We start from the raw sequence: 112,575 nt of genomic DNA, 5'->3' as shown, positions 1-112,575 counted from the left end.
CACAAGCACAAGCCGCTCAGTCCCCCGGGTCGCGGGCTGCTGGGGCTGCTGCTCGCGCGCTACGCGGCGCCCGGCACGCCCGAGCCCGAGACGTATGCGGAGGCCTACGAGGTGCTGCAGAAGCACGGCCTCGGCCTCTTCTACCCCAAGGTCGACTGACCGGCCGGCCCTCCCTGCGCCGTCGACGCGCCGCCGGCCGCGCTCGTCCGCGCGGGACTGACCGGCCGGCCCCCAAGGTGCCGGCCGGTCAGCGGCCTGTCAGCGCAGCAGCATCGCGCGGCCCGGCTCGCGCAGGATGTCGGCGACCTCCACGAGGAACCGGGATCCCTGCTCGCCGTCGACGAGCCGGTGGTCGAACGACAGCGCCAGCGTCATCACGTCGCGCAGCGCGATCTCGCCGCGATGCTCCCACGGCTGGCGCCGCACTGCGCCGAGCGCCAGGATCCCGGCCTCGCCCGGGTTGATGATCGGCGTGCCCGCGTCGACGCCGAAGACGCCGACGTTCGTGATCGAGAACGTGCCGCCCATCATGTCGGCGGGCGGCGTCTTGCCGGCGCGCGCCGTCTCGGCCAGGCTCCCGATGGCGTCGGCGAGCTCCGCGAGGGTGAGCTCCTGCGCGTCGCGGATGTTCGGCACGACGAGGCCGCGCCCCGTCGCGGCGGCGATGCCGAGATTCACGTAGTGGTGCTCGACGATCTCGCCCGCCTCGTCGTCCCACTTCGAGTTGAGGCCCGGGTGCCGCGCGAGCGCGAGGCACACCGCCTTCGCGGCGACGGCCATGATGCCGATCCGGTGCTCCTGCAGCGCGCGATCGGCCTTGAGCGAGGCGATGAGCTCGTTCGTGGCCGTCACATCCACCGTCAGGAACGTCGTGACGTGCGGCGCCGTGAACGCGCTCCGCACCATCGCGTCGGCGGTCATCCGCCGCACGCCGCGGATCGGCGTGCGGGTCGTCCGCACCCCGGCCGCGCCCGGCTGCGTCAGCTCGCGCGTGTCGAACGGCTCCGCGGCAGCCGTCTCGGCGGGTGCCGCGGCGGTCGCCGCGCCCACCCGCTCGGCGTAGGCCTCCACGTCGGCGCGCGTGATGACGCCCGACGCGCCGCCGGCCTCGACGAGCGCGAGGTCGATGCCGAGCTGCTTCGCGAACTTGCGCACGGGTGGCGTGGACCGCGGCCGCTCGACGGGTCGCTCGACGACGTCGCCGAGCTGGATCGCATCGTGGGGGGCGGCCTCGAGGACTGCGGTGTCGGATGCCGCGACCGCCGTGCCGGCGACGCGCGCGCGTCGCTGCGGCCGGGCACCCGTCCGCGGCGCGGCTCCGTAGCCGACGAGGTTCGGCTCGGACTTGGCAGTGTCGGTTCCTGACGCCTCGGCGGGCGGGTTCGTCGCTGCGGCGGGCGCGGATGCCGGGGCTTCGGCGGCGGGCGCCGGCGACGCGGCATCCGTCGATCCTCCGACGTCGAACGAGATCAGCACCGAGCCGACCGCGACCACATCGCCGGCTTCGGCGTGCAGCGCGGTGATGGTGCCGGCGTACGGCGACGGCAGCTCGACGACGGCCTTCGCGGTCTCGACCTCGGCGATCGTCTGGTTGAGCGTCACGGTGTCGCCCACGCCGACGAGCCACTGCACGAGCTCGGCCTCGGGAAGGCCCTCGCCCAGGTCGGGCAGACGGAAGTCCTGCGCCATCAGTCCATCACCCCCGTGAGGCTGTTCGGGCGGTCCATGACGCGGTCGACGGCGTCGAGGATGCGGTCGAGGTCGGGCAGGTGGTGCTTCTCGAGCTTCGCCGGCGGGTACGGGATGTCGTGGCCGGTGACGCGTTGCGGCGCCGCCTCGAGGTAGTTGAAGCAGCGCTCGGTGACGCTCGCGATGAGCTCGGCGCCGACCCCCGCCTCGCGGGCCGCCTCATGGGTGACGACGACTCGGCCGGTCTTGCGGACGGATGCCGTCACCGTGCGGTAGTCGACGGGCGAGATCGATCGCAGATCGATGACCTCGATCGAGACGCCGTCATCCTCGGCGGCAGTGGCCGCGTCGAGCGCCGTCGCGACCTGCGAGCCGTACGTGAGGAGCGTGACGTCGCTGCCCTCGCGGGCCACGCGCGCGAGCCCCATCGGCGGGGCGTCGGCCAGCTGCACGTCGAGGTCGACCTCGCCTTTGGTGTGGTAGAGCCGCTTGGGCTCGAAGTACACCACCGGATCGTTGGAGGCGATCGCCTGACGCAGCATGACGTAGGCGTCCTGCGGGTTCGACACCGCGATGACGCGGAGGCCGGAGGTGTGCACGAAGTAGGCCTCGGGCGACTCCGAGTGGTGCTCGGCCGCGCCGACCCCGCCCGCCCACGGGATGCGGATCGTGATCGGCATCGTCACGTTGCCGCGCGTGCGGTAGTGGAGCTTCGCGACCTGGCAGACGATCTGGTCGAACGCCGGGTAGACGAAGCCGTCGAACTGGATCTCGACGACCGGGCGGTAGCCGCGGAACGCGAGGCCCACCGCGGTGCCCATGATTCCCGCCTCTGCCAGCGGCGTGTCCACCACGCGCTGCGCACCGAACTCGTCGAGCAGCCCGTCGGTGATGCGGAACACCCCGCCGAGCTTGCCGATGTCCTCGCCCATGACGAGCACCTTCGGGTCATCGGCCATGGCCCGGCGGAGTCCCTCGTTGATGGCCTTCGCCATCGTCAGCTGCGCCATCGTCACACCCCCTCGGCCGCGGGCGCGAACCCGTCGAGGTAGGCGCCGAACCACTCGCGCTGCTCGTCGAGGCCCGAGTGGGGCTCGGCGTAGACGTTGTCGAGCACGGTGAGGGGTGCGCGCGTCGTCGCGCTCATGGCGGCTTCGCGCACCGAGGCGGCGAGGGCGTCGGCGTCCGCCGCGACGCTCGCCGTGAACTCGTCGTCGAACTCGCCCCGCGACCGCAGCAGCGCCTCGACGCGGGAGATCGGGTCACGGCGACGCCACTTCTCGACCTCTTCCTTGTCACGGTACCGCGTGGGGTCGTCCGACGTCGTGTGGGGACCCATGCGGTAGGTGACGGCCTCGATGAAAGCGGGGCCGTTGCCGCGCCGGGCGTTGTCGAGCGCCCACCGCATGGCGGCGAAGCACGCGAGGACGTCGTTGCCGTCGACACGCATGCTCGGGATGCCGAACCCCGGCGCGCGGCCGGCGATCGGGAACTTCGCCTGCACCGTGACCGGCTCCGAGATCGCCCACTGGTTGTTGGTGCACACGAACACGACGGGCGCGCGGAACGACGACGCGAACACCATCGCCTCGTTGACGTCGCCCTGGCTCGAGGCGCCGTCGCCGAAATACGCCACCGAGACCTGGTCGGCGCCGTCGCGCTGGACGCCCATGGCGTAGCCGACGGCGTGCAGCGCCTGCGCGCCGATGATGATCTGCTGCGTCGCGGTGTTGATGTCGTACGGGTTGTACGTCGCGTGCTCCTCGCCGCGCCAGGCGAGCACGAAGTCCGAGGGCTTGCCGCCGCGGGCGTAGACGACGCCGGTCTCGCGGTAGCTCGGGAACGCGAAGTCGTCGGCGCGCATCGCGCGCGCGGTGCCGATCTGCGTGGCCTCCTGGCCCTGGCACGGCGGCCACAGGCCCAGCTGGCCCTGGCGCTGCAGGGCGACGCCCTCGGTGTCGATGCGCCGCAGCAGCACCATGTCGCGATACAGGCCGCGCAGTGTCGCCGCGTCGACGTCGCTCACCCAGCGGTCGAGCTCGGGGTCGGCGATGCGCTCGCCGTCGGGGGTCAGCAGTCGCGCGACATCCTCGATGTCGGTGGCGAGATCCGCTGTGGGTGTCAGGGTGTGCGTCATCGTCATCACTCCTCGTTGCGGGCTCCCTCGTGAGGAGCCGCTTCGCGTGCGCCGGCCTCGTCGCCGACTGCTTCGAGGCTACGTCTGCATCGCACCTCGCTCAAGCATTCGAGAGTTGCTTGAGCATGTTGACAACTCAGGCGGGCCAAAGGCGTGCTAACGTTTCGCACTATGAGTGCCCTCGATCACGTCGACCTCGAGCTTCTCGCCGCGCTCTCAGCCGACCCCCGCGCGACCGTCGTCGCGCTCGCCGAACGGCTCGGCCTCTCGCGCAACACCGTCCAGGCGCGCATGGCCCGCCTCGAGAAGGCCGGTGTCTTCCTGTCGTACGAGCGGGCCATCTCGTCGGCGTCGCTCGGCTTCCCCATCGAGGCCTTCATCAGCGTGATCGTGCGTCAGGCCGACCTGCCGCGCATCGCGATCGAATTGGCACGCGTGCCCGAGGTCGTGCAGGCTCATGGCCTGTCAGGGCAGGTGGACCTTCTCGTCCGCGTCGCGTGCCGCGACACCCAGCACCTCTTCGACACCGACGCCCGCATCCTCGCCATCGAGGGCGTCGAGCGCACCGAGACGTCGCTCGTCATGGGCGAGGTCATCCCCCATCGCGTCACGCCGCTCATGGAGCTCGCGCGTCAGGACTGACGCCGGCGCGGACGCGGGGACGGATGCCCGTCAGGGAGCGGGCACGACGGGGATCGCCGCGGCTTCGCCCTTCGGGTTGCCGGTCGACGACGCATCGGCGCGCACGAGCACCACGCCCACGAGGATCAGCGCACCGCCGACGAACTGGATGGGCGCCGGCACCTCGCTCAAGAAGATCCACGCGAACATGAGGGCGAACAGCACCTCCGACAGCCCGACGAACGAGGCGACGCGCGAGCCGATGCGCGGGACCGCCATCACGCCGAACGCGTAGCCGAGCGTCGTCGCGATCGCGGCGACCCAGAGGAGCGGCATCCACCACGGCACTTCCACGCCAGCCAGCACGACGGACACCGCCGGCGCCTGGAACGGCAGGATGCCGGTGACGCACAGCACGCCCATCACGAGGGCGCCGGTCAGCAGTCCGCTCGCCGCGAGCGCCAGGGGCGGCAGGTCGTCGCCGGCCCGCTCCGAGATGACGAAGTAGGCACATACGCACACGGCGGCGGCCAGCGCCAGCAGCGTCCCGATGAGGTCGAACGAGGCCCCCGAGATGTCGACCACGAGGACGAGCCCCGCGACCGCGACCGCCGAACCCCACAGCACCAGCGCCGACGGCCGCTTGCGCGTGCGAGCCCACACGGCCGCGACGAGCATGACGGGAGCGAGGTACTGGATCAGCAGCGCCACGGCCACCGGCATCCGCTGCATCGCCGAGAAGAAGAACAGCTGACAGCCGAGCACCGGCATGAGCCCGAAGCCGACGATGAGCCGCCAGTGCCGACGGAGGAAGCCGCGCTGCCGCCTCATCGCCAGGAACAGCGCCGGCGACAGCACCAGTCCGGCGACGCCCATGCGTAGCAGGAGTGCGGCGCCGAGCGACCAGCCGGCCTCCAGCAGGGGCTTCACGAAGGGGCCGCTGGACGAGAACGCCAGCGCCGAGGCGACGCCCATCACGAGCCCTGTCGTGCGCAGCCGCGCGGTCGAGCCGAACCCGGCGCCCGGGGCGATGATGGGGATGGACGCGGTGGAAGCGGTCATGGGCGGCATCCGACTGTCAGGAGTGAAGGGTGTTTACACTGGTGACAGTAGCCGAACGCGTTGTCAGGAGTCAATGTGGTTTTCATTCATGACACGGAGCAGAATCTCCGGGCTGCCTCGTACCTCGTCAACACGCTCCCGGGCTCCGACGACGACGACACACTGACGACGCTCGAGGACTTCGACGCGTACCTGCGGGTGAATCCCTACACGGGCCTGATCCGCCGGGATCAGGCCGAGCTCGACGGCGTGCGCGCGGTGCGCCCCCGCCTGCGGCAGCTGTGGGAGGTCGACCGCGACGGCGCGGTGCCCCTCGTCAACGAGATGCTCCGCGACGGCCATGCACTCCCCCGCCTGGTCATCCACGACGCGTTCGACTGGCACATCCACGCCACGAGCGACGACGCCCCCCTGGCCACCCGCATCCTGGTCGAGGCGGCGATGGCCTTCGTCGACGTCATCCGCGCGGACGAGTACGACCGCGTACGGGTCTGCGCCGCCGACGACTGCGACGGCGTCTACGTCGACTACTCGAAGAACGGCTCGAAGCGGTACTGCGACACCGGCAACTGCGGCAACCGCATGAACGTCAACGCGTACCGGCGTCGGAAGGCGCGAGAAACCGCGTGATCGCGTCGGCGGCCGCCGCCGGCGTCTCGTAGTGGATCAGGTGCCCGACGTCGGGGATCTCGACCAGGTCCGCGGCGGGGAACATCGTCGCGAGCTCGCGCTCCGCCTCGATCGGCGTGATGTCGTCCCGCTGCGCCGCCACCAGCAGGGTCGGCTGCGCGATCAGCGGCGCGAAGGCGCGCACGTCGTTCGACACCGACGCGAGGAACGCGTCGTGCAGCACGTCGCGATCGGCGAACCGCGAGAAGTACGTGTCGTGCTGATCGTGCACGAAGCGACGGATGCCGGAGTCCTTGGTCTTGGCCATCGACACGCTCATCACGCGCACGATGAGGCCGTTGCGCAGCAGGGCCTCGCCGAGCCACTGGGGCAGGCGCGCACCCGCCCAGTAGTAGAAGACGGCGAGGCGCGTGAGGACGCCCCGCGGGCCCTCGAGCGCGGGCGCGCCGATCGGGTTCACGAGGATGACCCGCGGCGTCGCGAGTCCGCCGGCCACCGCGGCCGACACCACGATCGAGCCGAACGAGTGGCCGAGGATCACCGCTCCCGGCGCGACCGCCGCGACGAACTCGCGCAGCCACTGCGCATAGAGATCGAGGTCGTGCCGTCGGCCGGGGACCGGGGCGGTCTCGCCAAAGCCGGGCAGGTCGGGCGAGATCACCCGGACAGCCGGCAGGTGCGCGACGACGGGCTCGAGTCCATGATGCTCACCGCGGAAGCCGTGCACCGCCACGATCGTCGTCGCGGCGTCTGCCGGGCCGTACACCCAATAGGCCGTACGGCCGCCGAGCACGTCGGCCTCGTGCCGCTCGACGGGGATCGCGTCGAGCAGCGGGGCGTACGGGTTGGGCACGGTCACCCATCGAGTCTACGAGCCCGCGGCCGGGACACCTGAGCGCGGAGCGCCTCCGACGCGATGTCGGGAGGGACGCATACCGTGATCGGCATGAGCCGCCCGCGTCCCGAACAGCTGCCGCTGTGGGACGTGCCGGAGTGGGTCCGCATGGTCGGCGTCTTCGACCTCGAGACGACCGGCGTCGACGTGACGACCGACCGGATCGTCACGGCGCATGTGGGGCTGCTGGATGCCGAGGGCCGCGTGATCCGCGCGCGCGACTGGCTCGCCGATCCCGGCGTCGAGATCCCCGAAGGTGCGAGCGCGATCCACGGCATCTCGACCGCCCACGCGCGCGCGAACGGCCGCCCCGCCGCGGAAGTGGTGGGCGAGGTGGTCGCCGCGGTGAGCGGGCTGCTGGACGCCGGCATCCCGGTCGTCGCGTACAACGCGCCGTACGACTTCTCGCTGCTGAAGTACGAGTCGCTGCGCCACGGCGTCGCGCCGATCGTGAACCCGTCTCCCGTGATCGACCCGCTCGTGGTCGACAAGGCGTACGACCGCTGGCGCCGGGGCAAGCGCACGCTGCAGGTCGTGGCGGCGCACTACGCCGTGCGGCTCGAGGCGGCGCACGAGGCATCCGCCGACGCGGTCGCCGCGGGGCGCGTCGCGCAGGCCCTGGCCGAGCGCTTCGCGCCGTGGCTGCCGGGCACGGTGCACGAGCTGCACACCCGCCAGATCGGCTGGGCCCGAGCGCAGGCCGAGAGCCTCACCGAGTACTTCATCCGGATCGGACGCCTCGACCCCGAGGAACGCCTGGACGGCCGGTGGCCGATCCGCTGAGCGGCCGTCGGACGCCTCCCGGAAACGAACGAACCCCCGCCGAAGCGGGGGTTCGCGAATTCCGAGGCGGACCGGTCGCCGGTCGTCGAGCGCCGCCGGAACGGTGGGCGGGCTTACTTGGACGAGCCGCCGAAGTTCTTGAAGCGCTGGTTGAACTTCTCGACACGACCGGCCGAGTCCATGATGCGCTGCTTGCCCGTGTAGAACGGGTGCGAGGCGGACGAGATCTCGACGTCGATGACGGGGTACTCGACACCGTCGAGCTCGATCGTCTTGTCGCTGGTCACCGTCGAGCGGGTGAGGAAGGTCTCGCCCGAGCCGAGGTCACGGAAAACGACGGCCTGGTAGTCCGGGTGGATTTCAGTCTTCATGATGGTCCTTTGAGGAAGGTGCCCTGGATTTTGCCAGGGCGGTCAAAGTCTGGGGTGCGAACGCACCAAAGAGAGATTCTATCAGCCCGCGGCGCCGCTGCCGAACCGACCATCGCCGGGTGCGGCGACCGCGGCGATCAGTGCTCGGCGCGGGCCGCGTACCGACCGCCGTCCTCGGTGAGACGGATCGGCACGCCGAACGTGTCGGTCAGAGCCTCGGCGGTGAGCGTCTCGCGGATCGGACCGGCCGCCACGGCCTGCCCGTCGCGCAGGAGCAGCACGTGGGTGAAGCCGATCGGGATCTCCTCGACGTGGTGCGTGACCATGATCATGGCGGGCGTCGTCGGCGCCTGCGCATAGCCGCCCAGCAGGAGCAGCAGCTCTTCGCGGGCGCCGAGGTCGAGGCTGGCGGTGGGCTCGTCGAGCAGCAGCAGCTCGGGGTCGGTCATGACGGCACGGGCGATCTGCACGCGCTTCTGCTCGCCGTCGCTGAGCGTGCCGAAGGTGCGATCGGCGAGGTGGTCGAGCTTCCACTCCGCCAGCACGCGCAGTGCGCGGCGCTCGTCGATGTCTTCGTAGTCCTCGCGCCACCGGCCCAGCACCGAGTACGCCGCGGTCAGCACGACGTTGATGACGGTCTCCTCCGGCGGCACGCGACGGGCCATCGCGGACGACGCGAAGCCGATGCGCGGCCGCAGCTCGAAGACGTCGGTGCGGCCCAGCCGCTCGCCGAGGATCGTCACGGTGCCCGAGGTGGGGTGCATCAGCGTGTCGGCCATCTGGAGAACCGTCGTCTTGCCGGCGCCATTGGGCCCGAGGACGACCCAGCGCTCGTCGTCGCTGATGGTCCAGTCCAGGTGGTCGACGATGTTCCGGGCGTTTCGGCGGACGATCACGTCGGAGAACTCGAGCACCTGGGGCATGCTGACAGCCTATCGGCCGCGGGCGGCGACCTCCGCGTACAGGGCGGCCGTCTGGTCGGCGATCCGCTGCCAGCTGAAGTCCTCCGTCGCCCGCCGCCGGCCGGCCGCGCCGTACTCGCGCGCCCGGCCCGGATCGCTCACGACCTCGGTGAGGACGCGGGCGAGATCGGCCACGAAGCGCTCAGGGTCCGTGGGCGTTCCTGTGCCGTCCTGCACCTGCTCGATCGGCACCAGCCGGCCGGTGACACCGTCGACGACCACCTCCGGGATGCCGCCGGTCGCGGTGCCGACCACCGCGGCTCCGCACGCCATCGCCTCGAGGTTGACGATGCCCAGCGGCTCGTACACCGACGGGCACACGAACGTGGTGGCGGCGCTGAGGATCGTGCACAGCTCGTGCCGCGACAGCATGCGGTCGAGCCAGACGACGCCCTCCCGGGTCTCCTGCAGGCCGCGGACGAGGCCCTCGACCTCGGCCATGATCTGCGGCGTGTCCGGCGCGCCGGCGGCGAGGATCACCTGCACGTCGGCGGGAAGGCGCTCGGCCGCCCGCAGGAAGTACGGCAGGCCCTTCTGACGTGTGATGCGGCCGACGAACACGACCGACGGCTTGGCCGGGTCGATGCCGAGCTCCGCCAGGAGCTCCGGATCCTCGACGGGATGCCACGCCTCGACGTCGATGCCGTTGTAGATGACGCGCACGCGCTCGGGGTCGAGCGACGGGTAGCTGCGCAGGATGTCTTCGCGCATGCCGTTGCTCACGGCGACGATCGCGGCGGCGGCCTCGTAGGCCGACTTCTCGATCCAGCTCGAGACGGCGTAGCCGCCGCCCAGCTGCTCGGCCTTCCACGGTCGCAGCGGCTCGAGGCTGTGCGCAGTGACGATGTGCGGGATGCCGTGCAGGAGCGAGGCGAGATGCCCGGCGAAGTTCGCGTACCAGGTGTGGCTGTGCACGACGTCTGCCCCGGCGACGTCCGGGACGATCTCGAGGTCGGTGCCGAGGGTCTGGACCGCCGCGTTGGCGGCGGACAGTCCCGCGGGGACGCCGTACGCGGTGGTCCCCTCCTCGTCGCGTTCGGCCCCGAAGGCGCGCACCCGCACATCGATGCTCGAACGCAGCGCCTTGACGAGCTCGGTCACGTGCACACCGGCGCCGCCGTAGATCTCGGGCGGGTACTCCTTGGTCACGATGTCGACGCGCATGGCACGAAACCTAATACACGTGACGGCCCGCGTGTAACGGGTACCCCGATTCTTCCGCCGGCCCTAGGGTGGGGTTCATGCCAGCAGCCCCCAAGGTCTTCGGAATCATCCTCGCCGGCGGCGAAGGGAAGCGGCTGATGCCGTTGACGGCGGATCGGGCGAAGCCGGCCGTGCCGTTCGGCGGGCAGTACCGTCTCATCGACTTCGCGATCTCGAACCTCATCAACTCGGGCCTGCGCCAGGTCGTCGTGCTGACCCAGTACAAGTCGCACAGCCTCGATCGCCACATCTCGCAGACCTGGCGCATGTCGGCTCTGCTCGACTCCTACGTCACCTCGGTGCCCGCTCAGCAGCGACTGGGCAAGCGGTGGTTCTCGGGCTCCGCCGACGCGATCCTCCAGAGCCTCAACCTGATCAATGACGAGCAGCCCGACATCGTCGTGGTCATCGGCGCGGACCACGTCTACCGCATGGACTTCCGGCAGATGCTCGCCGCCCACATCGAGTCCGATGCGCGGGCCACGGTCGCCGGCATCCGTCAGCCGATCTCGCTCGCGAACCAGTTCGGTGTGATCGACGTGGACCCCGACGACCCGGTGCGCATCCGCGAGTTCCTCGAGAAGCCGCAGAACGCCGTCGGACTCACCGACGCGCCGAACCAGGTGCTCGCCTCGATGGGCAACTACATCTTCGACACCGACGCCCTCATCGAGGCGGTCGAGGCGGACGGCGAGCTGCCGACGTCGAACCACGACATGGGCGGCGACATCATCCCCTACTTCGTCGGCCGCGGCGAGGCCGGCGTGTACGACATGAACCGCAACGACGTGCCGGGCTCGACCGACCGCGACCGCTACTACTGGCGGGACGTGGGAACGATCGACTCGTTCTTCGACGCGCACCGCGACCTGATCTCGACGCTGCCGGTGTTCAACCTCTACAACACCGACTGGCCCATCCACTCGCAGGCGGTCAACTCGCCGCCGGCGAAGTTCGTGCGTGACTCGGTGGGACGGATCGGCAACGCGATCGACTCGATCGTGTCGCTGGGCTCGGTGCTCTCGGGCACCCACCTGGAGCGAAGCGTCGTCGGCCCGTGGACGCTCGCGGGCGGTGGCTCGACCATCACCGACTCGGTGCTTTTCGATCATGTGCACGTGGGCGCGGGCGCGCGCGTGCACCGCGCGATCCTCGACAAGAACGTCGTCCTCGAGGACGGCGCGACCGTCGGCGTCGACCGCGACAAAGACCTGGCGCGCGGCTTCACCATCACCGACAGCGGCATCACGGTCGTCGGGAAGGGCTTCCGCGTCGAGCGATGACGCACGGCCGCGAGCGGCTTCGCCGTGCGGCTAGCGTGGAGGGATGCCCGCCGCGCCCTCCCCTGCCCGTTTCCTCGTCGTGCTCGACGCGGACTCCACCCTCATCCGCAACGAGGTCATCGAGCTGATCGCCGACGAGGCCGGGCGGGGTGCCGAAGTCGCCGCGGCGACCGAGGCCGCGATGCGGGGTGAGGTGGACTTCGCGACCAGCCTCCGATCGCGGGTCGAGGCGCTCGAGGGTGTGCCGCTCGCGTCGTTCTCGCGTGTGCTGGCCCGCATCGAGCCGACCCCGGGCGTGCGCGAACTCATCGATGCGGTGCATGAGCGCGGCGGGGCCGTGGGCGTGGTGTCGGGCGGGTTCCACGAGATCCTCGACACCGTCGCGCCCGACCTCGGCGTCGATGTGTGGCGGGCGAACCGCCTCACGACGCGGGACGGCGCGCTGGACGGCACGGTGGACGGCGAGATCGTGGATGCCGCCGGCAAGGCCGCCGCGCTGGGCGAGTGGGCCGCCGAGCGCGGCGTTGCGCTGTCGCGCACGATCGCGATCGGCGACGGAGCGAACGACCTCGACATGATGGCCGCGGCGGGGCTCGGCGTCGCGTTCAACGCCAAGCCCGCCGTTCGAGAGCGGGCCGACGTCGTCGTGGGTCCGGTCGACCTCGCCGAGGTGATCCCGCTCCTGCCGTGACTTCCGGATGTCGGTGCCCCTGACTAGCGTCGGGGCATGCACATCGTTCTCGTTCCCGGTCTGTGGCTCGACGCGTCATCGTGGGGCGAGGTGACCCCGGCTCTCGAGGCCGCGGGACATCGCACCCATCCGCTCACCATGCCGGGAGTCGGCGCACCGGCGGCCGAGAGCCGCGACATCGGCATGGCGGACTGGGTCGACGCGACCGTCGCGGTGATCGACGGACTCGACGGCGAGGTCGCCCTGGTCGGACATTCCGGCGGCGGCAACGTCGTGTACGGGGCCCTCGACGCGCGCCCCGACCGCATCGCTCACATCGTGTTCCTCGACTCGTTCCCCCAGGGTGACGGGGGCATCATCTCCGAGCTCCCCGTGGTCGACGGGGTGGTGCCGTTCCCGGGCTGGGACTTCTTCGACGACGAAGAGGTGGGCGACCTCGATGCGCAGACGCGGGCCGACGCCACGGCGCGCACCGCCTCGGTCCCGGAGCGGATCCCCGTCGACCCGTTGCGGCTGACCGACGAGCGACGGCGCTCGGTGCCCATGACCATGATCACCGGCACGATGCCCGAGGCGCAGATCCGCCAGATCATCGCCGCGGCACCCGACTGGGCCGCCGAGCTCGTGGCCGTCGAGGATCTGCGGATCATCCAGCTCAATGACGAGGGCGAGCCCACCGGCCACTGGCCGCAGTTCTCACAGCCCGGCGCGGTGGCAGAGGCGATCCTGCGCGCGATCGACTGACGCGAAGGGCCCCCGCTGGGTCAGTGCCCCATGCCGAGGCCGCCGTCGACGGGGATCACCGCGCCGGAGATGTAGGCGGCGTCGTCCGACGCGATCCACGTCACGACGCCGGCGACCTCGTCGGCCGACGCGAAGCGCCCGGCGGGGATGTTCTCCTTGTACTCGGCCTGCGTGTCCTCGGGCAGCTCTGCCGTCATGTCGGTCTCGATGAACCCCGGCGCGACGACGTTGGCGGTGATGCCGCGGGCCCCGAGCTCCCGCGTGAGCGAGCGCGCGAAGCCCACGAGCGCGCTCTTCGAGGCGGAGTAGTTGATCTGGCCCGCCGAGCCGTACAGCCCCACGACGCTCGAGATCAGCACGACGCGTCCCCATCGCGCGCGCAGCATGCCCTTCGACGCGCGCTTGACGACCCGGAACGCACCGCCGAGGTTCGTGGCCACGACGCTGTCGAAGTCGTCCTCGGTCATGCGCAGCAGCAGCGTGTCCTTGGTGATGCCGGCATTGGCGACGACGATCTCGACCGGGCCCAGCGTGCTCTCGACTTCGGTGAAGGCGGCGTCGACGGCCGCGGCATCCGTCACGTCCGCACGCACGGTGAGGGTGCCCTCGGGTCCTTCGCCGGAACGGGCGGTCACGGCGACCTTGTAGCCCTCGGCGACGAAGCGCTCGGCGATGGCACGGCCGATGCCGCGGTTTCCGCCGGTGACGAGGACGACGCGATCGGTGGACATGGTGCACTCCCGGGGTTTGTGGCGGATCCGCACCAGCCTACCGGCGCGCCGAGTGCGCCTTCCGACTCGTTTGACACCCCCGGTGCGGCGCTGGGACGCTGGGGGCATACCTCGAAGAAAGGCGCGCGCCGTGAGCGACAGCACCCCTCAGAACCCCTCGCCCGAGCAGGGTGCCCACCCGCCGGTTCCGCCGGCGCCGTCCGCCCCGCAGCCCGCGGGCCCGGGGGCCTACCCGCCGCCGGCCTCAGGCGCGTACGCCCCGCCGGCCTACGGCGCGGCGCCCTCGAGCGGGAGCGCCTACGGTGCGCCCGCCGGGGGCGCAGCCTCGTACGGCGCCGCCCCGGCGTACGGCTACGGCTATGGCGCGCCGGCGAAGACCAACACCCTCGCCATCGTGTCTCTCGTCGCCTCGATCGCGAGCTTCATCATCCTGCCCTTCATCGGCTCGATCGTGGGCGTCATCACGGGCCACATGTCGCTCAATCAACTGAAGACGAGCGGCGAGCAGGGACGCGGCATGGCGCTCGCGGGCACGATCGTCGGCTGGGTCGGGCTCGGTCTGTCGATCCTCGGGATCATCGCCGCCATCCTGTTCTTCAGCTTCTTCGTGGCGGCCTACCAGTCATACCCCTACACCTCCTGATCCCGATCGCCCCGGGATCCGCTCCCGGGGCGATCGTGCGGTGCGACCGGCGTACCCTGGAAGTACCGTGAAGAACTCGAGCCACGCCCCATCGGCCACGTCGCTGCCGCGCGCACCGCGCGACGACGTCGGCGCGCGCTCGACGCGGTACCTCATCATGATGGGCATCCGCATCCTGTGCTTCATCCTCATGGTGGTCGTCACGCCGTACGGGTGGTACACGTGGGTGCTCGGCGCAGCCGCGATCTTCCTGCCGTACGTGGCCGTGGTCTCGGCGAACGTCGGCCAGGAGGGCCGCCGCAATCGTCGCGAAGACCCGGAGCCCGCGCTCCCGGCTGCGCCGTCGGCCGCGACGCCGCCCACCGCTCCCGAGACCCGTGTGATCCGCATCCAGGAGACGCCGCCCCACCCCGACGACACTCCGGAACGGACCGAATGAGCGACGACGGACCCGACCCGGTCGCCGAGGCGGTCTGCTCGCGGGCGGGATGCCGCGCGGCGGCGCGCTGGCGGATCGACTGGCGCAACCCGCGCATCCACGCGGCCGACCGCCGCAAGACGTGGGTGGCATGCGACGAGCACGTCGGCTACCTCCGTGAGTTCCTGGCTGCGCGCGACTTCCCCGTCGCCGTGTCCCCGCTCGATGCGGCCGAGGCGACCCGATGAGCCCTCGCTCGGTCAGCATGCAGGATCTTCCCCGCGCCGGACGCTGGGCGATCTACATCGCGCTGGCGGTGGTCTTCGCCATCGCGTGCGCGTTCCTCTCGAACTGGCAGTTCACCCGCAACGAGGAGCGGTCGGCCCAGCTCGCGCTCGTGGAGCAGAACTACGACGCCGAGCCCGTGCCGCTCGCCGACGTCATCGCCGCCGGTGGCGAGCTCGACCCGCAGGATGAATGGCGTCCCGTCGTCCTCACCGGGGAGTACCTCGCCGGCGACGAACTGCTCGTTCGCAACCGGCCCCACGGCGGCACGTCGGCGTTCGAAGTGCTCGTTCCCTTCCGGCTCGACGACGGACGGCTGCTCCTGGTCGATCGAGGTTGGGTGCCACCGGGGCGGGACCAGCCCGAACCCGAGACCGTGCCCGCACCGCCGTCCGGCGAGGCCACCGTCGTCGTGCGCCTGCGCCCGGGCGAGCCGCTGCCGAGCTCGGGCCGCTCCGCTCCGGACGGCCAGGTGCCGACCATCAACCTCGGACTCGTCGCCGACTCGCTCTCCCCCGCGGCGGGCGACGCGCTGGAGCAGAGCGCCTACGGCGTCATGGTCTCGGAGGATCCCGCCCCCGCCACCGCGCCGAGCGCCCTCGAGGCACCCTCCGAGGATCCGGGCCCGCACCTGTCGTACGCGATCCAGTGGATCCTGTTCGCGATCATGGGCTTCGTCTTCATCGGCTACGTCATCCGCACCGAGCGCCGTCACCGTCGCGAGGATGCCGAGGACGCCGAAGCGGCCTCCGAGGAGACCCCGGAGTCCGCTCCCCCGGCTCCCCGACGCCGCCGCGACCGCGACGCGGAGGACGAGGACGCGCTGCTGGACGCCGCCGGCCGCTGACGCTGAGCCCGGTGGTCGCGCTCGCTCTACGCGAGCGAAACGAGATCCGCGTAGTCGCGGCCCCAGATGTCCTCGACGCCGTCGGGCAGGATGAGCACGCGCTCGGGGTTGAGCGCCTCGACCGCGCCCTCGTCGTGCGAGACGAGCACGACGGCGCCCTCGTAGTGCGCGAGCGCGCCGAGGATCTCCTCGCGCGAGGCGGGATCGAGGTTGTTCGTGGGCTCGTCGAGCAGCAGCATGTTCGCCGACGAGACGACGAGCGTCGCGAGCGACAGGCGCGTCTTCTCACCGCCCGACAGCACGCCCGCGGGCTTGAGCACGTCGTCGCCGGTGAACAGGAACGATCCGAGCACCTTGCGCGCCTCGGTCGCCGTGATGTCGGGCGCCGCCGACATCATGTTCTCGAGCACCGAGCGTGAGACGTCGAGGTTCTCGTGCTCCTGCGCGTAGTAGCCGATCTTCAGGCCGTGCCCCGGCTCGAGCTGCCCGGTGTCGGGCTGGTCGACACCTGCGAGGATGCGCAGCAGCGTGGTCTTGCCCGCGCCGTTGAGGCCGAGGATCACGACCTTCGACCCGCGGTCGATCGCGAGGTCGACGTCGGTGAAGATCTCGAGCGAGCCGTACGACTTCGATAGGCCCGACGCCATCAGCGGCGTCTTGCCACAGGGCGCGGGCTTCGGGAAGCGCAGCTTCGCCACGCGCTCCTCCTGCCGCACCTCGTCGAGGCCGGCGAGCATCTTCTCGGCGCGCGCGACCATCTGGTGGGCTGCGGCGGCCTTCGAGGCCTTCGCGCCGAAGCGCGCCGCCTGCTGCTGCAGGACGGTCGCCTTCTTCTCGACGTTCGCGCGCTCCTTCTTGCGGCGCTCCTCGTCGGCCACCCGCTGGCGCAGGTAGTTCTTCCAGTTCATGTTGTAGACGTCGATCACCTGGCGGTTCGCGTCGAGGTAGAACACGCGGTTGACGGTCTCGCCGACGAGCTCGACGTCGTGCGAGATCACGATGAGCCCGCCCTTGTACCCCTTGAGGAACTCGCGCAGCCACACCACGCTGTCGGCGTCGAGGTGGTTGGTGGGCTCGTCGAGGATCATGGTCTGCGCGTCCGAGAACAGGATGCGTGCGAGCTCGATGCGGCGGCGCTGTCCGCCCGAGAGCGTCTTGAGCGGCTGGTCGAGGATGCGATCCGGCAGCGACAGGTTGTGCGCGATCGACGCCGCCTCGGCCTCGGCGGCGTAGCCGCCCAGCGCCTCGAACCGCTCGGTGAGGTTGGCGTACTTGCGCATGGCGCGCGCCGCGACCGCTTCGTCCTCGTCGCCCATGGCGAGGGACGCCTGGTGCATGCCGATCGCGAGCGTGCCGAGGCCGCGCGCGTCCAGGATGCGGGTGCGCGCCAGCATCTCGGGGTCGCCGGAGCGCGGATCCTGCGGCAGGTAGCCCAGCTCGCCGGAGCGCTCGACCTTGCCGTCGGCGGGGATGAGATCTCCCGCGAGCACCTTGGTCAGCGTCGTCTTGCCGGCGCCGTTGCGGCCGACGAGTCCGATCTTGTCGCCGTCCGAGACGCGGAAGGAGACGTCCGACATGAGCACGCGAGCGCCCACGCGGATCTCGAGGTCGTGCACGGCGAGCACAGCGGATGTCCGTTCCGTCGGTGGAGAGGGGGTGGCGGCCGACTGGCCAGCCATCCAGTATACGGGGCAGGGCTCGCGGCCCGTCGCCGGAATACCTCTCCAGGGTGATCCGGTCGATACCGCAGAGGGATGCCTCGGCCGGCGGCATCCGCATACCGTTCCGGGGTGGACCTCCTCACAGACCTGATCCTGCAGGCCGTGGCATCGCCGTGGCTCTACGCCACGATGTTCGCGGTCGCGGTCGTCGACGGCTTCTTCCCGCCGGTGCCCAGCGAGACGCTGCTGGTCGCTGCAGCGGCGGTGGCGGCATCCACCGGCGATCCTCACCTGCTGGCACTCGGCGCCGCCGCGGCGGCCGGAGCCATGGTCGGAGACAACATCGCCTTCGCGATCGGGCGGCGAACCGGCACCGCGAGATTCGCGTGGATGCGGCACCCACGAGTTGCCGACGCGTTCGCGCGCGCGGGCGGGGCGCTCGAGCGGCGCGGCGCCGCCCTCATCCTGGGAGCGCGCTTCATCCCGGTCGGGCGTGTGGCGGTCAACGTGTCGGCCGGAGCCCTGGTCTACCCGTGGCGGCGGTTCGCCGCGCTGACGGTGGCCGCCGGCGTGTGCTGGGCGGCGTACAGCATCGGGATCGGGCTGCTCGCGGGCGCCTGGATCAAGGACCAGCCGCTGCTGAGCGCCGGTCTGGGCGTCGTGCTCGCCATCGCGCTCGGACTCGTGATCGACCGGGTCGTCGCATTGCGCTCCCGCCGCGCCGTTCTCACCCCCGCCGCGACGGCCTCACGACTGACAGGATGACACCGTGCGCGACACCTCCTCGCCCGCCGCGACCCCGCCCCGGCCGCGCCGCCTGAACGCCCGGACGGCGGCCTTCGGCGCGCTGACGCTCACCGCGGTCGCGCTGTTCTCGGTGCTCGTGCCCGTGCTGCTCACGCTCTACCGTCAGCCGGCTGCCTTCGCGTTCCTGTTCGGAGCCCTCCTCTGCGCCGCCCCGGTGCTGGCCGTGCCGTTTCCCCGCTGGTCGACGGCGCTCTTCGTCGTCTCCGCCGTCGTGCTGCCGCTCCCGGTCGCAGAGCTCGACGGCCAGGACTGGCCGTGGCCCTGGTCGGTGCCCGCCATGCTCGCGCTCATCCTGTTCATCGGCGTGGTGGCGATCGCGCACGGCTGGCGCCTCGCGGTGATCGCCTGGGTGCTCTCCATCGCCGGAACGCTCGCGGTCGCCTTCGCCCTGTCGGGGGCGTACCCCGTGGTGGCGGCGATCGTGAACCTCGTCATCGTCACGTCGGTGTCGGGCGCCGCGCTGCTGGTGGCCGTCCTCGTGGCCAGCCGGCTGCGCGTCGGCGCCGAGCTCACCCGCGAGCGGGAGCTGACCGCGATCGAGCAGTCCCGTCGCGTGCTGGTCGAGGAGCGCACGCGCATCGCCCGCGAGCTCCACGACGTGGTCGCGCACGGGATGTCGCTCATCCAGGTGCAGGCCTCCACCGCCCGCTACCGGGTGCCCGACCTGCCCGCCGCGGCGATCGGCGAGTTCGACGAGATCGCCCGCACGGCCCGCGAGGGCCTCACCGAGATGCGCCGGCTGCTCGGCGTGCTGCGCACCGACGACCAGCAGCAGGAGCTGGCACCGCAGCAGGGCATCCGCGACATCCCCGAGCTCGTCCGCGCGCTGCGGCGCGCCGGCGCCGAGATCGACGCCTCCCTCGCACCGGCACCCGAGGCGGTGCCGGCAGCGGTCGACGTCGCCGCCTTCCGCATCGTGCAGGAGGCGCTGAGCAATGCCGTGCGGCACGCCCCGCAGACCCGCATCGAGCTCACGTCGGAGACGGATGCCGCGGCCGTGCGCCTGCTCGTCCGCAACGGATCGTCGACCCAGGCTGCCAGCGGCACGCCGGAGCGCGGCCACGGGCTCCTCGGGATGCGCGAGCGCGCGGCCCTCGTCGGCGGCACGTTGAGCGCCGGACCTGACGCGGACGGGGGGTGGACCGTGCGGGCCGATCTCCCGCTCGCGGGCCCCGCCCCCGCTGCTCCCCCCGCCCGGATCGACGGAGGCTCCCCATGACCATCAGCGTGCTCATCGCCGACGACCAGGCCATGGTGCGCGCGGGCTTCGCCGCGCTCCTGGACGCCCAGGAGGACGTCCGCGTCGTCGGCCAGGCCGCCGACGGCGCCGAGGCGGTCACGCTGTCGGCGCGACTGAACCCCGACGTCGTGCTGATGGACGTGCGGATGCCGGAACTGGACGGCATCGCGGCCACGCGCCGCATCCTCGGTCCCGCCTATCCCGCCGCCCGCGTCCCGCGCATCCTGATGCTGACGACGTTCGACATCGACGACTACGTGTACGACGCGCTCGAGGCGGGCGCCAGCGGCTTCCTGCTGAAGGATGCGCTCCCCGAGGATCTCGTCCACGCCGTGCGCGTCGTCGCGTCCGGCGACGCGCTTCTCGCACCGAGCGTGACCCGGCGCATGATCGAGCATTTCGCGGCCCGCCGGCCCCGTGCCGGGCGCGCCGCCACGGTGCTCGGCGAACTCACCGAGCGCGAGCGCGAGGTGCTGACTCTCATCGGACGCGGACGTTCCAACAGCGAGATCGCCGCCGACCTCTTCATCTCGGAGCAGACCGTCAAGACGCACGTCGGCAAGGTGCTCGCCAAGCTCGGCGCGCGCGACCGCGTGCAGGCGGTGATCTTCGCGTACGACGCGGGCCTGGTCGAACCCGCGGGGTGATCACCCCGCCGGGGATCCCCCCGCGGAGTGAGGACGAGACCACCCCACGGGGCGATGCCCCGCAGCTCACCGCGTTCATAGCCTTCCCGGGACGAACCCCGAGGAGGAGCCATGACCACCACGCTCGCCGCCACCGCCGCACGTCCGGCCGCCGGATCCGGCCGCGACCGCGCGATCGATCTCGTCCGCGCCCTGTGCATCGTCGGCGTGGTCGTGCTGCACGCCATGATGGTCGGCGTCGGCGTCGGAGATGCCGGCCCGTCCTTCGTCAACGCCAGCGACGGCACGTGGTGGATCGTCCCACTCAGCTGGATGCTGCAGGTCATGCCGCTCTTCTTCGTGATCGGCGGGTTCTCGGGGGCCACCGCGTTCCGGCGCGCTCGCGCACGCGGCGGTGACGGCGTGGGCTTCGTCGCCGGTCGCGTCCACCGCCTGGTACTCCCCGCGATCGTGACGATCGCCACCGCCGGCGGACTGCTCGCGGCGCTCGCCACGGCGGGGGTCGCGCCCGACCTCGTCGCTCTGGCGGGCTTCCGCTTCGCCCAGCCGCTTTGGTTCCTGGGCGTGTTCCTGGTCTGCCAGGCTTTGCTGCCGAGCCTGCTGCGCCTGCATGAGAGAGCACCGCTGACGACGATCGGGGCCTTGGCTGCGGTGGCTGTGGCCGTCGACGTCACGCGCATGGTCAGCGGTGTGGACCCCGTCGGCTTCCTCAACCTCGCCTTCGTGTGGCTGACCCTGCAGCAGCTCGGCTTCTTTCTCGCCGACGGAAGGATCGACAGCCTCTCGCGCCGCACCCGCTGGCTGGCGGCCGGCGGTGCCGTGGCCGCCCTCGCAGTGTCGTTCACGACCGGCATCCACTCCCCCGATCTCGTGGCCAACATCAACCCGCCGACGACGGCGCTGCTGTTCGTGGGCATCGCGCACACCGCGTTGTTCTCGGTGTTCCGGGGGCGGCTGGAACACGTCGCCTCGCGGCCGGGCCCGGCCGCCCTCACGCGATTCGTCACGCCCCGCGCGATGACGATCTACCTGTGGCACATGCCGGTGCTGCTGTGCCTTGCGGGGCTGAGTGCGGCCGGCGCCATGCTGACCGGGATGCCGCTTCCTGCCATCGACGGCGCGTGGTGGTGGGTATCACGGCCGGCATGGCTCGCGGCGGCCCTGCTGGCGACGGCGATCGTGGCGATCGGGCTGGCACGCGTCGAATCCGCGGCCGCCCCCGTCTTCTCCGCCTCCGCTTGGCGGGTGGGCGGCGCCGCGCTGGCGGGGACGGCCGCGGTCGCGCTGCTGCTTGTCGCGGGCACGAGCGTCGTGACGGCCGTCGTCGCCGTCGCGCTGCTGGCCGCCGCACTCCGCTTGGCGCGGGTGCGCGGTGCGCAGAGCTCCGCGCACGCCGCGCTCGCGTGAGGCGACGCGCCCTACGGGAACGGGCGGCCTCGTTCTCGTAGGTCCCGAGCAGGGGATCCGACGATCATTCGTGGACGGCGTCCAAGTATGCCGGCATCCCTCCCCCTAGGCTGAGTGCCATGTCATCCATCGCCGCCGCTCCGACCGCTTCCGCCGGAACCCGTCGCGTGCTCGCAGACGTCATCGCCCGCCCGTCCTCCCGCGCTCGCGCTTTCGCTCTCGACGCCGGCCTCGTGGTCGCCGGCGCCGCGATCGTCGCTCTGCTGGCCCAGGTCGAGATCCCGCTGTGGCCCGTCCCCATCACCGGCCAGACGCTCGGCGTGATCGTCGTCGGCGCGGCTCTCGGGGCATGGCGAGGCGCCGCCGCCCTCACGACCTACATGCTCGTGGGCCTTGCCGGCCTCCCGGTGTTCGCGGGGTTCACCGGCACGCTCGCCGCGGTCGGCAAGCCGAGCTTCGGGTTCGTCATCGGGTTCATCTTCTCCGCCTTCGTCGCCGGCTGGTTCGCCGAACGCGCGTGGGACCGCCGGCCCCTGCTCGCGTTCCTCGGGTTCGCCGCCGCGAGCGTGGTGCCGTTCCTCTTCGGGATCCCCTACATGGCTTTCATCCTCAACGTCGTGATGGGTCTGGACTACGCCTTCCTCGCCGTGCTGCAGGCCGGTCTCTTCCCGTTCGTCGTCGGCGGACTGATCAAGGCCGCGCTGGCGGCGGCGATCATCCCCGGCGCCTGGGCACTCGTCCGAAAGGTCGACCAGACGAAGGACTGAACGGATGCCTCGTGGCGAGGCATCCGTCATCGAAAGCCCCGGCCGCTCGGTCGGGGCTTTCGCGTTGTCGTGCGTGTGACGAACCTGATTGGCGCTCGGGTGAACGGCTGGGTAAGGTTGGCCTTACCGCGCCCGAATAAGGGCACCCTTACCTAAACTTCTCCGGAGGAATCCGTGCGCCTCTCCCGCCCTGTCACCGCCGCCGCGATGCTGGCCGCCGCCGCCATCGCCCTCGCCGGCTGCGCTACGCCGACAGCCGACAACACCGACGAGACGGCCGGCGACTCGTCGGGTGGTGCGTTCCCCGTCACGATCGAGCACGCGTACGGCGAGACCGTCATCGAGTCGCAGCCCGAGCGCGTCGCCACGGTCGCGTGGTCCAACCAGGAGGTGCCGCTGGCGCTGGGCGTGGTTCCGGTCGGCATGGCCGAGGTGACGTGGGGCGACGACGACGGCGACGGCGTGCTGCCGTGGGTCGAAGACCAGCTCGAGGAGCTCGGTGCCGAGACGCCGGTGCTGTTCGACGAGACCGACGGCATCGACTTCGAGGCCGTGGCCGACACGCAGCCGGACGTCATCCTGGCCGCGTACTCCGGCCTCACCCAGGAGGAGTACGACACGCTGTCGAAGATCGCGCCCGTCGTCGCCTACCCCGAGGTCGCGTGGGGCACGTCGTACCAGGACATGATCCGCCTCAACTCCGCGGCGCTCGGACTCGCGGACGAGGGCGACGCGCTCATCGAGGAGCTGCAGGGCGAGGTCGACGCCGCGCTCGCGAACCACCCGGAGCTCGCGGACTCCACCGTGCTGTTCTCGTCGCTCGATCCCGCCGACCTCAGCCAGATCGTGTTCTACACCAGCCTCGACACGCGGCCCGGCTTCCTGGCCGACCTGGGCCTGCCCGAGCCCGCGGTGGTCACCGAGGAGTCCGACGGCGAGGCGTTCTATGCGACCGTCAGCGCCGAGCAGGCCGATCGCTTCGCCGACGTCGACGTGTTCGTCACGTACGGCGACACCGGCGGCGAGCTCATCGCGCAGATGCAGGCCGACCCGCTGCTGTCGCAGATCCCCGCCATCGCCGAGGGCCGCGTCGCGATCCTCGAGTCGTCGACGCCGCTGGCCGCGTCGGCGAACCCGTCGCCGCTGTCGATCGGCTGGGGCGTCGACGAGTACTTCGCCCTGCTCGCCGGCGCGCTGGGCTGAACGATCCCCGCATGATCCTTCGGGGAGTGATCGAGTGACTTCGACCGAGGTCCGATCGCCGACGCCGGATGCCGCGAACCTGCGGCGTCCGGCGGCGGTGCGACTGGGCTGGCTCGGCGTCGCGGCGCTCGCGCTCGCTGCGCTGTGCGTGGCATCGGTCGCCTTCGGCGTGCGCGACGTCACCCTCGAAGACCTCCTCGGCGGACTCGCCGGCGACACCGACGGCGTCGCCCAGGCGGCCGTCGTCGCGCGGCTCCCGCGCACCGTGCTGGCCGTCCTCGTCGGTGCCGCCCTGGCCCTGTCGGGTGCCGCCATGCAGGCCGTGACCCGCAATCCGCTCGCCGATCCCGGCATCCTCGGCGTCTCCGGCGGCGCCGCTCTCGCCGTGGTGATCGGCATCGCCTTCTTCGGCATGACGAACCCTTACGCCTACATCGGGGCGGCCATCGTCGGCGCCGCGGGAGCGGCCGTCTTCGTCTACACCGTGGGATCCCTCGGACGAGGGGGCGCCACCCCCCTGAAACTCGCGCTGGCGGGCGCGGCGTCGTCCGCGGCCTTCATGTCGCTCGTGAGCGCCGTGCTCCTCCCCCGCGTCGACCTCCTCGAGACGTTCCGGTTCTGGCAGATCGGCGGCGTGGGCGGCGCCACGTGGGACCGCATCGCCACGATCGCACCGGTGCTGGCGGTCGGCGCCATCGTCACGGTCGCCTGCGCGCGGGGCATGAACTCGCTCGCCCTGGGTGACGACGTCGCGACGGGCCTCGGCGAGCACGTCCTGCGCACCCGCCTCATCGCCTCGGCCGGAGCCGTGATCCTGTGCGGGGCCGCCACCGCGATCGCCGGCCCGATCGCCTTCGTCGGGCTGATCATCCCCCACCTGTGCCGGCTGCTCGTCGGCACGGACCACCGCTGGCTGCTGCCGTTCTCGGCGGTCACCGGGGCGGGGCTGCTCGTGGCCGCCGACGTCGTGGGCCGTGTCATCGCGCGACCCGACGAGATCGAGGTCGGCATCCTCACCGCTCTCATCGGAGCTCCGTTCTTCATCTGGATCGTGCGCCGGCAGAAGGTGCGTGAACTGTGAGCACCGGCACCCTCTCCCCCGTCACCGTCCAGGCCGTCGTCACCGGGCGCCGACGCCGCTCCCGTCGTCGCGTGCTCGTCACCGGCGCGCTCGCCGTCGGCGTCGTGCTCGTCTTCGCCGCATCGCTCATGATCGGCCAGACCTTCTACGGTCCAGATGAGGTGATACGGGTGATCCTCGGGGAGACGGTGCCCGGCGCCTCGTTCACGGTCGGCGAGCTGCGCCTGCCGCGAGCCGTGCTCGCCGTGGTGGCGGGATTCGCGTTCGGCAGCGCCGGCGTGACGTTCCAGACGATGCTGCGCAATCCGCTCGCCTCGCCCGACATCATCGGCATCACGGCCGGCGCGAGCGCCTCGGCGGTGTTCGGCATCGTCATCCTCTCGCTGAGCGACACGGCGGTCTCGGTGCTGGCGGTCGCCGGCGGCCTGCTGACGGCCCTCGCGATCTACCTGCTCTCGAACAAGGGCGGCTTCGCCGGCACGCGCCTGATCCTCATCGGCATCGGCGTGGCGGCGATGCTGGACGCGCTCATCACCTACGTGCTGTCGAAGGCGCCCGCGTACGACCTGCAGGAGGCGATGCGCTGGCTGGCGGGCAGCCTCAACGGCGCGTCCTGGTCGACCGTGCTCCCCCTCGCGATCGCGAGCGTCGTGCTGGTGCCCGCACTCCTGTCGCGGGGCCGCGATCTCGACACGATGCGGCTGGGCGACGACGCCGCCGCCGCGCTCGGGGTGCGACTGCAGGGCAGCCGCATCGTCGCGATCGTGGCGGCGGTCGCGCTGCTGGCCTTCGCGACCGCCGCGACAGGACCCATCGCTTTCGTCGCGTTCATGGCCGGACCGATCGCGGCGCGCATCGTCGGGCCGGGCGGCTCGCTGCTGCTGCCATCGGGGCTCGTGGGTGCACTGCTCGTGCAGCTCGCGGACCTGCTCGGCCAGTTCGCGTTCGACAGCCGCTATCCCGTCGGCGTCGTGACCGGAGTGCTGGGCGCACCGTTCCTCATCTACCTCCTCATCAGGACGAACCGAGCCGGAGGATCGCTATGACCGAATCCCACAGCCTGTCGGCGGAGGGTCTGACGCTCTCGTACGGTGATCGCACCATCGTCGAGCGCCTCGACCTCGACGTGCCGCCCGGTCGCATCACCGCGATCGTCGGCGCGAACGGATGCGGCAAGTCCACGCTCCTGCGGGCGCTCGCCCGCCTGCTCTCGCCGCGCGAGGGGCAGGTCGTTCTCGACGGCAAGGCGCTCCATGGCCGCCCCACGAAAGAGATCGCCCGCACCCTCGGCCTGCTGCCGCAGAGTCCGGTCGCCCCGGAGGGCATCGCGGTGGCCGACCTCGTCGGCCGCGGGCGCCACCCGCATCAGAAGCTGCTGGCGCGCTGGAGCGCCCACGACTACGAGGTCGTCGCGCGCGCGCTCGCCTCCACCGGCATCGAGGATCTCGCGGACCGGTCGGTCGACGAGCTCTCGGGAGGACAGCGGCAGCGCGCATGGATCGCGATGGCGCTGGCCCAGGAGACCGACATCCTGCTGCTCGACGAGCCGACGACCTTCCTCGACGTCGCGCATCAGGTCGAGGTGCTCGACCTGCTCACCGACCTCAACCGCGAGCGCGGCACGACGATCGTCATGGTGCTGCACGACATCAACCTGGCGGCACGGTACGCGGATCACCTGTTCGCGCTGCGCGCCGGTCGGGTGATCGCGAGCGGAGCTCCCGACGACGTCGTCACACGAGAGCTCATCCGCGACGTGTTCGACCTCGATGCGCTCGTCGTGCCCGATCCCGTGTCGGGTTCGCCCATCGTCCTCCCCCGCGGCCGCCACCACGTGTCGCCCTCGACTCCGGCCGATGCGGCCTCTCTCGCCGCCGCGGCCTCACACCTTCCGACAGGAGCCTCCGATGTCTGACGCAGACGTGCCCTACCGCTTCTTCCGCGCCCGCGTGACCGCGATCGCCGACGTGACGCCGAGCTTCCGGCGCTTCACGTTCGGCGGTGAGGACCTCGCCGAGTACGGCGACCCGGGGCTGGACCAGCGCGTCAAGATCGTGTTCCCGACCCGGACGTTGGGCCTCGACGCGATGCCGACCGGCGACGACTGGTACGCGCAGTGGCGCGAGCTGCCCGAGGAGCGGCGCCTGCCCTTCCGCACCTACACGACGCGCTACGTCCGCAACCATGTCAGCGAGGTCGACGTCGACATGGTGTCGCACGATGTCATCGGGCCTGCGTCGGACTGGATCGCTCGGGCCGCCGTCGGCGACGAGGTGCTCATCTTCGCCCCCACCGTCGCGCACAGCGGCGTGAGCTTCGGGATCGACTTCGTGCCGCCCGCGCGTGTCGACGCGATCCTGCTCGCCGGTGATGAGACTGCCGCGCCGGCGATCGCCGCGATCCTCGAGCAGCTTCCCCGCGAGGCGCGGGGCGTCGTCGCGGTGGAGCTGCCACACGCCGACGACGCGGCCTACCTGCCGCGCCATCCCGGGTTCGAGTACCGCATCGGGGCGCGCGCGGACGGCGAGCGTCACGCGCACCTCGTCGAGTCCGTGACGGATGCCGCAGCCACCCTGGCGCCTGCCGGCGCGGGCGCCGACGTCGAAGAGGTCGACATCGACACCGACATCCTGTGGGAGGTGCCGCGCACGGCGAAGGGCGGGGCAGCGCTCAAGAGCGCCCGGCTCTACGCGTGGCTGGCCGGCGAGGCCGGAGCGATCAAATCGCTGCGCCGCCACCTGGTCGCCGAGCGCGGCGTCGACCGCCGCGCCGTCGCCTTCATGGGCTACTGGCGCCTGGGCCGCGCCGAGAACTGACGCGTCTGCGGTCTCGACATTCGCCGCTCAGCCGCGCGCTGCGGCCTCGTGCGCGTGCCCGAGCCGCAGTCCGGGGATCAGTGCGCCGAGTGCGAGCACGACGCCGATCGCGAAGACGGCCGGGAATCCGGCATCCGTCCCCGCCAGCGCCGTGAACACGAGACCCATCACCGCGATCGAGGCCGCTGAGCCGACCGCGTCGGAGATGGACAGCGCCGACGAGTTGAAGCCCTGATTCTGCGGGCTGGAGTACGCCAGCGTCAGCACGGTGAGCCGCGGGTACATGAGACCCATGCCCCCGCCCGCGAGCGCCCAGCCGGCGATGAGCACTGCGGGGTGGAGGCCCAGCAGAGCCGTCGCCACCGCGATGAGGAGGGCCATCACGAGCAGCGCCGTGCCGATCAGCGTGATGCGCGTGTTTCCCAGTCGGTCGCCGAACCGGCCCTGCACGTCCGCGGCGGCCGCCCACGCGAGCGCGGCGGCCGTGAGGCCGAGTCCCGCCCAGGTCGGCGAGAAGCCGTAGTCGTCGATGAGCAGGTACGGGATGTAGATCTCGGCGCCGAAGAGCGCGCCCGCGATGAGTCCGCGCATCAGCACGACGCTCGGCAGGCCGCGCGCCGCCCGCAGCGTGCCGCGCGGCAGCAGCGGTCTCGAGGCGAGGGCGATGACGACGACGGATGCCGCCACCGCCGCCCACGCCCAGCCGCCGAGTTCGCCGGCGAGACTGAGCCCCAGCGCGCCCGCGGCGACCGCCACGGCGCACGCGAGCCGCGGCAGGACACGGGAGGTCGCCGGCTCGTCGGTGTGGAGCGGGAGGCCGTGCAGGCGCGCGACGACCATCACGAAGGCGACCACGGTGAGCGCGGCGACCCCTAGGAACACCCATCGCCAGTGGAGGAACTCGGTGACGGCGCCCGCGAGGAACGGCCCGATCAGCGACGGCACGACCCAGGCGGCCGAGAACGCGGCGAACACGCGGCCGTGCATCGTTCCGGGGTACACGCGAGCGACCACCACGTACAGCGCGACGGTCTGCCCGCCGGTGCCGAGGCCCTGCACCAGGCGCCCGGCCACGAGCACGGGCATCGTGAGCGCGAAGCCTGCGATCAGCAGGCCGACGACGAACAGGCCGACCGCCGTGCTCAGCGGGGCGAGCACCCCGCCGCGGTCGCACCACGCGCCGACCGCGACCATCCCGATGACGCTCGTCGCCAGCGTTCCCGCGAACGCCACGGCGTACAGTCGCTCGCCGTCGAGGTCGGCGCTCACGACCGGCATCACGGTGGTGATCGCGAGGGACTGCATCGCGGCGAGGAAGATGAGCGCGACGGCGCCCACTGTCACCCACACGTAGCGGGCGTTCCAGATCCCGGTCGTGGGAGCGGTGGCCCCGGTCACGATCCCGCCAGGGCGCCGAGGCGCTCCACCGCCTCGCGGAGGAGCTCAGGGGCGCAGCCGAAGTTGATGCGGACGTGCCCTTTGCCCTCAGTGCCGAAGAGGGGCCCGTGGTGCAGCGCCACCTTCGCTTCGCGGAGGATCCGCACGGCGGGGTTGTCGCCCCATCCGTACGCCGAGACGTCCACCCACGCCAGGAACCCGGCGTCGGGCGGCAGGTAACGCGCGAGCGGCAGGTGCTCCGCCAGCAGCTCGCCGAGGAGCACGCGGTTGCCGTCGAGGGCTGCGAGCAGGCTCTCGAGCCACTCGTCGCTCTCCGCGGAGTAGGCGGCGACGTTCGACAGCGCGCCGAACAGGCCGGTCCGCCACTCCACCTCCCAGGGCAGGGCGCGCAGCTCCTTCGCCTGCGGCTCGGCCCCCGCGATCATCACGGCGCACTTCAGTCCGGCGAGGTTGTAGGTCTTGCTCGCGCTGGTGACGGCGTAGCCGACGCGCTGCGCGGCCTCGGAGGCGGCGAGGAACGGAGTGAAGGTCTTGTCCGCATGCGTCAGCGGCGCGTGGATCTCGTCGCTGATCACGGCGGCGCCGAAGCCGTCGGCGATCTCGGCCAGCCGGACGAGAGCCTCGCGGCTGTGCACGGTGCCGGTGGGGTTGTGCGGGTTGCACAGCAGCACGGCCCGCGCGCCGCCCGCGAGGGCGGCCTCGACGCCGCGGAGGTCGATCTCCCAGCCGGCGCCGCTCGCGACGAGGGGCACGCGCTCGATCACGCCGCCCGCCTCCTCCACGGTGTCGTAGAACGGCGGGTACACCGGCGGCATCACGACGACGCGGTCGCCGGGCTCGATGATGCGGCGGAGGATCTCGACGACGCCCATCATCACGTCGCCCGTCCAGAACACGTGCGACGGCTCGACGGCCCAGTCCCAGCGGCGTCGCGCGAAGTCGACGAACGCCTCGCGCACGCCGGGGTCGGGCGGCGTGTAACCGGTGTCGCCGAGTTCCACCGCTCGCGTGAGCACCCGAGTGATCGCGGGGGCCAGCGCGTAGTCGGTCTCCGCCACGAAGAACGGCAGCACGTCCTCCCCGTACTTGCGCCACTTCGTGCTCGTGCGCTGGCGCAGCTCGGCGAGGGGCAGGGCTTGCAGGGGGGTGACGCTCACCCCTCGACCCTATCGAGCCGGCGCTCTCCGCCCGCCGAGTGAGTCACCGTGTGAAGGTGCCGAGGCCGTGCTGGTCGAAGTACTCCAGCACGAGCGTGCCGCCGTCGAACGTCGCCTTCGAGACCGACCCCGGCGGGGCGTTCTCGCTGAACGGCCGGAAGACGAACTCGTCGCCCGACCAGTGCTCGAGCGTCCAGCGGCCCGTCGGGCCCAGCGCGAGCTCCAGCTCGTCGCCGACCAGCGCCACGGTCGCCGGACCGAAGTAGTCGTTGGCGTACTCCCCCGCGTAGGTCTCGAGCGCCTGCGACGGCTCGGGCGCCGACGGCGCCGTCTCGCCCACGAGCTCGCCGAACGGGTTCGACTCCCCCTCGAAGACCTGCATGAAGAGCGGCAGCCAGTCACGGCGCTCGGCACCGTACTGCGCGATGTCGAGGAACCGCGCGGCGATGCCCTCGGGCACCCCGTTCGCCGACGCGTTCGACAAGACCACGATGCCCAGTCCCGCACCCGGCAGCAGCTTGAACACCGTGCCGGTGCCGAGGAGGAACGCCCCGGAGTGGTTGACGTCGACGAGACCGCCCGCAGTCGTGCCCACGTTGAACCCGAACCCGTAGTAGCCGGCGCGCGAGCCGAACGAGGTCGGCGGCGAGCCCACGATCTGCGGCGACATCGCCGGAACGAGCGACGTCGAGTCGACGAAGGGCTCGCCGTCGTGCTCACCGCCGGCGAGCAGCATCGACAGCCACGGAAGAAGGTCCGCGATGCTCGAGCTCACGCCGCCCGCCGGAGACTGCTGGTCGGGCTGACGCTGATCGGGGGTGACGACCCACTCGCCGTCGAGCGGCATGTGCCCCAGGGCGCGGTTCTCACGGGACTCCAGGTCCGCGTACCGCGAGCTCGTCGAGGTCATGCCGAGCGGCTCGTAGAGGAGTCGCTCCGAGAGCGCCGCCCAGTCCTCGCCGGCGGCGCGTGCGACCGCCTCGCCGGCCGCGGTGATGTCGAAGTTGCCGTACGCGTACGTCGAGCGCCAGGGCGCGAGCGGGGCCAGGCGCAGCCGCTCGAGGATCGCGGCGCGATCGAACCCGATCTCCTCGAGCTCGTCGCCGGCATGCTTGAAGAGACCGGAACGGTGAGCGTACATGTCGGCGATCGTCACGTGGGAGCCCACATAGGGATCCGACAGCGTGAAGCCGTCGAGATGCTCGGCGACGGGCGTGTCCCACGACACGTATCCCTCGTCGATCGCGCGGGCGACGACGCTCGCTCCGATCGACTTGGAGACAGAAGCGAGCGGGAACACCGTGTCGGCGTCGACGGGGTCTCCGCTGTCGAGGTCTCGCACGCCGAATCCCTCGGCGTACAGGACCTCTCCCTCGTACACGACGCCGACGGCGATGCCGGGCGTGCCCGAGGCGTCCATCCCCGCCTCGACCGAGGTCGCGAGGTCGTCGATCGCCGCGTCGACCCGCGCCCGGGTGACCGTCGCCAGCGCGTCGGCACCGGGGTCGGGGTTGACGCTCGCCGTGGGACTGGGAGTCGCCTCGGCGGAGACGTCGGCGAAGGTGCAGCCGGAGGCCCCCGCGAGGACCAGGGCGGCGATACCGACGGCGGACACGACACGCAGCTTGTTCCCCGGCATGCGCCGAGTGTGGCAACGACCACCCGGCCGCGTCAATGGCGCGGCCGGAGACCGGACGGTGTCAGATGGCGAACCCGAGCGCCCGCATCATGTCGCGGCCGTCGTCGGTGATGCGCTCGGGACCCCACGGCGGCATCCACACCCAGTTGATACGGAACCGCTCGACGATGTCATCGAGCGCCTGCGCGGTCTGCTCCTCGAGCACGTCGGTGAGCGGGCAGCCGGCCGACGTGAGGGTCATGTGGATGACCAGCGCGTCGTTCTCGTCGTCCCAGGCGAGGTCGTAGATGAGGCCGAGGTCGACGACGTTGATCCCGAGCTCCGGGTCCATGACGTCCTTGAGAGCCTCGGTCACCTCGTCGTACTTCTCGGGGGTGAGCGTCGCCGTCATAGGTCGATCCTACGCTTCGCTGCCCACGGGGGCCTCGGCCGACTCCTCTTCGCCCGCGGGCAGGTAGCGGTCGTAGCCCTCGTCCTCGAGGCGGTCGGCCAGCTCGGAGCCGCCCTCCTCGACGATGCGCCCGTTCACCATGACGTGCACGAAGTCGGGGTGGATGTAGCGGAGGATGCGCGTGTAGTGCGTGATGAGCAGCACGCCGAGGTCGCTCTCGGCCTTGGCGCGGTTGACGCCCTCCGAGACGATCTTGAGCGCGTCGACGTCCAGTCCCGAGTCGGTCTCGTCCAGCACCGCGATCTGCGGCTTGAGGAGCTCGAGCTGCAGGATCTCGTGTCGCTTCTTCTCGCCGCCCGAGAAGCCCTCGTTGACGTTGCGCTGCGCGAACTTCGGGTCCATGCGCAGGTTCTTCATGGACGTCTTGACGTCCTTCGTCCACGTGCGGATCGAGGGCGCCTCGCCGTCGATCGCGGTCTTCGCGGTGCGCAGGAAGTTGGTCACGGTGACGCCCGGGATCTCGACCGGGTACTGCATGGCGAGGAACAGGCCGGCACGCGCGCGCTCGTCGACCGACATCTCGAGGACGTCCTCGCCGTCGAGGGTGATCGAGCCGCTCGTCACGGTGTACTTGGGGTGGCCCGCGATCGTGTAGGCGAGCGTCGACTTGCCCGAGCCGTTGGGGCCCATGATCGCGTGGGTCTCACCCGTGCGGATGGTCAGGGTCAGGCCGTTGAGGATGGGGGTGGTTCCGGCATCCGTCTCGACCGTCACGTGGAGGTCGCGGATCTCGAGGACAGACATTCTTCAGTACCTTCTTCAGTTCACTTCGAGCTTGACGGTCGCGTCGATGAGCACGTCATCGCCGTCGACGGTGACCGCGAAGACCGGGACCGGTTCGTACGCGGGGAGGTTGAGGGGCTTGCCGGTGCGCAGCGAGAACGCCGAGCCGTGGGCCCAGCACTCGAGCGTCTCGCCGTCGACGAAGCCCTCCGACAGCGAGATGTCGCCGTGGGTGCAGACGTCGCCGATGGCGTGGACCTCGCCGTTCGAGTCGAGCACGACGGCCATCGCGACGCCGTCCACCTCGACCCGGCGGGCCTCGTCCTGCACGAGGTCGCTGAGGGCGCACACGCGCTGCGCGGTCATCGGCCGGCCTCCTTGGCGAGTTCTTCCTCGATCGTCGCGAACAGGTCCGCCTCGAGGTCTTCGACACCGATCTTCTGCACGATCTCGGCGAGGAACCCGAGCACGACCAGGCGACGCGCCTCGTCCTCACGGATGCCCCGCGCCTGGAGGTAGAAGAGCTGCTCGTCGTCGAAGCGACCGGTCGCGCTCGCGTGGCCGGCGCCCCGGATGTCGCCCGTCTCGATCTCGAGGTTCGGGATCGACTCGGCGCGGGCTCCGTCGGTGAGCACGAGATTGCGGTTGGCCTCGTACGAGTCGGTGCCCACGGCATCCGGTCCGATGAGCACGTCGCCGATCCAGACGCTGCGCGCGGACTCGCCCTGCAGCGCGCCCTTGTAGAGCACGTCGCCCGACGTCTCGGCGCCCTTGTGGTGCAGGTACACCTGGCTCTCGAGGTGCTGACCCGAGTCGGAGTAGCTGAGCCCGTACAGTTCGGCGCGCGAGCCGGTGCCCGCCAGCTCGACGCTGGGGTTGACCCGAACGACGCCGCCGCCGAAGCTGACGACCACGTGGCGCAGGGTTGCATCGCGCTCGACGCGCGCCTGGTGCGACGACGCGTGCACGGCGTCGTCGTCCCACTCCTGCACAGAGACGAGGGTGAGGTGGGCGCCGTCGCGCACGATGATCTCGACGTTCTGCGCGTGGCTCGCGGTGCCGGTGTGGCGGAACACGACGGTCGCGTGCGAGTTGGCCTGCGCCTCGACGACCACGTGCGCGTGGGCGAGGCCGCCGGTGCCCTTGAGCGACACCAGGATCGGCTCGCGATACTCGGCGCCGGCGGGGATGCGCAGCAGCGGCGCCTCGGTCTCCTGCTTCCAGGCGATGGCGCTGGGCAGGTCCTCGGGGCGGAACACCTCGCCGCGCGGCGCGGTGCCGGCGAGCAGTCGCTCCTGCACCAGGGTGTCGGGAGCCTGCACGTCGACCTCGATCACGCCGTGGGGACCGGCCTCGTCGACGAAGAGCGGCTGGAGCTTGGGCGTCGGGGTGTGCTTCCAGTTGACCTCGCGGCCCGTCGGCGCCTCGAAAGCGGCGGGGTCGAACGACCAGGGCCGCTCGGAGCGGGTCTGCACGGGCACGAACGCACCGGCGCCATCGGAGTGGCCCTTCGCGCCGGGAATGGTGGGGGCCTCGGTGGTGGGGCTCATCTAGCCGACGGATCCTTCCATGCCCATCTCGATGAGCTTGTTGAGTTCGAGCGCGTACTCCATGGGCAGCTCCCGCGCGATGGGCTCGATGAACCCGCGCACGATCATGGCCATGGCCTCGTCTTCGGGCAGACCGCGGCTCATCAGGTAGAACAGCTGCTCCTCGCTGACCTTCGAGACCGTGGCCTCGTGGCCGAGCTGCACGTCGTCGACCCGGATGTCGATCGCGGGGTACGTGTCGGAGCGCGAGATCGTGTCGACCAGCAGCGCGTCGCAGCGGACAGTGTTGGCCGAGTGGTGCGCGTTGGCGTCGACGCGCACCTCGCCGCGGTAGCCGGCGCGGCCGCCGCCGCGGGCGATCGACTTCGAGACGATCGACGACTGCGTGTACGGCGCCATGTGGATCATCTTCGCGCCGGCGTCCTGGTGCTGGCCCGGTCCGGCGAACGCGACCGACAGGGTCTCGCCCTTGGCGCGCTCCCCCATCAGGAAGATCGACGGGTACTTCATCGTGACCTTCGAGCCGATGTTGCCGTCGATCCACTCCATCGTCGCGCCCTCGTGGGCGACGGCGCGCTTGGTGACGAGGTTGTAGACGTTGTTCGACCAGTTCTGGATGGTCGTGTAGCGCACGCGCGCGTTCTTCTTCACGATGATCTCGACGACCGCCGAGTGCAGCGAGTCGGACTTGTAGATGGGAGCCGTGCAGCCTTCGATGTAGTGCACGTACGAGCCCTCGTCGGCGATGATCAGCGTCCGCTCGAACTGGCCCATGTTCTCGGTGTTGATCCGGAAGTACGCCTGCAGCGGGATCTCGACGTGCACGCCCGGCGGAACGTAGACGAACGAGCCGCCCGACCACACCGCCGTGTTGAGCGCGGCGAACTTGTTGTCGCCGGCGGGGATCACGGTGCCGAAGTACTCCTCGAAGAACTCGGGGTGCTCGCGCAGCGCCGTGTCGGTGTCCATGAAGATGACGCCCTGGCGCTCGAGCTCCTCGTTGATCTGGTGGTAGACCACTTCGGACTCGTACTGCGCCGCGACGCCGGCGACCAGACGCGCCCGCTCGGCCTCGGGGATGCCGAGCTTCTCGTACGTGTTGCGGATGTCCTCGGGGAGGTCCTCCCACGACTGCGCCTGCTTCTCGGTGGAGCGCACGAAGTACTTGATGTTGTCGAAGTCGATCTCCGACAGGTCCGCCCCCCACGTGGGCATGGGCTTGCGGTCGAACAGCTGCAGACCCTTGAGGCGGGTTTTCAGCATCCACTCCGGCTCGGCCTTGAGCGCCGAGATGTCGCGGACCACCGCGTCACTCAGGCCCCGGCGCGCGCTCGCCCCGGCGGCGTCGGCGTCGTGCCAGCCGAACTCGTAGACACCCAGGCCTTCCAGCTCCGGGCGATCGATCAGCACATCAGACATCGTCACGTTCTCCTCCGGGCCCTGGCGGTGTCATCCGTCCCGGCATCCGTTCTCTCCGGTGGAGATACCGGAGGGGGGATGCCGCTTCTCGGGCCCTCTCAAGCGGCGCCGACCATCGCGCCTAGACTGTCAGTGGTGCGCGGCGCCCTGATGCGACTCGCTCAGTGCACGCGCCCGACCCCTCGATTCTACAGGTTCCGCCCCCACCCGGCCGCGCCGTGACTTTCCCGCCAGGGCAGTGACGCGTCGATCGGCGCGGCGCGCGGGGCCTCTCCCAGGAAGCGACGAGCAGCATGTCCGCGCAGCAGACCACGACCACGGCCCCGGGACTCGGCCAGCGCATCTGGCGGTGGCTCCCCGACCACGTCGACAAGCGGATCCGCGTCTTCGCGTGGCTGTCGTTCATCGCCGAGGTGACCATCATCGGCACCGGCGGCGCGGTGCGCCTGACCGGGTCGGGGCTCGGATGCCCGACCTGGCCGATGTGCACGCCGGAATCGCTCGTGCCGACCCCGGGCATCGACGAGGGCATCCACTCGCTCATCGAGTTCGGCAACCGGCTGATGACGGGCGTCGTCGGCCTCATCGCGCTGGCGGTCTGGATCCTCGTGCTGAAGATCCGCCGCGAGCGGCGCGACCTCTACGTCCTGTCGGTCGTCGTGGTGGGCGGCGTCGCCGCCCAGGCGATCGTCGGCGGCATCACGGTGCTCACCGGGCTCAACCCCTTCATCGTCGGGTTCCACTACGTCTCGTCGCTGGCGCTCGTCTGCGTCACGGCCGCATTCCTGGTGCGGATGTCGCAACCGGCCGGACCGCGTGCGCTCCTGGTGCCCCGCCGGCACGCGGTGCTCGTGCACGTCACGAGCCTCGCGATGGCCCTGACGATCGCCTTCGGCGTGCTGACGACCGGCGCCGGCCCGCACTCGGGTGACGCCGACGCCGGGCGCAACGGCTTCAACGCCGAGGTGCTCGAGCACGTGCACGCGTGGCCCGGCTACGCGCTCTTCGCGCTCACGCTCGCCCTGGTCTACGCCGGCTGGCGCGCGCGCGAGGCGGCGCCGGCCCTGCTGCGCTGGACGCTCATCCTGCTCGCCGTCGAGTTCGTGCAGATCGCCGTCGGTCTGTACCAGGCCCGCAACGGACTTCCCGAGTTCGCGGTCGGCGTGCACATGGTGCTCGCCGCGCTGGCAGCCGCGACGATGACGACGGTCGTGCTGCAGCTGAAGGCTCCCGTCGCGGCCGCGGCGGACGCCACCGCACACAGCTGATCCATAGCGACCGGATTGCGGCCGCACGGACTCCTTTGGGAGGGTGGGATGCCGCGGCCACACGGGTCGCGCATCCCGAGGAGTGATCGACACATGCCCACCCGTCCCCGTCTCATCAGCAGCATCCCGTTCTGGGGCCTCCTCGTCGTCTCGCTCGCGACGATCGCCGGCGGCTGGTACATCACCACCGACAAGCTCGGATCGATGACGACGACGCTGACCGACGGCTCCGCCACCGGTGTCGACGTGTACGTCGGCCAGTCGATCGCGCAGCTCGGCTCCATCCTGATCGGCGCCGGCATCATCGGCGTCCTGCTGACCCTGGCCGTCGCCGCGCTGTCGACGCTGCGCCCGCACCCGCCGGTCGAGGTCGTCGAGCCCATCGACTGGAACTCCGAGGCCGAGACCGCGGCCGAGCCGCAGGTCGCTCCCGCGCCTGCCGCCGCTGCCGCTGCACCCGCCGTCGCTGCGCCCGCTGCGGACGAGTCCGTGCAGGCGGAGAGCCCCGACATCGAGGTTCCGAGCGACCGCCCCGCTCCTTCCGCGGCCTCGGGCGAGCGCCCCGACGCCACCCGCTGAGCGCACCTGCTCCACGAGGCGGCACGCGATCGCGCGTGCCGCCTCGCTCTGCTCCGGCCCCAGAACCCGAGCGTCCCAGCCGCTCCCCTAGACGGCCTTCGCCGTGGGTTCCGCCTCCCCAGGCCACGGATCCCACTCCTGGTCGGGCATGCGGGCGATCACGATCGCGACGACGGTGAACGCCAGCGTCGTCAGCCCCCAGCCCAGTGTGACGTCGAGCAGGCGCGACGGGATGATGATCGCGGCGACCAGATGAATTGGCTGCGACACGATGAGGGCCCCCGCGATCCACCAGTTGACGATGCGCGCCCTCCCCAGGCCGACGCCCAGCAGGATCATCCCGACGATGTGGCCGACGACCCAGAAGCCGCCCGTGGCCGCGGCGATGCCGGACTCGGACATCGCGGTCGACAGCGCGACGATCTCATCGACGCTGTAGCCCTGCTGCCCCATCGTCAGCGCGAGAAGGTCGGGATTGCCACCCGCCGTCCAGTTCGAAAACGCCAGAAAAGTGATCCCGGCGCCGAGCGTCGCCAGCAGCGGCGCCCCTCTCCGCGAGACGAACCCGATGGCGAGGACGCCGAGCAGCATCGACGGCAGGCCGACGAGGCTGGGCCAGCCGATCACGGTCATCAGGGCGGGATTGTCGATCACCGCCTGTGCGATCGCCCGGGGGTCGTCGTCCGTCCAGTACGGCAGGACCCCTCTCAGCACGGTGATCGAGAGCGGCCCGATCGGCAGGGCGACGACGGTGATCCAACGCCATCCCCGGCGCCACCCGCGACCCCTCCGCTCGATCTGCCGGACTCTGACAGCAGCCGTGTCCGCTGCGGTTGAAGCGCTCACGCCGAAACCCCTCTCCGACCATCCCGCCGACCGGACCTCCCGGTGCGACGCATCGAATCTCCCACTCGCCTGCCGGGCGGGTCATCGAGGTCGACCACACGATCGAATGCGGGTTTTCCGCGATATCGGCGGCGGCCACGCGGTCCTAGTCTGGTCGCGTGAACCGGATCGGGGTCGTCGCCGCGATCGTCGCGGGGACCGCCCTGCCGCTTGGCGTCCTGGGCGTCGCCGGCGTCGCCGCGGCTGCGGATGGCGCCGCCTGGCTGATCTTCGGGTTCGCGGTGGCGATCCCCGCTCTGGTGCTGGGACCGGCCGTGGCGCTTCGCACCGGCAACGCCGTCGGCATCGCCCTCGCGGCCGCGGGCCTCGCCATCGTGCTCACGGTTGCGGGAGACGCCTACCTGCGAGGCGCCGCCCGGGCGGGACTGCCCACCAGCGTTGTCCTGGTCGCGATGAGCGCAGGAGCGTGGATGCTCCTCTTCGCGCCCTGGATCTGGGTGCTGCTGCTCTTCCCAACCGGCCGGCTCGAACGTCGCCTCGATCGCATCGTCGCGGCGACGATCACCGTGGTCGCGGTCGCTTTCGACCTGCTCGCGATCGTCGCACCGGCTCCCTATCCCGAGCCGTGGGAGGCGTCGCCCCACCCCTGGGGCGTCTGGGGGCCGGCGGATGTGCTCGCTCCGGCGCTTCTGCCGGTGTTCCTGGCGTGCCTGATCGCGGCGCCCGCCTCCGTGGTCCTGCGCTACCGGCGTGCGCGGGGGCCTGAGCGCCGGCAGCTGCGCTGGCTGTCGGTGGCCGCGTTCGCCGTCCCGTCCGCTCTCCTGTTCCTGTGGGTGACATATTTCCTGTTCGGCGGAGCCGAGGTCGTGCTGGTGGCCGTCGCGGTGTTCTGCGTGGCGATTCCGTTGAGCATCGGCGCGGCGCTGCTGACGGCGACGGACGCCGACGTCTGGATCGTGCGCGTGGTGTCGTGGTGCGTCCTGCTGCTGGCGCTCGTGGGCATCGTTGCCGGAGCGACCGCCCTCGGCGCGCGGATCCCGGGCGGTGCGGCCCTCATCGCGGCTGCCACCGCGGCGGTCGCCGTGCTCGGGACGATCGCCGGCCGTGCTCCTCTCGAGCGCGCCGTCGGCGCGGTCATCTTCCCCCGCACTGCGCGGACCGTGGACGAACTGCGGATCGCGCTGGAGCAGGTTCATCGTGGAGACACCCCGCCCGAGCAGGTGACCGAGATCCTCCGACGCGGGATGCGGGACCCGTCTCTGGTGGTCGAGTTCGCCGGCGACGCGGTCGCGACGGACCGCACCGTGACGCCGGTGACGCTCGCCGGATCGCGGATCGCGACGATCGCCGGACGCCCCGGCGCCGAGCTTGTGCCGCAGCGGGTGGTCGCCGCGGCGGCGCCGCTGATCGAGCTTGTGCGCCTGCGGGCCGAGCTGGCTCGCGCTCTGCGCGACGCCGAGCGCAGCCGCGCACGCCTCGTGCGGGCCGAGACCGAGGAACGCCGCCGGCTCGAGCGCGACCTCCACGACGGCGCGCAGCAGCGGCTGGTCAGCCTGGGCATGTCGCTCCGCCTCGCGCAGCGCCACGCCGTTCGAGGCGAACTCGACGTGGATCGGGCGCTCGACGACGCGATCACCGCGGTCGCGGCATCCGTCGCCGATCTGCGCGCCGTCGCGCACGGTCTCCGCCCGAGCAGCCTGGACGACGGTCTGCCCGCAGCGCTCGCCGACCTGTCCAGCACCGCCGCCGTCCCGGTCGAGGTCAATCTGCGCGGCGCGCCGATCCCCGACACGGTGGGGACGACCGCCTACTACGTCGCCAGCGAGGGCGTCGCGAACGCCGTCAAGCACGCACACGCCGCAGACGTGGCCGTGTCGGTCGAGCAGGATGCCGCCGCGCTCCACGTGCGTGTGATCGACAACGGCGGCGGCGGCGCGGCGGTGACGCCGGGCGGCGGGCTCGCAGGCCTGTCCGACCGCGTCCGCGCGATCGGGGGCACCCTGCGGGTGGATTCGCCGATCGGCGGCGGCACGACGCTCTGGGCGGAGCTGCCGTGCGCGTCGTGATCGCCGAGGACTCCGGGCTCTTCCGGGAAGGTCTGGCGGGGCTCCTCTCCGACGCCGGTCACGAGGTGGTGGGACAGACCGGCGACGCCGACGAAGCTGTCCGGCTGGCAGTGGAGGAGGCGCCGGACGTCGCGGTGCTCGACATCCGCATGCCGCCCGATCGCACCGACGACGGGGCGCGCGCCGCCTTGCGCATCCGCAGCGAGCGACCCGAGTTGGGGATCGTGCTGCTGTCTCAGCACCTCGAGTATCGCCACGCGCTGCAGCTCATCCCCTCCGGTCACTTCGGCTATCTGCTGAAGGACCGGGTGCTGGCCTTCGACGACTTCCTCGATGCCCTGGAGCGCGTGCGGAGCGGGGGCACGGCGCTCGACCCGGAAGTCGTCACCCGCCTGCTGGGCGCCCGCGCCGCCGAGGGGCGGCTCGCCCCGCTCACGCCGCGCGAGCGCGAGGTGCTCGGCCTCATGGCGGAGGGGCTGACCAACGCCGGAATCGCCGCGCGGCTCTGGCTCACCGAGCGCACCGTCGAGAGCCACGTCACGAGCGTCTTCACCAAACTCGGCATCGTCTCGTCCGAGACCGAGAACCGCCGGGTGCGCGCGGTCGTCGCTTTCCTGGAGGCGACGCGGCCCGCGTGACCCTCGCGATCAGAACGGCAGCAGCGGGTCGACCGCGATCGCGACGAACAGCAGGGTGAGGTACGTGATCGAGGCGTGGAACACGCGCATCGGCCGCGGCTCGGTGCCGCGGACGGCCCGGTTGTACAGAACGTGCGACTCGTAGATGAACCAGCCGCCGAAGACCAGCGACGACACGGTGTACACCAGGCCCATGTCTGCGACAGGGATGAGCAGCAGCGAGCACACCACCGTCGCCCACGCGTACAGGATGACCTGGAGTCCGACCTGCGAGCCCTCGCGCGTCGCGCCGAGCATGGGGACGTCGACCTCTTCGTACTGGTCCTTGTACTTCATCGACAGCGGCCAGTAGTGCGGCGGCGTCCACAGGAAGACCAGCGCGAACAGGATGACCGGGGGCCATGCGAGCGAGCCGGTCACGGCCGTCCAGCCGATCAGCACCGGGAAGCAGCCGGCGATGCCGCCCCACACGATGTTCTGCTCGGTGCGGCGCTTGAGGATCATCGTGTAGATCACGACGTAGAAGAAGATGGCGACGGCCGACAGCGTCGCGGCGAGCCAGTTCGTGGTGAGCCACAGCCACACCGTCGAGAACACCGCGAGCGACCACGCGAAGATCAGCGCACCCCGGGGCGACACTTCGCCGGTGACGAGCGGGCGGTTCACCGTGCGCTGCATGTGCGCGTCGATGTCGCGATCCAGGTACATGTTGAACGCGGCGGCCGAGCCTGCGCTAGCAGTGCCGCCGATGACGGTCGCGATGATGAGCCACAGGCTCGGGAACCCGCCCTGCGCCAGTATCATGACCGGCACGGTCGTGACCAGCAGCAGCTCGAGCACCCGCGGCTTCATCAGCGCGATGTACGCGCGGACGGTGCGACCGAAGGGCTGCCGAGACCGGCGGGTTCCGTCGAGGGATGCCGCGGCCCCGGCCGTCTTCGTGCTGTCCATGGCCCCCGCAATCGCCGCCTGCAGAATCCTCCCAAGTCTAGGGCATCGGCGTGTCGCGCCCCGCCCGCCGCAGACGCGGACGGCGCTCGGTCGAGGACATCACATCGCACGCGTGCTCGGCGTGAGCAGAACGTGACGCCCGCGACACCCGGACGTCACCGGCCGCGACCCGGCCTTCGCAAGACTCTGTCACATACACGGCTCGCATGGCCTGGGCGGCATACCGCTTCGCTATGCTGAGAAACACGCGCGCCCGTCGCCGATTTCCCCCTTCTCCATCCGGACAAGGGCCGCGAGACGGCCACCCTTTCTGGGCGCACTTCCTCGAGAAAGGCGGCCCGGTGTCGGAACTGCGTTGGGATGAGATCGATCGGCGCGCGGTGGACACCGCCCGCGTCCTGGCTGCGGACGCGGTCGAGAAGGTGGGCAACGGCCACCCCGGCACGGCGATGAGCCTGGCGCCGGCCGCGTACCTGCTCTACCAGCGTGTGCTGCGCCACGACCCCACGGACACCCACTGGATCGGTCGCGACCGCTTCATCCTCTCGGCGGGCCACTCGTCGCTCACCCAGTACGTGCAGCTGTACCTGGGCGGCTTCGGGCTCGAGCTCGACGACCTGAAGGCGCTGCGCACGTGGGGCTCGCTCACGCCCGGCCACCCCGAGTACGGGCACACCAAGGGCGTCGAGATCACCACCGGTCCCCTGGGTCAGGGTCTCGCCTCGGCCGTGGGCTTCGCCTACGCCGCACGCTACGAGCGCGGCCTGTTCGACCCCGAGGCGGCCGCCGGCACCTCGCCGTTCGACCACCACGTGTACGTGATCGCCGGCGACGGCGACCTGCAGGAGGGCGTCACCTCGGAGGCGTCGTCGCTCGCGGGCCACCAGGCGCTCGGCAACCTCATCGCCTTCTACGACTCGAACCAGATCTCCATCGAAGACGACACCAACGTCGCCTTCACCGAGGACGTCGCGAAGCGGTACGAGTCCTACGGCTGGCACGTGCAGGTCGTGGACTGGAAGAAGAGCGGCGAGTACGTCGAGGACGTCGCCGAACTCTACGGCGCGATCGAGGCCGCGCAGGGCGAGACGGCGAAGCCGTCCCTCATCATCCTCCGCACCATCATCGGCTGGCCCTCGCCCGGCAAGCAGAACACCGGCAAGATCCACGGCTCGGCGCTCGGCGCCGACGAGCTCGCCGCGACGAAGAAGGTCCTCGGGTTCGACCCCGAGCAGTCCTTCGTGGTCGCCGACGACGTGATCGCGCACACCCGCTCTCTCGCCGACCGCGCCGCCGAGCAGCGCGCCGCGTGGCAGGAGTCCTTCGACGCGTGGGCCGCGGCGAACCCCGAGCGCAAGGCACTGCTCGACCGCCTCGAGGCCGGCGAGCTGCCCGCGGACGTGGCATCCGCTCTCCCCTCCTTCGAGGCAGGCAAGGACGTCTCCACGCGCGCCGCGTCGGGCATCGTGATCAACGCGCTGGCCGCCGAGCTGCCGGAGCTGTGGGGCGGCTCTGCCGACCTCGCCGAGTCGAACCTCACCACGATCAAGGACGCCAAGTCGTTCATCCCCGCGGAGTGGTCGACGCACGAGTGGTCGGGCGACCCCTACGGCCGGGTGCTGCACTTCGGCATCCGCGAGCACGCGATGGGCGCGATCGTCAACGGCATCAAGCTGCACGGCCCCACCCGTCCGTTCGGCGGCACGTTCCTCATCTTCAGCGACTACATGCGCCCCGCGGTGCGTCTGGCCGCGCTGATGAACATCCCGTCGATCTTCGTGTGGACGCACGACTCGGTCGCGCTCGGCGAGGACGGCCCGACGCACCAGCCGATCGAGCAGCTGGCGACGCTGCGCGCCATCCCGAACTTCACGGTGGTGCGTCCGGCCGACGCGAACGAGACCTCGGCCGCGTGGCTCGAGATCGTCCGCCGCCAGGGCGGCCCCGCCGGCATCGCGCTCACGCGCCAGAACATCCCGGTGTTCGAGCGTGGCGACGGTGAAGCCTCGGGCGACGTCTTCGCGTCGACCGACGGCGTCGCGAAGGGCGCGTACGTCCTGGCCGAGGCGCCGAACGGCACGCCTGACGTGATCCTCATCGCGACCGGCTCCGAGGTGCAGCTCGCCGTCTCGGCGCGCGAGACCCTCGCCGCCGAGGGCGTGAACGCCCGCGTGGTGTCGGCGCCGTCGCTGGAGTGGTTCGACGAGCAGGACGAGGCGTACCGCGAGAAGGTGCTCCCCGCCGCCGTCAAGGCCCGCGTGTCGGTCGAGGCCGGCTCCGCGCTCACGTGGCGCGGCATCGTCGGCGACGCCGGCCGCTCGGTCGCCATCGACCACTTCGGCGCGTCGGCCGACTACAAGACCCTGTTCCAGAAGTTCGGCATCACCGCCGACGCCGTCGTCGAAGCGGCCCGCGAGACCATCGCGGCCGCGTCGGCACAGTAAGCACGAGGAGAAGGCAGCATGAGCACCCCCACTGAGAAGCTGGTCGCCGAGGGCGTGAGCATCTGGCTCGACGACCTGTCGCGCGAGCGCATCACGTCGGGCAACCTGACCGAGCTCATCTCGACGCGCAACGTGAGCGGCGTCACGACGAACCCGACGATCTTCCAGGGCGCGATCGGCGGCGGCGGACACTCGTACGCCGCGCAGATCGCCGAGCTCGCTGCGGCGGGCGCATCGGTCGACGACGCGATCTTCGCGGCGACGACCGACGACGTGCGCGACGCGGCCGACATCTTCCGCCCGGTCTACGACGCGACGAAGGGCGTCGACGGCCGCGTGTCGATCGAGGTCTCCCCCGACCTCGCCCACGACACCGACGCGACGATCGCCCAGGCCAAGGAGCTGTGGGCCACCGTCGACCGGCCGAACGTCCACATCAAGATCCCCGCCACCAAGGCGGGCCTTCCGGCCATCACCGCGGTGATCGCCGAGGGCATCTCGGTCAACGTGACGCTGATCTTCAGCCTGGAGCGCTACGCCGAGGTCATCGAGGCGTACCTCGCCGGTCTCGAGCAGGCGCAGAAGAACGGCCACGACCTCTCGCAGATCCACTCGGTGGCGTCGTTCTTCGTCTCGCGCGTCGACACCGAGGTCGACAAGCGCCTCACCGCCGTCGGCACCGACGAGGCCTCGGGGCTGAAGTCTCTCGCGGGCGTCGCCAACGCGCGCCTGGCGTACGAGCTGTTCGAGAAGGAGTTCGCGACCGACCGCGCGAAGGCGCTGACGGATGCCGGCGCCAACGTGCAGCGTCCGCTGTGGGCCTCCACCGGCGTCAAGGACCCGTCGCTTCCCGACACGCTGTACGTCACCGAGCTCGTCGCTCCGGGCACCGTCAACACCATGCCCGAGAAGACGCTCGAGGCGACCTTCGACCACGGACAGGTCGCCGGCGACACCGTCACCGGCACCTACGAGGCCGCGCACAAGGTGTTCGCCGACCTCGCCGCCGTGGGCGTCGACTTCGCCGACGTCACGCAGGTGCTCGAGGACGAGGGCGTCGAGAAGTTCATCGCGTCTTGGCACGACCTTCAGGGGACGGTCAAGACGGCGCTCGAGGACGCGCTCCAGGCGACCCGATGAGCTTCGACATCCACCTCTCGGGGCGGGTCAAGTCCGTCGTCGAGGCGACGCTGCCCGGGCTCGCCGCGAGCCTCGTGGCCTCCGGCATCACCGCCGGCGACGCGTCGCTGTGGGGTCCGGCGGCCGAGGCCGAGGCGTCTCAGCGCCTCGGCTGGGTCGAGGCGGTCAGCGTCTCGCGCCCGCTCGTCGCCGAGGTCCTGGCACTGCGTGAGCGGCTGCGTTCCCGCGGCGTCACCCGGATCGTGCTCGCCGGCATGGGCGGCTCGTCGCTCGCGCCCGAGGTGATCACGCAGACGGCCGGTGTGCCCCTGGTGATCCTCGACGCGACGGCTCCGGGCCAGGTGCTCGCCGCCATCGACGGCGACGCCCAGGCCGGCGACCTCACGCGGACGGCGCTGGTGGTCTCGTCGAAGTCGGGCTCCACCGTCGAGACGGATTCGGCCAAGCGCGCGTTCGAGGCCGCGTTCCGCGACCTCGGCATCGACCCCGCCGAGCGGATCGTGGTCGTGACCGACCCCGGCTCGCCGCTGGACGAGCAGGCCCGCGCCGACGGCTACACGGTGTTCAACGCCGACCCGACGGTGGGCGGCCGCTACTCGGCGCTCACGGCCTTCGGCCTCGTGCCGGCCGGCCTCGCCGGCGCGGACATCGCCGAGCTCCTCGACGAAGCGGAGGCGTCGCTCCTCGAGGTGTCGATCGACAGCCCCGACAACCCGGCGCTCGTGCTCGCCGCCGCCATCGCGGGCGGCGAGCCCCGCAAGGACAAGCTCGGTCTCGTCACCGACGGCACCCACATCGTGGGTCTGCCGGACTGGATCGAGCAGCTCGTCGCCGAGTCCACCGGTAAGGACGGCACCGGCATCCTGCCCGTCGTCCTCCTCCCGGTCTCTCCCGAGGTCGACGCGCCTCCGGCCGATCTCCAGGTCGTGCGGTTCGTCGACGAGGCGAAGAAGTTCCACCTGTTCGAGCACCACGAGGGCGAGATCCTGGTGAGCGGCTCGCTCGGCGGCCAGTTCGTCGTGTGGGAGTACGCGACGGCGATCGCGGGACGGATGCTGGGCATCAATCCCTTCGACCAGCCCGACGTCGAGTCCGCCAAGGACGCGGCGCGCGGACTGCTCGAGGCACGCCCGGAGCCGACCGCGCCGGCGTTCGCGGCGGAGGGCGTCGAGGTGCGCGTGTCGGACCCCGAGCTCGCGGCATCGGGTACCGTCGCGGGCGTGCTCGACGCGCTGTGGGCGCGCCTGCCCGAAGACGGCTACGTCGCGATCCAGGCCTACGTGAACCGCCTCGAGCTGTCGCAGCTCGCGGGCCTGCGCGAGCTCGTGGCCGCCGACTCGGGTCGCCCGACCACGTTCGGGTGGGGGCCGCGATTCCTCCACTCGACCGGTCAGTACCACAAGGGCGGTCCCGCCAACGGCGTGTTCCTCCAGATCCTCGAGCAGACCGACGTCGACCTCGAGATCCCCGGCCGGCCCTTCACGTTCGGCCAGCTGATCCAGGCGCAGGCCGCGGGCGACGCGGCCGTGCTCGCCGAAGGCCACGGCCGTCCCGTCGTGACCCTGACCCTCACCGACCCCCAGATCGAAGTGCTCTCGCTCTTCGAAGCGGCCCAGTAGGAGTTCGAGCCCCACATGACCGTCGAGATCTCGCGCGGGCACAACCCGCTGCGCGACCCCGAAGATCGTCGCCTCAACCGCATCGCCGGTCCGAGCGCGCTCGTCATCTTCGGCGTCACGGGAGACCTCTCCCGCAAGAAGCTCATGCCCGCCGTCTACGACCTCGCCAACCGGGGCCTGCTGCCTCCCGGTTTCGCGCTGGTCGGCTTCGCCCGGCGCGACTGGGCCGACCAGGACTTCGCCCAGGTCGTCTACGAAGCGGTGCGCCAGCATGCGCGCACCGAGTTCCGCGACGAGACGTGGCAGCAGCTGCTGCAGGGCATCCGGTTCGTCTCGGGCGAGTTCGACGACCCGGACGCGTTCCGCCGGCTCAAAGAGACCGTCGACCGCCTCGACACCGAGCGCGGCACGATGGGCAATCACGCGTTCTACCTGTCGATCCCGCCGAAGGCGTTCCCCCTCGTGGCGGAGCAGCTGAAGTCGTCGGGTCTCGTGGACGACACCGCCGATCAGCCCGACCGCTGGCGCCGCGTCGTCATCGAGAAGCCGTTCGGTCATGACCAGGAGTCCGCACGCGCCCTGAACGACGTGCTGCGCTCGGCGTTTCCTACCGACTCGATCTTCCGCATCGACCACTACCTCGGCAAGGAGACGGTCCAGAACATCCTGGCGCTGCGCTTCGCGAACGAGCTGTACGAGCCGATCTGGAACCGCAACTACGTCGACCACGTGCAGATCACGATGGCCGAGGACATCGGCGTCGGCGGCCGCGCCGGCTACTACGACGGGGTCGGCGCGGCGCGTGACGTCATCCAGAACCACCTGCTGCAGCTGATGGCGCTCACCGCCATGGAGGAGCCCATCTCGTTCGATGCGGCCGACCTCCGCGCCGAGAAGGAGAAGGTCCTCGCGGCCGTCACGCTCCCGGAGGACCTCGAGCGCGCGACCGCCCGCGGCCAGTACGCCGGCGGCTGGCAGGGTGGCGAGAAGGTGCTCGGCTTCCTCGAAGAGGACGGAATGAACCCGCGCTCGACGACCGAGACGTACGCGGCCGTCACCCTCGAGGTGAACACGCGCCGCTGGGCCGGCGTGCCGTTCTACCTCCGCACCGGCAAGCGCCTCGGCCGCCGCGTCACCGAGATCGCCGTCGTCTTCAAGCGCGCCCCCGAGCTGCTGTTCTCGCGCAGCCAGACGTCGGGCCAGGGGCAGAACGCCCTCGTGATCCGCGTGCAGCCCGACGAGGGCGTCACCATCCGGTTCGGCTCGAAGGTGCCCGGTGCCGGCGCGCAGGTGCGCGACGTGACGATGGACTTCGGCTACGGCCACGCCTTCACCGAGGCGAGCCCCGAAGCCTACGAGCGACTCATCCTCGACGTTCTGCTGGGCGACCCGCCGCTGTTCCCGCGGCACGAAGAGGTCGAGCTGTCGTGGAAGATCCTCGACCCGATCGAGAAGTTCTGGGACGCCCAGGGCGGACCGCTCGAACAGTACTCACCCGGGTCGTGGGGCCCGGACTCCGCGGACGAGATGCTCGCCCGCGACGGACGGAGCTGGAGGCGCCCGTGATCGTCGATCTTCCCGACACCACCGTCAGCAAGATCTCTCGCGCACTCGTCAACGTGCGCGAGGAGGGCGGCGCGGTCGCCCTCGGCCGCGTGCTGACGCTCATCATCCTCACCCGCGAGGGAGCGCTCGAAGAGGTCATCGAGGCCGCGAACGACGCGTCGCGGGAGCACCCGATGCGCGTCATCGTGCTGATGCTGAACGACGGCTACGACGACGACCCGCGCCTGGACGCGCAGATCCGCGTGGGCGGCGACGCCGGCGCGAGCGAGGTCGTCACGCTGCGCGCCTTCGGCGACGCCGGTCACTCGAACCTCGAGAGCCTGGTGACCGGCCTGCTCCTCCCCGACGCGCCCGTGGTGGTGTGGTGGCCCAACCGCACGCCCGACGACATCTCCAAGACGTCGATCGGCCGCATCGCGCAGCGCCGCATCACCGATGCCGCGACCAAGTCCGACCCGTCGGCGTTCGTCGCCGGACTGGGCGGACAGTACGCGCCGGGCGACACCGACCTCGCCTGGACGCGTCTCACCCGCTGGCGCGAGCAGCTTGCGGCGATCCTCGATCAGCCGCCCTACGAGCCGGTCGTCGGCGTGCGCGTCCGCGGCGCGTCGGACTCGCCGTCCACCGCCCTGCTGGCAGCGTGGCTGCGCCTCACGCTGGACGTGCCGGTGGACTGGGCCTATCTCGACCCCGAGGAGTGGCCGCACGGCATCAAGTCGGTGGCGCTCGTCCGCCAGAGCGGCGAGGTGCTCCTGGAGCGCCCGTCCCCCGGCGTGGCGATCCTCACCCAGCCCGGGCAGCCGACCCACGACCTGGCCTTCCCGCGCCGGACGCTGCGCGAGTGCCTCGCCGAGGAGCTCCGTCGACTGGACCCGGACGTCCTGTATGGTCGAGTGATCACCGAGGGCTGGGAGCTGCTCAACCCCCGGGCGACGAAGGAGACGCAGGCCTGATGAGTGCGACGCGGGTGACGGACGGGATCCGAGCGAATGCCTGAAGGCTGGGCCGAGAAGCGCGTCATCATCAGTCCGGATCCCGCTGAGCTCGCCGCATCGGTCGCGCCGCGGTTCTTGAGTCGGGTCGCCAAGCGGGTCGACGAGGGCAAGCTCGCCCACGTCTCGCTCACGGGCGGCTCGATGGGCTCGGCCGTGCTCGCGGCCGCCGCCCGGAGCCCGCGCGTCGAGCAGATCGACTGGTCGCGCGTGCACTTCTGGTGGAGCGACGAGCGGTGGGTGCCCCTCGGGCACTCCGACCGCAACGACGGCCAGGCGCGCGAGGCGCTGCTCGACCGTCTCGAGATCCCGGCGGAGAACATCCACTCGACGCTGGCAAGCGACAGCGGCACCGAGCTGGATGCCGCAGCCACCGCGTACGCCGACGAGCTGGCGCAGTTCTCCAGCAGCGAGGGCGCGTGGCCGTCTTTCGACGTCTGCTTCCTCGGAGTGGGTCCCGACGGACACATCGCCTCGCTGTTCCCGGATCGCCCGGAGATCCAGATCACCGACCGCGCCGTGGTCGCCGTTCGCGAATCGCCCAAGCCGCCGCCCGAGCGCATCACCATGACGCGCCCCGTCATCAACAGCTCCAAGCGGGTCTGGCTGGTGCTCGCCGGCACCGACAAAGCGGCCGCCCTGGGCCTCGCCCTCGCCGGCGCGAGCTACGAGAGCGTTCCGGCGGCCGGCGCGAAGGGCCGCAAGCGGACGACCTTCTTCGTCGACCGTGCCGCCGCCGCCCAGGTGCCCCCGGACCTCATCGACCGGGAGTACTGACGCCCGAACATACGAGAAGAGCGGATGCCGAGGCATCCGCTCTTCTCGTATTTTAGGTCCGCGTCAGTCCTGGCCGCGGCGCTCGCGCAGCTGCTTCAGGGCGTCGTCGAGGAGGGTCTCGGCCTCTTCCTCGGTGCGGCGCTCCTTCACGTAGGCGAGGTGCGTCTTGTAGGGCTCGGTCTTCGCCACCGCGGGCGGGTTCTCCTTGTCGCGACCGGCGGGGAGGCCGGAGTGCGGCGAGTCGATCGTGTCGGGGATCTCCTCTTCGGGGATGCCCGCCGCGAAGTAGCGCACGGTCTCGTTGCCCAGGGCGTCCCAATACGAGATCGCGATGCGCTCGGCGTGGAATCCGTGGTCCTGCTCGCCCATCGGACCGGCACCGACGCGGGTGCCGCGGATCGCGTTGCCTCCGGTGGCCATCAGAGAGCCTGGAACTTCGTGATCAGGCCCAGGGCCACGATGGACGCGAACCACACCAGCGCGAGAACCACGGTGAAGCGGTTGAGGTTGCGCTCGGCGAGGCCGGACGAGCCGAGCGCCGACGTCATGCCGCCGCCGAACATGTCGGACAGGCCGCCGCCGCGCCCCTTGTGGAGCAGGATGAGGAGGGTCAGCAGGAGGCTCGTGATGCCGAGAAGCACCTGCAGGACGAACTCGAGGATCTGCACAGTCGTTGAAGCCTTTCGCTGCGATCATTCGCCGATCGCACAAGGGTCAAGTATAACGGGCAGGTCGGTCGACGCTTCGACAGGCTCAGCGACCGAATCGGAAGGACCCCGGCTCCGGTCCTGAGCCTGTCGAAGAGCGTCAGACGCCGACGTGCTTCTGGTAGCGGATGATCGCCGCGAACTCGTCGACGACGAGGCTCGCACCGCCGACGAGGGCGCCGTCGACATCGGGCTCGCGCATGAAGCTCGCGATGTTCGCGGCCTTGACCGAACCGCCGTACAGCACGCGCGTGCGCGCGGCCGCGTCGGCGCCGAGCTTGTCGGCGATGACCTCGCGGAGCGCGGCGCAGACCTCCTGCGCCTGCTCGGGCGACGCGACCTGGCCGGTGCCGATCGCCCAGACCGGCTCGTACGCCACGACGAAGTCGGCATCGGCGGACACGCCCTCCAGGGCCACCTCCAGCTGACCGACCGACACGGCGGTGGGGCCGGACTCCTCGCGCTGCGCCAGCGTCTCGCCCACGCAGATCACGGGCACGAGCCCGTGCTTGAGCGCGGCCTTCACCTTGGAGCCCACGACCTCGTCGGTCTCGGCGTGGTACTGCCGGCGCTCGGAGTGGCCGATGATCACGTACCGCGCGTCGAGCTTCGCCAGGAACGCGCCCGACACCTCACCGGTGTACGCGCCGGAGTCGTGCGACGAGATGTCCTGGGCGCCGAGGGCGAACGGGATCTTGTCGGCATCGAGCAGCGTCTGCACCGTGCGCAGGCCGGTGAAGGGCGGAAAGACCGCCACCTCGACCGAGCCGTCCTCGTGCTTGGCGTCCTTGAGGGTCCAGTGCAGCTTCTGCACGAACGCGACCGCCTGCAGGTGGTCGAGGTTCATCTTCCAGTTGCCCGCGATCAGCGGGGTGCGGCTGCTCACTGCCATCCGAGGACCTCCAGTCCGGGGAGCTTCTTGCCCTCGAGGAACTCGAGGCTGGCGCCGCCGCCGGTCGAGATGTGACCGAAATCGTCGTCGGCGAAGCCGAGCTGACGCACGGCCGCGGCGGAGTCGCCGCCGCCGACGACCGACAGGCCCTCGACCTCGGTGAGCGCCTGAGCGACGGCCTTGGTGCCCGCGGCGAAGGCGGACATCTCGAACACACCCATGGGGCCGTTCCAGAACACGGTCTTCGACCCGCGCACGGCGTCGGCGAAGATCGCGGCCGTCTCCGGACCGATGTCGAGCCCGAGGCCCGAGGCGCCGAACGCCGTGTCCTCCAACGCGGTGGCAGGGGCGACGACGTGCTCGGCGTCCGCCGAGAACGAGGCGGCGACCACCGCGTCGACGGGAAGCACGAGCTCGACGCCGCGTTCCTTCGCGGTCGCGATGTAGCCCTTCACGGTGTCGAGCTGGTCCTGCTCGAGGAGGCTCGAACCGACCTTGTGGCCTTCGGCCGCGAGGAAGGTGAACATCATGCCGCCGCCGACGAGAAGCCGGTCGACGCGCGGAAGCAGGTGCTCGATGACGCCCAGCTTGTCGCTGACCTTGGAGCCGCCGAGCACGACGGTGTACGGACGCTCCGGGTTCTCGGTGAGGCGGTCGAGAACGTCGACCTCCTTCTCGATGAGGAAGCCGGCGGCCGACGGCAGGATCTCGGCGAGGTCGTAGACCGACGCCTGCTTGCGGTGGACGACACCGAAGCCGTCCGAAACGAGCACGTCGCCGAGGGCCGCGAGCTCTTCCGCGAAGGCGCGGCGCGCGGCTTCGTCCTTGGCGGTCTCGCCCGCGTTGAACCGCAGGTTCTCGATCACCGCGACGTCGCCGTCCTCGAGGGCGGCGACGGCTTCGTGCGCCGACTCCCCCACCGTGTCGCGCGCGAACGCGACCGGCTTGCCGAGCAGCTCCGACAGTCGCTGCGCGACCGGCTCGAGGCTGTACTTCGGGTCGGGAGCGCCGTCGGGGCGACCCAGGTGGGAGCAGACGATGACGCGTGCGCCCTGGTTGATCAGGGCGTTGAGCGTGGGGAGCGTGGCCCGTACACGGCCATCGTCCGTGATGACCGCGTCCTCGAGGGGGACGTTGAGGTCAGCACGGACGATGACACGCTTGCCGGCCAGCGAACCCAGCGTGCTGAGGGTGCGCAGAGCCATGGGGATCAGAGCTTCGAGGCGACGATCTCGGTGAGGTCGACGAGGCGGTTCGAGTAGCCCCACTCGTTGTCGTACCAGCCGACGACCTTGACCTGGTTGCCGATGACGCGCGTGAGGCCGGCGTCGAAGATGCAGGAGTGGTCGTCGGTGACGATGTCGCTCGAGACGATCTCGTCCTCGGTGTACTTGAGGATGCCCTTGAGGGGGCCCTCGGCGGCGGCCTTGTAGGCGGCCTTGATCTCGTCGACGGTGACCTCGCGCTCGAGCTCGACCGTGAGGTCGGTCGCCGAGCCGGTGGGGACGGGCACGCGCAGCGCGAAGCCGTCGAGCTTGCCCTTGAGCTCGGGCAGCACGAGGCCGATGGCCTTGGCCGCACCGGTCGAGGTCGGCACGATGTTCAGGGCGGCGGCGCGGGCGCGACGCAGGTCGCTGTGCGGGCCGTCCTGGAGGTTCTGGTCGGCCGTGTAGGCGTGGACCGTCGTCATGAGGCCCTTGACGATGCCGAACTCGTCGTTCAGCACCTTCGCGAGGGGCGCGAGGCAGTTCGTCGTGCACGAGGCGTTCGAGATGATGTGCTGCGTCTCGGGGTCGTACTGGTCGGCGTTCGCGCCGATGACGAACGTGCCGTCCTCGCCGCTGGCGGGAGCCGAGATGAGGACCTTCTTCGCACCGCCGGCGATGTGCTTGCCGGCGTCGGCGGCCTTGGTGAAGCGGCCGGTCGACTCGATGACGATGTCGACGCCGAGCTCGCCCCAGGGCAGGTTCGCGGGGTCGCGCTCCTCGAAGACCTTGATGGTCTTGTCGCCGACGGTGATCGAGTCCTCGGTGTACGAGACCTCCTCGTCGAGGCGACCGAGGATCGAGTCGTACTTGAGGAGGTGGGCGAGCGTCTTGTTGTCGGTGAGGTCGTTCACCGCCACGATGTCGAGGTCCGCACCCTGCGCGAGAGCCGCGCGGAGGTAGTTGCGTCCGATTCGGCCGAAGCCGTTGATGCCGATCTTGACAGTCACGGAGTTTCTCCTGAGATGTGTCGTGCGCGAGTGCGCGGTTGGTGCGATGCGAACGAGGACAACGGCGTCCCGGCGGGCTGTCCCACCGGGACGGCCGCGCCTACTAGGACAGTACCAGCAGGCCCGAGGTCTTCTGGCGGGCGGCGTCGAGACGCTGGGCGACGTTCTGCCAGTTCGCGATGTTCCACACCGCCTTGACGTAATCGGCCTTGACGTTGAGGTAGTCGAGGTAGAAGGCGTGCTCCCACATGTCGAGCTGGAAGATCGGGACGGTGCCCTGCGCCGTGTTGCTCTGCTGGTCGAAGAGCTGCTGGATGATGAGCTGCTCGCCGATCGGGTCCCAGCTGAGAACCGCCCAGCCGGAGCCCTGGATGCCGGTCGCAGCGGCGGTGAAGTGCGCCTGGAACTTGTCGAAGCCGCCGAAGAACTCGTCGATGGCGGCGCGCAGCTCGCCGTCGGGCTCGCCGCCGCCCTCGGGCGACAGGTTGGTCCAGAAGATCGAGTGGTTGACGTGGCCGCCGAGGTTGAACGCGAGGTCCTTCTCGAGCTTGTTCACGTTCGCCAGGTTGCCGGTCTCGCGCGCCTCGGCGAGCTGCTCCAGCGCGGTGTTCGCACCGGTGACGTACGCCTGGTGGTGCTTGCTGTGGTGCAGCTCCATGATCTTGCCGCTGATGTGCGGCTCGAGCGCGGCGTAGTCGTAGGGGAGGTCGGGCAAGGTGTACTTCGCCATGTTCTCTTCTTCCTGTCGGCGCGCGCCGAATCCCCGGCGCAGCGAGGGTGACGGATTCATCCTAGTGAGCGGCAACGCGCTCGCGCCGGGGTTGCTTCCCACTGTGACGTGTGGAAGACGGATGCCGCGGGCCGCGGCATCCGTCGTCGAGAATCAGTCCTCGATACCCGCCGGAACCGCGGACTCGGTACCGGGAAGCCCTTCGGCCTCGGCCTTCTTGTCGGCCATTGCGAGAAGGCGCCGGATGCGGCCGGCGACGGCGTCCTTCGTGAGCGGCGGGTCGGCGTGGTGCCCGAGTTCGTCCAGGCTCGCGTCGCGGTGCGCGAGGCGCAGGTCCCCGGCCTGACGAAGGTGGTCGGGCACCTCGTCGCCGAGGATCTCGAGCGCGCGCTCGACGCGCGCACAGGCGGCCACGGCCGCCTGCGCCGAGCGACGCAGGTTGGCGTCGTCGAAGTTGACGAGGCGGTTGACGCCCGCGCGCACCTCGCGGCGCTGGCGCATCTGGTCCCAATCGGCGGCGGCCCGCACGGCCCCCATGGCTGCCAGTGCCGCGCGGATCGCCTCGCCCTCGCGCACGACGACACGCGGGATCCCGCGCACCTCGCGCGCCTTGCCCGCGATGCCGAGCCGGTGCGCCGCACCCACGAGCGCCATCGCCGCCTCGGACGACGGGCAGGTGATCTCCAGCGCTGCGGAGCGGCCGGGGTCGCTCAGCGTGCCGGCGGCGAGGAAGGCGCCGCGCCAGATCGCGGCGAGGTCGCCGCGCGAGCCGGTGGTGAGCTTGTTCGGAAGTCCGCGGACGGGGCGGCGGCGCTGGTCGAGCAGACCGGTCTGGCGCGCCAGCGTCTCACCGCCCTCGATGACGCGCACGGCGTAGTGGCTGCCGGTGCGGGCGCCCGAGCCCTGCACGTGCACCAGTTCGGGGCGCACGCCGTAGAGCTCGACGAGATCGCGCGCGGTCCGGCGGGCGAGGATGTCGGAATCGAGCTCCGCCTCGACCGCGACGCGGTTCGCGATGGAGTGCAGGCCGCCCGAGAATCGCAGCAGCGACGTGAGTTCGGCCACCCGCGCCGTCGGGCGCGGGTCTCGCACGGTGATCAGCTCGGCCTTCACGTCAGCGGTCAGCGACACGGGTCTCCTTACGAGGTCTTTCGGGAACGACCGTCAAGCCTACCCGGCCGGTCCGGCCGGGAAGCCCTCACTCTCGGCCGAGGTCGCGGTGAGTGATCCGCACGGCCACGCCGGGCACCGCCGCGAGGCGTTCGGCGAGCTCGCGGACCATGACCACCGAGCGGTGCTTACCCCCGGTGCAGCCGACGGCGACGACCGAATGGCTCTTGTTCTCGCGCTGGTAGCCCTCGAGCACGGGACGCAGCGCCCGGCTGTAGGCCTCGAGGAACTCGCTCGCACCCTCCTGCGACAGGACGTAGTCGCGCACCTCGGCGTCCTCGCCGGTGAAGGGCCGCAGCCGCTCGTCCCAGAAGGGATTCGGGAGGAAGCGCATGTCGGCGACGAGGTCCGCGTCGGGCGGCAGGCCGTACTTGAAGCCGAAGCTCTGCAACGTGAGCGTGTGCCGAGCCTGCCCCTCCTCCGTGAAGAGGTCGGCGACCTTCGTGGCCAGCTGGTGGATGTTGTATGCCGACGTGTCGATGATGATGTCCGCGCCTTCGCGCACCGCCGCCAGCCGCTCGCGTTCCCGCCGGATGCCGTCGAGGATCGTGCCCTCGTCCTGCAGCGGATGGGGACGCCGCACCGCCTCGAAGCGGCGGACGAGCACGTCGTCGGAGGCATCCAGGAACATCACCCGGATCTGGCGCCGCTCGCGCAGCGATCGCATCGCGTTCGGGAGGTCGGAGAACAGGTCGCGCCCGCGCACGTCGACCACCACGGCAACGCGCGGCAGCACTCCCCCGGCGAGCTCGGTGAGGTCGAGCAGCGGCTTGAGCATCTGCGGCGGCAGATTGTCGACGACGTACCAGTCGAGATCCTCGAGGGCGTTCGCCGCCGTCGATCGCCCGGCGCCCGACATCCCCGTGACGATCAGCACTTCTCCGACGTCCTGACTCGCCGCCTCGCCCATGATCACCCCCGTGCCGCCAGCCTACTCACTGGAGACGGATGCCGGTTCCGCGAGGTGGCCGTGGATCGCGGCGGCCAGCTTCGGCCCGACGCCGGGAAGCTGTGCGATCTCGTCGGGCGTGGCCTTCTTGAGCGCCGACACCGATCCGAAGTGACGCAGCAGCGCCTTGATGCGCGCCTCGCCCAGACCCGGGATCTCGGCCAGCACGCTCTGGATGTCGCGACGCCGCCGCCGGCGCTGGTGGGTGATCGCGAACCGGTGGGCCTCGTCGCGGAGCCGCTGCAGCAGGTAGAGCGCCTCCGACGTCCGCGGGAGGATCACGGGGTACTCCTCCCCCGGCAGCCAGACCTCCTCGAGACGCTTGGCGATGCCGCACAGCGCGACCTCCTCGTGCCCGGCGTCGCGGAGCGCACGGGCGGCCGCCTCGACCTGCGGCTTGCCGCCGTCGACGACGAGCAGCTGCGGCCGGTACGCGAAGCGCGCGCGACGCCGCTCCGTCACGACCGTGCCGTCGGCGGTGGCGCCGCGTGCGGCATCCGTCTCGGTCTCCTCCGGCCGGTCGAGGTAGGCCAGCCGCCGCCGGAGCACCTGGTAGAGCGAGTCGGTGTCGTCGGTCGTCTCCTCGACCTTGAACGAGCGGTACTGGTCCTTGCGGGGCAGGCCGTCCTCGAAGACGACCATCGAGGCGACGACGTTGGTGCCGCTCAGGTGCGACACGTCGAAGCACTCGATGCGCAGCGGCGCCTCGGCGAGGTCGAGGGCCTCCTGCAGGTCGGTGAGCGCCTGCGTGCGCGCGACGTAGTCGCTGGTGCGGCGGGTCTTGTGCAGCATGAGCGCCTGCTGGGCGTTGAGGCTCGCCGTGCGCATGAGGTCGGCCTTGCGTCCCCGCTGCGCCACCTGGATGGTCACGCCCTTGCCGCGTCGAGCCCGCAGCCACTCCTCGAGATCGGCGGCGTCCTCCGGCATGGCCGGAACCAGCACCTGCCGCGGGATGTCGGCTCCCGCGGCGTTGCCGTACGTGCGCTGGAGGACCTGATCGACGAGGTCGCCGCCGGAGATGTCGATCTCCTTCTCGATCGTCGTGGCGCGCACACCGCGCACGCGGCCGCCGCGGATGACGAAGTGCTGGACGGTGGCCGCGAGCTCGTCCTCCGCGATCCCGAACAGGTCGGCGTCGGTGTCGGCGGCGAGGACGAGGGCGCTGCGGTTGAGCACCGCGTCGATCGCCTGGAGCCGGTCGCGATACGTGGCGGCGGCCTCGTAGTCCATCGCGGCGGAAGCCTCGCGCATGCGCGCGGTGAGCTCCTTCGTGAAGCGCTGGTCGCCGCCGGCCATGAAGGCGACGAAGTCGTCGACGATCGCCCGGTGCTCCTCGATCGTCACCTTCATCGAGCACGGCCCGCCGCACCGGCCGATCTGGCCGGGGAAGCAGGGCCGACCGGTCGCCATCGCCTTCTTGTACGACGAGTCGCTGCAGGTGCGGATCGGGAACACCTTGATCATCAGGTCGATCGTGTCGTGCACCGCCCAGACCTTCGGGTACGGGCCGAAGTACTTCGCACCGGGGATCCGGCGGTTGCGGGTCACGATGACGCGAGGCGCCTCGTCGGCGAGCGTGATCGCCAGGAACGGGTACGACTTGTCGTCGCGGTAGCGGACGTTGAACGGCGGGTCGAACTCCTTGATCCACTGGTACTCGAGCTGGAGCGAGTCGACGTCGGTGGCCACGACCGTCCACTCGACCGATGCGGCGGTCGTGACCATGCGTCGCGTGCGCTCGTGGAGCGTGTGCAGCGGTGCGAAGTAGTTGGACAGGCGTGCGCGCAGGTTCTTCGCCTTGCCGACGTACAGCACGCGCCCGTCCGCGTCGCGGAAGCGGTACACCCCCGGATTGGTGGGGATCTCGCCGGCCTTGGGCTTGTACGGAACGGTGGGTGCGGTGCGCGCCATCCCGCTCAGCCGGCCTTGCGCACTTCGACCCGTTCGGCGTCCGCGGCGGCGTCGAGGTCGGCGCCGTCGCCGTCCGCCGTCGCGTGACCGGCGACCGCGTGGGTGGGCGCGCGGAGGCCGAGCACCTCGGCGAGGAACGCACCGGTGTGACTCGCGTCGACGCGCGCGACCTGCTCGGGGGTGCCCGTCGCGATCACCTGGCCGCCGCCGGCACCGCCCTCGGGACCGAGGTCGATCACCCAGTCGGAGGACTTGATGACGTCGAGGTTGTGCTCGATGACGATGACGGTGTTGCCCTTGTCGACGAGTCCGTTCAGCACCTCGAGGAGCTTGCGCACGTCTTCGAAGTGCAGACCCGTGGTCGGCTCGTCGAGCACATAGATGGAACGGCCGTTGGTGCGCCGCTGCAGTTCGGTGGCGAGCTTGACGCGCTGCGCCTCACCGCCCGAGAGCGTGGTGGCGGACTGGCCGAGCCGCACGTACCCGAGTCCGACGTCGACGAGCGTCTTGAGGTAGCGGTGGATCGCCTGGATCGGCTCGAAGAACTCCGCAGCCTCGGCGATCGGCATCTCGAGCACCTCGGCGATGTTCTTGCCCTTGTAGTGCACGGCGAGGGTGTCGCGGTTGTACCGCTTGCCGTGGCACACCTCGCAGTCGACGTAGACGTCGGGCAGGAAGTTCATCTCGATCTTGATCGTGCCGTCGCCCGAGCACGCCTCGCACCGGCCGCCCTTGACGTTGAAGCTGAAGCGGCCCGGCTGGTAGCCGCGCACCTTCGCCTCGGTCGTCTCGCTGAACAGCGTGCGGATGCGGTCGAACACTCCCGTGTAGGTCGCCGGGTTGGAGCGCGGCGTGCGGCCGATCGGCGCCTGGTCGACGTGCACCACCTTGTCGAGGTTCTCGAGTCCGGTGACGCGGGTGTGCTTGCCCGCGACCCGGCGGGCGCCGTTGAGGCGTGTCGCGAGGACCTGGTAGAGGATGCCGTTGACCAGGGACGACTTGCCCGATCCGCTCACGCCGGTGACCGAGGTGAGCACGCCCAGCGGGAAGTCGACCGTGACGTTCTTGAGATTGTTCTCGCGCGCGCCGACGACGGCGATCTGCCGCTTCTTGTCGATCTTGCGACGCTTCTTGGGCGTCGGGATCGCGCGGCGGCCCGAGAGGTAGTCGCCGGTGATCGACTCGCGATCGGCCAGGAGCTCGTCGATCGGGCCGGAGTGCACCACCTCGCCGCCGTTGACGCCGGCGCCCGGGCCGATGTCGACCACCCAGTCGGCGGCGTGGATGGTCTCTTCGTCGTGCTCGACGACGATGAGGGTGTTGCCGAGATCGCGCAGGGCGACGAGCGTCTCGATGAGCCGTCGGTTGTCGCGCTGGTGCAGGCCGATCGACGGCTCGTCCAGAACGTAGAGCACGCCGGTCAGCCCCGATCCGATCTGCGTCGCGAGCCGGATGCGCTGCGCCTCTCCGCCCGAGAGCGTCGCCGCTGCGCGGCTGAGGCTGAGGTAGTCGAGACCGACGCGGATGAGGAAGTCCAGGCGCAGCCGGATCTCGCGCAGCACCGCCGCAGCGATGGTCGCCTCGCGGTCGGTGAGCGTCAGGCGCGCGAAGTACTCGCGCGCCTCGCCGAGGCTCAGGCGTGAGGCATCCGCGATCGAGTGTCCGTGCACCTGGACCGCCAGCACCTCGGGCTTGAGGCGCGCGCCGTCGCACACCGGGCACGGCACCTCGCGCAGGTACTCCGACCAGCGCTGGCGCTGCGTGTCGGACTCGGCCTGCGTGTACTGGCGCTCGATGTAGGGCACGACGCCCTCGAACCCGGACGAGTAGCGCATCTCGCGCCCGTAGCGGTTCTTCCACCGCACGGTGACCTTGTAGTTCTCGCCGCGGAGAACCGCCTCCCGCACCGCCGCCGGCAGCTTCTTCCAGGGGGTGTCGAGCGAGAAGCCGAGGTCGCTGGCGAGCCCTTCGAGCAGGCGCTCGTAGTACTGGAACAGACCCTTGCCCTGCGTCGTCCACGGAATGAGGACGCCCTCACGGATCGACAGGTCCTCGTCGCCCAGCATCAGCTCGACGTCGACCGACATGCGGGTGCCGAGGCCGGAGCACGCGGGGCAGGCGCCGAAGGGCGCGTTGAACGAGAAGGTGCGGGGCTCGATCTCGGTGAGCTGCAGCGGGTGGCCGTTGGGGCACGCGAGCTTCTCGGAGAAGGACTGCCAGGCGGCGTCGCCTTCTTCGTCGACGAAGTTGACCTGCATCACGCCGCCCGCGAGCGACAGGGCCGTCTCGACCGAGTCTGTGACGCGGTCGAGGATCCCCGGGCCCGCGACGAGGCGGTCGACCACGACCGCGATGTCGTGCTTGTAGCTCTTCTTGAGGGCGGGCGGCTCGGCGAGCTGGATCATGTCGCCGTCGACGATGGCGCGGGCGTAGCCCTTCGCGCCGAGCTCCTTGAAGAGGTCGACGAACTCGCCCTTCTTCTGGCTCACCACCGGCGCGACGATCTGGTAGCGCGTGCGCTCGGGCAGCTCCATGAGCTGGTCGGCGATCTGCTGCACCGTCTGCCGCTGGATGACCTCGCCGCACTCCGGACAGTGCGGGATGCCGATGCGCGCCCACAGCAGGCGCATGTAGTCGTGGATCTCGGTGATCGTGCCCACCGTCGATCGCGGGTTGCGGTTGGTCGACTTCTGATCGATCGAGACGGCCGGGCTGAGACCCTCGATGAAGTCGACGTCGGGGCGGTCGACCTGGCCGAGGAACTGGCGCGCGTACGCGCTCAGCGACTCGACGTACCGGCGCTGGCCCTCGGCGAAGATCGTGTCGAACGCCAGGCTCGACTTGCCCGAGCCCGAGAGCCCCGTGAAGACGACCAGTGAATCGCGCGGGATGTCGAGGTCGACGTCCTTCAGATTGTGGACGCGGGCACCGCGGACGCTGAGCTTTCCGCTGGTGCCGCCGACGGCGTTTCCGGGCATGTTTCCAGGCAGGGCGACAGGGACGATGGGCACCAGACAAGTGTAGGCGGGGCCTCCGACATGGGCGCCGGAGAGCCTCCGTTCACAGGTTCGGCGCAGGTCATGCACCCGCACCGGGGCCGGAACCGGCGTCAGCGAGCTCCGGCGAACGGCTGCAGCGCGTCGCGGAGCGCGACGAGGGCCGCGGCATCCGTTCCGACGCTCTCCATCACGCGGGCCGGCACCTCCAGCGCGCGCTCGCGGAGCCGGCGCCCCGCATCGGTGAGTCCGACGTCGAGCACCCGCTCGTCGTCGCCGCGCCGCGAGCGGGTCACGAGGCCCTGCGCCTCGAGCCGCTTCACCAGGGGCGACAGCGTCGCGGGCTCGAGCGCCAGCTCGGCCGCGAGCTCGCGCAGCGAGCGGGGCGACCGTTCCCACAGCGCCAGCATGACGAGGTACTGCGGATGCGTGAGGCCCAGCGGCTCGAGGATCGGCCGATACATCCCGACGACGTTGCGCGCCGCGGTCACCAGCGCGAAGCACACCTGGTTGTCGAGCTTGAGCAGGTCGTCGGGGCTGAGGGCGGCATCTTGCACACCACGATCCTATCGTGGACGAATCATTAGTACACTAATGACATGCCAGAATCGGAAGCCGCACCCCGCGACCGTCGCCCCCTCCGCGAACGCGTCCGCGAGGCCGGCGGGTGGTACGCCTACATCAACGCGAACCTGATCCGCGCGGCCGGCCCGGCGGCCGTCGGCCCGTACGAGACGACTCCCCCGCCGAGCCCGGCGGAGCGTGCGGAGCGCGCGTGCCCGCTGTGCGGCGCTCCGATCTCGGAGCACATCTTCGACCGCTCGGGTCCGAAGCCGCTGATGCACTGCCCGTGACCCGCGCGGTGCACCCCGACCCTTGAGCGACGCCGGCGCCTGAGCCACGTCGGCGCCTAAGCCATGTCGAAGGGCGTCGCCCGCGACCGCGACCGGCTACGCGTGCCCGGCGCGCTCCATGGCGCGCAGCTCCTTCTTGAGGTCCTGCACCTCGTCGCGGAGCCGCGCCGCGAGCTCGAACTTCAGCTCGCCTGCCGCGGAGAGCATCTGCTGGCTGAGGTCGGCGATGGTCGCCTCGAGCTGCTCGGCGCCCTCGGCAGCGATGCCCTCGCGGCGCAGCTGCGGGGTCGGGCTCTTGCCCATGCCGGACTTGGTCTTCGCCGAGGCCTTGCCCCGCAGCATCCGATCCGTGTCGGATGCCTCGCGTGCGAGCACCTCGGTGATGTCGGCGATGCGCTTGCGCAGAGCCTGCGGCTCGATGCCGTTGGCGGTGTTGTACGCGATCTGCTTCTCACGACGCCGGTCGGTCTCTTCGATCGCCTTCGCCATCGAGTCGGTGACCGTGTCGGCGTACATGTGAACCTGACCCGACACGTTGCGGGCCGCACGGCCGATCGTCTGGATGAGCGAGGTGCCGCTGCGGAGGAACCCCTCCTTGTCGGCGTCGAGGATCGACACCAGCGACACCTCGGGCAGGTCGAGGCCCTCGCGCAGCAGGTTGATGCCGACCAGCACGTCGTAGACGCCCGCTCGCAGTTCGCTCAGCAGCTCGACGCGCCGCAGCGTGTCGACATCGGAGTGCAGGTAGCGCACGCGCACGCCGTGCTCGCCGAGGAAGTCGGTCAGCTCTTCGGCCATCTTCTTGGTGAGCGTCGTCACCAGCACGCGCTCGTCGCGCTCGACGCGGACGCGGATCTCTTCGAGGAGATCGTCGATCTGGCCCTTCGAGGGCTTCACCACGATCTCGGGGTCGACGAGTCCGGTCGGACGGATGATCTGCTCGACCACGCCGTCGGCGATCCCCATCTCGTATCGACCGGGGGTGGCGGAGAGGTAGACGGTCTGCCCGACGCGGTTCTTGAACTCGTCCCACCGCAGCGGGCGGTTGTCGAGCGCGCTGGGCAGCCGGAAGCCGTGCTCGACGAGGGTGCGCTTGCGGGATGCGTCGCCCTCGTACATCGCGCCGATCTGCGGCACGGTGACGTGCGACTCGTCGATCACCATGAGGAAGTCGTCGGGGAAGAAGTCCAGCAGCGTGTGCGGCGGCTCGCCCGGCATGCGGCCGTCGAGGTGGCGGGAGTAGTTCTCGATGCCCGAGCAGAAGCCGAGCTGCTGCAGCATCTCGAGGTCGAACGTCGTGCGCATCCGCAGGCGCTGGGCCTCGAGCAGCTTGTTCTGCGACTCCAGCTCTTTCAGGCGCTCCTCGAGCTCGTGCTCGATGGTGCCGATCGCCCGCTGCACGGTCTCGGTGCCGGCCGCGTAGTGGGTGGCGGGGAAGATCGGCACGGCATCCAGCCGCTGCACCACGTCGCCCGTGAGCGGGTGGAGCATGAAGAGCGCCTCGATCTCATCGCCGAACATCTCGATGCGGATCGCGTACTCCTCGTACACCGGGATGATCTCGATCGTGTCGCCGCGGACGCGGAAGTTGCCGCGCGAGAAGTCGACGTCGTTGCGGTTGTACTGCATCGCGATGAACTTGCGGATGAGGGCGTCGCGGTCGTACCGCTCCCCCACCTGCAGCGCCACCATCGCGCGCAAGTACTCCTCGGGCGAGCCGAGGCCGTAGATGCACGACACGGTGCTGACCACGACGACGTCGCGCCGGCTCAGCAGCGAGTTGGTCGTCGAGTGGCGCAGGCGCTCGACCTCGGCGTTGATCGAGGAGTCCTTCTCGATGAAGGTGTCGGTCTGCGGGACGTACGCCTCGGGCTGGTAGTAGTCGTAGTAGCTGACGAAGTACTCGACCGCGTTGTTCGGCATGAGCTCGCGGAACTCGTTCGCCAGCTGCGCGGCAAGGGTCTTGTTGTGCGCCAGCACGAGCGTCGGCCGCTGCACGGCCTCGACGAGCCACGCCGTCGTCGCCGACTTGCCGGTGCCGGTCGCGCCGAGCAGCACGACATCGGTCTCACCGGCGTTGATGCGGGCCGCCAGCTCGGCGATCGCCTGCGGCTGATCGCCCGACGGCGCGAATTCGCTCACGACCTCGAACGGCCGCACGGATCGAGTGGTCTGCACTGAACCAGCGTAGGCGGCACCCCCGACATCGGGGCCGCGTTCGCGATGAGCGGATGCCGCGACCGCCCCGCCTGAGAGGCTCAGCCTCCGAAGCCGCCCCCGCCGTCGAAACCGCCGAACCCTCCGCCGTCGAAGCCTCCGAAACCGCCGGAGTCGTACGCGCCCCCGCCGAACCCGCCGCCGTCGAAGCCTCCGAGGCCCGGATCGTACGTCTCGCCGACCCAGCCGGGCTCCGACGCGAGCTCCAGCGACCCGGCGCCGACCGTGAAGTAGGCCGCCACCGAGCTCGACAGCAGGAACTGGTTCGCGACGATGGTCAGGACGCCGACCTGCAGCAGCATCGCCCGCGTGTCGACCTGATCCCGGGGATCGCCGTCGAAGCGGCCGCGCGGATCGCCGTCGTCGACCGCGACAGCCGTCGCCGCAGGAGCCGCAGCGGCCCGGGTCGCGGCATCCGCCTCCGCCGCGCGCCGTGCACGGTGCTCTTCCGCACGCCGGACAAGGCGCGCGATGACGGTCGGGTCTTCGGCCGCCGCGTCGCGCTCGGACTCGGCGAGGAACGGGCGCAGCTGCTCGAACATCTGGCGCCGCCGCTCCGGCGGCACGTCGGCGAAGGCGGAGGCGTGCGCGCTCTCGATCACCGAGGCGGGAAGCGATCCGAGCAGATAGACGTAGCGCGCGATCTGCTCCTCTTCGGTCGCCGCGCGGTAGGGCGTCTTGCGCCGCCGGAATCTCGAGAGAACACCCATGGGACACCTCCTCGGCCTGTTCCCAGCCTACGCCGGGCGGCGGACGGAGGGTACGGACAAATACCCGGGATCAGACGCCCGTCGCGTGCTCGTCCGCGCGGGACGCGCGCCGCGACACGTGCTCCGCGAGGCGGTCCCACAGCTCGTCGGTCTGCCTCTCGGTGTCGGCGAGCGTGCCGGAGGTGTCGATCACGACGTCGGCCACCGCGAGCCGCGCCTCGTCCGAGACCTGCGAGGCCAGGCGGGCGGCGGCATCCGCCTCGGTCATCCCGCGCAGCTCTACCAGGCGCCGGCCGCGCACCTCGGACGGGGCGTGCGCCACGACGACGAGCTGCCACGGATCTCCGACACGGGCCTCCACCAGGAGCGGCACGTCGTAGACGACCACCGCCTCGGGATCGGCAGCGAAGGCCTCGGCGAAGCGGCGCGCGGACTCCGCGCGCACCGCCGGATGCACGATCGCGTTCAGCTGCGCGATCGCCGCCTCGTCACCGAACACCCGGCCGCCGAGCGCCGCGCGGTCCAATGATCCGTCCGGCTGCAGCATCCGCTCTCCGAACGCCTCCGCGATCGCGGCCAGCACCGGCGAGCCGGGCTGCTGCACCTCGCGCACGAGCTGGTCCGCGTCGACGACGACGGCGCCGTGCTCTGCCAGACGGCGGGCGATCGTGGACTTTCCCGAGGCGATGCCTCCGGTGAGGGCGACGAGCGGCATGGATCGAGCATGCCATGCCGGTCCCGCCGCGCGCGCAGGACGGCCCCGCCGCGCTCGGCACCCCCTCGCCAAGCCTGTGCGGTTCCTGAGGAGCGCTTGAGCGGGTGTTGAGGGGTCGACGGTAGCGTCGGGGGCACCCGAAGGACAGATCCACACCGTGCGGAACTGGGGAGGGGCGGACATGGAAGGCGAACGCGACATCGTGGCGTTCGACGACTGGCCGCCCCGCCGCACACACCGCATCGCGCGTCCGAGCGACGCCAGGTGCGGAGGGATCGTCCAGAGGTGCGGACGAGCTGCGCGCGTGGGGACGACTGCAGCTCAGGTCCGTGCACCGAGGACGCGCGCGGGGCGGGATGTGGGGAGATCTCCCGCCCTCCGCGCGGCCTGTCTCTCCGGCGGGACGCCGGATGGACGCGAGCCGGGCCTCGTCGCCCGCCGCCGGTCCGGGTCGTCCTGCTGATGAGTGCTCCCGCGCACCCGTTCCGGACCGCGTTCTGGGATATCATGACCGACGTCCAGGATCCGTCCTCCGCAACAGCGGATCCGGGGGGTGCATCGGTGGAGGAATCGCGCGTCGCGGTGGTGATCGAGGACGAGGAAGACATCCGCTCTCTCCTGTCCACGGTTCTCGCCCAGGCGGGATTCGACGTGCACGGCGCCGCCAACGGCGCGGACGGTGTCGACCTGGTCCGCGAGCACCGGCCCCTGGTGACCACGCTCGACGTGAACATGCCCGGCATGGACGGATTCGAGACCGCGAAGCGCATCCGCGCGATCAGCTCGACGTACATCGTGATGCTGAGCGCACGCACCGAGGAGATCGACGCGCTGCAGGGTCTGGAGGCCGGCGCCGACGACTACGTCGCCAAGCCGTTCCGCCCGCGGGAGCTGCGAGCGCGCATCGACGCGATGCTGCGCCGGCCGCGCCACGTCGCACCCTCGGACGACGCCGAGCCGGCGGCATCCGCCCCGTCCGACGGCGTGTGGCTCGAGCACCACGGCCTGCGCCTGAACGCCGAGACCCACCTCGTCACCGTCGACGGCGAGGACGTCGAGCTGACGCGCAGCGAGTTCGACATCCTCGCCGACCTGCTGGTGGCGGGACGGCGCGTCCGGGCGAAGTCCGATCTCGCCCTCATGCTGCGCGGCGACCAGTACGCCGTCAGCGACTTCGTCTCCGACAGCGACGCCCGCGCGATCGAGGTGCACATGGCGAATCTGCGCCGCAAGCTCGGCGAGTCGCCTTCGCAGCCGAGGTGGATCGAGACGGTCCGCGGCGTCGGCTACCGCCTCACGGCGTGACCGCCGTGACCCGCACCGGCCTCCCGCTGTCACGATCCCGCCGCCGGTGACCAGCTGCGGAGGGACGGATGCCGTGGCTACCCTTCGTCGACGAGCACCGACGTCTCCACGTTGGCGGCGGCACGGCTCGCCGCCTCGCGCGCGACGCGGACGAGCTCGGCGGGGTCGTAGCCCACGGTCTCGCTGAGCGCCACGCCCACGCCGACGACGGGGATCACTCCCCCGCCGACCTTGCCGAGCTCGTCGAACAGCCCGCGGTAGATCGCCCCGGCCTGACGACGGGCGTCCTGTGCGGAGGCGACGGCCAGGCCCAGGATCAGGCCCGTCGGGCCGTCCTCGGCGACCACGGCGTTGGTCGGTGCATAGCGTCGCACCCCGGTGCGCCACGTCGCGGCCACCGATCCGGCGACGTCGCTGCCGAAGGCCGTCGAGATCTGGTCGAGGTCGTCCAGGCGCACGGCCGTGACCGCCACCGTCTCGCCGCGTGCGGCCGCGCGGCTGCACAAGCCGTCGAGGACGAGCGCGAACGAGTCGTCGCCGACGATGCCGTGCGCCACGTCCGCCGTGACCGCGTCGCGCAGGTAGCCGCGCATCGGCGCGCGGCTCGCCCGCAGGACCGAGGTCACCACGACCGCGACGATCGTGAGCGTCACCGTCAGGAAGCTCGTGCTGATCGTGCCGAAAGCCGCCTCGAACAGCGCACTGTCGGGCCCGGAGGTGACGAACGCGGTGGTGCGCGAGACGTAGTAGAGCGACTGGAAGCCGAGCACGGCGCCGAGCACCCAGGCGGTGCGCGACTCGCGCATCTCGCCGCGGAGGCACTCGACGGAGCCGGCGCCGGCGAACACCAGCAGCGGCACGAACATCCACAGCGCGCCGGCCCAGTCTCCGCCGCCCGGACCCTCGACCGCCACCGCGACACCGGCGGCCAGCACGGCGGCAGCCACGAGCAGCGACGACCAGCGCATGCGCCGTCCGTTGAAGCGGCGGCATCCGAGCCACATGCAGCCCGTCCCGGCGACGAAGGCGGCGTTGCCGACGGCCACGGCCCACCACGCGCCGTCGATCCGGATCCACACCGTGTAGGCGAGCGTGGTCAGCATGGCGCCGAGGAACGCGACCGACCAGATGCGACCGGCGCCCTCGTCGCGGCGCAGCAGCGTCTCGAGGATGAACAGCACCCCGCTCACGTTGACGACCAGTGCGGTGAAGACCAGCACGGAGGTGAGGTCGAGGCTCATTCCGCATCTCCTTCCGGGGCGACCGCCGGCAGCTTGACGATGAACGTGGATCCGACTCCCGGCGCGCTGTGAAGGGCGAGATCGCCGCCGTGCGCCCGCACGATGTCGCGCGTGATCGCGAGACCCAGGCCCGTGCCCGCGCGGCGCTCGCCGCCCGCCTTATAGAACCGCTGGAACAGCCGTGAGCGGTCGGCGTCCGAGATCCCGACCCCGGTGTCGCGCACGAGGATCCAGCTCGAGGCGCCGTCGCTCGTCGTGCCCACGAACACCGTGCCGCCGTCCTTGTTGTACGCGATCGCGTTCGATATCAGGTTGTCGAGCACCTGCCGCAGCCGCAGCGGGTCGGCCCACGCCGTCGCCGGCTCCAGCCCCGTGGTGTCGACGCTGATCGCCCGGGCCGCGGCACGCGGCAGCGCGTCGGTGGCTGCGGCCCGCACCAGATCCTGCGCATCCAGCAGCTGCGGAGTGAGGGATGCCTCGACCGACGTCGGCGACGAGCTCGAGGCCGCGAGGATGTCGGCGACGATGCGCAGCAGCCGCTCGGCGTTGCGCTCGGCGATGTCGAGGCCGGCCCGGACGTCATCGGGCGTGTCCGGGTCCTCGATCGCGAGGTCGAGGTAGCCCAGGATCGAGGTGAGCGGGGTGCGGAGCTCGTGCGACACCGAGGCGACCAGCTCGTCGCGGGCGCGCAGCGCGGTCAGCTCGGCGGTGACATCGCGCGAGATCACGACGGCGCCGGCATCGCCGCCGTCGGGGTCGGTGATCCTCCGCGCGGTGATGGTGAGCGCGCGGCGCGGTCCCGGCTCCACGCCGAACCACACGATCTGGTCGTCGAAAGCCTCGCCGCGCCGCGCCCGCTCGAGGGGCAGCTCGTCCGACGGGAGCGGCGCGCTCCCGTCGTCGCGGAACGCCGGCACCTCCGCCCCGTCGTCGGGCTCGAGTCCCTGCTGAAGACGTCCGTGGGCGTCGTTGGTGATCGCGACGCGCCCGTCGGCGCCGATGCGCACGACACCGAAGTCCACCGCGTCGAGCACCTCCGTGACCACCTGCTCCTGACGCCGGGTTCGCGCCAGGATGCTGCGCAGCAGCTCGGACTGCTTGGCCAGCAGCATCCGCTGCGCATCGGAACGCCGCGCGTTCAGGTGGCTCGTCGCAGCGACCGCGAACAGCACGAGGGGCAGCAGGAAGGTGCGGTAGGTCACCTCGGTCGCGCTGAGCGCGGTGAGCACGCTGACGATGCCCGCGATCGCGACGATCACGCCGAACAGCCCCAGCATCCCGAACCCCGCGGCGAGCCAGGTCGTCGGAAAGATCCAGAGCAGGCCCAGGACGGTGTCGGGCGCCGCGATCTGCATCAACGTGATGGCGACGATGTCGACGGCCGGCACGACGGCGACCCACCCGTAGGACAGGCTCTTCCACGGCACGATCAGCGTCGCGGCGGTCACCGCCACCACCACGACGACGCCCGCGAAGAACAGCACCGGGTCGCCGACGAACGGCCCGACCGCCACCAGCACGCCGAGCACGAAGACGACCGCGGCCAGCAGCAGCTGGTTGAGCATCGCGGTCCGGTCGCGCGTGCGATCGGCGCCTTCCGGCGCGGTACCGGTCAGGCGCGCGCGCACGGTGGACACGCGCGGTCGGCCCGGCGTCGCGGCGGTCATACCGCGAAGGTAACGGATGCCGGGGGCCGGTGCGACACGGCGCGCTCGCCGGACGGCGCCGCGGCAGCGGCGAGACGGCGGGGCGCCGGCGGTGCCGGACGCGCGTCAGCGCGCCCGGCGCACCGGCTCAGAACCCGAAGTCGCCGCCCCCGAAGTCTCCGAAGCCGCCCATGTCGCCTGCCGCGGCGTCGCCGCCCCAGCCCGAGCCGGGGTCGCCGCCCCAGCCGGCACCCGAGTCGGCGCCGGCGTCCGCGCCGGCGTCGGAACCGGCCTCCGCACCACTGTCGCCCGAGCCGTCCTCGGCGCCCGAGCCGTCCTGGTAGCCCTGGTCGTACGCGAGGCCGGGCGCCAGGAAGGAGCTCACCAGCGCCGAGCCGATGACGTACCCGACGACCGTGCCCAGGATCGACGAGCCCAGCATCGAGCCGAACGAGGGTCCGCCGCCCTGGCGCTGGGGTCCGAGCGTCCGCTCCATGAACCCGGGATTCTGATACTCGGCGCGCGTGGCGGCTCGGGCCAGGGTCTGCGGGTCGGTCGAGCGCGGCTGCTCGTACTGCGGGAGACCGGCCGAGAGGTCGGCGAGCACCTGCTGACGTTGCGGCTCGGTGAGCTTGGCGAACGCCTCGGCGTGCACCTGCTCGATGGTCTCGGGCGGCGCGGTCCTCAGCAGGTACCGGTAGCGCTCGATCGCGATCTCGTCCTCGCTGCGCGGCGGCTGCATGCCGGGGCTCTGCGTCCCCCGAGCATGCCCGCCCGGCGCCTGGGCACCGTACGGGTTCTGTGGCACGGGCGGGCTCTGCCGCGCATCGTCCGAGCCGCCGAAGAGTCGGTCGAGGAATCCCATGTCTGCTCCGTCGTCTGAGGGGTGCGGGTGGATCACACCGTAGGCGCGGATCCTCTGAACCCGCTGAGGCTTGACGCCCGTTCTCCCACAGCGTACGAATCAGCCGCGTGCGGCGAGGGCCTCGCTCAGCCAGCGCGCGTGGAGCTCCCAGGGGTCGTCGATCCCGGTGGCGAGCACCGCGACGTGCGCGACCAGCGCCTCGGAGGCCTGGAACCACTCGGTGCCCGCGAATCGATCAGCCGCGAACTGGATGTGCCGGCGCTGCTCGAGCGCGCGTCCGCCGCGCTCGAATGCCAGCAGCTCGTCGTGCCAGATCGCGCCGAACCGCTGCCTCGGATTGCCGCTCGTGCCGATCTTGATGCGGTCGGCGTACCGCAGGTAGTACACGACGTCGACCCGCGGCGGTGCGATGTCGTCATCGGGGATGTCGCCGTACCTCCACTCGCAGACGGCGCACAACCACCCCGACGCGTAGCGGGTGCCGAGCCGCGAGCCGCACAGCCGGCACGGTGCCGGGAGCACGTCGGTGACGCCGTACTCGGCCGCACCCCAGTCCGCGGCCACCGCGAGGTGCATCTCGCAGAGCGGCATCGGCGCGTCGGCCGGCACCGTGCCGCGGCATCCGTCATCGTCCACCAGGCAGCGGCGGGCAGGGGGGTTCGCGGGCACATCGGGAGGGTACCCGGCACCGCCGACACCGCGACCCACGCACTCGCAGCCGGGTACGCGAAAGGGCCGTCACCCGGAGGTGACGGCCCTTTCGGAACCAGGTTCTTCAGAGAACCGAGGCGCTCAGCTCAGGATCAGCGACCCGAGAGCTTCTCGCGCAGGGCGGCGAGGGCCTCGTCGTCGGCCAGCGTGCCCGCGGGGCCGCTGTCGGACGAGTAGGACGACGCGCCGGTCTCGACCGGGGCGTTCGCCTCGGCCTCGAGCGCCTTGGCGACGGCGGCCTTGTGGGCCTCCCAGCGAGCGTGGGCAGCCGCGTACTCCTGCTCCCACTTCTCGCGCTGCTCGTCGAAGCCCTCGAGCCAGGCGTTCGTCTCGGGGTCGAAGCCCTCGGGGTACTTGTACTCGCCGTTCTCGTCGTACTCCGTGACCATGCCGTACAGGGCCGGGTCGAACTCGGTGCCGTTGGGGTCGACCGACTCGTTCGCCTGCTTGAGCGAGAGCGAGATGCGGCGACGCTCGAGGTCGATGTCGATGATCTTGACGAAGACCTCTTCGCCGACCGACACGACCTGCTCGGCGAGCTCGACGTGCTTGCCCGACAGCTCCGAGATGTGCACCAGGCCCTCGATGCCGTCCGCGACGCGCACGAACGCACCGAACGGAACGAGCTTGGTGACCTTGCCCGGTGCCACCTGGCCGATCGCGTGCGTGCGGGCGAAGACCTGCCACGGGTCCTCCTGCGTCGCCTTCAGCGACAGCGAGACGCGCTCGCGGTCGAGGTCGACCTCGAGGATCTCGACGGTGACCTCCTGGCCGACCTCGACGACCTCGGACGCGTGCTCGATGTGCTTCCACGAGAGCTCCGAGACGTGGACGAGACCGTCGACGCCACCGAGGTCGACGAACGCACCGAAGTTGACGATCGACGAGACCGTGCCCTTGCGGACCTGGCCCTTGTGGAGGTTGTTGAGGAACGTGGTGCGCGACTCGGACTGCGTCTGCTCGAGCAGGGCGCGGCGCGAGAGCACGACGTTGTTGCGGTTCTTGTCGAGCTCGAGGATCTTGGCCTCGATCTCCTGGCCGAGGTACGGCGTGAGGTCGCGGACGCGGCGCAGCTCGATGAGCGAGGCCGGGAGGAAGCCGCGGAGGCCGATGTCGACGATGAGACCACCCTTGACGACCTCGATGACCTGACCGGTCACGACACCGTCGTTCTCCTTGATCTTCTCGACGTCGCCCCACGCGCGCTCGTACTGGGCGCGCTTCTTGGAGAGGATGAGGCGGCCTTCCTTGTCCTCCTTCTGGAGAACGAGGGCTTCGACCTCGTCGCCGACCTTGACGACCTCGTTGGGGTCGACGTCATGCTTGATGGAGAGCTCGCGCGAGGGGATGACGCCCTCGGTCTTGTAGCCGACGTCGAGGAGGACCTCGTCGCGGTCGATCTTCACCACGGTGCCCTCGATCAGGTCGCCGTCGTTGAAGAACTTCAGAGTCTTCTCGACCGCGGCCAGGAAGTCCTCAGCAGATCCGATGTCGTTGATCGCGACCTGCTTGGTGGCCGGGGCGGTCGTTGCGGTAGTCATGTAGTGGGTTGTCCTTGTTGGGTTGGGTACTCGGGCCCCAGCTCTCACCGGCAGCCGGCCGCGCGAGCGCGAACGGATGCCTCCAGCCGAGGCGAAGCGGATTTTCTTGCGATGCCACTCGGACCCTTGCGGATCCGGTCACCGGCGCGAACCGGAACTCAGGCGTGGCGAAACAGCCACACGAGTGACACTCCAGGGTAACAGAACGCCGGGGTTCGCCGCGATCTTCCCGACCGCCCCGATCCGACCCCCGCGGGTGACCGTGATGCTCAGCGGGGAAGATCGATCGGCGCGGTGCTGGTGCGGTCCGGATCGAAGGGAGTCTTCGCCGGCGCGGCCTCGCCGCGCAGCTGCGCGAGGCGCTCGTCCTCGCGGCGCTGCGCGTCGGCGAGCCAGTCCCAGCCCGATGACGGCACAGGCGCCGCGCGCACCTCGGGGACGGGGGCGGTGGGCTGGCTGTCGTACCCCGGATCGGCGACGGTGACGGATGCCGCCGCCTCCCGCTTCGGCAGGATCACCGGCGCACCGCCGAGCTGGTCGGCGCGGCCCGCCGCGCCGCGCAGACCCGCCTGCTGGATGACCCGCTGGATGGTCAGGCCGCGCCGGTCGGGATCGCCCACGTACCGGATGTCGCGAAGCCCCTGCTCCTGCGCGGCGGACTCGAAGACGAAGTGGCCGTAGCCGAGGATCCGGCCCACCACGGGCTTGTGCACCGAGATGTCGAGGATGCGGGTGAGGGGCATCGTGGCGATGCGCTGCGACAGGATGCCGTGCACCCGGAACACGCGCATGTTGGTGATGACGAAGCGATCCAGATGCTGCTCGAAGAAGCGCCAGACCGCGTGACCCACCACCGCGGCGCCGAGTACGGCGGGCACCCACCACGCCTGTGCGGGCACGGAGAAGGAGAGCAGCACCACGATGATGCCGCCGAACAGCTCGAGGACGGCCGAGACGGTGGCGGCCCAGTGCTTGCGCACCTCGTCGACGACGCGCTCGCCCTGGTCGGCGATCAGGTGCTTCTCGATCCGCGGATCGAACATGCTCAGCCCGCAGCGAGCGCCATGAAGAAGTCGACCACGGCGGCCCCCGCGCCCCAGACGGCGCCGACCGCACCCTGCACCGCGTTGGCCGCGTCCTGCGGGCGTGTGATCAGGTAGAACGCCGCGAACGCGATGACGAGCACCAGCACGATGCGCTTGACGATCTTCACGGTCGGGGATCCCTTCGACTTCTGATGTTCTACCGCACGATCGTCGGAACGCGCGCAGGCGCGCGGGCGCGTCGCGATCCCGTCGCGCCGCGCGGCGCGCTCACGGCCGCAGCAGCACCTTGGTGGCGCGCCGCTCGTCCATCGCAGCGTACGCCTCGGCGGCCTCTGCCAGCGGCAGCTCGAGGTCGAACACGCGGCCGGGCTGGATCCTCCCCGACCGCACGTCGGGCAGCAGCTCCTCGATGTACCCGCGCACCGGGGCCACGCCCCCGTTGACGCCCACGTTGCGGTTGAACATCTGGCGCACCGGCAGCTCGGGGCCGCCGTTGGGCACGCCGACGTAGCCGACCATGCCGCCGGGGCGCGTCGAGCGGAGCGCCTGGTCCATGGACTCCTTCGTGCCGACGCATTCGAGCACGCGGTCGGCGCCGATGCCGCCGGTGAGCGCGCGCACCGCCTCGATGCCGGCATCGCCGCGCTCCTCCACGATGTGCGTCGCACCGAAGTCGCGCGCGAGCGCCTGACGCTGCGGGTGGCGCGACATCGCGATGATCGTGGACGCCCCCAGGCGCTTCGCGGCGATGATCGCGCAGAGCCCGACAGCGCCGTCTCCGACGACCGCGACCGCGTCGCCGGGGCCGACCCCCGCGGAGATCGCCGCGTGGTGGCCGGTGCCCATCACATCGCTCAGTGTCAGCAGGCCCGGGATCTCGGCATCCGCCACCGGTCCGGGCACCACCGCCAGCGTTCCGTCCGCGAGCGGCACGCGCACGCGCTCGCCCTGCCCGCCGTCGGCGAAGCCGCCGAAACGGTCGTCGCTCCCCCACCAGCCGCCGTTCAGGCACGAGGTGCTGACGCCGTTGCGGCAGTTGGCGCAGGTGCCGTCGCAGACGTAGAAGGGGGCGATGACGAAGTCTCCCGGCGCGATGCTGCGCACCTCGGCGCCGACCTCCTCGACGACGCCCACGAACTCATGGCCGATGCGGTGCGGTTCCTTCGTGGGCGTGACACCGCGGTACGGCCACAGGTCGGAGCCGCACACGCAGGCGGCGACGACGCGCACGATCGCGTCGGCGCCGGTGGACAGCACGGGGTCGGGGACGGTCTCGACGCGGATGTCGCGGGCGGCGTGGATGACGGTGGCGAGCATGAGTCGAGCCTAGGGCCGCTCGCGCCGCGCCGGCCCTGCCACGATGGACCCATGTGGATCGGCTGGATCGAGTTCGACCTGCTCCTGGGCGACATCCGCTCGCTGAAGGAGAAGCGCAGCGTGCTGCGCCCGCTCATCGCCGACCTCAGCCGCCGCACCGAGGCCGCGGCCGCGGAGGTCGGCGAGCACGACCTGCACCGTCGCGCGCGCATCGGTGTGTCGATCGTGGCCTCGGGGTCGTCGCATGTGCGGGATGTGCTCGACAACGCCGAGCGCCTGGTCGCCGAGCACCCCGAGGTCACGCTGCTGTCCGCGCGCCGCGGACTGCACTCGAGCGAGGACTGAGCGCGGCCGGCGCGGCGCGGCGCAGCCGGCGGCCGAGCTCGGGGCTCAGCCGAGCGCAGCCGGGCGCAGCCGGGCGTGATCGAGCTCGGGGCTCAGCCGGCAACCGAGCGCGGCCTCAGCCGAGCGCAGCCGGGCACAGCCGGGCGCGGTCTCAGCCGGCGATCGCGTGGCCGATGACCTCGTCGCCGCCGCCGAAGCGGATCGTGCGCCCGATGGTGCGGTCGTCGGCGATCGCGGCGGCGATCACCGCGGCGACGTCCGCCCGCGCGATCTCGCCGCGGCCGTCGGGATCCACCTCGATGCGGCCCGTGGGCGGGTCGAGCGTCAGGGTGCCCGGAGCGAGGATCGTCCAGTCGAGTGCGCTCGCCGCGAGGTGCGCGTCAGCCGCCCACTTGGCGTCGGCGTACGCGAAGAAGCCGTCGCCGGGATCGATGCCGTGGTCGGCGCGGGAGCCGATCCACGACACCATGACGTATCGCAGGACCCCGGCCGCCGCGGCGGCGTCCATCGAGCGGACGGCGGCGTCGCGATCGACGGCGTAGGTGCGCGACGGGTTGCCGCCGCCCGCCCCCGCCGACCACACGACGACGTCGTTGCCCGCGATGAGGTTGGTCAGCTGGTCGAGGTCGAGGATCTCCACGTCGGCGACGACCGGCTGCGCGCCGGTCGCGGCGACCTCGGCTTCGTGTGCGGCGTTGCGGATGACGGCGGTCACCGTGTGGCCCTGCGCCACCAGGAGCGGCTCGAGCAGCAGCGCGACCTTGCCGTGTCCGCCGAAGATCAGGATGCGGGCCATGGGGTTCCTTCCGTCGGACTCTCCACGCTACCCGGGGTGGTCGTCGGCGAGCGTCACGCGACGAGCGCGGCGACGCCCGCGACGACGGATGCCGCGGCCAGCGCGAGTGCGATGCCGATGAGCACGCCGTGCACCACGAGGAAGCGGGTGGGCCGCCCCTGCGCATCGCGTGCTCGCGGGTCCTTCGCCACGCGGCGGTAGAACGTCGGCCACACCAGGACGTTGAAGGCGGCGTTGAGGAAGAGGAGCACGGCGAGGAGCGTCGTCACGCGTCCGAGCCTAAGCGCCCGCCTCGGGCCCCTCGCCGCGGGGCGGCTGCGAGGACGCGGCGGGAGCGGCATCCGTCGCCCGATCCCCGCGCGCGAGGAGGCTGTGCCGCCGGCCCCACAGCAGATAGAAGGCGAGCACGACGGCGACCCAGGCACCGAACCACGCATAGGTCGACCACCCGAGTCCGGTGATGAGGTACGCGCACGCCAGGATCGACAGGACCGGCGTCACCGGGTAGCCGGGCACGCGGAACGCCCGCGGCAGATCGGGCCGGGTGCGCCGCAGCACGATCACGCCGACCGAGACCACGATGAACGCCACGAGGGTGCCCATCGAGACGAGATCCCACAGGCTCGACAGCGGGATCAGCCCCGCGAGCGCCGCCACCGCGATCGCGACCACCACGGTGGAGAAGACCGGGGTGTGAGTGCGCGGGTCGACGCGTGCGAACGCGCGCGGGAGCAGCCCGTCGCGCCCGATCGAGTACAGGATGCGCGTCTGGCCGAACAGCGTCACGAGGGTCACCGAGAAGATCGAGACCACCGCACCGGCGGCGAGCACGGTGGCCGGCCACTGCGCCCCGAGCACGTCGCTGAGGATCACCGCCAGACCGGCGCTCTGCTGCTCGGGATCCTCGAAGTCCTGCCACGGCTGGGCGCCCACTGCCGCCATGGCGACGAAGAGGTACACGGCCACCACCGTCACGAGGGCGATGAGGATCGCGCGCGGCAGCGACCGCTGCGGGTCGCGCACCTCGTCGCCGGCGGTCGAGACAGCGTCCAGGCCGACGAACGTGAAGAAGATCGTGCCGGCGGCGGCGGTGACGCCGGCAGCGCCGTGCGGTGCGAAGTCCGCGAAGTTGTCGGCCTGGAAGGCCGTGATCGCGATGGCGCCGAACATGAGCAGCACGCCCAGCTTGATGATCACCATCACCGCGTTGACCGTCGCCGACTCGCGGGTGCCGCGGATGAGCAGCACGGCGCACAGGCCCACGAGCACCACCGCGGGCAGGTTGACGATGCCGCCCTCCAGCGGCCCGGCCGACAGGGCGGCGGGGATTTCCCACCCGAACAGGTCGCCGACCAGGCGGTCGAGATACCCGCTCCATCCCGACGCGACCGCGGCGGTCGACACGCCGTACTCGAGCATGAGGCAGGCGGCGACGCCCATCGCGACGATCTCGCCGAGTGTCACGTAGGCGTACGAGTACGTCGATCCCGACACGGGCACGGCGGACGCCATCTCGGCGTAGCAGACCGCCGACAGCCCCGCCGCGATCGCGGCGACGAGGAACGACAGCAGCACGGCGGGCCCCGCCAGCGGAACGGCCTCGTGCATCACGAAGAACACGCCGGTGCCGACGGTCGCGCCGACGCCGAGCATCGCGAGCTGGAAGGTGCCGATGCCGCGGGTCAGTCCGCCGGGCGACGAGGCGGGCGGCGTCACGGGCTTGCGCCGGAACAGCTCTCGCGCGACGCTCATCTCTCGACCTCCCGGCGATCTCGACGGCACGAGTCTAGGTCGCCGAGCCGAGAAGGGTCGGGCGCGGCCTCATGCGAAGGCCCCGGCGAACTCCTCGGACGGTTCGATCGGCTCGATGACGTCGACCAGGATTCCTCCGGGCGCGACGAGGATGAAATGGCGCTGCCCGAACGGCTCGTCTCGGAGCGCGAGCGCGCACTCCAGGCCGGCGTCCTCCACGAGGCGGCGGTAGGCGGCGCGGGCGTCGTCCACCTCCACGTTGAGGAGGATCCCGCCGGCGACGCGGGCGAAGCCGTCGGGGATCGTCTCGTGGTCGTGCACCAGGAACGCCAGCTCCGCTCCGTCGCGCGCGAGACTGACGTACCAGTCCGCCGCGAAGGTCTCCTCGAATCCGAGATGCTCGCGGAAGAATCGCGCGGCGGCTGCGGCATCCGTCGTCATCACCACCGGGTAGAAGCTCGTCATGGTCTCCATCGGAGGCTCCTTTACATACGCTATGTTTGCAACAGAACGATACATACACTGCGTACGTAAAGGAAGACCATGCCCCGAGCGAGCGCCGCCGACGCCGCCGAGACCGCACGCCGCGTGCGCGAGGTCGCTCGCGAGCGCTTCACGGCCGACGGCTTCGCCGCCACGTCCGTGGACGACATCGCCCGGCGCGCGGGCGTGACGCGCGGCGCCGTCTACCACCACTACGACGGCAAGCTCGGGCTCTTCCACGCCGTCGCCGAGAGCCTGCAGGCCGAGATCGCGGCGCGCGTCGTCGCGGAGGCGGAGAAGGAGACGGATGCCGCAGCCCAGCTGCGCACCGGAAGCCATGCGTTCCTCGACGCCATCACCGACGATCGGGCCGCACGCGTTCTCCTGGTCGACGCGCCCGCCGCGCTGGGATGGGCGCAGTGGCGCGAACTCGACGCCGCTGCCTCGGGACGGGAGCTCGCGGAGGCGATCGCCGCACTGGGCACGGTTCCGGCGCAGCTCATCCCCGCGCTCACCCAGCAGTTGAGCGGCGCGATGAACGAGGCGGCGCTGTGGCTCGCAGCCGAGCCACGGGACGCCGCGGCGCGCGCGGCCGCGCACGCCGCGCTGGACCTGCTCCTCGACGCGATCGCGCCCCGCTGACGACCTCAGGCGGCGAGCGCGGCGCTTCCGGCGACGATCGCCCGCACGGCGTCGCGTCCGGCGCGGTTGGCGCCGACGGTCGACTGCGACGGGCCGTAGCCGATGAGGAACAGCCGCGGCTCGTCGAGCGACCGCCCGTTCTCGACCCGGAAGCCGCCGTCGGGGGTGCGCAGCCGGAGCGGCGCGAGGTGATCCAGCGCCGGGCGGAAGCCGGTGGCCCAGAGGATGACGTCGGCCGGCTCGAACGTGCCGTCGGGCATGCGCACGCCGTGCTCCTCGATCGTGGAGAACATCGGATGCCGCACCAGCACGCCGCGGCGCTGCGCGGCGCGCGCCCACGGCGTCCAGTGCATGCCCGTCACCGAGATGACGCTGCCGGGCGGCAGGCCGCGGCGCACGCGGTCCTCGACGCCCGCGATCGCGGCGACCCGGGCGGGGATGTCGAAGTCGTCCTCGATCCACTCCGGCTCGCGCCGGGTCACCCAGAACGTGTCGGCGACATGCGAGATCTCGTCCAGCAGCTGGACCCCCGACACCCCGGCACCGACGATGACGACGCGCTCGCCGCGGAACTCGTCGGCCGAGACGTAGTCCGCGACGTGCAGCTGGCGACCGAGGAAGCGCTCCTGACCCGGGTAGCGGGGCCAGAAGGGCCGCGTCCAGGTGCCGGTGGCGTTCACGACGAACCTCGAGGCCCACGTGCCGCGGTCGGTCTCGACGAGGAGCCGGCCGGCGGGGTCGTCGTCGGCGCGGCGGACCGCCCTGACGCTGACCGGCCGCAGCACGTCGAGGGCGAACCGCTCCTCGTACTCGGCGAAGTAGGCGGGCAGGATGTCGCGGCTCGCTGCGGTGGGATCCGCCGGCGGCACCGCGAACCCGGGCAGCTCGTGGATGCCGTTGACCGTGGCCATGCGCAGCGACGACCAGCGGTGCTGCCACGCGCCGCCGGGTCGCGGGTTGGCGTCGAGGACCACGAACGTCTGCTCGCCCGCGGCGGCGCGGCCGAGCGGCACGAAACCGCGGCGCTGCAGATGGTACGCGGCGGAGAGTCCGGCCTGGCCCGCGCCGATCACGACCACGTCGACGGGTGCGGGGTCGACGGGTTCCATGCCCGGCACAACGTCGCCCTGCCCGCGGGGATTCCCGCGGGCAGGGCGAGGTCGCCGGGCGCGGCGCCTCAGTTGAGGGCGCGCGTGCTCGCGGGGATGACGCCGTCGCCGTAGAGGTCGGCGGCGAGATCCTGAAGCGCCGTCAGCGCGACGCGCTGAGCCATCGGCCCGTACGAGATGCGGGCCACGCCGAGCGCCTCGTATTCGGCGGCCGGGAGCGCTCCGGGCAGGCCGATGACGCTGACCTTGCGCTCCCCGATCCCCTCGACCAGTTGCCGGGTCACGTCGGCGTCGAGGATGCCGGGCACGAAAACGAGGTCGGCGCCGGCGTCGAGGAAGGCGCGGCCCCGCTCGATCGCGTCGGCGATGGACTCCTCCACGGGACGCTTGCCGGCGCGCACGAAGGCGTCGGTGCGGGCGTTGAGGACGAACGGCACGCCCTCCGCCTGTCCGGCGGCGACGATCGCCGCAACGGCTGCGACGGCCTCGTCGAGCGGGCGCAGCCGGTCCTCGACGTTGGCGCCGACGACGCCCTTGCCGATGGCCCGACGGGCGGTCTCGCCGGCGTCGCCGTAGCCGTCGTCGAGGTCGGTCGTCACGGGCAGGTCGCCGGCCGCCTCCACGATGCGGCCCACCATGTCGAGGGTGAGATCGAGCGGGATCTCCCCGTCGGGGTAGCCGAAGGTCGCGGCGATGGAGTGCCCGGCCGTGGCGATGGCCCGCGTCTCGGGCAGTGCGGCGACGGTCTTCGCCGACACCGCGTCCCACACGTTGACGACGCGGAGGATCTCGGGCGCGGCGTGCAGGCGGGCGAGGGTCTGTGCTTTCTCAGCCTGAGTGGTCATGCATGTCACGCTATCGGCGTGCGCACACCCCCGGGCCGGTCACGACGGATCGATCTCGCCGTCGAGGTACCACCAGCGCCCGCTCCGCTTCACGAAGCGGCTGCGCTCCCGCAGCACCCCGCGGTGCGGCCCCTGACGCCAGGATGCCCGGAACTCGACCACGCCGCGCGTATCGTCCTCGCCGCCGGCATCGATGTCGAGGATCTCCAGCCCGGTCCATCGCTGTGCGGGGTCGAGGGTCAGCTCCTCCGGACGCGTGCCGGGGTGCCACGTCGCGGTCAGATGGCGCGCGTCGCCGACCACGAACGCCGAGTAGCGCGAGCGCATCAGCCGCTCGGCGGTCGGCGCCGGCGTTCCGTGCAGCACGGGGGCGCAGCATCCGTCGAAGCGATCACCGCTTCCGCACGGACAGGGATCGCCGGCGTTCACGCGCGCGAAGCCGTCCGGGACGGCACGGGATGCCGCGGCCCCGAACGACACGTCAGGCGCCGGCCTTCTCGGCGCACGACACGCAGCGCGTGGCGAACGGCCGCACGCGCAGGCGGGCGATCGGGATGCCGCGACCGCAGTCGACGCACACGCCGTAGGTGCCCGCCTCCCAGCGCTTGACAGCCTCGTCGATCTCGCCGATCTCGCGTCGGGCGGCCTCCTCGAGCCCGACCGCGCGCGCCCACTCGCCCGACAGCGTGACGCCCTCGGGATCGTGCTCGTCATCGGCGACGTCTGCGCCGCGGTCGGCACGGAGCTCGGCCAGCGTCTCGTCCATCGCGGCGATGCGCGCCGTGGCGGCCTCGTGCAGCTCATCGAGGAGCGCCCGAAGCTCGATCCGGCTCGCGGCGGAGGTCATCGCACGAGAATACGCCCGGATGCCGCACCGCAGCCGGAGCCGTGCCGCATCAGTCGGAGACCTCCACCGTGAAGGTGACGTCCTCGATGCCACCGTCGTCATTCGACAGCACCACCGTCGTCGTGCCCTCCGCGATCCCCTCGACCCCCGGGTTGTAGATGGTGCCCCCCGTCTCCCGACCGGGGGTGAACGATGCGACGGCGGGGTCCTCGACCAGGCCGCGGTAGCTGTCGACCGCGAGGTCGCCCGTGTCGATGTCGAGCACCTGACCGACCTGCAGCTCCACGGTCTCTCCCTGCAGCTCGCCGACGTCGCGGACGACCGGGGCGACGACCGGATCGGCGGACGCGCACCCGGCGAGGGCCGCGAGACCGGCGACGGAGAGGACGAGGGCGAGGGTGGTCCGTCGGGCGAGGGTGGTCATGCCGCCATGATGACAGCACAGCGGCTGCACGGCCAGCATGCGGCGGGCATGTGGTCAGGCCATAGAGATTTCCCAGGTCGCGTTGGGAACCTGGGTTCATCGCGCGACGGGGAGGCCCGATCTCCGGAATCGCGAATCTCGAAGCGGCGATGCGTCGCCCGGGACCGCTCCTCGTGCCCGACCCGGAGGGCACGAGGGGCGGTCTCAACGACCCGCCCGGAGCCGGCGATCCGAGACCCCCCGGTCGTGATCGCCGGCTTCTTCCATGCCGGCTGTGGATAAGTCCGCGGGCGCGCAGGCGTCACCGGTTAGCGTGGGGGCCGTGAGGACTCGGGTGGCGGCCGCGGCGCTCAGCGCCGCGCTGCTGTTCGCCCTCGTCGCCTGTGCTCCGGAGGAGCCGGCCGAGCCCACGCCGACGCCGACATCGGCGTTCGCGACGGAGGACGAGGCGTTCGCCGCCGCGGAGGAGACGTACCGGGCCTACGTCGACGCGCTCAACGCACGGCATGCCGACCCGGCGGCCAAACCGGATCCCACCGACTATCTGATCGAGGACGCGCTTGAGGCCGAGCTTGATACTCAGCGGCTTCTCGAGGAAGAGGGCCGTGCGATCGTCGGAACGGCCACGGTCGCCCGATTTGCCGGCGCACGGGCGTCGGGCAACCTGGCGGAGATCGCAGCCATCGTCTGCCTAGACGTCTCGGAGTCCCGACTCGTTGACGACAACGGAATCGACGTCACGCCCACCGATCGTCCTGAAGTGTTCGCGCTTGATGTGGCCTTTGTCCGTGTTGGCGACCAGCTGGCGATCAGCGACAGTTCCGTTGCGAGCGATCAGACATGTTGAAACCCGCGGGGCTGTGGCTCGCGGCACTCCTTACTGTCGCACCTACATTCGTCGCGTCACCACCCAATGGCTGCTCGGCTACGCAATTGCAGGCAGGACTCTGCTCATACGCGACGGATGACGAAGTGATCGTCTCGGGCAAGGAGACTGAATCGCATCCAGGCGGAGAGTCGAATACCTCACGCGAACCGAACTCCCAGGGCGACGCGTCAGCCCCCTCTGAGCCCGCTCAGCCGGATTGCGGGGTGCTCGACCGGTGCGAGGACTACAGCGTCGGCCTCCTGCCCGACCTGACCCTCGAAGACCTCGCGTCCTTCCGTCCGTCGTCGCCGGCGGTGGGCGGCGAGCCGGCGGGTTTCGGCGTCGTGGGCATGCCGACGAACCTGCTGGCGACGGCATCCGAGGAGCGCCTCCCCGGCACTGTGCTGGGCTGGGATGTCACCGTCCGCTTCGTGCCGACCGCCTTCGTCTTCGACCACGGCGACGGCACCACCTCGCGCGCGGCGTCGGGCGGGGCATCGTGGGCGCGCCTCGGTCAGGGGCAGTTCACCCCGACCGCCACGAGCCACGTCTACTCGGGGCGCGGCACCTACGGCGTGTCGGTGACCGTCGAGTACGCGGCATCCGTCGACTTCGGAAACGGCACATGGCGCACGGTCCCCGGGGTCGTCCGCGCGCAGGCAGGCGGCTACGACGTCCGCGTGGTCGAGGTGCGCACGGCGCTGGTCGACCGCACGTGCGCCGAGGACGCCCGCGGTCCCGGCTGCTGAACGGCCGGCGACGCCGCCCGGCGCACGCGCTCGATGAGCCGCACGCCGGTCCGCAGCGGAAGCCCGACGACATACGCCGCCGTGCCCGCCGCCGACGTGTCGCTGCGCCCCAGCGCGATCCTGCGCTCCCACGCGTCGCGGAGCGCGCCGCCGCGGCGCGGGAAGGCGGAGCGTGAGGGCAGCGTGCCCGTCGCGCGCTGCGCCAGCAGGTCCTCCACGCCGTCGACCCAGTCGTCGGCCTGCGGGGCGTGGAAGTAGTTGTCGTCGAGCCACTCCGGATCCGGATGCCGGAACCGCCGCGCGACGACGTCATCCTCGCCCGCGAGGAGGTCGGCGTCGGCGAGCGTCTCGTTGATGAGCTGCGGCGACACCCCGAAGGTGTCGAGGGCGATGACCGGGATCCCGCCCGCGATCGCCTCGATGGCCGCCGTGGAACTGACGGTCACGAGGCCCTCGGCGGTCGCGAGCGCGTCGTGCATCGATCCGGTCGACGTGACGAGGTTGGCCGGCAGCGGGCCGAGCGAGGCGAGCAGTTCGGGGTAGGAGTCCTGTTCGGCGTGGGTCTGATGCTCCCCGGTCGCCGCGCGCAGCTTCACGACCACGCGCCGCGAGGGGTCGGCCGCCGCGGCGCGCACGAGCAGCCGGGCCACCCGCAGCCGGTCGGCCCGCTCGGCGGGCACCTTCGCCTGGGTCGCGAACACCAGGTCGGTCCGGGTGGCGTCGGGGCCGCCGACCGGCACCCCTCCGGCCACCCGCGCGCCGCGCGCGAAGGGCAGCGTCGCGAGCGCGTAGCGGTGCGCATAGCCGGTGCGTGCTGACAGCGCACCGAATTCCCGAACCTCCCGGCGGGAGTGCACCACGAAGAGGTCGGCCTGTAGTCGGTAGACGACGGCCTTGCGGGTCGCGGGGATCGAGATGCCGGGAAGCCCGGTGACGACGACGGGCCGCGGATCGAGCGCCGCGAGCTCCCGCGCGAGCACCCGCACCAGCGGGCCGCGCGCGCCGATCACGACGGCGTCGGCGCGCAGTTCCGCGACCCGTGCCGCAAGCCGGGCGTAGGTCACGCGCTCCACGCGGTTCCTGGGCAGCCCGCTGCCGCGGAGCGCCGCCTCCAGCTGCGTATCGCTCACCACGAGGGGCGTCTCGAGCACGAGGAGCGAGGCATCCCACCGCTCCCCCACCCCGCCGACGAGCGCCGCCGCCCACTTCACGTAGGAGTCGGTGTCGGCGATCGCGACGACGCGCGGCCGCGGGGCGCCGGGCGGAACCCGCCTCACGCCGGGACGCGGCGGAGCTTCGCCATCGGCGCCAGCTCGCCCGGGTAGACGCGCTTGACGCCGTCACCGAGGGCCGCCTCGATGACGCGGATGTCGCGCACCAGGTGCTGCAGGCCCGCGGGCTCTAGCGAGGCCGCGTGGTCGGATCCCCACATCGTGCGGTCGAGCGTGATGTGCCGCTCGACGGCGACCGCGCCCAGCGCGACCGCGGCGAGCGAGATCTGCAGGCCGCGCTCGTGCCCCGAGTAGCCGACCGGCACGCCGGGGAACCGCTCGCGCAGGGCGGGGATCATCCGCAGGTTCGCCTCCTCGGGCTCCATCGGGTACGTCGAGGTGGCGTGCATGAGCACGAGCCGGTCGGTGCCGAGGATGTCGATGGCGGCGTCGATCTGCTCGATCGTCGACATGCCGGTGGAAAGGATGACGGGCTTGCCCGAGTCGCGCAGCGCCTCGAGCAGCTCGACGTCGGTGAGCGAGGCCGAGGCGACCTTGTGCGCGACGACGCCCAGGTGATCGAGGAAGGCGACGCTCGGCACGTCCCACGGCGACGCGAACCACTCGAGCCCGCGCAGCAGGGCGTGGTCCGAGATCTCGATGTACTGCTCGCGGTCGAACTCGACCCGGCGGCGGTAGTCGAGGTACGACATCCGTCCCCACGGCGTATCGCGCGGCATGTCGCGCATGTGCTCGGGCGTGGCGATCTCGGGCGTGCGCTTCTGGAACTTCACCGCGTCGGCGCCGGCGTCGGCGGCGACGTCGATAAGCCGCTTGGCGAGGTCGACGTCGCCGTTGTGGTTCAGTCCGATCTCGGCGATGACGTACGCGGGGCGTCCGCCCCCGACGACGCGGGATCCGATGGTGACGGTCATGAGGCCTCCAGTGGTGCGGTGGGATGATCGGATGCTGTGTCGAGGCCGGCTGGCGCCTCGCCCGTGCGAGGGCGGCCGGCGTCGTCGCGGGGCTCGCGCGCGGCCAGTACGCGCTCGGCGAGGTCGCGCACCGCGCCGGCCCCGCCGGGGCGGTCGAGCACGACGCGGGCGGCCGAGAGGACGAGCGGGTGCGAGCCGGGCACCGCGACGGGCCAGCCGACGAGGTCGAGGCAGCCCAGGTCGTTGATGTCGTTGCCGAGATACGCGATGCGCGACAGCGGGATGCCGCGCTCAGCGGCCCACTCCCGCAGCACGGCGGCCTTGTCGGCCGCCCCCTGGCGCACGTCGACGCCGAGCTTGCGCGCGCGGGCGGCAACGACCGGGTTCGCCTCGGTGGAGAGGATGAGGAACGGGATGCCGGCGGCCCGCAGCAGCGACACGCCCATGCCGTCCGCCCGGCTGACCGCGACGGATTCCACACCGTCCTGATCGACGCGCACGGTGTCGTCGGTGTGGACGCCGTCGAAGTCGGTGACGACCGCCTCGACCGGGATCGCGCGCTCGCGGGCGCCGGACTCGGCGAGGGCGGCGATCCGCCGCGCGAGCTCGAGCTCGTCGAGGGTGTCGATCTCGATGGCCGTCCGCGGCGCGACCTCCGCGATCCCGACGCTTCCGAAGAACCGGTGCCGCGACGCGCGGAACCCGGCGGCCCGCATGACGTAGAAGGCGCCGGTCTCGAGGTAGTGGGGCTCGCGGTCCTGGCGCCGCGGGCGGACGTCGACGTCGTGGTTCACGGCTTCGGCCGCACCGCCGGCGCCCTTCTGCCACAGGAAGCCGTAGGTCTCGACCGCCGAGAAGACGCTGTCGCGCCGGCGCGAGCGCACGAGCTGCACCGCACCGCGGAGCGCGTCGACGTCGATGAACGGCGACGTCGCCTGCAGGAAGACGACGACCCCCACCTCGACGTTGCGCTCCTCGAGCACCTCGAGTGCGTGCAGCAGCGCGCTCTCCGAGCTCGCCTCGTCACCGGCGAGCTCGGCGGGTCGCTCGACGACCTCGGCACCCCACTCCGCGGCGACGGCCGCGATGTCGCCGTCGTCGGTGGTGACGACGACGCGGTCGATCGCGGGACAATGCCGGGCCGCCGACACGGCGCGCGCCACGAGGGGCACGCCGCCGACTCTCTGCAGGTTCTTGCGCACGACCCCCTTCGAGCCGCCGCGCGCGGGGATGACCGCCACGACTTCGCTCATGCGGCGGCCCTCCGCACCGAGCTGCGCGCCCGCCCCGCGTGCACGACCGCCCCGGTTCCCGCCAGCACGAGCGGCAGCGTCGTCGTCGTGCTCGACGGAAGCGTGTGCACGTCGAGCGGCCCGGCGGCGCCGGCGAGCACCAGCTCGACCGGGAGTCCGGTCGAATGGATCCGCACGCCCGGCACCGTCGCGACGGCCTCGAGCTGCTCGGCCGTCTCACGACGATGCGGAAGATAGACCGCACCGCCGGCCGCGGCATCCCGCACCCAGCGCAGGTAGTCGACCAGCAGCATGCGGCCATCGACCGGCAGCGCGCTGCCCAGCACGATCCGCCGCCCGAGCTCGGGTGCGGCCGGTGCGGTCGCGCGCGTCCACGAGAAGTCGTGGCGACGGATGCCGAAGCCACGGTCGGCGAGAGCGTCGAGGCGGTCCGGCCCCAGGTCGAACGCCGTGAAGATGTCCGCCCGCCGCGACGCGGCCCGCCGGTGCACGAGCTCGGCGGCGAGCGGCGCCACGACCGTCGTGAACCCGCGCTCGTCGATGCCCGGACGCGCATAGGGACGGCGTCCGAGGAGCGAGTCGGCGTAGACGACGGCCTGCGCGCCGTCGTCGAGGAATGTGATCCGGTGTGGCCGCAGCACCGTCGCCGCGAGGCGGAACTGCCCCGAGAAGCCGTCGCCCACCAGCCAGTGACCGTGCCGCGACAGCAGGCTCCACGGGATCCCGAGGTACGGTGCCAGCTCGCCGAAGCGTGCCCCCCGGGCGAGCAGCTCGTCGGCCGTCGCGGAGATCTGGGGCGTGAGCCGGCCGGCCACCGGCACGCTCGTGCCGTGCGCCGCCGCCCACTCGGCCGCGCCGAGGAGCTGCAGCGGCGACTCGACCCACGCCAGCACGCTTTCGCGGCCCATGGCGCCTCCTCTCGCGACAGCGCCCCGCGCGGGGCCTTCAGGACTGTCTCCCCACGGTGGGCGCGCGACGTGAACGGTCCGGGTGCCGACGGGCGACCGGCGCCGGTCCGGGAGGTGAACGACCGGTGACGCCCGCGGCACCCCTGTCGCTCCGGGCGTCGGCGCCGCGTGCCAGGATGAACGCGTGACCGACCGCCTCATGCTGCTCGACTCCGCGTCCCTGTACTTCCGCGCGTTCTACGGGGTGCCCGATACCGTGCGGGCGCCCGACGGCACACCGGTGAACGCGGTCCGCGGGTTCCTCGACATCATCACGCGGCTCGTGACGACCTACCGGCCGACCCACCTCGTCGCGTGCTGGGACGACGACTGGCGCCCGCAGTGGCGCGTCGACCTCATCCCCACGTACAAGACCCACCGCGTCGCCGAGGTCGTGGCGAGCGGACCCGACATCGAAGAGGTGCCCGACCCGCTCGAGGTGCAGGTGCCGGTCATCCGCGAGGTGCTCGACACCCTCGGCCTGCGGATCGTGGGCGCGCCCGCGCACGAGGCCGACGACGTGATCGGCACCCTCGCCACGATCGCGACGATGCCCGTCGACATCGTGACCGGCGACCGCGACCTGTTCCAGCTGGTCGACGATGCGCGCGACGTGCGCGTCGTGTACACCGCGCGCGGCATGAGCAACCTCGAGGTGCTCACCGACGCGCAGGTGGTCGCCAAGTACGGCGTGCTGCCCTCGCAGTACGCCGACTTCGCGACGCTGCGGGGCGACTCGTCCGACGGGCTGCCGGGTGTCGCCGGCATCGGCGAGAAGACCGCCGCCGGGCTGCTGGCGACGCACGGCGACCTCGACGGCATCGTCGCCGCGGCCGAGCGCGGCGAGGGCATGGCCGCCGGCGTGCGCGCGAAGGTGCTCGCCGGCCTCCCCTATCTCGCCGTCGCACCGCAGGTCGTGGCGGTGGTGCGCGACCTCGAGCTCGACGTGCCCGATCCGCGCCTGCGGCCGCTGGATGAACAGCAGAAGGCGGATGCCGCGGCCCTCGCCGAGCGGTGGGCGCTGGGCGCCGCGATGACGCGGATCATCGACGCGCTCGACACGGTCTGATCCGACCTCGTCATCCTCGTCGTCCTCGCCGTCCGGGGGCGCCGGCGCGCGTCACGCGCTGCGGCCGCGTCCCGTCCACTCCCGGAGGCGGTCGAGCGGCCAGGTGGTCACGATGCGGTCCGCGGGCACCCCGAGACGCTCAGCGCGCTCGGCGCCGTAGTCCAGCAGGGAGAGCTGCCCGGGCGCGTGCGCGTCCGAATCGATGGAGAAGAGGCATCCGATCTCCAGTGCGAGCGTCATCAGCTCGTCGGGCGGATCCTGCCGCTCCGGACGGGAGTTGATCTCGACCGCCACGCCGTGCGCCTCGCACGCCTCGAACACCGCCCGAGGGTCGAACGTCGACGGCGGGCGAGTGCCGCGCGACCCCTCGACGAGCCGCCCGGTCACGTGCCCGAGCACATCGGTGTGGGGGTTCGAGACGGCGGCGACGAGCCGCCGCGTCATGGGGCCGCGCTCCATCCGCAGCTTCGAGTGCGCCGAGGCGACGACGACGTCCAGCTCGCCGAGCAGCGCGGGCTCCTGGTCGAGCGCGCCGTCCTCGAGGATGTCGACCTCGATGCCCGACAGCAGCGTGAAGCCGTCGCCGCTCATCCCCGCGACGACGTCGAGCTGCTCGCGCAGGCGCTCGGGCGAGAGCCCGTTGGCGACGCGCAGGCGCGGCGAATGGTCGGTGAGCGCGAGGTACTCGTGGCCGAGCGCCCTGCCCGCAGCGACCATCAGCTCGATCGAGGTCAGGCCGTCCGACCAGTCGCTGTGTGAGTGCAGGTCGCCGCGCAGCAGCGGCCGGAGCGTCGAGACGCGCTGCCCGCCCGCGCGCTCCCGCAGATCGACGAGATAGGACGGGACCTCGCCCGCCAGCGCCTGCTGGATGACCGAGAGCGTGGAGTCGCCGATGCCCTTGCGGCGACGCAGAGCCGCGGTGTCCCGCAGCTCTGCGTCGCTGAGACCCACGATCGCGTCGGCGGCCGCACGGAACGCCTTCGACTTGTACCGCGACGACCGCTCGCGTTCGAGCAGCGTCGCGATCTCGGTGAGTGCCTCGTACGGGTTCACGCAGGTCGGGGATCGTCAGATCAGACGACGGTGGAGCGCTTGATCACCACCGGCACGCTCGCCAGCCGGTGGATCGCCCATCCGAACAGGATCGCCAGCACGCCCATGCCGGCCGCGAACAGCGCGACGCCGTAGGCGACGATCGACGTGAACAGCGACGAGCGCAGGAACGAGGCCTGCATCACGGTGGCGCGCACGGGGTCGTCCTGGTCGAGCTCGGCGTAGGTCTTGCCGTCGGAGGCGGCCAGCGCGTGCGTGTTGATGATGTCGGCCTGCACCCACGCGGTGAAGGGACCGGTCACCTGCTGGCCCTGGAACGCGGCCGCGTCGTCGGGGATGGTGATGTTCTCCGCGGTCAGCTGGTTGGTCACGCCGATCCAGGCGACGATCCCCACCACGATCAGCAGGACTCCGCCGATGATGCCGAGGATCCCGACGGCCTTGACGAGGCCGACCTTCTTCTCGGGCGGTTCGATGACGTCGGCGGTGCGGGGCTCATCCTGGCTCATGCGTCCTCCTCGGATCGGTGGTCACGGCACACGCTAGCGGCGCCGCGCCCCCGCGCGGAAGAGCGCCGCGCCGTGCAAAACCGCGCCGCGCCCGCTCAGGAGGCGAGAGCTCGCGTGGTCTCGACCCAGCGGTCGAGCGTGGCCGCCGCCGCGCCGCTGTCGATCGCCGCCGCCGCGTCGTCGCGGGCCTCGGCGAGCCGCTCGAGGATCGGCCGCTGCACCTGGGTCGCGTCGCGGAACAGCCGGTACGCGACGATGCCCGCCGCGGCGTTCAGCAGCACGATGTCGCGCACCGGTCCCTGGTCGCCGCCGAGCACCTGACGCACCACACGGGCGTTGTGGGCGGGGTCGCCGCCCAGCAGGTCGTCGATGTCGGCGAGCGGGATGCCGAGATCCCGCGGATCGAGGTCGTGCTCGTGGATGTCGCCGCGGCTGACCTCCCACAGCCGGCTGTGGCCGGTGGTGGTGAGCTCATCCAGTCCGTCGTCACCGCGGAAGACGAGGGCGGTGGCGCCTCGGGTGCGGAAGACGCCGGTGATGAGCGGTACCCGATCCAGGTGCGCCACGCCGACCGCATTCGCCTCGGCACGAGCGGGGTTGCACAGCGGGCCGAGGAAGTTGAACACGGTGGGCACGCCCAGCTCGCTCCGGGTCGCGCCGGCGTGCTTGAAGCCGGGGTGGAACGCGGCGGCGAACGCGAAGGTGATGCCCGCCCGCGAGAGCGTCTCCGCCACGGCCTCGGGCGAGAGTGTGAGATCGACGCCCAGCGCCCCCAGCACGTCAGACGAGCCCGACGACGAACTGGCGGCCTTGTTGCCGTGCTTGACGACGGGGATGCCGGATGCCGCGGCCACGAGCGCCGACATGGTCGAGACGTTCACCGTTCCGAAGCGGTCCCCTCCGGTGCCGACGATGTCGAGCACGGCGGCGTCCACCGGGAGCGGCAGGGCGGCTTCGAGGATCGCGTCCCGGAACCCGACGATCTCGTCGACGGTCTCGCCCTTTCCGCGCAGCGCGACGAGGAATCCGGCCAGCTGCGACGGCGTGGCGCTGCCCGACATGATCTGCCGCATCGCCCAGGTCGACTCCGACACGCTCAGGTCCCGCCGCTCCAGCAGCGTCGTGAGGATTCCCGGCCAGGTGTAGAGCTCCGCCATAACGCAGAAGCCTAGCCGCGCACGGGAATCGGAACCGTTTCGTGACACGGCGGCCCGCGCGCGGCGATTCTGCGTCTTCACCACGTGTTCACGGCTGAGTCGCAGGCTCCTCTTAGGTTCCCCTAAGTCTGAGCGGGGGCAAACAGATGGCCTCCGATGCGAATGCGAGGGCCGCAGATCGGCCATAATGGGGAGCGTGACGACCTCCACAGCGACCTACTCCCAGGCCATGCGGTCCGTCAAGCGGCCGGATCCGGTCGCTGTCGGCACGATCGTATGGCTCGGCAGCGAGGTGATGTTCTTCGCCGGCCTGTTCGCGATCTACTTCACCCTGCGCAACAGCTCCCCCGAACTGTGGGCGGAAGAGACGCAGCTGCTGAACATCCCCTACGCGACGGTCAACACGATCATCCTCGTGCTGTCGTCGGTCACCTGCCAGATGGGCGTGTTCGCCGCCGAGCGGTTCCAGCCGTACACGGTGAAGTCGAACAGCTTCTGGCAGCGCTGGGGCATGGTCGAGTGGTTCTGGCTCACCTTCGCCCTCGGCGCGATCTTCGTGTCGGGTCAGGTGTGGGAGTACGCCCAGCTCGTCGCCGAGGGAATGCCGATCTCCGCGAACTCGTACGCGTCGGCCTTCTACCTCACCACCGGCTTCCACGCGCTCCACGTCACCGGCGGTCTGATCGCCTTCCTCCTGGTGATCGGCCGCGCGTACGCCGTCAAGAACTTCGGGCGCAAGGAGATGACCTCCTCGATCGTCGTGTCCTACTACTGGCACTTCGTCGACGTGGTCTGGATCGCCCTCTTCCTCGTCATCTACTTCCTCAAGTGAGAGCGGAGCTGAAACCCGACATGGCACGAGAGACCACGCGCCGCTCGAAAGGCCGCCGGAGCCCCTGGGCCGCTGCGGCACTGATCGGCATCGGCCTGCTCATCACGGGCGGCGTCTACGCCGGCGCCTCCGCGGCGATGGCGGCGACGACGACCGAGACCGTCACGAACTCGGCGCTCACCGTCGAAGACGGCGAGAAGCTGTTCCAGGCGAACTGCGCGACCTGCCACGGTCTCGACGTCCAGGGCACGAACGACGGCCCGTCCCTGTACGGCGTCGGCGAGCTCGCCGTCCACTTCCAGATGAGCACCGGCCGCATGCCGCTGCAGATGCAGGGACCGCAGGCTCCGCAGAAGCCCGTGCAGTTCACGGACGAGCAGATCGCGGCGATCGGCGAGTACATCCAGTCGATCGCTCCCGGCCCGTCGTTCCCCGACGACGAAGTGCTGGACGGCGAAGGCAGGGCGTCCGAGGGCGGCGAGCTCTTCCGCATCAACTGCGCGATGTGCCACAACGTGGCCGGTGCCGGCGGCGCGCTCACCGAGGGCAAGTACGCCCCGGCGCTGCACACGACCACCCCGCTCAACATGTACGCGGCCATGGTGACCGGCCCGCAGAACATGCCGGTGTTCAACGACATGACGCTGACCACCGAAGAGAAGCGCGACATCATCACGTACCTGCTCTACCTGCAGGACAACGAGTCCGCGGGCGGCTTCTCGCTCGGCTCGCTCGGCCCCGTCTCCGAGGGCCTCTTCATCTGGATCTTCGGCATCGGCTCGCTGATCGCCATCACCGTGTGGATCACGGCGAAGTCCAACTGATCTACGTACGACACAAGCAACACTGACGAGGAGCAGCATGGCCCACGAGGACGACACGCTCGAGCACGAGAGGGCTTCCTGGAAGCCCTCCCCCGGGCTCGCCGTCGCGGTCCCCGACCCGGTGCACAACCCTGGGCTCCCCCCGCACCGCGAGCGGATCACCGACAAGGACCCCGCTGCGATGCAGCGCGCGGTGCGAACGGTCTACACGCTGTTCTACCTGTCGATCGCCGGCAGCATCTGGGCGATCGCCGCCTACATGCTCTTCCCGATCGAGAGCGGCCGGATCATCGACATCCGGAACAACAACATGTTCATCGGTCTGGGCATCGCATTCGCGCTGCTCGCCATCGGCATCGGCGCGATCCACTGGTCGAAGGCCGTCATGTCCGACAAGGAGTTCGTCGAGCCGCGTCACGCGACCCGCGGACGCGACACGACCCGCGAGGCCGCCGTCAAGGCGTTCTACGACGCCAACGAGGAGTCCGGCTTCGGACGCCGCGTGATGATCCGCAACTCGCTGATCGCGGCGCTCGTGGCCTCCGTCGTGCCGGGCGTGGTGCTGTTCCGCGGCCTTGCGCCGTTCAACTCCCCCGAGAAGCCGCACGCCGGCGACCCGGTGTACCTCCTCGAGCACACCATGTGGGAAGAGGGCATGCGCCTCGCGCACGACCCGACCGGTGAGCCGATCCGGGCCGCCGATCTCACGCTCGGCTCCGCCGTGCACGTCATCCCCGAGGCTCTCGCCGAGGTCTCGCACAGCGAGGGCTACCTCGAGGAGAAGGCCAAGGCGCTGGTGCTCCTGGTCCGTCTGCTCCCCGAGCAGCTCAACGAGCCGGACGACCGCAAGGACTGGTCGTACAACGGCATCGTCGCCTACTCGAAGGTCTGCACGCACGTCGGCTGCCCCGTGGCGCTCTACGAGCAGCAGACCCACCACCTGCTGTGCCCCTGCCACCAGTCGCAGTTCGACGTGACCGACCAGGCCAAGGTCATCTTCGGCCCGGCCGCGCGGCCGCTGCCGCAGCTGCCCATCACCGTCGACGACGAAGGCTACCTGGTCGCTCGCAGCGACTTCACCGAACCCGTCGGCCCGAGCTTCTGGGAGCGTCATTGAGTACCGGCACTCACCCCACTGAGAACGTCACTCAGGAGCCGGCCGTCTCGTCCGGTCCGCTTCCTCCGCGTGGCAAGCCGCTGGGCGGCCGATTCATCGGCGCCACGGCGAACTACATCGACGAGCGCACGAGCCTCTCCGGCTTCGTCAAGGAGCTCGGCCGCAAGATCTTCCCCGACCACTGGTCGTTCATGCTGGGCGAGATCGCGCTGTGGGCCTTCGTCGTCGTGCTGCTCTCGGGCACCTTCCTGACGTTCTTCTTCCAGGCGTCCATGGTCGAGACCCACTACGACGGGGCATACCTGCCGATGCGCGGCATCGAGATGTCGGCGGCCATGGCCTCGACGCTCGAGATCTCGTTCGATCTCCGCGGTGGCCTGCTGGTCCGCCAGATCCACCACTGGGCGGCTCTGGTGTTCATCGCCGGCATCGGCGTCCACATGCTGCGCGTCTTCTTCACCGGCGCGTTCCGCAAGCCGCGCGAGCTCAACTGGGTGATCGGCTTCATCCTCTTCATCCTGGCGCTGGGCGAGGGCTTCACCGGCTACTCGCTCCCCGACGACGTGCTCTCGGGCAACGGCCTCCGCATCATCGACGGCATGGTCAAGGGAATCCCGCTCATCGGCACCTGGACCTCGTTCCTGCTGTTCGGCGGCGAGTTCCCGGGCACCGCGATCGTCGGCCGCCTGTACACGCTGCACATCCTGCTGCTTCCGGCGATCCTCGTCGGCCTGCTCGTCGTCCACCTGATGCTGATGGTGATCAACAAGCACACCCAGTTCGCGGGCGCGGGTCGCACCAACAACGTGGTCGTCGGCTACCCGATGATGCCGGTGTACATGTCGAAGATGGGCGGCTTCCTGTTCATCACGTTCGGCGTGATCGTGCTCGTCGCCTCGCTGTTCACGATCAACCCGATCTGGAACTACGGCCCGTACGACCCGTCCCCCGTGTCGGCCGGCACCCAGCCCGACTGGTACATCGGCTTCGCGGACGGCGCACTGCGCCTCGTGCCTCCGGGCTGGGAGTTCGTGTTCCTGGACCGCACCTGGTCGTTCAACATCCTCGTGCCCCTGGTCGGGCTCGGCCTGTTCATCGTCCTGGTGATGATCTACCCCTTCATCGAGGCGTGGGTCACCGGCGACAAGCGCGAGCACCACATCGCGCAGCGTCCGCGCAACGCGGCCACCCGCACTGCCATCGGCGCGGCCGGCGTGACGTTCTACGCCGTGCTGTGGGCTGCGGCCTCCTCCGACATCATCGCCACGCACTTCTGGCTGACGATGGAGGGCGTGATCCACACGCTGCAGGCGCTGCTGATCGTCGGACCCGTCGTCGCCTACTTCGTGACGAAGCGCATCTGCATCGCGCTCCAGAAGAAGGACCGCGAGATCGCGCTGCACGGCTACGAGTCCGGTCGCATCGTCCGACTCCCGGGCGGCGAGTACATCGAGGTCCACCAGCCGGTCGACGAGTACGAGCGCTACAAGCTCGCGGCCTTCGACTCGTACGAGCCGCTCGTGGTGCGTCCCAACGCCAAGGGTCAGATCCCCTGGCACGAGAACCTCCGCGCCTCGGTCTCGCGCTGGTTCTTCGAGGACCGTCTCACGCCGGTCACGCAGGGCGAGCTCGACGCGGCGCTGGCACACCAGCACCACGACCTCGACCACATCGCGGCCGAGGAGGACGCCGAGATCCAGGGCGCTCACGAGCGCGCCGGAGTGCCGGATGCCCCGCACAAGCCGATCGACGACGGCAAGCACGGTGAGGTGCCGGTGCGCCCCTCGAACGTGATCGTCCCCGAGCCGGAGGCAGGCACCAAGGCCCCGCGCAACCGTGAGAAGGAGAGCGACCAGTAAGGTCGCCGCTTCGCAGACGGATGCCCCGGACCGATCTCAGATCGGGCCGGGGCATCCGTCATTCTGCTTCGCTCCCGACGCTCGCGTGCGCGTCGCGCCCACTCTGTTCGGCAGGAATCCGACGCGATCTGGCCGCGCATCCGAGGGGGACGGCGGCGCGCGTCGCTTAGCGTGGACGCATGACAGACGCGCTCTCCTACTTCTCCGCCAAGCTCTCCCTCGAGACCGACGCCTCCGACGTGTACGCCGCGCAGAAGGCCGGTGAGCAGTTCGTCCTCGTCGACGTGCGCGGCGACGAGGCGTGGGCGCAGGGACGCATCCGCGGCGCTCTTCACATGCCGTACCGCGAGATCGCCGAGCGTGCTCCGCGTGAGATCGACCCGTCCACGCCGGTCGTGGTCTACTGCTGGAGCCCGGGCTGCAATGCGGGCGCGAAGGGCGCGGTCGAGTTCGCGAAGCTCGGGTACGCCGTGAAGGAGATGATCGGCGGCTACGAGTACTGGGTACGCGAGGGCCAGCCGACCGAGAACGACGAGGGCGACCTCCCCCGGGTCTTCGACGCGCAGGTGATGGTCGTACGCGCGCCGGTGGCCGGCTGACACTTCTCCCCGGCCGGAGCAGGCTCACGGCGCCGGTGCGGAGCTGCTGAGGCCGACTCCCGCGCGCGTGAGGCGCGCACTGCGGCACCGGAGTGGCAGGACACCGGCGAGGCGCCGGCCTGGCCGGGCGTGACCACGGGATTCCGCACCGATGCCTGTAGATGATCGCCACACACATCAATCGCGCGTCAGAGAACGTCCGCCCCGGCCCCCGGCGGCCGAGGAACCATGCCTCAGCCCGCCTGTGCAGATGCCGCAGCCGCGCGATTGTTGCGTCGGTCTTCCCGGATGACGCTGATGATGCTGATCGTGGTCGCGATCAGTAGCAGGACTTGGACGGTCACCGGGAACGGTTCTGGACTTCCGGAGTGGTCCTGCGGCATCGATGCTGCTGGAGTGCCGGCACCGGACGCGAGGTAAAGAACCCAGTCGGTGAGCGCGTGCGCGAGCATGGCCACCCAGAGCCGCCCGGTCACGCGTCGCACCCAGTAGTACGAGGCTCCGGCCGCGGCGAGGAACGAGACCTGGAAGGCGATGGCGGCGATCGGGACGCCGGCGATGATGCTTCCGGGAATGTGCGCGAGCGCGAACACTGCGCTCGTTGCGAGAAGCGCGACGAGCTCGCCGTGTCGGGCCCGGACGGCGGTCAGCAGGACGCCGCGGATGACGAGCTCCTCTCCGAATCCGACCATGAGTGTTCCGGCGGCGATGATGAGGATGTAGCCGATGGAGCGCGATCCCCAGGGGATGTCCCCCAGCTGACTCATGGGCAACAGCACGACGAGGACGGGAATGGAGACGAGCCACCAACGCCGTGGAGTCAGCGTCGGGGTCGGTCGCTCCCGCCAGACGTCCTGGCCCCACCCCGCCCAGCGCAGGAACAGCAGCAGCCCGACGATCGCGATCGCGAGCGGGATGAAATGCCCCAGCGCGAACTGCGCAAGCTCCTGGTCGTCGCTGACCAGTCCACTCAACAGGTCGCCGAGGCCGGCGGCCACGAGAACGTAGAGGGCGACGATCGCGAGCGCGAGCCACACGCTCCGTGGACGCCCGGCCGTCACAGGTACGCCGTCAGGCACGAGCGTCGATCCGCTCGTCCGCGCCGCGGATGACGAATACGACGGTCGCGAGGGCGAGGACACCGGCGGCCAGGTACACGATCGACCCGACGCCTGCGAGGGGTCCCGGTGTGCCATGTCCGACGGCGAACACCGAGAAGTCCCACAGGCCGTGCAACACCATGGACCATATGAGGGTGCCGGTGGTCCTGCGCAACATGTAGAAGATCGTGCCGCCGAGGAATGCGAAGCCCACCTGCTGCAACGTAGAAGCGAGATCCTGACCGGTCGCGGCATTGATCAGATGCATGAGAGCGAACAGCGCCGTGGTGAGGAACCACACCCAACCCTCGCTCAGCCTGCTGCGCAGCGAGGTGAGCAGCAGCCCGCGAGTGGTGAGCTCCTCGGTGAAGCCGACGAGGATGAGCACGATCGACGCAGCGAAGAACGCGCCGTCGTACGATCCCCAATCGGTCGCGGCAAGATTGATCAGCAATGCAACAGCCATGAGAATCGGCGCGATGATCGGCCACCGGACGCTGCGCTTCCGCTCGTGCAGTGCGGGACGCCACCAGCCGAGCAGGGTTGTCGTGATCGCGAGCAGGATCGCGGCGATGATCAGCGAGAGTCCGACGCCAAGGAACAGATTGCCCCCGCTCTCGCCCAGATCGGTGTACGAAACCCCGCTCAGCCGCTGCACCAGGAACACGACCGCCACATATCCGGCGTAGATCGCCAAACCGATCCACACGCGAGGTCTCACCTTGAGGATCTCAGTCACGGGGTACATCCTTGCAGCGCCACGTTTCCCCCAGATGAATCCTGAGCGTTGCAGTCGGTCTCTCGGTCAGCCGGAGACATCCTCGGACACGCGCCAGGTGGTTGCGAGGGGCTGTCCGACGTCGACGTCCGCCGCCGCACGCGGACGCGAAAGGGGCTCCGTCGATGACGGAGCCCCGTTCGTGTCACAGGCAAGCCATGCTGCCCGGCAGAAGCCGGATCAGCGGGCGAAGTAGCCGCGGTAGTACTCGTACACCCAGCCGACGATCGCCACGACGAACACGGCGATGCCGATGGGCATGAGCCAGGTGCCGACGGCCAGGCCGATCATGCCCAGCGCGGCAGAGAAGGCCAGGACGATCGGCCACCACGACCACGGGCTGAACTCCCCGAGCTCGGGGTCGCCGTCGTCGATGTCGGACGTGAGGATGTCTTCAGGCAGCTCGCCGCCCTGCGCCTTGTGCACCTTGCCGATGTAGAACGCGATCAAGGCGCCCATGAGAGCGGTGAACAGCAGGGCGACGCTGCCGACCCACTCGATGGCGTTGTACCACGGCACGCTCGGGTGCGCGACGATGTTCCACCCGGTGTAGAGGATCGCCACCACGAGGAAGAAGACGGCCAGAAGCCACCAGAGTCCGGTGTTCGTGCGCACTTACTTCACCTCTCCATCGGCGAGATCGGCAACCGGGGCTTCGGGTGCGTCCTTCGCCGGGCCGACGCCCACCGGGATGCCTGCCTCGGGGTGGTTCAGGTCGAACGCGGGCCGCTCGCTGCGGATGCGCGGGATCGACGTGAAGTTGTGACGAGGCGGCGGGCACGAGGTCGCCCACTCGAGCGACGCGCCGTAGCCCCACGGGTCGTTGACGGTGACCTTGGGAGCCTTGCGCGAGGTGATCCAGACGTTGAACAGGAACGGGATCATCGAGGCGCCCAGGATGATGGCGCCGATCGTCGACACCTGGTTCTGCCACGTCCAGCCGTCTGCCTCCGAGTAGTCGGCGTAGCGGCGCACCATGCCGTCCACGCCGAGCCAGTGCTGGATGAGGAACGTCATGTGGAAGCCGATGAACAGCATCCAGAAGTGGACGTAGCCGAGGCGCTCGTTGAGCATCCGCCCGGTCCACTTCGGCCACCAGAAGTAGAAGCCGGCGAACATCGCGAACACGACGGTGCCGAACACGACGTAGTGGAAGTGCGCCACGACGAAGTACGAGTCGGACAGTGCGAAGTCGAGGGGCGGCGACGCGAGGATCACGCCGGTGAGCCCGCCGAACACGAACGACACGAGGAAGCCGAGCGCGAAGACCATCGGCGTCTCGAACGTCACCGAGCCGCGCCACATCGTGCCGATCCAGTTGAAGATCTTCACGCCCGTCGGCACCGCGATGAGCATCGTCATGAGCGCGAAGAACGGCAGCAGGACCGCGCCCGTGACGTACATGTGGTGCGCCCACACGGCCACCGACAGGGCGGCGATCGCGATGGTCGCGTACACGAGCGTCTTGTAGCCGAAGATCGGCTTGCGGCTGAAGACCGGGAAGATCTCCGACACGATGCCGAAGAACGGCAGCGCGATGATGTACACCTCGGGGTGCCCGAAGAACCAGAACAGGTGCTGCCACAGCAGGACGCCGCCGTTGGCCGGGTCGTAGATGTGGGCGCCGAGCACGCGGTCCGCCGCGGCGGCCAGGATCGCGGCGGCGAGCACCGGGAAGGCCATCAGGATCAGGATGCTGGTGACCAGGGTGTTCCACGAGAAGATCGGCATGCGCCACATGGTCATGCCGGGCGCGCGCATCGTGATGATCGTCGTGATGAAGTTCACCGCGCCGAGGATCGTGCCGAAGCCGCTCATACCGAGGCCGAGCATCCAGAGGTTGCCGCCGGCGCCCGGCGAGAACGAGGCGTTGGCGAGCGGCTGATACGCGAACCAGCCGAACGAGGCCGCACCCTGCGGGGTGAGGAAGCCGGCGACGGCGATCGTGGAGCCGAACAGGAACAGCCAGAAGGCGAACGCGTTCAGACGCGGGAAGGCGACGTCGGGCGCGCCGATCTGCAGCGGCAGGATCGCGTTCGCGAAGCCCGCGAACAGCGGGGTCGCGAACATCAGCAGCATGATCGTGCCGTGCATCGTGAAGAGCTGGTTGTACTGCTCCTTCGTCGGGATGATCTGCATCCCGGGCTCGAAGAGCTCCGCACGGATGATCAGCGCCATCACTCCACCGAGGAGGAAGAAGATGACGGACGAGATCAGGTACAGGTAGCCGATCGTCTTGTGGTCGGTGGACGTGATCCACTTGACGATGATGTTGCCCTTCTGCTCGACGCGCGAAGCGCTGAGCAGGGCCGCCTGTCGCGGCGGCAGGGTGGTCGGACGCCCCTGGGACGTCTCCTGAAGCGGAAGCGTCGTCGCCATCAGTGGTCCACCTCTTCCACGTTCTCATTCACCGAACCGCCCGTGCCGGGCAGGTTCTGAAGTCGGTCGTATTCGTCGTTGATGTCGCCGGTCTGACCGGCGTCGCGCAGGGAGCCGAGGTACTCCTCGTACTCGGACTCGCTGACGACCTCCACGTTGAAGAGCATCATCGAGTGGTACTCGCCGCACAGCTCGGCGCACTTGCCGGCGTACGTGCCCTCTCGCGTCGGCGTGAAGGACCAGAAGTTGTCCTTGCCGATGTACATGTCCTTCTTGTACAGGAAGTCGATGATCCAGAACGAGTGGATCACGTCGCGCGACTGCAGCTTGATCTGCACCTTCTGGTCGACCGGGAGCACCAGCGTGGGCAGCTCGCTCACGATGTCACCGCGGTCGTTGGTCTGCGCCTGGACGCCCATGGTCCAGACGGTGTCGTCGTCGGTCTCGCCGTCGTACTGGAAGTCCCACGACCACTGCTTGCCGATCGCGGTGATCTCGACGTCCGCCTCGTCGCCGTACTGCGTCTCGAGGATCGTCTGGTCGCGCGCCGTGAAGGCGAAGAACCCGATCACGAGGATGAGCGGCACGATCGTGTAGAAGATCTCGATCGGCATGTTGTAGCGCAGCTGCACCGGCAGGCCCATCTGGCCCTTGCGACGCCGGTAGGCGATCGCCGCCCATCCCATGAGGCCCCACGTGATGACGCCGACGACCAGCAGCACGATCCACGAGTTGACCCACAGGCCGGCGACCATGTCGGTGTGGTTGGTGGCCGGCTGGCCGTCTTCGGTGAACCCGGGGAGGAAGCCGTGCAGCTCGGTCGGGGTGCATCCGGCGAGGACTGCTGCCGCTGCGATCCCAACGGGAAGAGCGGCCCAGCGGATACGGCGTTTCGAAGGCACGGTGCACCTTTCCGATCACGAACAGGACTCTCGCCAGTCTAGGGCAAGCGCCCAGGGGATTCAGGCCATCCCCCCAGGTTGAATCGTGTCGCAGGAACAGAAAACGGCGGGCCCGGGCGCCATTCGAAGCGCACCGGACCCGCCGGAAAAGTGGCCCGATCGTTAGCCGACCGGAGCGCGGCCCGTTCTCAGTGGAAGCTGTCGCCGCAGGCGCACGAGCCCGCCGCGTTGGGGTTGTCGATCGTGAACCCCTGCTCCGAGATCGTGTCCTTGAAGTCGATCGTCGCGCCGTCCAGATACGGCACGCTCATGTCGTCGACGATCACCTCGACGCCGTCGAAGTCGACCGTCTTGTCGCCGTCGAGGTACCGCTCGTCGAAGTAGAGCTGATAGATCAGGCCGCTGCAGCCACCCGGCTGCACGGCGACGCGCAGCCGCAGGTCATCGCGGCCCTCCTGCTCGAGCAGGTTCTTGACCTTGCCGGCGGCGGCGTCGGTCAGCAGCACACCGTGGTCGCGCGCGGTCGGCTCGGTCGTCAGTGCGGTGTCGGTCATGGCACTCCTCCGGACGGGCCGCCGAGTCGCGTCGACCGAGGTGTCGGACGTCCACTGCCGGCGGCGGGATGCCTCGATTCTACGCGCGCCGGCCGGGAGGAGGCTCCGAGCCCGGCGTGGCACGCCGGGCCCGGCTCCGCCTATGCCTGCGCGGCGCGCCGGTCGAGCTTCTCCAGCAGGAGCGCCTCGGCCGCGACGGCGTTGCGGAACGTCTCGAGGTGGAGCGACTCGTTCGGGCTGTGCGCCTTCGCGTGCGGGTCCTCGACGCCGGTCACGAGGATCTGCGCGCCGGGGAACTCTCGCACGAGGTCGGCGATGAAGGGGATGGAGCCGCCGACGCCGATGTCGACGGACTCGACGCCGTACCCCTCGTGGAGCGCCTCGCGCGCCGCCGCCACCGCCCAGCCGGATGTGTCGACCAGGAACCCGTCACCGAAGTCGTGGTCGCTGAACTCGAGCTGGGCCCCGAACGGCGCGTGGTCGCGCAGGTGGGCCTCGATCGCCGCATAGGCCTCTCGGGCGGTCTGGCCGGGTGCGACGCGGGCGCTGATCACCACGGCGATCTCGGGACTCAGCGTGTTCGACGCGTTGACGACGCTCGGCGCGTCGATGCCCGTGACCGTGATCGAGGGCTTGTTCCAGATGCGGCTGAGGATCGTTCCCCGGCCGATCGGCGAGACGCCCGCCGGGAGCCCGGCCTCGTCGCGCAGGGTCTCCTCGGTGTAGTCCGGAGTCTCGGCATCCCGCTCCGTGAGCCCCGCCACCGCGACCGCACCCGTGTCGTCCCACAGCGTCGACAGCAGCTTGACCGTCGCCATCATCGCGTCGGGCACCGCTCCCCCGAACATCCCGGAGTGGGAGGCGTGCTCGAGCGTGCGCACGCGCATCGTGAAGCGCGTGTTGCCACGCAGCGACACCGTCAGAGCCGGCGTCTTGTCATCCCAGTTGCCGGAGTCGGCGACGACGATGACGTCGGAGCGCAGGGCGTCGGCGTTGTCGGACAGGAACTGCGCGAACGAGCGCGACCCGGCTTCCTCCTCGCCCTCGAAGAACAGCACCACGCCGAGATCGAAGTCCTCGCCGACGGCCTCCTTGAGCGCGCGCAGCGCGGCGAGGTGCGCCATGACGCCGGCCTTGTCGTCCGCGGCGCCGCGGCCGTACAGGCGGCCACCGCGGACCGTGGGTTCGAAGGGAGACGACTCCCACAGCGACTCGTCGCCGACGGGCTGCACGTCGTGGTGCGCGTACAGCAGGATCGTCGGCCGCCCGTTGCGGGCGCGACGGGTGGCGAGCACGGCGGGGTTGCCCTGCTCCCCCGTCTCGGGCACGACCGCCGTCTTGATCTCGACGGTCTCGAACAGGCCCGTCTCGCCCACGAGTGCCGCCACCGCCTCCGCGCTGCGCTGCACCTGAGCGGCGTCGAATCCCGGAAAGGCGACGGAAGGGATGCGCACCAGATTGCCGAGGTCGGCAAGGGCGGAGGGGATGCCGGTGGCCGCGGCATCGCGCACGGCATCCTGGCGAGAAAGCTCTGAGGTCATGCGGGTAATCTTAAGTGCACCCCTTCTCTGCGTATCGAGGATCACCCGTGGCCAAGAACTCCGAATCCGTGCCGAACGACGTCCCCTCCGAGGGCACCGTCCTGAACGGCACGCCCGTCGGCAAGGGCCGCGCCACGCCGTCCCGCGCCGAGCAGGAGGCCGCGCGCAAGCGCCCCCTCGTCGCCGACACCAAGGAGGCGAAGGCCCGCGCAAAGGCCGACCTCGCCGCGCAGCGCGAGAAGGCCCGCCTAGGCATGGCCAACGGCGACCCGCGTTACCTGCCCGCCCGCGACCAGGGACCGCAGCGCAAGTTCGCGCGCGACTGGGTCGACGCCGGCTGGCACCTCGGCGAGGCGGTCATGCCCGCGATGGTGCTCGTGATCCTCGCGACGTTCCTGCCGATCCCCGCGCTCCAGTACTACGCGTTCGTGGGTCTGTGGATCTTCATCTTCTTCGTGATCGGCGACATGGTCCTCACGTCGATCACGGTCAAGCGCGCCGTGAAGAAGAAGTTCGGCGCCGACAGGATGGAGAAGGGCCTCGGCTGGTACGCGGCCATGCGCACCGTCCAGATGCGGTTCCTCCGTCTGCCGAAGCCGCAGGTCAAGCGCGGCCAGAAGCCGGCCTGAGCTCAGTCCGGTCCGGTCCGGTCTCGGTCGCTTCGGCCGCGCCGCGCACGCCCGCCTCGGCCGCTCCGCCCTCGGCGCGCTGTGCGGCTCCCCCTCAGCCCCGCTTCGCCAGGCCCCGGCTGATCTGGCGCGCCCAGAGCGGCCCGCGGTACAGGAACGCGGTGTAGCCCTGCACGAGGGTGGCTCCGGCATCCAACCGCTCCTGCACGTCGGCGGCGGTCTCCACTCCGCCCACCGAGATCACGCAGAAGTCGGCGGGCACCGTGTCGCGGAGAATCCGCAGCACCTCCAGTGCGCGATCCTTCAACGGCGCCCCGGAGAGTCCGCCGTCCCCCGCGGCGGCGACGGTGGCGGCATCCGTCACGAGGCCCTCGCGGGAGATCGTCGTGTTGGTGCCGATGATGCCGGCGAGCCCGGTGTCGACCGCCAGACGGGCGATCGCGACGATCTCGTCGTCGGGCAGATCCGGGGCGATCTTCACCAGCAGCGGGGTGTCGCCGGCCGCGTCGCGCACGGCTTCGAGGAGGGGTCGCAGCGTCTCGACCGCCTGCAGGCCGCGCAGGCCGGGGGTGTTCGGCGACGACACGTTGACCACGAGGTAGTCGGCGAGGGGGGCGAGCAGCGTCGCGCTGCGCACGTAGTCGGCGGTCGCGTCGGCGACGTCGACGACGCGGCTCTTGCCGATGTTGACACCCAGCACCGTCCGGTGCGAGCGCTTGCGCAGCCTGCGCAGGCGCACCGCAGCGGCCTCGGCGCCGTGGTTGTTGAAGCCCATGCGGTTGACCACGGCGCGGTCGGGGATCAGGCGGAACAGCCGGGGCCGCGGATTGCCGTCCTGCGGGATCGCCGTCACCGTCCCGACCTCGACGTGCCCGAAGCCGAGCGCGTGCAGGCCGGAGGCCCCCTTCACGTCCTTGTCGAAGCCGGCGGCGACGCCGAACGGAGACGCGAACGTCAGGCCCAGCGCGGAGGTGGCGAGCCCCGGATCCGGACGCGTCACGGCGCGAGCCGCCCACGAGAACGGCCGGACTCCCAGCACCCGGATCACGACCATCGCGGCGTGGTGGGCGGTCTCGGGATCCATGCGCGACAGCACGGTGCGGAAGAGGAGGGGATACATCCCTCTTAGGCTATCCGGTCACTCGGAGGCGGCCGCGGCGCGGGCTTCCCGCGTGGGCGCACGGCCGTGGTCGACACGCAGCTGCTCGATCGCCGCCTCGAAGTCCTCGAGCGAGTCGAACGCCTGGTAGACGCTGGCGAACCGGAGGTACGCGACCTCGTCGAGGTCGCGCAGCGGTCCGAGGATCGCCAGCCCGATCTCGTTCGCATCGAGCTGCGACGCGCCCGTCTGGCGGATGCTCTCCTCCACCGTCTGCGCCAGCACCGCGAGATCGGCGTCGGTGACCGGACGCCCCTGGCAGGCCTTGCGCACCCCCGACATCACCTTCTCGCGGCTGAACGGCTCGATCACGCCGGAGCGCTTGATGACGTTGAGGCTGGCGGTCTCGATGGTCGTGAAGCGACCGCCGCATTGCGGGCATTGACGACGGCGACGGATGCTGAGACCGTCGTCGCTGGTACGCGAATCGATGACGCGCGAATCGGCGTGGCGGCAGAACGGGCAGTGCATGGCAGAGACAGCCTACGCGGGGTTCGCTGCAACCGGCTCGGGTGCGGGGCGATCGGCGAAACGGGCGGTGACCGCCTCGCCGTGGGCGGGCAGCGCCTCCGCGTCGGCGAGGGTGACGATCGCGTCGCGCACGACGGCGAGAGCCTCGCGGTCGTACTCGATCACCTGCTGGGGACGTAGGAACGTGGCGGCCGAGAGACCCGACGAGTACCGCGCCTGGCCGCCGGTGGGCAGCACGTGGTTGCTGCCCGCGAGGTAGTCGCCGAGGCTCACCGGGGTGTCGGGGCCCACGAAGACCGCGCCGGCGTGGACGAAGTCCTCTGGTCGCGGTTCGGCGAGGTGCAGCTCGAGGTGCTCCGGCGCGTAGGCGTTGCTGAACGCGGTCGCAGCCGCGAGGTCGTCGACGAGCACCACCGCGGACTGCGGCCCGGACAGTGCCGCGGCGACGCGGTCGGCGTGCCGCGTGGCGGCCGCGCGCGGGCCGATGTCGGCGAGGACGTCGTCGGCCAGCCGCTCCGACGTCGTGACCAGCACCGCGGAGGCCTGCTCGTCGTGCTCGGCCTGGCTGATGAGGTCGGCCGAGACCAGCCGTGCGTCGGCCGTGTCGTCGGCGACCACGAGGATCTCGGTGGCGCCGGCTTCGGCATCCGTCCCGACGATTCCCGCCACCGCGCGCTTGGCGGCGGCGACGAAGTTGTTGCCCGGGCCGGTCACCACGTCGACCGGCTCGAGCCCGAGCCCGGGAACGCCGTGCGCGAGAGCGCCGATGGCACCGGCGCCGCCCATCGCGTACACCTCGGTCACGCCGAGAAGCTTCGCCGCGCCGAGGATCACCGGGTGCACGCGACCGCCGAACTCGCGCTGCGGCGGTGACGCGAGCGCGATCTCGGAGACGCCGGCGACCTGCGCCGGCACGACGTTCATGACGACGCTCGAGGGGTAGACAGCCTTGCCGCCGGGCACGTAGAGCCCGACACGACGCACCGGCTGCCACCGCTGCGTCACTCGGGCACCGGGCCCGAGCTGCGTCACCGTGGGCGCCGGCACCTGGGCGGCGGAGGCCTCGCGCACGCGCTCGATCGCCTGCTCGAGCGCCGCGCGCACGCCGGGGTCGAGCTCTGCGAGCGCGTCATCGAGGTGTGCCGCGGGCACACGGATGTCGTGCTCCGTCACGCCGTCGAATCGCTCGGCCTGCTCGCGCAGCGCGGCCTCGCCCCGCGCAGCGACGTCGTCGACGATGCGCGCGGCCGTCGTGAGGGCTTCCTCCCGTGCCGCTTCGGCGCGGGGAACGGTCGCGAGGAGTTCGGCGGGAGAGAGCGTGCGCCCGCGCAGATCGATCGTCCGGAGCATCCGTCTACGGTACCGCGCGGGCGGCGGCTCCTAGCCTCGCGTGACGCCGGAGACGTCGTGCAGGTAGCCGATGCGACCGTCTTCGTGACGGACGACGAACGCATCGCCGCGGTCCTCGATCACCAGCGCCCAGGCCGTCGGGCCGATGCGGAACACGGGGATGCCGATCTCATCGACGACGTCGCGCTCCTCGGGCACGAGCGCCCAGAAGGCCTGGTGCTGCGGCGCGGTCGCCGCGGCGGGCTCGACGGTCGACGAGGGGTTCTCGACGTGCTCGAACGACTCCCGCGCGTGAGCGGGCTCGGTGGCGCGCGGCTCCTCCACCGCGGCGGCGGCAGCGGCGTCGCGCTCGGCGGCGGCGTCGCGTGCGGCGAACTCGGGGTCCGCGGCGACGATCTCGTCGGCGGCGACCGCGTCGGCGTCGGCACGGTCGACCGGGATCACCGTCGTCACCGAGTCATCGGAGCGAGGGCCGTCGAAGCCCTGCTCGTCGGCCGCCGGAGCGGCGGCGCCGTACGACGCGGTGGGGGCGGCGTCGTAGACGCCTTCGGTGTAGGGAGCACCCGCCGCGTACGGGGCGGGAGCGCCGTAGAGGGCGGAATCCGCCGGCGGTGCGTAGTCCGCCTCTGCGGGGGCCGGCTCCGGCCGGACCGGGGCGGGCCTCGGCGAGACCGGTCGAACCGGTCGCGCGTTGCGGTGTGCGGCGACCTCCGGGCGGCCGCGGAAGTCCTGTGCGAACGGCGCGATGAACGGCGCGAACACCGTCAGCAGCACCCCGGCGAGCATGAGGAAGAACTCGACCCACACGACCCACGTCGCGGGGAAGACACGGAGGTCGGCCAGCACGACGAACGACTTCCACAGGAGCGCGAGCCAGAGCACCGTGGCCACGGAGAAGGCGACCGACGCGAACTGGTCGATGCCGAGCGAGCCGACTCGGCGGATGCCCTGCGGTGACAGCCGCCGCAGCACGATGAGGAAGACGGCGACGGTCGGCACGCCGATGGTGAGCACCCAGTCGATGCCGCTGGTCCAGACCGAGGGCCCGCGTCCGAGCTCGCCGGTGATCGGGAAGAACGACACGACGAACGCGACGATCCAGGTTCCCACGAGGGCGACCTCGCGGATGGAGAACGGCCCGACCCCGTACTGCGGCGCCTCTTCGGCCGCCGGCGCTTGGTCGATGGGCCCGCTCTGCTGCTCGTCCGTCACGATCTTCCCTTCCGGCGGGCTCCCGAGGCCCGCGTCGTCCTGATATTACCCACGGCGCATGAGACGCCGATGAGACCACGCGATGCGCGGCGACATCCGGCGTCGCCGCCGCGGTCGCCTGTCAGCCGAGGCACTGCGGCCCCAGCAGACCCTTCAGCTCGCCGTACAGATCCGGCGTGATCCGCACGGTGTGCGGCACCTCGAAGACCTTCGCCACCGTGCCGCTGTGGAGCTTGAGCGACACCTCGGTGTCGCCGGCGTGACGGTTCAGCGTCTGCAGCAGCTCGCCGACCAGCGCCTCGCTGGCGCGCCGCTCCGGCATGAGCAGGACGAGCGAGCTCGACTCGTCCATGGCCCCGAGATCGGGTGTCATGGCCGACTGCGCGTGGAGGTTCATGCCGTCATCGCGGCGCGACACCCGTCCTCGCACGACGAGGATCGAATCGGCCTGGAGCATGTGCTGGAACTCGGTGTACGTCTTGCCCATGAACATGACCGTGATCTCGCCGTCGAAGTCCTCGACGGTGATCATGCCGTACGGATTGCCGCTCTGCTTCGCGACCCGGTGCTGCACGCTCGTCACCAGGCCGGCGATCGTGACCTGGTCGCCGTCGCCGACGTCCTCCGAGGCGAGCAGATCGTGGATGGTGGTGGAGGCGTGCTTCGCCAGGGGGATCTCGAGCCCCGCGAGCGGGTGATCCGACACGTACAGGCCCAGCATCTCGCGTTCGAACGCGAGCTTGTCCTTCTTGGTCCACTCCGGCCGCTCGGGCACCTTCGCCGCCTGCTGCGGCTCGTCGTCGCCCCACAGCGAGTCGAAGTCGAATCCGACCTCGCCGTTGGCCTCACGGCGCTTGTCGAGCACGGCCGCCTCTGTCGCGTCCTCGTGGATCTCCATCAGCGCGCGGCGGGTCGAGCCGAGCGTGTCGAACGCCCCCGCCTTGATCAGCGACTCGACCGTGCGCTTGTTGGCGACGTGGACGGGCACCTTGGAGAGGAAGTCGTGGAAGGACGTGAAGGATGTCTCGGCCCGCGCCTCGACGATCGCGTCGACGACGTTGGCACCGACGTTGCGGACGGCGCCGAGACCGAAGCGGATGTCTTCGTCGACGGCGGCGAAGTAGCGGATCGACTGCCCGACGTCGGGCGGCAGGACCTTGATGCCCATGCGGCGGCACTCGTTGAGGTAGACCGCCATCTTGTCTTTGGAGTCGCCGACGCTCGTCAGCAGCGCGGCCATGTACTCGGCCGGGTAGTGCGCCTTGAGATACGCGGTCCAGTACGAGACGAGCCCGTACGCCGCCGAGTGCGCCTTGTTGAAGGCGTAGTCCGAGAAGGGCAGCAGGATGTCCCACAGCGCCTGGATGGCGGCGTCCCCGAAGCCGCGCTCCTTCATGCCGCCGGAGAAGCCCTCGTACTGCTTGTCGAGCTCGGACTTCTTCTTCTTGCCCATCGCGCGGCGGAGGATGTCGGCCTGTCCGAGAGAGAACCCGGCGACCTTCTGCGCGATGGCCATGACCTGCTCCTGATAGATGATCAGGCCGTAGGTCGTGTCGAGGATGTCCCTCAGCGGCTCTTCGAGCTCGGGGTGGATCGGCGTGATGTCCTGCAGCCCGTTCTTGCGCAGGGCGTAGTTGGTGTGCGAGTTCGCACCCATCGGGCCAGGACGATACAGCGCGATGACGGCCGA

114 protein-coding genes (2 of these 114 only partly in view) are annotated in these 112,575 nt (G+C 70.9%); 44 read left to right on the top strand and 70 right to left on the bottom strand.

Features of this window, described 5'->3' with window-relative positions; all coding sequences use genetic code 11:
- Positions 1–159, top strand: partial view of an alkaline phosphatase family protein gene (locus IM770_RS01360; protein WP_203579342.1) — the end only. It extends 1,659 nt beyond the left edge of the window; the window shows 159 of its 1,818 coding nt (coding positions 1,660–1,818); the start codon falls outside the window, past its left edge; it ends in the stop codon at positions 157–159.
- 99 nt (positions 160–258) lie between these two features.
- On the opposite strand, the gene IM770_RS01355 is transcribed toward IM770_RS01360, so the two are convergent.
- From IM770_RS01355 to pdhA, 3 genes are read right to left on the bottom strand one after another with little or no spacing between them, the layout of a single operon-like run.
- Positions 259–1,689 carry a dihydrolipoamide acetyltransferase family protein gene (locus IM770_RS01355; RefSeq protein ID WP_203579341.1) on the bottom strand — a complete coding sequence of 477 codons (1,431 nt, stop codon included), beginning with the start codon at positions 1,687–1,689 and terminating at the stop codon, positions 259–261.
- The gene (locus tag IM770_RS01350) at positions 1,689–2,699 is read right to left on the bottom strand and encodes an alpha-ketoacid dehydrogenase subunit beta (protein WP_203579340.1); all 1,011 of its coding nucleotides are present in this window, start codon (positions 2,697–2,699) and stop codon (positions 1,689–1,691) included. Before IM770_RS01350 ends, IM770_RS01355 begins: the two co-directional genes overlap by 1 nt.
- 2 nt (positions 2,700–2,701) lie before the next feature.
- A complete protein-coding gene (pdhA, locus tag IM770_RS01345) occupies positions 2,702–3,832 on the bottom strand; it encodes a pyruvate dehydrogenase (acetyl-transferring) E1 component subunit alpha (protein WP_203579339.1) in 1,131 nt (376 codons plus the stop codon).
- A gap of 165 nt (positions 3,833–3,997) precedes the next feature.
- On the opposite strand from pdhA, the gene IM770_RS01340 reads away from it, so the two are divergent.
- Positions 3,998–4,468 carry an Lrp/AsnC family transcriptional regulator gene (locus IM770_RS01340; RefSeq protein ID WP_203579338.1) on the top strand — a complete coding sequence of 157 codons (471 nt, stop codon included), beginning with the start codon at positions 3,998–4,000 and terminating at the stop codon, positions 4,466–4,468.
- Between the two features lie 30 nt (positions 4,469–4,498).
- Here IM770_RS01340 and IM770_RS01335 read toward each other — a convergent pair whose 3' ends face one another.
- Positions 4,499–5,509 (bottom strand): EamA family transporter, encoded by a 1,011-nt coding sequence (locus IM770_RS01335; RefSeq protein WP_203579337.1) that lies wholly within the window; start codon positions 5,507–5,509, stop codon positions 4,499–4,501.
- A 75-nt stretch (positions 5,510–5,584) separates the two neighbouring features.
- Between IM770_RS01335 and IM770_RS01330 the strand changes: the two genes are divergently transcribed.
- Complete coding sequence (locus IM770_RS01330; protein WP_203579336.1) at positions 5,585–6,139, top strand: CGNR zinc finger domain-containing protein; 555 nt, start codon at positions 5,585–5,587, stop codon at positions 6,137–6,139.
- Here the strand turns inward: IM770_RS01330 and IM770_RS01325 are convergent.
- A complete protein-coding gene (locus tag IM770_RS01325) occupies positions 6,099–6,998 on the bottom strand; it encodes an alpha/beta fold hydrolase (RefSeq protein ID WP_203579335.1) in 900 nt (299 codons plus the stop codon). The two genes, IM770_RS01330 and IM770_RS01325, sit on opposite strands and share 41 nt — an antisense overlap.
- 87 nt (positions 6,999–7,085) lie before the next feature.
- On the opposite strand from IM770_RS01325, the gene IM770_RS01320 reads away from it, so the two are divergent.
- Entirely contained in the window at positions 7,086–7,817 is a 732-nt protein-coding gene (locus tag IM770_RS01320; RefSeq protein ID WP_239065601.1) for an exonuclease domain-containing protein, read from the top strand.
- A 113-nt stretch (positions 7,818–7,930) separates the two neighbouring features.
- Here the strand turns inward: IM770_RS01320 and IM770_RS01315 are convergent, their stop codons facing one another.
- From IM770_RS01315 to glgA, 3 genes are all read right to left on the bottom strand, one after another.
- Positions 7,931–8,188, bottom strand: coding sequence for a type B 50S ribosomal protein L31 (locus IM770_RS01315; RefSeq protein ID WP_203579333.1), 258 nt, complete (start codon positions 8,186–8,188; stop codon positions 7,931–7,933).
- A 137-nt stretch (positions 8,189–8,325) separates the two neighbouring features.
- On the bottom strand, positions 8,326–9,111 hold the full coding sequence (locus tag IM770_RS01310; RefSeq protein ID WP_203579332.1) for an ABC transporter ATP-binding protein: 786 nt from the start codon (positions 9,109–9,111) through the stop codon (positions 8,326–8,328).
- Positions 9,112–9,120: 9 nt separating this feature from the next.
- Positions 9,121–10,314: a glycogen synthase gene (gene glgA / locus IM770_RS01305; RefSeq protein WP_203579331.1), complete on the bottom strand. Its 1,194-nt coding sequence runs from the start codon at positions 10,312–10,314 to the stop codon at positions 9,121–9,123.
- Between the two features lie 77 nt (positions 10,315–10,391).
- Between glgA and IM770_RS01300 the strand changes: the two genes are divergently transcribed.
- The 3 genes from IM770_RS01300 to IM770_RS01290 are packed head-to-tail and all read left to right on the top strand — an operon-like array spanning position 10,392 to position 13,071.
- Complete coding sequence (locus IM770_RS01300) at positions 10,392–11,636, top strand: glucose-1-phosphate adenylyltransferase (protein WP_203579330.1); 1,245 nt, start codon at positions 10,392–10,394, stop codon at positions 11,634–11,636.
- A gap of 43 nt (positions 11,637–11,679) precedes the next feature.
- Positions 11,680–12,327 carry a phosphoserine phosphatase SerB gene (gene serB, locus IM770_RS01295; protein WP_203579329.1) on the top strand — a complete coding sequence of 216 codons (648 nt, stop codon included), beginning with the start codon at positions 11,680–11,682 and terminating at the stop codon, positions 12,325–12,327.
- Between the two features lie 36 nt (positions 12,328–12,363).
- On the top strand, positions 12,364–13,071 hold the full coding sequence (locus IM770_RS01290; protein ID WP_203579328.1) for an alpha/beta fold hydrolase: 708 nt from the start codon (positions 12,364–12,366) through the stop codon (positions 13,069–13,071).
- 20 nt (positions 13,072–13,091) lie between these two features.
- Here IM770_RS01290 and fabG read toward each other — a convergent pair whose 3' ends face one another.
- Positions 13,092–13,802: a 3-oxoacyl-ACP reductase FabG gene (gene fabG, locus IM770_RS01285; RefSeq protein WP_203579327.1), complete on the bottom strand. Its 711-nt coding sequence runs from the start codon at positions 13,800–13,802 to the stop codon at positions 13,092–13,094.
- A 130-nt stretch (positions 13,803–13,932) separates the two neighbouring features.
- Between fabG and IM770_RS01280 the strand changes: the two genes are divergently transcribed.
- The 4 genes from IM770_RS01280 to IM770_RS01265 all read left to right on the top strand — a co-directional run bounded on the left by IM770_RS01280 (position 13,933) and on the right by IM770_RS01265 (position 15,995).
- Positions 13,933–14,445: a DUF4190 domain-containing protein gene (locus IM770_RS01280; RefSeq protein WP_203579326.1), complete on the top strand. Its 513-nt coding sequence runs from the start codon at positions 13,933–13,935 to the stop codon at positions 14,443–14,445.
- A 67-nt stretch (positions 14,446–14,512) separates the two neighbouring features.
- Positions 14,513–14,884 (top strand): DUF3099 domain-containing protein, encoded by a 372-nt coding sequence (locus IM770_RS01275; RefSeq protein ID WP_203579325.1) that lies wholly within the window; start codon positions 14,513–14,515, stop codon positions 14,882–14,884.
- The gene (locus tag IM770_RS01270; protein WP_203579324.1) at positions 14,881–15,111 is read left to right on the top strand and encodes a hypothetical protein; all 231 of its coding nucleotides are present in this window, start codon (positions 14,881–14,883) and stop codon (positions 15,109–15,111) included. The genes IM770_RS01275 and IM770_RS01270 overlap by 4 nt, the downstream gene beginning before the upstream one ends.
- Entirely contained in the window at positions 15,108–15,995 is an 888-nt protein-coding gene (locus tag IM770_RS01265; RefSeq protein WP_239065599.1) for an SURF1 family cytochrome oxidase biogenesis protein, read from the top strand. Before IM770_RS01270 ends, IM770_RS01265 begins: the two co-directional genes overlap by 4 nt.
- 26 nt (positions 15,996–16,021) lie before the next feature.
- Here the strand turns inward: IM770_RS01265 and IM770_RS01260 are convergent, their stop codons facing one another.
- On the bottom strand, positions 16,022–17,620 hold the full coding sequence (locus IM770_RS01260) for an ABC-F family ATP-binding cassette domain-containing protein (RefSeq protein WP_203579323.1): 1,599 nt from the start codon (positions 17,618–17,620) through the stop codon (positions 16,022–16,024).
- Between the two features lie 165 nt (positions 17,621–17,785).
- On the opposite strand from IM770_RS01260, the gene IM770_RS01255 reads away from it, so the two are divergent.
- The 10 genes from IM770_RS01255 (at position 17,786) to IM770_RS01210 (ending at position 27,624) form a co-directional block, all read left to right on the top strand.
- A complete protein-coding gene (locus tag IM770_RS01255) occupies positions 17,786–18,421 on the top strand; it encodes a DedA family protein (RefSeq protein ID WP_203579322.1) in 636 nt (211 codons plus the stop codon).
- Positions 18,422–18,425: 4 nt separating this feature from the next.
- Entirely contained in the window at positions 18,426–19,682 is a 1,257-nt protein-coding gene (locus IM770_RS18005; RefSeq protein WP_203579321.1) for a sensor histidine kinase, read from the top strand.
- A complete protein-coding gene (locus tag IM770_RS01245; RefSeq protein WP_203579320.1) occupies positions 19,679–20,350 on the top strand; it encodes a response regulator in 672 nt (223 codons plus the stop codon). The genes IM770_RS18005 and IM770_RS01245 overlap by 4 nt, the downstream gene beginning before the upstream one ends.
- A 111-nt stretch (positions 20,351–20,461) precedes the next feature.
- Complete coding sequence (locus IM770_RS01240) at positions 20,462–21,757, top strand: acyltransferase family protein (protein WP_203579319.1); 1,296 nt, start codon at positions 20,462–20,464, stop codon at positions 21,755–21,757.
- Between the two features lie 119 nt (positions 21,758–21,876).
- Positions 21,877–22,524, top strand: coding sequence for a biotin transporter BioY (locus IM770_RS01235; protein ID WP_203579318.1), 648 nt, complete (start codon positions 21,877–21,879; stop codon positions 22,522–22,524).
- Between the two features lie 174 nt (positions 22,525–22,698).
- On the top strand, positions 22,699–23,727 hold the full coding sequence (locus IM770_RS01230) for an iron-siderophore ABC transporter substrate-binding protein (protein WP_307785333.1): 1,029 nt from the start codon (positions 22,699–22,701) through the stop codon (positions 23,725–23,727).
- Positions 23,728–23,761: 34 nt separating this feature from the next.
- Positions 23,762–24,808, top strand: a complete 1,047-nt coding sequence (locus IM770_RS01225; RefSeq protein WP_203579317.1) for a FecCD family ABC transporter permease — start codon at positions 23,762–23,764, stop codon at positions 24,806–24,808.
- Complete coding sequence (locus IM770_RS01220; RefSeq protein ID WP_203579316.1) at positions 24,805–25,854, top strand: FecCD family ABC transporter permease; 1,050 nt, start codon at positions 24,805–24,807, stop codon at positions 25,852–25,854. The genes IM770_RS01225 and IM770_RS01220 overlap by 4 nt, the downstream gene beginning before the upstream one ends.
- Positions 25,851–26,723, top strand: coding sequence for an ABC transporter ATP-binding protein (locus IM770_RS01215; RefSeq protein ID WP_203579315.1), 873 nt, complete (start codon positions 25,851–25,853; stop codon positions 26,721–26,723). The genes IM770_RS01220 and IM770_RS01215 overlap by 4 nt, the downstream gene beginning before the upstream one ends.
- A complete protein-coding gene (locus tag IM770_RS01210) occupies positions 26,716–27,624 on the top strand; it encodes a siderophore-interacting protein (protein WP_203579314.1) in 909 nt (302 codons plus the stop codon). Before IM770_RS01215 ends, IM770_RS01210 begins: the two co-directional genes overlap by 8 nt.
- Before the next feature lie 27 nt (positions 27,625–27,651).
- On the opposite strand, the gene IM770_RS01205 is transcribed toward IM770_RS01210, so the two are convergent.
- The 8 genes from IM770_RS01205 to sufB form a co-directional block, all read right to left on the bottom strand.
- Entirely contained in the window at positions 27,652–29,022 is a 1,371-nt protein-coding gene (locus tag IM770_RS01205; protein WP_203579313.1) for an MFS transporter, read from the bottom strand.
- Positions 29,019–30,179: a MalY/PatB family protein gene (locus tag IM770_RS01200; protein ID WP_203579312.1), complete on the bottom strand. Its 1,161-nt coding sequence runs from the start codon at positions 30,177–30,179 to the stop codon at positions 29,019–29,021. Before IM770_RS01200 ends, IM770_RS01205 begins: the two co-directional genes overlap by 4 nt.
- A 43-nt stretch (positions 30,180–30,222) precedes the next feature.
- Entirely contained in the window at positions 30,223–31,818 is a 1,596-nt protein-coding gene (locus tag IM770_RS01195) for a serine hydrolase (protein WP_203579311.1), read from the bottom strand.
- A gap of 61 nt (positions 31,819–31,879) precedes the next feature.
- Complete coding sequence (locus tag IM770_RS01190; RefSeq protein ID WP_045298811.1) at positions 31,880–32,209, bottom strand: metal-sulfur cluster assembly factor; 330 nt, start codon at positions 32,207–32,209, stop codon at positions 31,880–31,882.
- A gap of 9 nt (positions 32,210–32,218) precedes the next feature.
- Positions 32,219–33,013, bottom strand: coding sequence for a Fe-S cluster assembly ATPase SufC (sufC, locus tag IM770_RS01185; protein ID WP_203579310.1), 795 nt, complete (start codon positions 33,011–33,013; stop codon positions 32,219–32,221).
- A gap of 15 nt (positions 33,014–33,028) precedes the next feature.
- Positions 33,029–33,358, bottom strand: coding sequence for a non-heme iron oxygenase ferredoxin subunit (locus IM770_RS01180; protein WP_203579309.1), 330 nt, complete (start codon positions 33,356–33,358; stop codon positions 33,029–33,031).
- Positions 33,355–34,542 carry a Fe-S cluster assembly protein SufD gene (sufD, locus tag IM770_RS01175; protein ID WP_203579308.1) on the bottom strand — a complete coding sequence of 396 codons (1,188 nt, stop codon included), beginning with the start codon at positions 34,540–34,542 and terminating at the stop codon, positions 33,355–33,357. The genes IM770_RS01180 and sufD overlap by 4 nt, the downstream gene beginning before the upstream one ends.
- Complete coding sequence (gene sufB, locus IM770_RS01170) at positions 34,543–35,961, bottom strand: Fe-S cluster assembly protein SufB (RefSeq protein ID WP_203579851.1); 1,419 nt, start codon at positions 35,959–35,961, stop codon at positions 34,543–34,545.
- Between the two features lie 293 nt (positions 35,962–36,254).
- Here sufB and IM770_RS01165 point away from each other — a divergent pair, with 293 nt between their 5' ends.
- Together IM770_RS01165 and IM770_RS01160 are read left to right on the top strand one after the other, a co-directional pair.
- Entirely contained in the window at positions 36,255–37,229 is a 975-nt protein-coding gene (locus IM770_RS01165; protein ID WP_203579307.1) for a COX15/CtaA family protein, read from the top strand.
- A 93-nt stretch (positions 37,230–37,322) separates the two neighbouring features.
- Complete coding sequence (locus tag IM770_RS01160) at positions 37,323–37,808, top strand: dinucleotide-utilizing enzyme (RefSeq protein WP_203579306.1); 486 nt, start codon at positions 37,323–37,325, stop codon at positions 37,806–37,808.
- An 87-nt stretch (positions 37,809–37,895) separates the two neighbouring features.
- Here IM770_RS01160 and IM770_RS01155 read toward each other — a convergent pair whose 3' ends face one another.
- Positions 37,896–38,654 (bottom strand): hypothetical protein, encoded by a 759-nt coding sequence (locus IM770_RS01155; RefSeq protein ID WP_203579305.1) that lies wholly within the window; start codon positions 38,652–38,654, stop codon positions 37,896–37,898.
- A 158-nt stretch (positions 38,655–38,812) separates the two neighbouring features.
- Here IM770_RS01155 and IM770_RS18125 point away from each other — a divergent pair, with 158 nt between their 5' ends.
- Both IM770_RS18125 and IM770_RS01145 read left to right on the top strand, forming a co-directional pair.
- Positions 38,813–40,720 (top strand): sensor histidine kinase, encoded by a 1,908-nt coding sequence (locus tag IM770_RS18125; RefSeq protein ID WP_203579304.1) that lies wholly within the window; start codon positions 38,813–38,815, stop codon positions 40,718–40,720.
- The gene (locus tag IM770_RS01145) at positions 40,708–41,358 is read left to right on the top strand and encodes a response regulator transcription factor (protein ID WP_203579303.1); all 651 of its coding nucleotides are present in this window, start codon (positions 40,708–40,710) and stop codon (positions 41,356–41,358) included. Before IM770_RS18125 ends, IM770_RS01145 begins: the two co-directional genes overlap by 13 nt.
- Before the next feature lie 9 nt (positions 41,359–41,367).
- Here the strand turns inward: IM770_RS01145 and IM770_RS01140 are convergent, their stop codons facing one another.
- Positions 41,368–42,309: a heme o synthase gene (locus IM770_RS01140; protein ID WP_203579302.1), complete on the bottom strand. Its 942-nt coding sequence runs from the start codon at positions 42,307–42,309 to the stop codon at positions 41,368–41,370.
- A 341-nt stretch (positions 42,310–42,650) separates the two neighbouring features.
- Here IM770_RS01140 and tkt point away from each other — a divergent pair, with 341 nt between their 5' ends.
- Genes tkt through pgl form a run of 6 tightly spaced genes read left to right on the top strand, consistent with a single transcriptional unit; the run spans position 42,651 to position 50,847 of the window.
- A complete protein-coding gene (gene tkt / locus IM770_RS01135; RefSeq protein ID WP_203579301.1) occupies positions 42,651–44,753 on the top strand; it encodes a transketolase in 2,103 nt (700 codons plus the stop codon).
- Positions 44,754–44,771: 18 nt separating this feature from the next.
- Complete coding sequence (tal, locus tag IM770_RS01130; protein ID WP_203579300.1) at positions 44,772–45,893, top strand: transaldolase; 1,122 nt, start codon at positions 44,772–44,774, stop codon at positions 45,891–45,893.
- Positions 45,890–47,512, top strand: coding sequence for a phosphoglucose isomerase-related protein (locus IM770_RS01125; RefSeq protein WP_203579299.1), 1,623 nt, complete (start codon positions 45,890–45,892; stop codon positions 47,510–47,512). The genes tal and IM770_RS01125 overlap by 4 nt, the downstream gene beginning before the upstream one ends.
- A 15-nt stretch (positions 47,513–47,527) precedes the next feature.
- On the top strand, positions 47,528–49,078 hold the full coding sequence (gene zwf, locus IM770_RS01120) for a glucose-6-phosphate dehydrogenase (protein WP_203579298.1): 1,551 nt from the start codon (positions 47,528–47,530) through the stop codon (positions 49,076–49,078).
- Complete coding sequence (locus tag IM770_RS01115; RefSeq protein ID WP_203579297.1) at positions 49,075–50,031, top strand: glucose-6-phosphate dehydrogenase assembly protein OpcA; 957 nt, start codon at positions 49,075–49,077, stop codon at positions 50,029–50,031. The genes zwf and IM770_RS01115 overlap by 4 nt, the downstream gene beginning before the upstream one ends.
- A gap of 36 nt (positions 50,032–50,067) precedes the next feature.
- Positions 50,068–50,847 carry a 6-phosphogluconolactonase gene (gene pgl, locus IM770_RS01110; protein ID WP_203579296.1) on the top strand — a complete coding sequence of 260 codons (780 nt, stop codon included), beginning with the start codon at positions 50,068–50,070 and terminating at the stop codon, positions 50,845–50,847.
- A gap of 63 nt (positions 50,848–50,910) precedes the next feature.
- Here the strand turns inward: pgl and IM770_RS01105 are convergent, their stop codons facing one another.
- The 11 genes from IM770_RS01105 to IM770_RS01055 form a co-directional block, all read right to left on the bottom strand.
- Positions 50,911–51,267 (bottom strand): RNA polymerase-binding protein RbpA, encoded by a 357-nt coding sequence (locus IM770_RS01105; protein WP_203579295.1) that lies wholly within the window; start codon positions 51,265–51,267, stop codon positions 50,911–50,913.
- A complete protein-coding gene (secG, locus tag IM770_RS01100) occupies positions 51,267–51,515 on the bottom strand; it encodes a preprotein translocase subunit SecG (RefSeq protein WP_045298839.1) in 249 nt (82 codons plus the stop codon). Before secG ends, IM770_RS01105 begins: the two co-directional genes overlap by 1 nt.
- Positions 51,516–51,654: 139 nt before the next feature.
- Complete coding sequence (gene tpiA / locus IM770_RS01095) at positions 51,655–52,446, bottom strand: triose-phosphate isomerase (RefSeq protein WP_203579294.1); 792 nt, start codon at positions 52,444–52,446, stop codon at positions 51,655–51,657.
- Entirely contained in the window at positions 52,437–53,651 is a 1,215-nt protein-coding gene (locus tag IM770_RS01090; RefSeq protein ID WP_203579293.1) for a phosphoglycerate kinase, read from the bottom strand. Before IM770_RS01090 ends, tpiA begins: the two co-directional genes overlap by 10 nt.
- 5 nt (positions 53,652–53,656) lie before the next feature.
- Complete coding sequence (gene gap, locus IM770_RS01085; protein ID WP_203579292.1) at positions 53,657–54,661, bottom strand: type I glyceraldehyde-3-phosphate dehydrogenase; 1,005 nt, start codon at positions 54,659–54,661, stop codon at positions 53,657–53,659.
- A 103-nt stretch (positions 54,662–54,764) separates the two neighbouring features.
- A complete protein-coding gene (locus IM770_RS01080; protein WP_203579291.1) occupies positions 54,765–55,391 on the bottom strand; it encodes a superoxide dismutase in 627 nt (208 codons plus the stop codon).
- A gap of 153 nt (positions 55,392–55,544) precedes the next feature.
- A complete protein-coding gene (gene whiA, locus IM770_RS01075; protein WP_203579290.1) occupies positions 55,545–56,522 on the bottom strand; it encodes a DNA-binding protein WhiA in 978 nt (325 codons plus the stop codon).
- 67 nt (positions 56,523–56,589) lie between these two features.
- Positions 56,590–57,471: an RNase adapter RapZ gene (rapZ, locus tag IM770_RS01070; RefSeq protein WP_203579850.1), complete on the bottom strand. Its 882-nt coding sequence runs from the start codon at positions 57,469–57,471 to the stop codon at positions 56,590–56,592.
- Between the two features lie 21 nt (positions 57,472–57,492).
- Complete coding sequence (gene uvrC / locus IM770_RS01065) at positions 57,493–59,421, bottom strand: excinuclease ABC subunit UvrC (protein ID WP_203579289.1); 1,929 nt, start codon at positions 59,419–59,421, stop codon at positions 57,493–57,495.
- 5 nt (positions 59,422–59,426) lie between these two features.
- Positions 59,427–62,432, bottom strand: a complete 3,006-nt coding sequence (uvrA, locus tag IM770_RS01060) for an excinuclease ABC subunit UvrA (protein ID WP_372430624.1) — start codon at positions 62,430–62,432, stop codon at positions 59,427–59,429.
- 98 nt (positions 62,433–62,530) lie between these two features.
- Positions 62,531–62,974: a MarR family winged helix-turn-helix transcriptional regulator gene (locus IM770_RS01055; protein ID WP_203579288.1), complete on the bottom strand. Its 444-nt coding sequence runs from the start codon at positions 62,972–62,974 to the stop codon at positions 62,531–62,533.
- A gap of 42 nt (positions 62,975–63,016) precedes the next feature.
- Between IM770_RS01055 and IM770_RS01050 the strand changes: the two genes are divergently transcribed.
- Positions 63,017–63,271 carry a hypothetical protein gene (locus IM770_RS01050; RefSeq protein WP_203579287.1) on the top strand — a complete coding sequence of 85 codons (255 nt, stop codon included), beginning with the start codon at positions 63,017–63,019 and terminating at the stop codon, positions 63,269–63,271.
- Positions 63,272–63,367: 96 nt separating this feature from the next.
- Here IM770_RS01050 and uvrB read toward each other — a convergent pair whose 3' ends face one another.
- The 3 genes from uvrB to coaE form a co-directional block, all read right to left on the bottom strand.
- On the bottom strand, positions 63,368–65,449 hold the full coding sequence (uvrB, locus tag IM770_RS01045; protein WP_203579286.1) for an excinuclease ABC subunit UvrB: 2,082 nt from the start codon (positions 65,447–65,449) through the stop codon (positions 63,368–63,370).
- 80 nt (positions 65,450–65,529) lie between these two features.
- On the bottom strand, positions 65,530–66,198 hold the full coding sequence (locus tag IM770_RS01040) for a hypothetical protein (protein ID WP_203579285.1): 669 nt from the start codon (positions 66,196–66,198) through the stop codon (positions 65,530–65,532).
- A gap of 70 nt (positions 66,199–66,268) precedes the next feature.
- Positions 66,269–66,913: a dephospho-CoA kinase gene (coaE, locus tag IM770_RS01035; RefSeq protein ID WP_203579284.1), complete on the bottom strand. Its 645-nt coding sequence runs from the start codon at positions 66,911–66,913 to the stop codon at positions 66,269–66,271.
- A 561-nt stretch (positions 66,914–67,474) separates the two neighbouring features.
- On the opposite strand from coaE, the gene IM770_RS01030 reads away from it, so the two are divergent.
- Entirely contained in the window at positions 67,475–68,218 is a 744-nt protein-coding gene (locus tag IM770_RS01030) for a response regulator transcription factor (RefSeq protein ID WP_307785332.1), read from the top strand.
- A 77-nt stretch (positions 68,219–68,295) separates the two neighbouring features.
- On the opposite strand, the gene IM770_RS01025 is transcribed toward IM770_RS01030, so the two are convergent.
- The 8 genes from IM770_RS01025 to IM770_RS00990 form a co-directional block, all read right to left on the bottom strand.
- Positions 68,296–69,459 carry a hypothetical protein gene (locus IM770_RS01025; protein WP_203579282.1) on the bottom strand — a complete coding sequence of 388 codons (1,164 nt, stop codon included), beginning with the start codon at positions 69,457–69,459 and terminating at the stop codon, positions 68,296–68,298.
- Positions 69,456–71,126, bottom strand: a complete 1,671-nt coding sequence (locus tag IM770_RS01020) for a sensor histidine kinase (RefSeq protein WP_203579281.1) — start codon at positions 71,124–71,126, stop codon at positions 69,456–69,458. Before IM770_RS01020 ends, IM770_RS01025 begins: the two co-directional genes overlap by 4 nt.
- Positions 71,127–71,253: 127 nt before the next feature.
- Complete coding sequence (locus tag IM770_RS01015; protein WP_239065598.1) at positions 71,254–71,970, bottom strand: hypothetical protein; 717 nt, start codon at positions 71,968–71,970, stop codon at positions 71,254–71,256.
- A gap of 99 nt (positions 71,971–72,069) precedes the next feature.
- Positions 72,070–72,561, bottom strand: a complete 492-nt coding sequence (locus IM770_RS01010) for a GIY-YIG nuclease family protein (protein WP_239065666.1) — start codon at positions 72,559–72,561, stop codon at positions 72,070–72,072.
- Between the two features lie 212 nt (positions 72,562–72,773).
- Positions 72,774–74,222, bottom strand: a complete 1,449-nt coding sequence (rpsA, locus tag IM770_RS01005) for a 30S ribosomal protein S1 (protein WP_109209313.1) — start codon at positions 74,220–74,222, stop codon at positions 72,774–72,776.
- 269 nt (positions 74,223–74,491) lie between these two features.
- Complete coding sequence (locus IM770_RS01000) at positions 74,492–75,265, bottom strand: PH domain-containing protein (protein WP_203579279.1); 774 nt, start codon at positions 75,263–75,265, stop codon at positions 74,492–74,494.
- 2 nt (positions 75,266–75,267) lie between these two features.
- Positions 75,268–75,435 (bottom strand): hypothetical protein, encoded by a 168-nt coding sequence (locus IM770_RS00995; protein WP_162564212.1) that lies wholly within the window; start codon positions 75,433–75,435, stop codon positions 75,268–75,270.
- 100 nt (positions 75,436–75,535) lie between these two features.
- Positions 75,536–76,585, bottom strand: coding sequence for a zinc-dependent alcohol dehydrogenase family protein (locus IM770_RS00990; RefSeq protein ID WP_203579278.1), 1,050 nt, complete (start codon positions 76,583–76,585; stop codon positions 75,536–75,538).
- Between the two features lie 51 nt (positions 76,586–76,636).
- Here IM770_RS00990 and IM770_RS00985 point away from each other — a divergent pair, with 51 nt between their 5' ends.
- Complete coding sequence (locus IM770_RS00985; RefSeq protein ID WP_203579277.1) at positions 76,637–76,930, top strand: DUF503 domain-containing protein; 294 nt, start codon at positions 76,637–76,639, stop codon at positions 76,928–76,930.
- A gap of 151 nt (positions 76,931–77,081) precedes the next feature.
- On the opposite strand, the gene IM770_RS00980 is transcribed toward IM770_RS00985, so the two are convergent.
- The 4 genes from IM770_RS00980 to IM770_RS00965 all read right to left on the bottom strand — a co-directional run bounded on the left by IM770_RS00980 (position 77,082) and on the right by IM770_RS00965 (position 79,952).
- Positions 77,082–77,726, bottom strand: coding sequence for an NAD(P)H-binding protein (locus tag IM770_RS00980; protein WP_203579276.1), 645 nt, complete (start codon positions 77,724–77,726; stop codon positions 77,082–77,084).
- A 53-nt stretch (positions 77,727–77,779) separates the two neighbouring features.
- Positions 77,780–77,995 (bottom strand): SCO4848 family membrane protein, encoded by a 216-nt coding sequence (locus IM770_RS00975; protein WP_203579275.1) that lies wholly within the window; start codon positions 77,993–77,995, stop codon positions 77,780–77,782.
- Between the two features lie 10 nt (positions 77,996–78,005).
- Positions 78,006–79,478: an APC family permease gene (locus IM770_RS00970; RefSeq protein WP_203579274.1), complete on the bottom strand. Its 1,473-nt coding sequence runs from the start codon at positions 79,476–79,478 to the stop codon at positions 78,006–78,008.
- A 69-nt stretch (positions 79,479–79,547) separates the two neighbouring features.
- On the bottom strand, positions 79,548–79,952 hold the full coding sequence (locus IM770_RS00965) for a VOC family protein (protein WP_203579273.1): 405 nt from the start codon (positions 79,950–79,952) through the stop codon (positions 79,548–79,550).
- Between the two features lie 69 nt (positions 79,953–80,021).
- On the opposite strand from IM770_RS00965, the gene IM770_RS00960 reads away from it, so the two are divergent.
- Positions 80,022–80,603 (top strand): TetR/AcrR family transcriptional regulator, encoded by a 582-nt coding sequence (locus tag IM770_RS00960; RefSeq protein ID WP_203579272.1) that lies wholly within the window; start codon positions 80,022–80,024, stop codon positions 80,601–80,603.
- Between the two features lie 5 nt (positions 80,604–80,608).
- Here IM770_RS00960 and IM770_RS00955 read toward each other — a convergent pair whose 3' ends face one another.
- The 5 genes from IM770_RS00955 to IM770_RS00935 form a co-directional block, all read right to left on the bottom strand.
- On the bottom strand, positions 80,609–81,712 hold the full coding sequence (locus IM770_RS00955; RefSeq protein ID WP_203579271.1) for an NAD(P)-binding domain-containing protein: 1,104 nt from the start codon (positions 81,710–81,712) through the stop codon (positions 80,609–80,611).
- A 68-nt stretch (positions 81,713–81,780) separates the two neighbouring features.
- Positions 81,781–82,557: an isocitrate lyase/PEP mutase family protein gene (locus IM770_RS00950; protein ID WP_203579270.1), complete on the bottom strand. Its 777-nt coding sequence runs from the start codon at positions 82,555–82,557 to the stop codon at positions 81,781–81,783.
- 39 nt (positions 82,558–82,596) lie between these two features.
- A complete protein-coding gene (locus IM770_RS00945) occupies positions 82,597–82,923 on the bottom strand; it encodes a YchJ family protein (RefSeq protein WP_307785331.1) in 327 nt (108 codons plus the stop codon).
- A 115-nt stretch (positions 82,924–83,038) separates the two neighbouring features.
- A complete protein-coding gene (locus tag IM770_RS00940; RefSeq protein ID WP_203579268.1) occupies positions 83,039–83,404 on the bottom strand; it encodes a TraR/DksA family transcriptional regulator in 366 nt (121 codons plus the stop codon).
- Between the two features lie 49 nt (positions 83,405–83,453).
- Positions 83,454–83,828 carry a hypothetical protein gene (locus IM770_RS00935; RefSeq protein ID WP_203579267.1) on the bottom strand — a complete coding sequence of 125 codons (375 nt, stop codon included), beginning with the start codon at positions 83,826–83,828 and terminating at the stop codon, positions 83,454–83,456.
- A gap of 322 nt (positions 83,829–84,150) precedes the next feature.
- On the opposite strand from IM770_RS00935, the gene IM770_RS00930 reads away from it, so the two are divergent.
- A complete protein-coding gene (locus IM770_RS00930) occupies positions 84,151–84,675 on the top strand; it encodes a hypothetical protein (protein WP_203579266.1) in 525 nt (174 codons plus the stop codon).
- Positions 84,676–84,920: 245 nt separating this feature from the next.
- On the top strand, positions 84,921–85,445 hold the full coding sequence (locus IM770_RS00925; RefSeq protein WP_203579265.1) for a hypothetical protein: 525 nt from the start codon (positions 84,921–84,923) through the stop codon (positions 85,443–85,445).
- Here IM770_RS00925 and IM770_RS00920 read toward each other — a convergent pair.
- From IM770_RS00920 to IM770_RS00905, 4 genes are read right to left on the bottom strand one after another with little or no spacing between them, the layout of a single operon-like run.
- Positions 85,364–86,722 (bottom strand): DUF6716 putative glycosyltransferase, encoded by a 1,359-nt coding sequence (locus IM770_RS00920; RefSeq protein ID WP_203579264.1) that lies wholly within the window; start codon positions 86,720–86,722, stop codon positions 85,364–85,366. The two genes, IM770_RS00925 and IM770_RS00920, sit on opposite strands and share 82 nt — an antisense overlap.
- Complete coding sequence (locus IM770_RS00915; RefSeq protein ID WP_203579263.1) at positions 86,719–87,591, bottom strand: N-acetylneuraminate synthase family protein; 873 nt, start codon at positions 87,589–87,591, stop codon at positions 86,719–86,721. The genes IM770_RS00920 and IM770_RS00915 overlap by 4 nt, the downstream gene beginning before the upstream one ends.
- Positions 87,588–88,844 carry an acylneuraminate cytidylyltransferase gene (locus IM770_RS00910; protein ID WP_203579262.1) on the bottom strand — a complete coding sequence of 419 codons (1,257 nt, stop codon included), beginning with the start codon at positions 88,842–88,844 and terminating at the stop codon, positions 87,588–87,590. The genes IM770_RS00915 and IM770_RS00910 overlap by 4 nt, the downstream gene beginning before the upstream one ends.
- Positions 88,841–89,752, bottom strand: coding sequence for a hypothetical protein (locus IM770_RS00905; RefSeq protein ID WP_203579261.1), 912 nt, complete (start codon positions 89,750–89,752; stop codon positions 88,841–88,843). Before IM770_RS00905 ends, IM770_RS00910 begins: the two co-directional genes overlap by 4 nt.
- Before the next feature lie 184 nt (positions 89,753–89,936).
- Between IM770_RS00905 and IM770_RS00900 the strand changes: the two genes are divergently transcribed.
- Positions 89,937–90,860 (top strand): 5'-3' exonuclease, encoded by a 924-nt coding sequence (locus IM770_RS00900; protein ID WP_203579260.1) that lies wholly within the window; start codon positions 89,937–89,939, stop codon positions 90,858–90,860.
- Positions 90,861–90,911: 51 nt separating this feature from the next.
- On the opposite strand, the gene IM770_RS00895 is transcribed toward IM770_RS00900, so the two are convergent.
- From IM770_RS00895 to trpD, 3 genes are all read right to left on the bottom strand, one after another.
- Positions 90,912–91,913, bottom strand: a complete 1,002-nt coding sequence (locus tag IM770_RS00895) for a PHP domain-containing protein (protein WP_203579259.1) — start codon at positions 91,911–91,913, stop codon at positions 90,912–90,914.
- A gap of 20 nt (positions 91,914–91,933) precedes the next feature.
- Positions 91,934–92,422, bottom strand: coding sequence for an aromatic ring-opening dioxygenase LigA (locus IM770_RS00890; protein ID WP_203579258.1), 489 nt, complete (start codon positions 92,420–92,422; stop codon positions 91,934–91,936).
- Positions 92,423–92,517: 95 nt separating this feature from the next.
- Positions 92,518–93,579: an anthranilate phosphoribosyltransferase gene (trpD, locus tag IM770_RS00885; protein ID WP_203579257.1), complete on the bottom strand. Its 1,062-nt coding sequence runs from the start codon at positions 93,577–93,579 to the stop codon at positions 92,518–92,520.
- Positions 93,580–93,766: 187 nt separating this feature from the next.
- On the opposite strand from trpD, the gene ctaE reads away from it, so the two are divergent.
- The 5 genes from ctaE (at position 93,767) to IM770_RS00860 (ending at position 98,810) form a co-directional block, all read left to right on the top strand.
- Positions 93,767–94,411 carry an aa3-type cytochrome oxidase subunit III gene (gene ctaE, locus IM770_RS00880; protein ID WP_203579256.1) on the top strand — a complete coding sequence of 215 codons (645 nt, stop codon included), beginning with the start codon at positions 93,767–93,769 and terminating at the stop codon, positions 94,409–94,411.
- A gap of 20 nt (positions 94,412–94,431) precedes the next feature.
- Complete coding sequence (gene qcrC / locus IM770_RS00875) at positions 94,432–95,235, top strand: cytochrome bc1 complex diheme cytochrome c subunit (protein ID WP_203579255.1); 804 nt, start codon at positions 94,432–94,434, stop codon at positions 95,233–95,235.
- Between the two features lie 37 nt (positions 95,236–95,272).
- Positions 95,273–96,352, top strand: coding sequence for a cytochrome bc1 complex Rieske iron-sulfur subunit (gene qcrA, locus IM770_RS00870; RefSeq protein ID WP_203579254.1), 1,080 nt, complete (start codon positions 95,273–95,275; stop codon positions 96,350–96,352).
- Positions 96,353–96,432: 80 nt separating this feature from the next.
- A complete protein-coding gene (qcrB, locus tag IM770_RS00865) occupies positions 96,433–98,211 on the top strand; it encodes a cytochrome bc1 complex cytochrome b subunit (RefSeq protein ID WP_203579847.1) in 1,779 nt (592 codons plus the stop codon).
- 179 nt (positions 98,212–98,390) lie between these two features.
- On the top strand, positions 98,391–98,810 hold the full coding sequence (locus tag IM770_RS00860) for a rhodanese-like domain-containing protein (protein ID WP_203579253.1): 420 nt from the start codon (positions 98,391–98,393) through the stop codon (positions 98,808–98,810).
- Positions 98,811–99,043: 233 nt separating this feature from the next.
- On the opposite strand, the gene IM770_RS17795 is transcribed toward IM770_RS00860, so the two are convergent.
- The 7 genes from IM770_RS17795 to IM770_RS00825 all read right to left on the bottom strand — a co-directional run bounded on the left by IM770_RS17795 (position 99,044) and on the right by IM770_RS00825 (position 106,064).
- The gene (locus IM770_RS17795; RefSeq protein WP_203579252.1) at positions 99,044–99,847 is read right to left on the bottom strand and encodes a CPBP family intramembrane glutamic endopeptidase; all 804 of its coding nucleotides are present in this window, start codon (positions 99,845–99,847) and stop codon (positions 99,044–99,046) included.
- Between the two features lie 34 nt (positions 99,848–99,881).
- Entirely contained in the window at positions 99,882–100,607 is a 726-nt protein-coding gene (locus IM770_RS00850; protein WP_239065597.1) for a CPBP family intramembrane glutamic endopeptidase, read from the bottom strand.
- Between the two features lie 261 nt (positions 100,608–100,868).
- Positions 100,869–101,303, bottom strand: a complete 435-nt coding sequence (locus tag IM770_RS00845; protein WP_203579250.1) for a cytochrome c oxidase subunit 4 — start codon at positions 101,301–101,303, stop codon at positions 100,869–100,871.
- Positions 101,304–103,067: an aa3-type cytochrome oxidase subunit I gene (gene ctaD, locus IM770_RS00840; RefSeq protein WP_109209284.1), complete on the bottom strand. Its 1,764-nt coding sequence runs from the start codon at positions 103,065–103,067 to the stop codon at positions 101,304–101,306.
- Entirely contained in the window at positions 103,067–103,969 is a 903-nt protein-coding gene (gene ctaC, locus IM770_RS00835) for an aa3-type cytochrome oxidase subunit II (RefSeq protein WP_203579249.1), read from the bottom strand. The genes ctaD and ctaC overlap by 1 nt, the downstream gene beginning before the upstream one ends.
- 188 nt (positions 103,970–104,157) lie before the next feature.
- A complete protein-coding gene (erpA, locus tag IM770_RS00830) occupies positions 104,158–104,523 on the bottom strand; it encodes an iron-sulfur cluster insertion protein ErpA (RefSeq protein ID WP_109209282.1) in 366 nt (121 codons plus the stop codon).
- Positions 104,524–104,663: 140 nt separating this feature from the next.
- The gene (locus IM770_RS00825) at positions 104,664–106,064 is read right to left on the bottom strand and encodes a dipeptidase (protein WP_203579248.1); all 1,401 of its coding nucleotides are present in this window, start codon (positions 106,062–106,064) and stop codon (positions 104,664–104,666) included.
- A 47-nt stretch (positions 106,065–106,111) separates the two neighbouring features.
- Between IM770_RS00825 and IM770_RS00820 the strand changes: the two genes are divergently transcribed.
- Positions 106,112–106,693 carry a DUF3043 domain-containing protein gene (locus tag IM770_RS00820; RefSeq protein ID WP_372430623.1) on the top strand — a complete coding sequence of 194 codons (582 nt, stop codon included), beginning with the start codon at positions 106,112–106,114 and terminating at the stop codon, positions 106,691–106,693.
- Between the two features lie 94 nt (positions 106,694–106,787).
- On the opposite strand, the gene IM770_RS00815 is transcribed toward IM770_RS00820, so the two are convergent.
- The 5 genes from IM770_RS00815 to dnaE all read right to left on the bottom strand — a co-directional run.
- Positions 106,788–107,813 carry a quinone-dependent dihydroorotate dehydrogenase gene (locus IM770_RS00815; protein WP_203579247.1) on the bottom strand — a complete coding sequence of 342 codons (1,026 nt, stop codon included), beginning with the start codon at positions 107,811–107,813 and terminating at the stop codon, positions 106,788–106,790.
- 18 nt (positions 107,814–107,831) lie between these two features.
- Positions 107,832–108,323 (bottom strand): transcriptional regulator NrdR, encoded by a 492-nt coding sequence (gene nrdR, locus IM770_RS00810; RefSeq protein WP_203579246.1) that lies wholly within the window; start codon positions 108,321–108,323, stop codon positions 107,832–107,834.
- Between the two features lie 12 nt (positions 108,324–108,335).
- Entirely contained in the window at positions 108,336–109,673 is a 1,338-nt protein-coding gene (gene hisD, locus IM770_RS00805) for a histidinol dehydrogenase (protein WP_203579245.1), read from the bottom strand.
- A gap of 30 nt (positions 109,674–109,703) precedes the next feature.
- Positions 109,704–110,885, bottom strand: coding sequence for a hypothetical protein (locus IM770_RS00800; RefSeq protein ID WP_239065596.1), 1,182 nt, complete (start codon positions 110,883–110,885; stop codon positions 109,704–109,706).
- A gap of 121 nt (positions 110,886–111,006) precedes the next feature.
- On the bottom strand, positions 111,007–112,575 hold the final stretch of the coding sequence (gene dnaE, locus IM770_RS00795) for a DNA polymerase III subunit alpha (protein ID WP_239065658.1). The gene runs 1,902 nt beyond the window's last position; only the last 1,569 of its 3,471 coding nucleotides appear in the window; the start codon falls outside the window, past its right edge — the gene reads right to left on this strand; its stop codon occupies positions 111,007–111,009.

The sequence above is a fragment of the Microbacterium hibisci genome (assembly GCF_015278255.1).
GTDB lineage: Bacteria > Actinomycetota > Actinomycetes > Actinomycetales > Microbacteriaceae > Microbacterium > Microbacterium hibisci.
This window is presented reverse-complemented; position numbering and strand designations above follow the sequence as displayed.

Excerpts from the sequence above, each read along its gene's own strand:
- IM770_RS01355 (WP_203579341.1), bottom strand. The coding sequence starts at position 1,689 with ATGGCGCAGGACTTCCGTCTGCCCGACCTGGGCGAGGGCCTTCCCGAG.
- IM770_RS01350 (WP_203579340.1), bottom strand. The coding sequence starts at position 2,699 with ATGGCGCAGCTGACGATGGCGAAGGCCATCAACGAGGGACTCCGCCGG.
- pdhA (WP_203579339.1), bottom strand. The coding sequence starts at position 3,832 with ATGACGATGACGCACACCCTGACACCCACAGCGGATCTCGCCACCGAC.
- IM770_RS01340 (WP_203579338.1), top strand. The coding sequence starts at position 3,998 with ATGAGTGCCCTCGATCACGTCGACCTCGAGCTTCTCGCCGCGCTCTCA.
- IM770_RS01335 (WP_203579337.1), bottom strand. The coding sequence starts at position 5,509 with ATGACCGCTTCCACCGCGTCCATCCCCATCATCGCCCCGGGCGCCGGG.
- IM770_RS01320 (WP_239065601.1), top strand. The coding sequence starts at position 7,086 with ATGAGCCGCCCGCGTCCCGAACAGCTGCCGCTGTGGGACGTGCCGGAG.
- IM770_RS01315 (WP_203579333.1), bottom strand. The coding sequence starts at position 8,188 with ATGAAGACTGAAATCCACCCGGACTACCAGGCCGTCGTTTTCCGTGAC.
- IM770_RS01310 (WP_203579332.1), bottom strand. The coding sequence starts at position 9,111 with ATGCCCCAGGTGCTCGAGTTCTCCGACGTGATCGTCCGCCGAAACGCC.
- glgA (WP_203579331.1), bottom strand. The coding sequence starts at position 10,314 with ATGCGCGTCGACATCGTGACCAAGGAGTACCCGCCCGAGATCTACGGC.
- IM770_RS01300 (WP_203579330.1), top strand. The coding sequence starts at position 10,392 with ATGCCAGCAGCCCCCAAGGTCTTCGGAATCATCCTCGCCGGCGGCGAA.
- serB (WP_203579329.1), top strand. The coding sequence starts at position 11,680 with ATGCCCGCCGCGCCCTCCCCTGCCCGTTTCCTCGTCGTGCTCGACGCG.
- IM770_RS01290 (WP_203579328.1), top strand. The coding sequence starts at position 12,364 with ATGCACATCGTTCTCGTTCCCGGTCTGTGGCTCGACGCGTCATCGTGG.
- fabG (WP_203579327.1), bottom strand. The coding sequence starts at position 13,802 with ATGTCCACCGATCGCGTCGTCCTCGTCACCGGCGGAAACCGCGGCATC.
- IM770_RS01270 (WP_203579324.1), top strand. The coding sequence starts at position 14,881 with ATGAGCGACGACGGACCCGACCCGGTCGCCGAGGCGGTCTGCTCGCGG.
- IM770_RS01265 (WP_239065599.1), top strand. The coding sequence starts at position 15,108 with ATGAGCCCTCGCTCGGTCAGCATGCAGGATCTTCCCCGCGCCGGACGC.
- IM770_RS01245 (WP_203579320.1), top strand. The coding sequence starts at position 19,679 with ATGACCATCAGCGTGCTCATCGCCGACGACCAGGCCATGGTGCGCGCG.
- IM770_RS01240 (WP_203579319.1), top strand. The coding sequence starts at position 20,462 with ATGACCACCACGCTCGCCGCCACCGCCGCACGTCCGGCCGCCGGATCC.
- IM770_RS01235 (WP_203579318.1), top strand. The coding sequence starts at position 21,877 with ATGTCATCCATCGCCGCCGCTCCGACCGCTTCCGCCGGAACCCGTCGC.
- IM770_RS01215 (WP_203579315.1), top strand. The coding sequence starts at position 25,851 with ATGACCGAATCCCACAGCCTGTCGGCGGAGGGTCTGACGCTCTCGTAC.
- IM770_RS01210 (WP_203579314.1), top strand. The coding sequence starts at position 26,716 with ATGTCTGACGCAGACGTGCCCTACCGCTTCTTCCGCGCCCGCGTGACC.
- IM770_RS01195 (WP_203579311.1), bottom strand. The coding sequence starts at position 31,818 with ATGCCGGGGAACAAGCTGCGTGTCGTGTCCGCCGTCGGTATCGCCGCC.
- IM770_RS01190 (WP_045298811.1), bottom strand. The coding sequence starts at position 32,209 with ATGACGGCGACGCTCACCCCCGAGAAGTACGACGAGGTGACCGAGGCT.
- sufC (WP_203579310.1), bottom strand. The coding sequence starts at position 33,013 with ATGTCTGTCCTCGAGATCCGCGACCTCCACGTGACGGTCGAGACGGAT.
- IM770_RS01180 (WP_203579309.1), bottom strand. The coding sequence starts at position 33,358 with ATGACCGCGCAGCGCGTGTGCGCCCTCAGCGACCTCGTGCAGGACGAG.
- sufD (WP_203579308.1), bottom strand. The coding sequence starts at position 34,542 with ATGAGCCCCACCACCGAGGCCCCCACCATTCCCGGCGCGAAGGGCCAC.
- sufB (WP_203579851.1), bottom strand. The coding sequence starts at position 35,961 with ATGTCTGATGTGCTGATCGATCGCCCGGAGCTGGAAGGCCTGGGTGTC.
- IM770_RS01165 (WP_203579307.1), top strand. The coding sequence starts at position 36,255 with ATGTCCGCGCAGCAGACCACGACCACGGCCCCGGGACTCGGCCAGCGC.
- IM770_RS01160 (WP_203579306.1), top strand. The coding sequence starts at position 37,323 with ATGCCCACCCGTCCCCGTCTCATCAGCAGCATCCCGTTCTGGGGCCTC.
- IM770_RS01140 (WP_203579302.1), bottom strand. The coding sequence starts at position 42,309 with ATGGACAGCACGAAGACGGCCGGGGCCGCGGCATCCCTCGACGGAACC.
- tal (WP_203579300.1), top strand. The coding sequence starts at position 44,772 with ATGAGCACCCCCACTGAGAAGCTGGTCGCCGAGGGCGTGAGCATCTGG.
- IM770_RS01125 (WP_203579299.1), top strand. The coding sequence starts at position 45,890 with ATGAGCTTCGACATCCACCTCTCGGGGCGGGTCAAGTCCGTCGTCGAG.
- zwf (WP_203579298.1), top strand. The coding sequence starts at position 47,528 with ATGACCGTCGAGATCTCGCGCGGGCACAACCCGCTGCGCGACCCCGAA.
- pgl (WP_203579296.1), top strand. The coding sequence starts at position 50,068 with ATGCCTGAAGGCTGGGCCGAGAAGCGCGTCATCATCAGTCCGGATCCC.
- IM770_RS01105 (WP_203579295.1), bottom strand. The coding sequence starts at position 51,267 with ATGGCCACCGGAGGCAACGCGATCCGCGGCACCCGCGTCGGTGCCGGT.
- tpiA (WP_203579294.1), bottom strand. The coding sequence starts at position 52,446 with ATGGCAGTGAGCAGCCGCACCCCGCTGATCGCGGGCAACTGGAAGATG.
- IM770_RS01090 (WP_203579293.1), bottom strand. The coding sequence starts at position 53,651 with ATGGCTCTGCGCACCCTCAGCACGCTGGGTTCGCTGGCCGGCAAGCGT.
- IM770_RS01080 (WP_203579291.1), bottom strand. The coding sequence starts at position 55,391 with ATGGCGAAGTACACCTTGCCCGACCTCCCCTACGACTACGCCGCGCTC.
- rapZ (WP_203579850.1), bottom strand. The coding sequence starts at position 57,471 with ATGGGCGAGGCGGCGAGTCAGGACGTCGGAGAAGTGCTGATCGTCACG.
- uvrC (WP_203579289.1), bottom strand. The coding sequence starts at position 59,421 with ATGGCGCGCACCGCACCCACCGTTCCGTACAAGCCCAAGGCCGGCGAG.
- IM770_RS01050 (WP_203579287.1), top strand. The coding sequence starts at position 63,017 with ATGCCAGAATCGGAAGCCGCACCCCGCGACCGTCGCCCCCTCCGCGAA.
- IM770_RS01040 (WP_203579285.1), bottom strand. The coding sequence starts at position 66,198 with ATGGGTGTTCTCTCGAGATTCCGGCGGCGCAAGACGCCCTACCGCGCG.
- coaE (WP_203579284.1), bottom strand. The coding sequence starts at position 66,913 with ATGCCGCTCGTCGCCCTCACCGGAGGCATCGCCTCGGGAAAGTCCACG.
- IM770_RS01025 (WP_203579282.1), bottom strand. The coding sequence starts at position 69,459 with ATGAGCCTCGACCTCACCTCCGTGCTGGTCTTCACCGCACTGGTCGTC.
- IM770_RS01020 (WP_203579281.1), bottom strand. The coding sequence starts at position 71,126 with ATGACCGCCGCGACGCCGGGCCGACCGCGCGTGTCCACCGTGCGCGCG.
- IM770_RS01015 (WP_239065598.1), bottom strand. The coding sequence starts at position 71,970 with ATGGGATTCCTCGACCGACTCTTCGGCGGCTCGGACGATGCGCGGCAG.
- IM770_RS01010 (WP_239065666.1), bottom strand. The coding sequence starts at position 72,561 with ATGCCGCTCTGCGAGATGCACCTCGCGGTGGCCGCGGACTGGGGTGCG.
- rpsA (WP_109209313.1), bottom strand. The coding sequence starts at position 74,222 with ATGACTACCGCAACGACCGCCCCGGCCACCAAGCAGGTCGCGATCAAC.
- IM770_RS01000 (WP_203579279.1), bottom strand. The coding sequence starts at position 75,265 with ATGTTCGATCCGCGGATCGAGAAGCACCTGATCGCCGACCAGGGCGAG.
- IM770_RS00990 (WP_203579278.1), bottom strand. The coding sequence starts at position 76,585 with ATGCTCGCCACCGTCATCCACGCCGCCCGCGACATCCGCGTCGAGACC.
- IM770_RS00985 (WP_203579277.1), top strand. The coding sequence starts at position 76,637 with ATGTGGATCGGCTGGATCGAGTTCGACCTGCTCCTGGGCGACATCCGC.
- IM770_RS00980 (WP_203579276.1), bottom strand. The coding sequence starts at position 77,726 with ATGGCCCGCATCCTGATCTTCGGCGGACACGGCAAGGTCGCGCTGCTG.
- IM770_RS00970 (WP_203579274.1), bottom strand. The coding sequence starts at position 79,478 with ATGAGCGTCGCGCGAGAGCTGTTCCGGCGCAAGCCCGTGACGCCGCCC.
- IM770_RS00965 (WP_203579273.1), bottom strand. The coding sequence starts at position 79,952 with ATGGAGACCATGACGAGCTTCTACCCGGTGGTGATGACGACGGATGCC.
- IM770_RS00960 (WP_203579272.1), top strand. The coding sequence starts at position 80,022 with ATGCCCCGAGCGAGCGCCGCCGACGCCGCCGAGACCGCACGCCGCGTG.
- IM770_RS00955 (WP_203579271.1), bottom strand. The coding sequence starts at position 81,712 with ATGGAACCCGTCGACCCCGCACCCGTCGACGTGGTCGTGATCGGCGCG.
- IM770_RS00950 (WP_203579270.1), bottom strand. The coding sequence starts at position 82,557 with ATGACCACTCAGGCTGAGAAAGCACAGACCCTCGCCCGCCTGCACGCC.
- IM770_RS00940 (WP_203579268.1), bottom strand. The coding sequence starts at position 83,404 with ATGACCTCCGCCGCGAGCCGGATCGAGCTTCGGGCGCTCCTCGATGAG.
- IM770_RS00935 (WP_203579267.1), bottom strand. The coding sequence starts at position 83,828 with ATGACCACCCTCGCCCGACGGACCACCCTCGCCCTCGTCCTCTCCGTC.
- IM770_RS00915 (WP_203579263.1), bottom strand. The coding sequence starts at position 87,591 with ATGACCGTCACCATCGGATCCCGCGTCGTCGGGGGCGGACGCCCCGCG.
- IM770_RS00910 (WP_203579262.1), bottom strand. The coding sequence starts at position 88,844 with ATGAGCGAAGTCGTGGCGGTCATCCCCGCGCGCGGCGGCTCGAAGGGG.
- IM770_RS00905 (WP_203579261.1), bottom strand. The coding sequence starts at position 89,752 with ATGGGCCGCGAAAGCGTGCTGGCGTGGGTCGAGTCGCCGCTGCAGCTC.
- IM770_RS00890 (WP_203579258.1), bottom strand. The coding sequence starts at position 92,422 with ATGAGCCAGGATGAGCCCCGCACCGCCGACGTCATCGAACCGCCCGAG.
- trpD (WP_203579257.1), bottom strand. The coding sequence starts at position 93,579 with ATGGCGGAGCTCTACACCTGGCCGGGAATCCTCACGACGCTGCTGGAG.
- ctaE (WP_203579256.1), top strand. The coding sequence starts at position 93,767 with ATGGGGAGCGTGACGACCTCCACAGCGACCTACTCCCAGGCCATGCGG.
- qcrC (WP_203579255.1), top strand. The coding sequence starts at position 94,432 with ATGGCACGAGAGACCACGCGCCGCTCGAAAGGCCGCCGGAGCCCCTGG.
- qcrA (WP_203579254.1), top strand. The coding sequence starts at position 95,273 with ATGGCCCACGAGGACGACACGCTCGAGCACGAGAGGGCTTCCTGGAAG.
- IM770_RS00860 (WP_203579253.1), top strand. The coding sequence starts at position 98,391 with ATGACAGACGCGCTCTCCTACTTCTCCGCCAAGCTCTCCCTCGAGACC.
- ctaD (WP_109209284.1), bottom strand. The coding sequence starts at position 103,067 with ATGGCGACGACGCTTCCGCTTCAGGAGACGTCCCAGGGGCGTCCGACC.
- erpA (WP_109209282.1), bottom strand. The coding sequence starts at position 104,523 with ATGACCGACACCGCACTGACGACCGAGCCGACCGCGCGCGACCACGGT.
- IM770_RS00825 (WP_203579248.1), bottom strand. The coding sequence starts at position 106,064 with ATGACCTCAGAGCTTTCTCGCCAGGATGCCGTGCGCGATGCCGCGGCC.
- IM770_RS00815 (WP_203579247.1), bottom strand. The coding sequence starts at position 107,813 with ATGTATCCCCTCCTCTTCCGCACCGTGCTGTCGCGCATGGATCCCGAG.
- nrdR (WP_203579246.1), bottom strand. The coding sequence starts at position 108,323 with ATGCACTGCCCGTTCTGCCGCCACGCCGATTCGCGCGTCATCGATTCG.
- hisD (WP_203579245.1), bottom strand. The coding sequence starts at position 109,673 with ATGCTCCGGACGATCGATCTGCGCGGGCGCACGCTCTCTCCCGCCGAA.